A 91,217-nucleotide genomic window follows, 5' to 3' on the forward strand; every position below is an offset into this window, starting at 1 on the left:
CTGAATGGTTGTTATTGTCTAATTTCATTCTTTTTACCTCATTTATATGTTTTACTACTGAATATAGTATATCATCTTTTAGGGTCAAAAACAAGTCGATTCATCCCCCACCTGCACTCTCACTCCGTGAGCAAGGTGGCTTAGAGGCGGGGGACTTCTCGGCTATTTTAGTTAAATTTTATATCATACTTTATTGGAGACTATATGAAAAAACTTGGAATTTTAGGTGGCATGGGCCCCATGGCCACTGCTGACTTTTACCAAAAAGTGGTGGTGCTGACACACGTTAATAGCGAATTGGAACACATACAGATGTTCATTGACAGCAACCCTGCAATCCCCGATCGAACGGCATACCTAACAGGTCAAGGCGATTCCCCCTTAAATGAACTTGTTAAAGGCATCAAAAGGCTTGAAGCTGCTGGTTCAGACTTAATTGCCATGCCATGCAACACGGCCCATCATTTTTATAAGACCCTTTGTGAACACACGGCTCTTCCTATTATCAATATGGTAGAAGAGACCCTTATCTATACTTTGGATCTTATTCCATCCAAAAAAATAGGCCTCCTTGCAACAAAAGGCACATACGCATCTGGCATTTATGAAGCAACAGCTCAAAAATTTGGCGTCGACCTGTATTGTCCAGATGCTGGCTTTCAACAGATTCTAATGGAAGCTATTTATGCCTTGAAAAATGGGCGGCTTGATGCTTTACCTGCCTTAAAAACAGAAATATACAAGCATATGGATGCTGTAAATTTAGAGGGTTGGATTTTAGGCTGTACGGAGTTGCCCATTATCCTCAAGGATCGGATTGATCACTATCCACTTATAGACTCAACCTATGTTCTTGCACGTGCATCGGTTCTCGCATCTGGGGCAACACTTACCCAAAAATAAAACCTGTCCAAAACTGTTTGATACAGATGGACAGGTTTTTTAATTTTTCAAATTACCAGCCACCGCCACCGCCGCCGCCGGAGCCGCCACCTGCACTGCCACCACCAAAACTTCCACCACTTGAGGATGAGGCTGGTGCAGAAGACATTGTTCGTCCCATGTCTCTTGTACTTTGATTCATATGCGACGCAAAATAGGCCGCTGAGAAAACTGTTCCCGGTTGATTTGAAGCATACCAATCCGGCTTTTCAAGTGCAATATCTTCAAACTGTTTCGCCCATTTATCCGTTACACCAAGTACCATTGCATAAGGCAGAACATTGTAAAAATAATTTGGGTTATCTTCAATTAAAACTTCAATTCTCGACTTTTCTGCATTTTCTATAAAGGCTTTTAAGCCCTCAAGATGTGCAATCCATTTGCTGCCAAGTTCAGTTCTTTTTTGCCCATGAGGTGCCATATAAAGAAGGATTGCAGCCAAAGCCCATCCTAGCCAGGATAACCAAGGTGCCCCTAAAATTACAATTGCGCCACCTGAAACCAAAAGTGCAATACCACCACTGACTACACCTGAAATGAAGACCCCAATCCGTTCTTTTGGGAGGCGTGTTTTCAGCCCTTTAAACAAGGTAGCAGACACAAGCATCATAATACTTAGGACCACAGCCGCAATTGCAGAAAACAAAACTGCCGTACTTGTGCCATATTCTTTCAATTGATTGAAAGCTTGAAGCATTGTAAAAAATTGAATCAAAATCCCAATTAAAGCAATTAGAAAAGTGGCCAAATACCCTTTGCCAGAAAATACCCGCCTGTTCTTAAAAGAAGCTTGCGCCGATGTAATTACTTTGGCAATTGTGGTGTAAAATGACTCTTTCAAAGACTCAACTTCCACAATACCATCATGCCCATACTCATCAAAGAGTTCATTAAAATAAATGCGTTCAAAGTTTTGTGCATCTGCCGGTAAATTGGCCAATTTTTCAAACTTAATCCGAGTTTCTTTTTTCTTGAAAATCATCCCAGTTTCAACTTCTTCTTCAATGATTTTCAAATAGCCCCGATCGGCCCAATAAACAAGCATTGCAGTTACATCATACACATCAAATTTGCCATCATAAATGTAGCCAATTTCTAGAGGAGTTAGCCCTTCAGGTGGGTAGAATTCCACGGTTGGAAAAATCTGCTTATCCTTTCCCCACTTAAACATAATCCCTATCGCCAAGGCAAATAACAGGGGAAAAGTCACATAGTATGACTTTCCAAAGTCTCTAATGGCTTGACCTTGCGGCACAACGTTACTGTAATACCCTTCCGGAAGGGGTAAGGCAATGGTTAATGCCTCTCCTGGCGTTAACGTCTGATTAAAGGTTCCAGAAATTTCTCTCCCAGATATGGTCAATACGTCATTTGCATCTGTATCACTGCCATAATACCCATAGGTTAAATTCACATCAGATGCCTCAAAATCACTTGGCATTTGAATTGAAAATGTGGTTTTATGAATGGGCATTTCCCATTCGGGTCCAACAAGATTGAAATAGAACTCGTCCATTTCAGGATTAAGATCATCGCCAATGTCATACGTATAATGGATTTCATAAATTTCAAAGGCCTGCGCATATCGGTCTGGGTCTCCAATTTTCACTTGAATGTAATCGTATTCCCAATTGGAGTCGTATGGATGGGTTGTCACCTTGACATTGCTCACTTTAACATTTTTCCCAAAATATGTTTTTGTGAGAATCTGCCTAAATATACCGTGATTTGTGTCCGAATAAAAGCGGACGTTTAAGGTTTCAACAATATCATAAGAGTTGTCATCCTTAACGCGAATATCGATAGACATCTCTTCAATTTCTATGGTGTCTGCATATACGGGCAATTGAATCCCTAACACCAAAAGAAATATGCCAAGACTTGCCTATATGAATTTTGGGTTTTTAAAACGATACGCGAACATTTTCTCGCTCCGATTCAACCACAGTAAAAAACGGCTCTTCTTTAAATCCAAAAATACCTGCAATTATATTGGCTGGAAAAGATTGCACCTTCGTATTAAAGGTTTTTACAACTGCATTGTAGTATTTTCTAGACTGCGCAATATCTTCTTCAATCTTCTGCAGTTGTTTTTGAAGGTCAAGAAATTGAGTGTCCGCTTTTAAATCTGGATAGCTCTCACTTAAGGCAAAAAGTGACTTTAAAGTACCTGAAAGCGCATTCTCATTTGCTTCACGCTCAGTTGCCGATTGAGACCCCATTACCTTATTTCTTGCCTCAATCACTTGATTAAGTGTTTCTTTTTCATGTGTTGCATACCCTTTTACAGTCTCAACAAGGTTTGGAATAAGGTCTACTCTCTTTTTCAAATACACATCCATTGTTGCAAAAGCTTCTTTCACAATATTTCTCAGTTTAACAAAATTGTTGTACATCCCCGCGACAATAACAACGAGTCCTAGTAAAATAATACCAAAAATCAAAAATCCCATTTAGTAAGTTCCCCTTTCATATATATAGTATATACCGCTTGGAAAACATTGAAAACAAAAAAGGTTTCTACAAAAGAAATTCACAATTATTTCATTGGTCATTTTAAACATTTCACGATATAATAATTGCTGTGTGTGCCTAAATCCTATGGGTATAAAGTCTAAAGAAAAGGGGGTGAGTTCATGCATAAATCCAGTATGATTCGAAAATACCGCTTGTACCTTTTAGTCATTATAATGATTGCCATCGCTGTTACAGCATTTATGCTCGTTAAAGAATTAAATCATGTAACTGAAAAACGTGCTGAGGCTTATGCTGATTTGCATTCTCGTGAGCTCGCAACCTTATTTTCATCTTATTTAAGCCGTGACATCACTTTAGCTCAAAATACCGCTGCTAGCGCACAAATAAAGGCTTGGCTAAAAGATGAATTCAATCAAGAGGTAAAGTCTCAGGCCCTAGATACCTTATCTGTTTTTAATCAATCCAGCAAAGATCAGAAAATGTTTGTGGCTTTTGATACATCATCAAATGTCTACTACTTTAACACTGAAACGGCCCTCGCTAAAATCAATATTGAATCTAGGATGAGTCATGATGACTATTGGTATCAGGAGGTTATTGATTCACCTCACCCCTATACACTTTATCTAGAAAGAGAACCCCTCTCCACTGCTGTTACCTTATGGATAAACGTAAAAATTATCCAGAATGGGGCCTTTTTAGGCGTTGTCGGGACAGGCATTAACATGGATAACTTCAATGAAGATACAGCATTCTTTACCAATCCAGAAACGGCTACTGCACTTATTATTGACGCATCTGGAGATATAAAACTTGACACAGACAATGGCATAAAACTCACCAATATGACATTACAACATTATGTATCCAATGAATCTTTTCATGAGAGACTTGCCAACGCCCTCAACGCACCGATTTCAAACACTGTTTTATCCATTGAGAATTCTGTTTATTCCCATGCAGGCATTTCTCCCATTAAGGGGTCAAACTGGTCCGTTATAAGCCTGATAAAAGGACAAGCTTTTTACGAAATGGAACGCTACGGCCTAATTTTCTTTTACATTCTCACAATACTTTTAGTCCTAGTTATTGCGATCCACATTAGCATACACCATATTTTTATCAAGCCCTTTGATGCTTTAATCAACAGTTTAAATCAAAATTCAGCAGCACACTCATTGACAATTTATGGACTTGACCGCAATGATGAATTTGGTCAATTGGCCGCCAGTATTGAAGCCCTTTCCAATCGGTTGGTAAGTTCCGTGCCTGTAGGCCTTTTTCTTTTAAACGATAAAGGCGATCTGATTTACGGAAATGATTATTTTGTCAAGCAATTTGGCCTTAATACAACCGGCGAGATGGTAACTTTTTATGGCAAAAACTTGCATGATATTTTTTCTGATTCTGCAGATTACACTCAGTTTTCTAATTATATTAAAAATCAACTGGCGCTTGGGGTGATGGAAGCAAAATTGAAACGCATAGATCAACAAGTTTTCTGGGCTGAAATACACCTAACTCAAACAGATCGGGATGGCTTTTCAGGATTTGAAGGGATATTGCTAAACATTCAACTAAAAAAAGAATATGAGTCTGAACTCATTAACCAAGCAACAGTAGACCCACTTACCCAACTGTACAACAGACGGTATTTCGATGAAACTGTTAAAAAAGAAATCAACCGGTCTACACGCCATCATCATCCACTGTCCATGATTTTATTTGATTTGGACCATTTCAAAACCATAAACGATACATTTGGCCATATTGTTGGGGATGAAATTCTTTCAAACATAACCGATGTCGCTTCTAACTGTCTGAGAGAGACAGATACAATTGCCAGATGGGGTGGTGAAGAATTTTCAATCCTCTTACCAGAAACAGATTTACAAGGCGCCTATCACGTGGCAGAAAAAATACGACAAGCCATCATGACTTATAAGCACCCCACTGTAACACGTATTACTGCAAGTTTTGGTATCGCACAATACAGGATGGATGAAAGTTACATTACATGGTTTGAACGTGTTGACCGGTATCTCTATTACGCCAAAGAAAATGGTCGGAATCAGATTTACGGGTTAAATCGCGACTATAAATCCATCGATCAACTGATTCAACTTAAGTGGCATGATTCCTTCAGTTCAGGCAATACAATTATTGATGAACAGCACAAAGAACTCTTTAAAATTGCAAACTCAATCATTTCAAACACCATGAAAATTAATTCAGAGTCTGCAAATAGACATGCCATCAAAGCCTTTTTTGAATTTGTAAAAAAACATTTTGAAGATGAAGAGTATATTTTAAGAGATGTTGGTTATCCTGAGGAAGATCTACTAAAACACAAAAAAGATCACGATGCCCTGCTCTCCAAGATAAAATCAAAGTGTTCAAAAGAAAACTTAACCCATTCTGAAGTCATGCAAATTGCCATGATGTTGATTCAAGAAGTTGTTTATGAACACATGATTCAAGAAGATGCCAAGTACTTTGACTACACAAGAAAAACCACCGATCTGCCGGACTAAGGTCCAGTAAATCAGTGGTTTCTTTTCGTTAGAACGTCCAATTTCCCTTTTCAAACAGTTTTGTTTCCGTTCCATCCTTGGCGTGGGCTGTAATCATCATTTCTGGGCCCCCTACCATGAAGTCAACATGAATCAAGCTGTAATTTGCCCCTCTGGCTTCCAATTCTTCTTGGGACAAATTTGACCCATTTTGCATTGCATAGGAATATGCCCGCCCCAAGGCAAAGTGAACTGAAGCATTTTCATCAAACAAGGTATTGTTGAATAGGATCCCTGTATTTGAAATCGGAGAATCATCCTGTACTAGGGCCACTTCGCCAAGATACCTTGCACCTTCATCATTTTCCATTAATTTTTCAAGCACGTCATAGCCACGCTCTGCGTAAAAATCAACGACCTTTCCTTCTTTAAATTCGAAACCAAACCCATCGACGATTTTTCCATTTAAACTCAAAGGCTTGGTCGCTTTTAATGTCCCATTTACTTTGAATTTATGCGGGGTTGTAAAAACTTCTTCAGTTGGTATGTTTGCGACAAAATCATCGCCCGCCAAACTTTCTTTTGAGCCCCCCATCCAGTAATGTGCATCGGCGAGATAAACTTCTAAGTCCGTTCCTGGTGCCTTAAGCACCAATTTCTCAAATTGTTTTTCATTTAAAAATTGCTTGTATTTTTTAAGGGTATTGTCATGTGTTTTCCAAGCCTCAACTGGATCTTCACGATCAACTCGAGTGGCTTCAAATATTTTATTCCAAAGGGCTTCAACGGCTTCTGCTTCATCTAATTCAGGAAATGCCAACCTAGCCCATTCTGGTGATGGCACTGCAACAATAGACCATTTGGTTTGTCCTGTCATCCTATATTTCATGGCAGGCGCCATTGCTGATGATGCAGTTTTTTGATCCTTGGCAATGAGATTGCCATCTACATCTTTAAGGAGTTCGGGATTTGGGGCAGAAATGAACAGATGATGATAATTGGATTCATACATGTCCGTCAAGGCTTTTACTTTCCAGTCTGGGAAGTTTTCAAACACAAAAGGTTTTCCATTCTCATACTTGGCCAAAGTCATGGCATCATCGTTAAACATTAGCTCTACGTGTTTCGCACCTGCTGCATATGCACGTTTCACAATTTCTCTAGCAAGTAGCAAGCCATGTGTGTTGCACCCAACAATTAACCCCTCGCCTTCTTTAAGGTTAATGCCCACATGTACTGCCAAATCGGCATATTTTTCGAGTTGTTTCTGAATTGATTTCATAACGCCTCCATATAAATTATTTTTGATACTCTTATTTTACCATTATCACATACAATCTCCAAGCAAAAACAGAAATATACCGGCGCGCCATTTGGGAACACCGGTATATCCATTTAGGGAAATCTATGAATTTAATAAGAGGGCTTGATAAAAGTCATTTAAAGTATCAAATCGGTATTGGCACTTTTCAAGCGGACCAATGCCCACCGGAATCAAACCAGCCGACCTTATACTTTCAATTCCTGCTTGTGCATCTTCAACACCCAGACATTTTTCTGCCGGCAGCCCCAATAAGGCAACAGCTTTAGTAAATATATCAGGCGCTGGTTTTCCGTTTTTAATGCTAGACGGGTCTACAACCCCATCAAAATAAGAGTCAATTTCCATAGCCTTCAGTAAAAAAGATGCATTACGGCTTGCAGATGCAAGCGCTATTCTAATTTCTTTCTTCTGTAAATACTTAAGGAGCTCCAATGTTCCGGGCGCTAAATCTCGTTTTGAATAGGCCTTAATTTTCTCAAGATAAATGGCATTCTTATCATCGGTAAGGCTTGTTTTTTCAGCATCCGTAAAGGCACGCTTTTTCGCATCATAAGAAAGAACAATTTCAAGCGATTCCAGTCGTGATATGCCACGAACTTGATCTCCTACTGTATCTGGGATGTTAAACCCAAGTTTATTTGACAGGTCACGCCATGCTTCAAAATGGGCCTTACTGGTTTCAGTTAAGACACCATCCATATCAAACACAACGCCTTTTATATTTTTTAACATGTCCTACTCCCTTTTCATATCAACGTCACACGCTTTTGTCAGTTGAACTGACTGGCCATATACTTTGATTTCCATTGGCGCACCAACTTTTAAAGCCAAATGGATACGCTCAGTAACCCGAACTGAAATCAAACGATTTCTATAGCGAATGTTAAAGCTGTATCCTGTCCAATCTTTAGGCAAAATCGGTCTCAAGTGGAGGCCATCATCCTTATGTCTAAAACCTGCAAAACCAGCCAACAAGGTGAGCACAGTGCCACTAATATTTGCCATATGGAGGCCATCTTTTGTATTGCCATGCCGATCTTCTAAATCCAACATGACAGAGTCCTCAAAATAAGCATAGGCCTTGTCCCTATTTCCACGTCTAGCGGCCATAATACCATATATACAGCTTGAAAGAGATGAGTCGTGGGTCGTTATCTGCTCATAGTAATCAAAGCCTCTAAAAATACTGGCTTCATCTGCATATTCTTCAAGCATAAAATGGGCGAGAATTGTATCTGCCTGCTTCAAAACTTGATGCCTATAAATGGTAAGCGGGTGATAATGTAAAAGGAGGGGACGTTTCTGAAAGTTTTCATTTTCAAACGGCCAGACTGGTTTCTTTAAAAAGTTGGCATCCTGTGCATAAATTCCAAGTTGATCATCATAAGGTAGATACATTTGATTGGAAGCAGCCAGCATGTGCTCAACCTCTTCCGCATTCATGTTTAGCTTAACCCTTAACGCTTCAAATTGAGTTTTAATGGTAGGGTCGAGACTGGCCCCAAGCATTTGATACAAATCATGTGCCCACTTTAAATGGTATTTGGCCATTGCGTTGGTATAATAATTGTCATTTACAATAGCCGTATACTCATCCGGACCCGTCACACTGTGAATGTGAAATAAGCCATCCTTAAAATTACCAATTTCCATCCAAATTCGGGCTGTTTCAAGTATAACTTCTACACCTGTTCCAACAAGAAAGTTAATGTCTTCTGTATACAGGTAATATTGGATAAAGGCATGTGCTATATCTGCATTAATATGGTACTGAGCCGTTCCAGCTGGAAAATAGCCTGAACACTCAATCCCCGATATCGTTCGCCAAGCATAAGCTGCCCCTTTTTCATGACCGAGTTCAAGGGCTCTTTGGCGCGCAGCATCGAGGATACGAGCTCTGTATTCAAGCAAATGCTTCACCCGTTCCGGCTGATTGATGAGCAGAATTGGAATCACGTAAATTTCAGTATCCCAGAAATAATGGCCTTCATACCCCTCGCCAGACAAGCCTTTTGCAGAAATATTGGAAAAGGCATCGGTCCCTACAGATTGTAGCAATTGGTACATCATAAATCGAACCGCTCTTTGGTCCCGCATGTTGCCTTCAATTTCAATATCAGCCAAACGCCAATACTCATCCAAGTAGTTGACTTGTCTTTTTTCCAAATTACTGACGTCTTCATGGGCCAACATTTCAAAAGCTGCCTCTGTTGGGTTTTCAAATCTTAAACTGTCTGTAAAGGCACAGAGTTTTTCCAAAACCAAATGTTGCTTGCCTTCCACAGTTGTATGAATTGCACTGGTTTCAGAAGCGTATGAAATGTCAACTGGCGCATCCGAATAAACCATATGTTTTACAACTGTCGCTTGTTGCAAATTGGTATTAGATGTTTCAAGTGTTACAAAAGATTCAGCATCTGTATGTCCTAATTTAAGAATCGTCATCAATTTTGTGTGACCTGCACCTGTTCTAGGGTCTGCTGGATTGCTATAGTTTTCAACACCACCTTCAAGAACACTTTCGAGGCGAATCGCACCATCATAAATAACTTCAATGCGATACAAAAATAAGTGTGGATTCACAAGAGAGGCCATTCTCGTGAATTTCAAATGGCCTTTATACCCACTTGATGTCATAAAAACATAGCTTCTTTCAGATGTCCCCTTATGATAATCCAGATGCCTATAATAGGTTTCAAATTTGCCTTCTATCAACTGTACTGGCTCATCATCAAGCCAAATCTTACACGTTTGAGTGTCTGCAATTCTAGGTTGCTTATCCTGTACAATCGGCAAGCCGTATGCCATTTCAGCATGCTGCATTGGAACGCGATCGAACAGTCCATTAATATAAGTGCCTCGAATGGTGTCCCCACTTGGGTACCCTTCTTCAAAGCATCCACGTACACCGACGTAGCCATTTCCAACCATGAAAAGGCTTTCTTCAATCACCTGCCGGGAAGGCGTATAATAATTTTGGGTCAATCGCCACATAATATGCCTCAGTTTCTCTAATATCTCAACGAGCTTCCAGATTCAGGATCAAACAAATGCAATTTATTAGGATCAAAAACGGCGTACATAACATCGCCCATTTTAAGTGCACTTGAAGCCTCAGCTTTCATAATGTATTGTTTTTCACCAATCTTAAAGTATACATTTAAGTCGCTTCCCAAAAGTTCGGTCATCTCCACAATTGCCTCAACGCCTTCATTTGACTGTCCACTTCTTATATCTTCAGGACGGATTCCCATAACAAGTGGTTTATTGTTCATTTTCTTTGCTTCAACTGATTTTGCAAGTTCATCTGTCAATAGAAAGACTTGATCGCCAACTTTAAGATTTTTATTGTCTGTTACAAGGCCATCAAAAAAGTTCATTTGAGGTGCACCAATAAAGCCAGCCACAAACATATTAGCTGGTGCGTTGTAAATGGTTCTTGGATCTGCAACTTGCTGGACTTCGCCACCATTCATAACGCAAATCCGGGTTCCCATGGTCATGGCTTCTGTCTGATCATGTGTAACATAGATAAATGTCGTCTCCAACTCCTTATGAAGTTTAATAAGTTCTGCACGCATTTGAACCCGCAATTTAGCATCGAGATTGGACAAGGGCTCATCCATCAAGAAAACTTCAGGTTTTCTTACAATCGCACGGCCTAATGCCACACGTTGACGTTGACCACCAGAAAGTTGCTTGGGTTTCCTTTTTAAAAGCCCATCTATATCCAGTATCTTAGCTGCTCTTTCAATACGTTCATTAATTTCAGCTTTTGGGGTTTTAGACAGTTTGAGACCAAAAGCCATGTTATCATATACAGACATATGTGGGTATAGGGCATAGTTTTGAAACACCATTGCTATGTTTCGATCTTTTGGAGAGACATCGTTTACCTTTTGGTCTCCAATGTACATTTCGCCACTGCTAATGTCCTCGAGTCCGGCTATCATTCTCAGTGTTGTGGTTTTCCCGCATCCAGACGGTCCAACAAATATCATAAATTCCTTATCTGCAATTTCAAGATTCACCTCTTTAACCGCATGAAATCCATTTGGATAAATTTTATTGATGCCATCGATTTTTACATTTGCCATGGATTACTTCCTCCTAATTTGATTTCTTTTTAAGGGCAGTTAATGCTCCATACGCTGTACAGACATCCGCTGCAATTTCATTTGCTTTTATTGCAATTTCCCGAATTTTATCCGGATTGTGTATCATTTCAAAAATAGATTCCAATTTAGATAGTTCATAAATCATGCTGCCAATAAAGGCATCTCCTGCACCAGTTGTATCTACAACAGCCACTTTTTTTGTGGGGACATGAAGATCATAGGTGCGATTGAAAAGTCGTGCCCCTTCTCCACCGAGTGTGATTGCAAATAAACCTTTATACTTCTGCTTTAAGGATTCAATTGCCCTCTCAAGTGTGTTTTCCCCAGTTACAATCAAGGCTTCTTCATCGCTTAATTTAATCAGATGGGCTGACTTCATAAAAGGTTCGATCACCTTCACAAACTTATTTTGATTTTCCGTCCAAAAGGCACTTCTATAATTGGGGTCAAAGACAATAAACTTACTTTGACGCTCTGCCATATCTAAAACTTGATGATAGGTTTTGTTAAGGGCACCCTCTAAAAAAGCAGTCGCTGCGCCAAAATGGAAAATATCATAGGTGCCCAGGTCTTTTTCATTGAGTTCAAGATCCGCATCTGCCCCTCTAATAAAGTTGAAATCTCTGTCACCATTGTCTTCAACAGAAACAAAGGCCAAGGTTGTTGCCTTGTGGCTTCGCTGCATGAGAGTCGTGTCTACACAATAGGATTCCACTGTATTTCGTAAAAATTCACCAAACCCATCATTTCCAACTGAACTCAGTAGGCTACAGTCTCCACCCAAAGCGCCAATTGTGCAAGCCACATTTCCGGGCGCGCCGCCTGGCTTCATCATAAAAGATGTTTGATTCGCAATTTTCTTGCCTGCTGAACTTCCAATAAAATCAATTAAAAGCTCACCGATACAAACAATTGACTTCATAATGCCTCCATTATTTTTCTGTACTCTGTCTAATAATCAACCGATGTGATAAAGTTATAAATCGATCTTGAGGTGTTTTTTGTTTGTGTTCTATCATATCGATCAAACGGTGTATGGCAATTCTCCCTTTTTCTTCAAAGGGTTGACGGACTGTGGTTAACGCAGGGTTGTACATTTTTGCAATTTGAACATCATCAAACCCAATAAAAGCAATTTCATCCGGAACTTGGTAGCCTTGGTCTAGGGCGCACTTCATAGCCCCGATGGCCATTAGGTCACTTGAACAAAAAACTGCCGTTGGTATGGGCGATCTTTTTATAAGAGCCGTCATTCCAGAATACCCTTCATCAAATGAATACCAGCCCTCAACCACTCTTTCAGGACAAAAGAGACCCAGTGGCTCAAGTACTGATTTATAAGCGTCAAATCTCATTTTGCCGGCATAGGGGTCACTTAAAGGTCCCCTGATCATACCAATACGTTTATGTCCCAAATCCACGAGGTACTGTGTCGCTTCTGAAGCCGCTTTATAATTATCAATTTGAACCACAGGAATAGACTCGACACTACTTTCCGTACCAATCATAACAACTGGCTTTCCGAAATTGGCTAGCTCTTTCTGAAACGCTTCATCCCCATGATCGGTCACTAAGATGAGACCATCAACCCCTTTTTCTTTCAATATGTTAATGTGTCTAATTTTCATTTCAACATCAAAGTCGGTTGCTGTAATTAAAAGCGAATAATCATGTGCTCTTAAATAACTTTCAATACCAGAAATAATTCTGGAAAAAACAGGATTTGCCAAATCCGGTAATATCATACCAATCAGGTGGGTTTTGCTTAAAGATAAGCTTCTTGCCACAGCATTGGGTTTAAAATTTGTATTTTCAATAACTTCAAGCACTCTTTGACGAACGTCATCACTTACTGGCTTGGAATTGTTGAGTACACGTGAAACGGTTGCTTTTGAAACGCCTGCAAGTTCGGCAATTTCTTTTATTGTAATTTTCACGGGGACCTCCTATCCATGTGTGACGGTTACTTAATTGATCCTGAAACCATGCCCTTGATAATGTGTTTTTGGCCAATAATAAAACCAACAATAATTGGCGCTGCAGCCATTAGGACAGCAGTCATAATCAGATCCCATTTTTTAACAAATGAGCCTGCAAATGCAGATATGGCAAGTGGTATGGTTTGAATGTCCTGTCCAACACCCAGTATAAGCGATGGCAAGAGAAAATCATTCCAAATCCAAATGGCATTCAAGATGCTTATGGTTACAAAAATTGGCTTTAGAATCGGCATTATAATCTTGAAAAATATTTGAGGTTTGGAGCATCCATCAATTAAAGCTGCCTCTTCCAGTTCAAGTGGGATTGATTTTATAAACCCATGGAACATAAATACAGCTAAAGGTGCCCCGAATCCAATATAGGCAAATATCATCCCATGATAGGTTCTTAGCATTTGGAGCCCAACTGTTTCGTTAATCATCCGGAATAAGGAGACCAGTGGAAACATAACCACTTGAAATGGAATAATGAGTCCGCTGATGAAAATTAGAAAGATCACCGTTGAAGATCGCGTTTTTCGTCTAACCAAAACCCAAGCAGCCATAGCAGAGAAAACAGATATAGAAAGCAAGGACAGAGTGGTTATAATCACTGAAGAAAAAACACTTTTAGAGTACTTGATACTTGGACTTGTCCAAATTTCTTTGATGTTTTCAAAAAGCTGCGTCCAACGTACCGGAAGGGATGTTGGGTCCGTCATAATTTCCAGCGACGCTTTAGCGGAGTTAATCACAACAATAACAAAAGGAAAAGTTGTCAACAAAAACAAGACGACTGTTATGACTGTTAAAATGAATTTTACAAGCTTTTTTTTGTTTTTCATTACATTTCAACCTCCCTTTTCTTGTTATAGTAAACCTGTCCAATCGAAACTACTGAAAGTACCAAGAAGAATACGATTGCCCGTGCCTGACCTTCAGCCATATTATTGTATTTAAAGGCAACATTGTAAATATGGACCGCTAATAACTCGGTGGAATTCACCACAGCCCCTTGATAAATATCTGTTGGACCACCTGCTGTTAATGCGACAATAATATCGTATTGTTTAAATGAATTTACCAAAGTTAAAAATGACGTAATGGTGAATGCCTGCGCAATCATTGGCATTGTTATGTTCCAAAACTTTTGAAAAAAGTTGGCTCCGTCTATTTCGCTTGCTTCAAGAAGTTCCTGCGGTACGTTTAAGAGCGCAGCCACATAAATCATCATGATATACCCAGCATATTGCCAAGTATAGGCTAATATGAGCCCAAAAAGTGTTAAATTAGGATCTGCCAAGATCATTAATTCTTCCAAGAAATTGATGCCGTAGGAAGCGCCAATTGCGGGCACAACACTTTTGAAAATAAATTGCCAAATATAACCGAGGACCAAGCCCCCAATGAGATTTGGAATAAAGAAACCTGCTCTAAAGAAATTTCTAAACCTAATTTCCCGTGTAACCAAAAATGCAAAAACCAAGGCAACAAAGTTAATGGATAAAACACTGAGCAGTGTAAACAAAAAAGTTCTAATAAATGAATATCGAAATGCCAAGTTTGAAAACATGGCCTTGTAGTTATCAAGTCCGACCCAGTTTGTTTTAAGTCCTGCAACCGCTGTCCAATCTGTCATAGAATAATAAAGGCCCATAAAGAATGGCACAATCACCACGACGACAAATGAAATCAAGGCAGGCGCAAGAAATAACCAAAAGACCAGCTTGTCTTTACCGTGTTTATTCATAAGCTCTCCTTTTTATCATCTTGATAAAAAAAAGGGTGCTCTAAAACACCCTTTTTCAACAACGTTTACTTGATTTCAGCAATTTTAGCAGCTAATTGATCAATGAAGCCTTGTTTGTCTAGGTCGCCTTTGGCAAAACTCTCATAAAGAGGTCCAATCGTTCCCATTCCAAATCCATCAGGCATATCATTTTGAAGCCATGTATAAGATTTTCCTGCTGACAACCACTTGGCAGCGCTTGCTGAAAGTGGTGTATCAGGTGTTAATGTAACGTTAGTAAATGCAGGTACCATTTTTGCTTCATTAACCATGTAATTATGGCCAGTTTCATTAGTTGCCATATAATTCAAAAATGCTTTTGCTGCTTCAGCATTTTCACTGTCTTTGTTGATGACATAAAATGATGGTGCACCAATGAAAATTGCGTCATGTTCACCTTTAACGGAAGCATGTGGTGCAAATCCCATTTCAAAAGTTACGCCATTATCAACCAACCATGGATCAATCCAGTTACCTTGATGGATAAAAGCCGCTTGCTCTGTAGCAAACTGACCTACTTGAGCATCGTAGTTTCCTGTCAACAGTACAGTTGGATCTGCATAATTGAAAAGAAGTTCAACCCAGTCAGCATATTCAGTCAATCTCGCCATATCTGCTTCACCACTGTTTAATTTATCAAGCACAGTGGTATCTCCGTATGAAAGACCTGCTGAAAGGTATCCGTTAAAATTGTGAAGTCCTGTAACCCATCTCATGTCAGGTCCTGCTGCCATTGCAACAACGGATTTGATGCCAAGCTGATCTTTCATACTGTCAATTTTTTCAAATGCAGCTTGATATGCTTCTTGAGATGTTAATGACGCTGGATCTACACCTGCTTCTTCAAGCATTGCAACATTGTACGCCATTCCCCACGCTTCAACAGCAACTGGGAAGCCGTATGTTTGTCCATCCACTACAAATTCAAGTGTTGTTAAATCCATCCACTCTTCACCCTCAAAAGGTGTGAGTTTAGATTCCCAAGTGTTGTAGCCACCCATACCTTCGATAACGAAGATATCAGGTTGACGGTCTGATTGAAATTCTGCTTTCAAATTTTCCGCGTATGGGGAATCCCCACCGGAAGTCTTTACAACCACTTCAACACCAGTTGCCTCTTTATAAGCAGCCGCAAATGCAGAAAGTTGGTCGTGAATTTCAACCTTGTTTTGATAGATAACAACTGTCTCCGCTTCATCAGATCCTTGACTACAACCGGCCAATAGACCAATCGAAAGCATTAAGACCATTAAAAGTGCAAAAATCTTCTTCATTTTTGTTCCCCCTTGTCTGGTTTGTTTGACTTAGATTAAGTACCTGTCACTTATATTATAGGAAACCGGTTTCACATTTGCAACCCTTTTTTCACATTTTTATTACGAAAAATTCATACGGTCCAAATAATAGTGTGTCTTCTTCTAAATCAATGTCTCTTTTTTGTATAAAATCATGGTGTTTTCCAGATGCACCATACCGTTTAAGTTCATTGAGGTTGAGCCATTGTCTGTCTTCTGAAAAATTAAACATCAATAAAATTTTTTCAGGCGAATCCGAGAGTTCTTGCTGGATGATAAAAATCTTTGAATTGGTTTGATGAAACACGATTTCTCTTATAACTTCAGAAGCCCCAGTTATACTTTTTCTACACTGTATGATTTCTCGGATTCCATAATTTACAGCACCTTCAGGTGTAAGTCTATCTTCGAGTCGACTTAAAACGTCCCAGTCAAATACCTGTCTGTGGAGCCATCTGGAGTCATGTTTTTTGTAATCATCCTTTAAATAGTCATAATTATTTATTTGGCCCACTTCATCACCACTGTATAGCATTGGGATTCCTTTTCTAAAGATAAAAGCAGCATGAATAAGCAAAATACGCTTAATGGCCAATTCAATCCCGTATCGACTCTTTAAATCAATAGCCTTCTCCAGTCCACACAAACTTGCTAAAGTCCCTGAATTACGGGCATCTAGCGTCACAGGATTAAATTCATACAAGGCTCCCTTTGAAAAACTGTCTTTAAATGAACCCAAATAAAAATCTATTAAATAAGACTTATGGGCAGTTGGGTCAAAGCCAAGATGTTTAAGGTTTCGTTCATTAAGTCCCCAGCCAATATCATCATGACACCTTGCATAATTGATCCAAACGCTACCCTCTGGCACTTTATATTCGGGCATCAACTGCAAATGTCTTGTATCTCTTGTGGCAAGGGTATTCCAAAGTTCAACCATATAGGAAGCATTGTAAAGTGCATGGCACTCAAGCCGTTCATCAGTTCCAAAATAGGTTGCGATTGTATCTGGTGCCATTATGGCTTCACCCAAAAGCGCTGTGGAAGGAGCGACTTCGTGGCAAATCTCTCGCAATAAATTTAAGATTATATGGGCTTCTGGCAAATTGCGACAAGTGGTCTCTAACCGCTTCCAAACATAGGGCACAGCATCAAGCCTAACCATGTCTATACCGATGTTACACAAAAAAAGTAAGTTTTCAGCCATGGCGTTAAAAACATGTGCATTGTTGTAATTAAGGTCCCATTGGTAGGGATAAAATGTTGTCATTACCCACCTGTCCATTGATTCCAAATAGGTAAAATTCCCCGGCGCAACTTTGGGAAAAACTTCAGGCATAGTCTTTTCGTATTCTTTTGGAATGCCCTCCATTTCAAATACATGATAAAAATCTTCATAAAATTGATTCCCATCTTTAGCCTGTAAAGCCCACTCATGATCGTCAGCAGTGTGATTTAAAACATAGTCTATGCACACTCTAATGCCATTTTCGTGAAAGTGATTGACGACTTCTTGAAACACAGCCATTGTACCTAATCTTGGATCTATTTCTCGATAGTTGGAGACCGCATAGCCACCATCATTTTCGCCTGCCCTTGGTTTTAAAAGGGGCATTAGATGGACTAAGTTAATCCCAAGGGATTTGAAATAGGACGCCTTCTCCTTAAGTGCCTCTAAATCGCCTGAAAATAAGTCCACATAGAGCATTATGCCCACTGTATCGTTGGAATGAATCCAACGGACACCCTCTACATCCCTATTTACCAATTTTGTTGACCGTCTCTTGGCATATTGCTTCATCATGGATTTAAGAGACTCAAACGCCTCTATATCACCAGGATAGAGCGATAAATAATTTTTTTTAATCCGGTTTATGTCCACACGACCCCCTCCTTCTTATACTTTCATTATAGGAAACCGGTTTCTTATTTTCAAGTACCAATTGACTATTTGTTTATCAATGATAAAATAAACTATAAGTCACGCCTTGGAGGCAACCATGAAAATCCTTGCAATATCAGATGTTGAAAGCAATTACATATACAATCACTTTAATCCACGTGCCTTCAAAGAGGTTTCTTTGGTTTTGTCTGCAGGCGATTTAAACCCTGAGTATTTATCTTTTGTAGCCAGTGTCCTTAACGTCCCCGTTCTCTATGTCCACGGCAATCACGACGGAAAATACGAAAATAAGCCCCCCGCAGGCTGCTTTTCCGTAGATGGAAAAGTCTATGTCCACGAAGGGCTTCGAATTTTTGGTCTAGGTGGCTGTATGAAATATACAGGCGGCCCACATCAATATACTGAAGGAGAAATGGCCAGACGTGTGGCAAAAAGCAAACTCAAATTACTAAAGGGAATGGATATTCTGTTAACGCATGCCCCAGCCTATAATCTAGGGGATGGCAAAGACCTTGCGCACCAGGGCTTTAAATCATTCCTTAAACTTATGGATCAGTATTCGCCAAAGCTGTTTGTCCATGGCCATCAGCATTTGTCCTATGGCAGTTTTGATCGAACCCGCCAATACAAAGAAACTCGCGTTATTAATGCCTATGACTACACACTTATTTCTCTTGATCGATAACTTCAACATTATCTAAAAGCCAATCCATGTTTAAAATATCCATAGCGGATAGCATTTCGTTTTTCGCCACACGCAGGTGTCCAGTCGTGTCATAAATTGGACCTGTAAAAGGGTGCAATTGTTCCGTTACAAGCATTTGCTTCATAAGTTTCACCAAGCGCTGTGTTTCTGTAGGGAGCTTGTCTTCTGCAAGATATAAATCAATCACACCAGTTTCCATACCCCACCAGAAGTTTACAAGTTTTTGATTGTCCCCTGTCCCCGATGTCATTTTTTGATAAGTACCACTGAGTATACTGGCTATAATTTTCTCATAAAATATGCCCCACTTCCAGATGGGAGAGGCCAAATAGTCCTTAGGAAGGCCCGTTGATGGGTCTATACTGCAAAGCATGGAATATACGCCATATTCAATGGTGACATCTCTGGGGACCAATAAGGTCTTATTGCTGATTAAATCGGCGCCCATTTCAACAAAACGTCGGCTTAAATCCGTTGTTACTCTAGGATTATTCCATTCTCCAGTCCATTTCACCAATAATCGACTATATGGATTGGCCATTTTCATGCCAAGAGCAAAAGCATTGATCCCAGCCATAACTTCTGGATTGGGATCTGTTGCAGTATAGCCCACAACGCCTGTTTTTGTTAGCGCTCCTGCTATCATCCCACTTAAAAACCGCGCTTCATACGTTCTTCCGAAATAGTTGGACATGTGTACATAAGGACGGCTGCCTGAGCAATTAAAGAATTTAACTTTGGGCATCTCTACAGCACATTTAATTGTAGCGCGTTTAAAGACTTCACTGGTTGTGAAAACAACATCAAATCCCCTCTGTGCAAAAGCCTTAATGTGATCGTAAGCCGAGTAATCTTCTGGAACATTTTCAATATATGCGGTTTCAACACGACCAGAAAACCGCTCTTCCAGATGCCGCCGTCCAAGTTCATGTGAATACGTCCAACCAGAACTCTTAATCGTTCGCGCATAAACAAATCCCACCCGTATCTTTTTAGGCAAAAAAATTGTGGAAATTGCATCAAAGAAGGGGACACGGTCTACTTCATCTGAATCGGTTATAATTTCCGTTTCTTCCGTTTCGTTGAGCAAGCTGTATTCCTTTACAAGACTCGGCATTATTGCACGAACTTGTGAGGCATCTAGACTCTGTGGAATACCGTATAGTTTTGCATATAACAAAAAGGCATCTCCAGTTGTGGTTGACAGTGTGTCACCCCCATACTCCAAATATATTCTTTTAAATGGCCTATAAACTTCTTTCATAAAATGTCTATATTTTTCCGTTGGCTCAATGCCCGCCACTTCATAATCCGATAAATATTTAAGAAGTCTCTTGTATCTCAGTGGTCGACTCAACCACAGGTCTAAAATCTTTGTTTGATTGTAAAATTCTAAATAAGCATAATAAAGGACGATTGTCTCATCAGTTTCATCATATTTGGGAATTAAACGCGTGATTTCTGCACTTACTTTATAAGCATCGTAATATTTTAAAACACTCACGCGCTTATTCCCTTCAACGACGTAATAATGATTTAAATACTCATACACCTTAATTGGATCCCGAATACCTTCCGTCAGGTGGGCTTCACACAAGGCCATCCACTTAGATGCAAACTCACTTCGCTCTGATTCTAAAGGCAAAAAATGTTTGGAAAAAGTCATGCGTCGTGTATGATAGTAAGTCCCTACAATTTTCCCAAGCTCGATTTCATGCGTTCCTAAATACACATTACCCGCTATGTCAATATCCTTTAAGACACCATCTAAAGATGTTAAATGGCCCGATTGTCCCATGGATTTGCGCCGGTTATATTCCTTCTTGGCTTTACTTTGTGCATCCTTATAGAGTTCATGTATTTTTGATTCCAGCATACCATTACCTGCTTTCAAATAATATGTTACAATTGAAACACAATACAGTTCGGAGGTCAAGATGAAAAAATACGCAACTTTAATATTCGACGCTGATGAAACGCTTTTTGATTTTAAAAAATCAGAACGTATTGCATTTGATCAAACGTCAGATGATTTCAAACTCCCGTCTAATTATTTTTCAATTTACACAGCCATCAATACGTCAATTTGGAAAGAATTTGAACAGGGTAAAATTACCCAAAAAGAACTTAAGGTCGAGCGGTTTAAAAGACTTGCCGATGCCACTGAAATATCTTTTAATGCCGAAGATTTCGCAAATCGGTTTATGAAGCATCTGGCAAATGCATCCTATATTTACCCAGAGAGTCATCAAATATTAACGCGATTAAAGAAACACTATAAAATTGCAATTCTCACCAACGGACTCAAGGGCGTTCAAACAAAAAGAATTGGCGCATCCGAAATTGCCCATTTGTTTGATGCACTTATTATTTCTGAAGAAGTCGGTTATGCAAAACCGGATCCCAGAATTTTTAAATTGACGCTTGATCGCGTTAACACCTATGATCCAAGTTCAGCTCTGATCATTGGTGACAGTTTAACTTCTGATATACAAGGTGGCCTTAATTCTGGAATCGATACGTGTTGGTATAATCCCGAAAAAAAAGTGAATCACGCTTCCATAACGCCAACTTACGAAATACATCAGTTGTCTCAATTGATTTCCTTATTAAACATTTAAATAAAAACTGCTGCAAAACGAGTCCATGCCTCACTTTGCAGCAGTTTCTTTTTTAGACCTTTATTTTAAAAAGCCACCTGGTCGATTATACTTAACCGCTTGAATTTCAGCCATGATCGCCAAGGCTATTTCAGCTGGTGTTTGTCCACCTATATCTAAACCTATCGGTGAATGGACTTTTTCAAACAAATTTTCATCGACACCTTGCTTTTTAACTTCATCATAGCAGTAGCCAATTTTGCTCCTGCTACCAATCATACCAATATATCGTGCTTTTGATTCAATAACTAGGCCCAAGGCTTCAGCGTCATAAGAATGGGCATGTGTTACAATAACAACACTTGCGGAATCAGGAATTTCAAAAGGATTTTTCTCGAAATCCGAAAACAGAATGCGTCTATAAGCATCTGGGAATCTAGATTCTTCCAAATATTCTGGTCTAGTGTCTATAACAGTCAATCGATAATTTAACTTCTTGGCCATAAGTGATAATTCATATGCAATATGTCCTCCGCCAAATACAATCAAATCTTCCTCTTTAGAAAACACTTTTACAAAAACGTCAACAGCACCGCCACACGCCATACCAAGGGAATGTTCAGTTTCTGCTAAAACCAAATCATACTTGAAACTTCCTGAGGTGTTCTTTTGGATACACTTTGCAGCATCTTCCTTGGCCTGTTCTTCAACTTTTCCACCGCCTATTGTCCCATCCAGCAATTTTCCTTGATCATCCACAATCATTATGCTGCCAACACCTCTAGGACTGCTGCCAAGTTGACTGGTGACCATAACCAAGGCAACAGATTTACCGCGTTCTATATATTTTGATAGTTTATCAATAAGTTGACCTTCCATAGCTGCCTCCTATAAAACACCTTCTGCGTGCAATGCTTCAATTTCTTCATCCGTATAATTTAAGAATTTTTTTAGCATCTCTGAGCTGTGTTCGCCTAAAATTGGGGCAGGTGAATGAATTTCTCCTGGTGTTTCACTTAACTTAATTGCAACACCAGGCATTTTGAGTTTACCAGCTTTTGGATGCTCAACTTCAATAATCATATCACGTGCTTTAACTTGTGCATCTTCAAGAACTTCATCTATATGGTTAATTGGACCATTTGGTACACCCGCATCATCCAATATTTTTTGCCACTCTTTTGTGGTTTTTTCTTTCATTTTTTCTGCAATTTTAGGTCTTAGCTCTTGATAATGATTATGTCTTTCTGGGTTTGTTGCAAATTTTTCAAGAGCCATTATATCTTCTAAATCTGCAACTTGACAAAAACGCTTCCATATTTGATCATTTCCAACTGCAACAACGATTTGTGAATCTGATGTGTGGAATGGCTCAAAAGGAACAATTGAAGCGTGTTTATTTCCTGATGGTTTTGGCACACTGCCTGTTACAACATATCGGGCAATGGCATTTTCTAGCATGGCAACTTGGCAATCCAGCATAGCGACATCTACTTTTTGTCCCACGCCTGTTTCATTTCTATGGTTAAGTGCTGCTAAAACACCAATAGCAGTAAACAAGCCCGCACCAATGTCACCAATTGAAGGTCCTACACGCGTTGGCTCACCACCTTCTTGACCTGTTATACTCATTATGCCACCCATAGCTTGAACGACGCCATCATAAGCAGGTCGTTTGCTATAAGGGCCTGTATGCCCAAATCCAGAAGCTGCTGCATAAATAATCGCCGGATTAATTTCTTTCAAAACGTCATAACCCAAGCCCAATTTTTCCATTGTGCCAGGTCTAAAATTCTCTACAATTACATCCACCTGCTTAATAAAAGATTTAAGAATCTCTTTGCCTTTTTCTGTTTTTAAATTTAAAGTCACACTTTTCTTATTCCTATTTAAACTCATAAAATAGGCACTTTCTCCATGTTGATAAGGCCCAAAATGTCTAGAATCATCCCCTTTGACAGGAACTTCAATCTTGATGATCTCTGCGCCAAGATCTCCAAGAAGCATGGTACAATAAGGCCCCGCAAGCACACGGGTCAAATCCAGAACTTTTAATCCATTTAAAGGTCCCATAACGTCTCCTCCTCAAAAAAATCATACCCATGGAAACCCAAAGGTCCCATGGGTATGCCCATATCAGTGATTATTCTTGCTCGTCAAATGCAACGATACGGCAGAATGCTGATTCACCACCCTGGAATTTCCAAGGGAAACATCCAATGATCATTCTTCTATTAGACAATTCATTAATTTGTCCACCAACGTTTTCTGCATGAATAATTTCGCCATACTTTTGTCCAAACATTTGAATATGCATTGCTTGATATTGCTCTGGCCATGGATATACTTCGTTCAATGTCTTTCCATATTTCTTTTGGAAAATTTCATCACACTTTTTAGCTTCAGCTGGCTCCCAATCTCTAATTTTTGTATTCATTGGATGATCTGCAGAACCGCAGTCAACGCCAATCCACTTGATTTCCATTTCTTGAGCCCAGGCCATGAAATCCAATGATGGACCAGGATGTCTTAACATATATCTTCTTTCATCTGCTTCTGGTTGATCAAATCCATATTTGTTGTAACCAGTATTGATAATCAAAATATCGCCTTTTTTAACTTCAACACGGTCCATAATGTCTTGAGGTGTGTAGATGCCAAAATCTTCTGCTTGGTCTGACAGGTCTACGATTACACCAGGTCCTACTAACTTTTCAAGTTCAAGTGATGCAATGTCTCTTCCAGATGTATCAAAGTGAAGTGGGCCATCAAGATGGGTACCAACATGGTTAGATGTTGTAATCAATTGACCATTGGCACCATTTGGAGACAATCTTTTGAAGAACTTAACTTGTAATGGCTCATAAGTTGGCCATGGTGGTGTCAAGTGACTTGTGTTTACTGTTAAATCATACATTTTAATGTTGTTCCAGAATTTCATAGGTAACCTCCTAATTAATTAAATGATAGTGTTATTATTTAATGATACCCTCTGCAGCCATTTTATTCACAAAAGCTTCAAGCGCATCTTCAAAACATTTCATCGGTGGTCTTACCACACCGGCACCAACCTGTCCAACACCTGGATCTTTGTGCGCAATCCCTGTATTGATAATTGGCAATATCTGAGTTTCAATAACCTTTTGAATTTCAATACCTGTTGGCGTGCCTCTAAAATTAAGGGCTGGCATTTTATAAGCGTCATTTTCTTCTTCTGTAATTTCATACATCATATTGGTATAATTCATCGCATCTTGTGGTGTTCCACCTACAAATTGTACAATCGCTGGTGCTGTTGCCATAGCAAAGCCACCAATACCTGATGTTTCAGTAATAACAGAGTCTCCAATATCTGGATTGGCATCTTCTTTTGTAAAGCCTGGGAAGAATAAACCATCAATAATTTCAGCAGGTGCTGTAAACCATTGCTCACCCAGTCCAGCTACACGAATACCAAATTCAGTACCATTACGTGCCATGCCGTACACCACAGTTGAATAAGGAATTCCTTTAAGTGGGTCCAGCGCACTTTTTTGTGCTGGCATTGTAAGGTTCAAGAAGAAGTGGTCATTTGAATGCATAAACTTAAGAACTTCAACAATGTCTTCCTTGCTGAAATTTGTTTGAACAATATAAGGTGCCAATTCACGAATCAAGAGCGACGTTCCCGCCTTATTACGATTGTGGCCTTCATCTCCCATTTGAACAACTTGTGCAATCATGGACTTAAGATCAAGTGGGCCATGGAGCGCCATTGTTTCTTTAAGCATTGGGCCAAGGATTTTTTCCATCCACTTTAACCGTGTAATAACTTCTTCACTATAAGCCCCATATCTCAAAACCTTGCCAAGGCCTTCGTTTAATGTACAATATGCATAGTTTCCAAAGGCTTCGTTTCGAATAATCCAAACTGGCATGCTGTAAGTTGTTACACCCGCCATTGGGCCTACTGCATCATGATGATGGCAGGAATCAAAAGTAATTTCACCTGATTCAGCCAATTTTATAGCTTCTTCTTCATTTGAAGCAAGACCTTCATAAATCAATCCACCAATAACAGCCCCTTTTAGTGGACCAGTCATATTATTCCAAGTAACTGGAGGCCCAGCATGGAATATAGTTTTTTTTGTCATCCCTGGTAATGTTTCACCAGCGATTCCAAGACCTACAATGGTTGGCTGTGCTTTTTGAAGCCTGTTCATCGCTTCCTGATTTGCTTTTCTAATTAATTCTTGCACGTTGTCATCTCCCTTACTTTTAATTATTTTAATCGATCCAACAATGACGCGAGTTTTTTATTCCCACCTGCACGTGGTCTCCAATCCATTTGTACAACTGGAACTTCTTGTTCTTTCAAATCTTTTGAAAAAGATTCCAACCCAATATTAATCACTTTCAGGTCCTTTTTAAACAGTTCATCAATTTTATGCATTACTTAGCCTCCTTTGCCAAAACATGATTCATGACCTTTTGGACAAACCTCACAGCTTGAGCATTTGACGGCATAACGACAACACCTTCATCCTCCAAAACTTTTTGTGAGTGTTTTAAATCTTGTGGGTCACCTTCTGTTCCTGTAATAGAAGCTACAAAAACGACTTGATTCTTAAGGTTTTTCTTAATTTCACGAATGGATTTTGCAAGCTCTCCAGCAGGGTCTTCATGTGACCCATACCCAATTACCACGTCCATAAGCGCAACAGCAACAGAATCATCTATATCTGTTTTAAATCTATCAGCACGCGTTGACGGATCAATCATTGGATGTGGTCTACCCACTGTGAACTGATCTTCTCCAAGGTCAAGACAAACATGTCCTGTCACTTCTGACAAGTTTTCTATGGCATACTCAGGACTAAGAGGTATATTTGAATAAATACCTTCTATGGTTTGCCCAAGCATCTTCATAGCTTCATCTGCCAAAGTACCACCTGTATACAAGCCTCTAAAATTCTTTTGTTCTGGTTTCAAGTTTCCTACTTTATCAGCAACCAATTGATCAATTTCAGAAATTTCTTGTGAAAAGCCTACAAAGTCAACTGGTTCATTACCCTTTGCAAGCGCAACAGCTTTATACGCTGTATCTTCAAGTGTCAAACATGGCACTGCGCCAGATTTCTTAATAGCTTCCATGTCACCGCCAATAAAATCAACAACAACAGGTTTATCCGTTTCAGCAACTTTTTTAAGAATTTTTTCTGCGACTTCTGGTGCTGGTGGTTTAGAAATCAATACGATAACTTTTGTTTCTGGATCTCTTACAAGCGCATCAAAACCTTGAATCATCATCAATCCACCGATTTCAGATTTTAAGTCTCTCCCCCCTGTTCCAATAACTTGAGAACAGCCTGATCCGAGCTTGTCAATCATTGCACTCACTTCTTGTGTTCCAGTTCCAGATGCACCAACAATTCCGATCGGACCTTTTTTAACGACATTTGCAAACGCCAAAGGTATGCCATTAATAATTGCAGTTCCACAATCTGGCCCCATCATCAAGAGCCCTTTTTCAACAGCTTTTTTCTTAAGTTTTAGTTCGGCTTCAACGGAAACATTGTCGGAAAACAACATAACATTCAAGTCCTGATCGAGAAGTCTATCCACTTCTTCCTCGGCATACTGGCCTGCAATTGACACAACAGCCATGTTGGCATCCGGCATCATTTCCATCGCTGACTTCAACGTGGCTGGTTTAAAATCACTGCCTGATGATGTTTTTTTCTCATTTAACAGTTCATCCACTTTCTTTATGACTTCAGCCATTACAGCTTCATTTTCGATTTCCGCTGTAACGAAAAAGTCATTTGGCGAGACTTCTTTTAATTCAGGACTCCCCAATCCTAGATTTTCAGATAATTCCTTGTTTAATTCAGTACCCATTCCCACAAGAACATCCACAACACCTTCTACATTTTTGACTTCTTTTGAAATCAGCATCAATGTTACAGAATCATAGTAGGAATTCTTTCGGACTTCTAAACGAATCATTTACATGTGCCTCCTTTTCTATAATAATGGTTCTTTTACCTTGTGTAGCAACAATGAACAATAAACACCGAGAACAAAATCGGAGCCAGAAGTTGCACCATTCATCAAAACACGTCTTGTGCACCCCTCAATAGAGTTGGATTCTGGCGAAAAAATAGCTTCAATCAGCTGAATCTGATTTTCTGTAGCCCTACCTTGAGCAACGTGTTTTAACATACTCTCACTTACCTTGGTCGTTCTGCCACATGCATTTTCATAAACCTTTAATGCCAACATATCAAGCGCATCTACTGGTCGATTGTCAAAAAGACATTCAGCCCTTTTCGTTAACAATACGCCAGAAAGGAAATCGTCGGTGGACGGTGTAAGACCAGGTCCAAATCCGATAAATTTTGGCAATATAGATATCACACCCTCAAAATCATCTTGATCTAGCAATTTAACCAGCTCTAAAAAGACATCTTGAATAAATTCAGAATAGGTATTGTTCTCAATTGCCACACATTTATCTTTAACCCCTTTGTAACGCTCCAAAGCACAAATTAGAGGTAGCAATCCTGTTGCCTCTCCTCGATCTAACAAAACTTTTCTAACCTGTGACCGCTTGGGAACGAGGACCTCTTCAGACAGGTTACACTGGCAATTTCCAAGACATCGGTCCCATTCTTTTGCGTTGGTGTAATTCAAAGTAACCTTGCTGCTTTTAAAAAACAGGGTTGAGATGCGCTTTTCCACACGCTCACCTGGCACAATTTTAGTGAAGTTTCTAGAATTTTGTGAAACCAACACACCCATTGGCCCAATATCTCGGTTGGCAGTTAGGAGGGTAATAAGCTCTCCTTTCTCATCCACCAGATTTATGGCTTCTTTAAAAACAGAATGGACCGTCAAATTTAATTTTTTATATGCACTGAGATATGCTTTTAGTTCTCTATCAATTAAAATTGCATTCATATTCGCCCCATTATCCATTTAATATATCCGGTTGGATGACATCTAAAATCTTAATGGCCACATGGACATTTAAGGATGTATCCGAATCGGAAAAATCAATATTCCCAATTTCTCTAATTCGCTGCATTCTATATATAATCGTATTATAATGTGTGAACATTTCTTCAGAAACACGCTTTAAATTGCAACCACATTTATAGTACATTTTCAGTGTGTCTATGAGTTCAGCATCTTTTTCTTGATCATAAAGGGCAATTGGCCCCAGTACCTCCATAAAAAATTGAAACAGTTCTGGTTGTATGGCATCGTTGGATAAAATTCGATAAATACCTAAATCATCAAAATGTAACACATTAGATTCCAACTTACCCTTACTCAGTTCCATTTTGTGAATCGCCCGTTCTGCTTCTTGATAACTTTTATAAAGGGTTTTATTGGTATCATAGATTCGCCCCACACCGATGAATATTTTTTGATCAATATGGTCAAACTTTGCAAAATGATTCAGTTCTTCACAAAATTTCAACATCTGATCTTTGTTTTCTTCAGGAGGTGCATACGGGTCAAAGCTCAAAAGAAAAATAACGCGATCACTTTTATTACCATAGATTAATTTATCTTTGAAATGTCTCTGAACACGTTCAACAACACTGACAAGTTTAGAATTTAATTGCTTTATAACCTGACTGTTGTTTGGTGTCATTCGCATGTCGTAAGGTGCATCAATCGTTTTCACCAGTACAACGCCATGAGCTTTTGTTTTATCAAAATCAAAGTAGTTTGACTTTTCAAGCGCTCGTATTTGTTGTCCCTCTTGAGCAGAAAGCAATTCTTCAATAAATTCGATCTTATGCTTGTTTTCATTTTCATAAACAGAAAGTTTTTTTGTGGAATGAAGTGCAATTAAGGATACAGCTGCTTCCATCATAAAAAGCATTTTATCAGTGACACGTTTGTTAAAGTCCCAAACAATTACGTGTCCATAAAGAACTTCTTCGGAAAAAATAGGAATCATTAACCGTTCAATAGGTTCACCTTGTATAACATCTACAACCGACTCTATTCCTTGGTCTTTATAATTTCGCTTAAACCGATCTGCACGCTTGTATAACACTTTTTCTACAATGCCATTTAATTCACTTTGAAGCGAGTCATCTGCGCACAAAACAAATTCTCTAAAAAGGTTGTCGGTTATCGCCACTGGCGAATTCATTGCTTCTGAAATCATATGACTGATTTCTTCAAGATCACCGCCACGCAGCATGATGTCTTTGAGTTTGTTATTAAACCCATCAATTTGAAGCAAAAGTGACGTTTGGTTATTAACCAGCGTTGTTAAAACTGAAGTAATCAAGTCACCAAAAGAAACATCCACCGGAATACCAATTATAGGGAATCCCAAATTGTTCGAAAGGTCGATAACTGCCTTTGGAAGTTCCTCCACATAGCGTTTCATTTTTATGCCTAAACCTGCTACGCCAATCTCATGCATTTTAGGAATTAAATCATTGAGTTTTTCAATGTTATCCTTAATGGAATAGGCTGTTGTAAGAAGGAATTCTCCAGATTGAAGCCAAGGTACAATGTCTGGAACTTCCATGACATTGACTTTGGTTACAGGACGATCCATTCCTCGGTGCCCGGCGATTATCTCACTGGACGTAAACGCATCTAAAGATATGATTTCATTGAGCCTAACACCCATTTTTGTTTGCATGTTTTGCCTCCCAACTCTATTATACTAAATAATCTGATAATTTATTATACTATTTATTAGCGTTGAGATACAATGTTTTATTCTATATTACCTATTTCTTTGTGTTTTAAAAACAAAGTGCCGGCATTTTATGCCGGCACAGATCAACGAGTTGGTTGTCTTTATTCTGGTAAAATAATGTTGAGTATAATACCAACGATAGCTGCAAGTGCCATACCTTCAACATTTAACGCCAATGCACCAATGTTGATTGGGAGCACAGCCCCACCAAGTCCTAGTACTACAATAGTTGCAGCAATAATGAGGTTTCTGGATTTTGTCAGATCAACTTTGTTTTCAACAAGTGTTCTTGCGCCGACAGCAGCAATCATACCAAATAAGATAATTGAAATACCACCAATAATAGCACCTGGGATAGATGAAATAATTGCGCCTAATTTTGGTACAAGACCTAAAATTATAGCAAATACAGCTGCAATTCTCATAACAACAGGATCCCAAACTCTTGTAAGCGCCAATACACCTGTATTTTCGCCATAAGTTGTGTTTGCAGGACCACCAAACATTGCAGAAACAGATGTTGCGATACCATCACCCAACAATGTTCTAGAGAGGCCTGGCTTTTCCAAGAAATCTTTTTCAACAGTTGCGCCAATAGCCACAACGTCACCAATATGCTCAACCATAGTCGCAAGTGCAATTGGTGCCACTGTTAAAATTGCATCGATGTTGAATTTTGCAAAAGAAAATGCAGGCAATCCAACAAACTTCGCATCTGAAACAACTGTGAAATCAACTCTACCAAGTACAGCTGCAATAAGATACGTTACAATCAATCCTACGATAACAGGAATTACTTTCAAGAATCCTTTAGCATAAACGCTGACTGCAACAACAATCACAAATGCAATTATTGCAAGAAGCCAATCGGCTGATGCCATGTCAATTGCCGTAGGTGCTAATTTCAAACCGATAACCAAAATAATTGGACCTGTAACGATCGGTGGGAAAAAGCGAATAATTTTTTCTGTGCCAAACACGTGTATCAATCCGGCTAAAATCAGATAAACAATACCAGCCACTACGATACCGCCACGTGCATACTCGAGGCCGTGTGATTCCGCAACCGCTAGAATAGGTGCAATAAATGCAAATGAAGAACCGAGAAATGCTGGAACCACGCCACCTGTTACCAAATGGAACAAGAGCGTACCAACACCTGCTAAAAACAGTGATACAGAAATGTCAAGACCGGTAATGATTGGTACCAATACTGTGGCGCCAAACATTGTAAATGCATGTTGTAATCCAAGTGTTAACGCTTTCGGTTTGCTTAATTCCGTTACATCAACAATTGCATTAGCTTGTGTGTTTTTTGACATGTTACCCCTCCCCTTAATTTGTCTACTCGTTGATCGACATGTTGACAATGCCTTTCATCCTTATTATATCTTTTTCTTAACACTTATCTCATTAGTGTAACAGACTAAATTTTCTGAATATTCAACTGAGTTATTTGGTAACTCGTTACAATTGGAATTTGAATTATTGGCATTGTCCTTGTTGTCTGCTCACTAAAGAAAACATTATTTATTTTTTTGTGATTTTTGAACAAACGCTACGGCCTTTTTAATGCCTTCATATCCTGTACATCTACATAAGTTTGAACTTAGCCATTCCGATTTAACCGTTTCATCTGCATCGGGAACAGCATCTAACATGGCATATGCATTCATTAAAAATCCAGACGTACAATACCCACATTGGAAACCACCATATTCCACAAAAGCCTCTTGAATAAGTGTGTCATTAAGCCCCTCTACAGTAACAATTTCTTTCCCCACTGCATCTAAGGCAAGCATCATACACGATTTAACAGGTTTTCCATCCAGCAAAACTGTGCAAGCACCACAATCTCCATTTTCACAGCCGACTTTGGGCCCAATAAGACCCAAAGACTCTCTAATTACTCTTAAAAGTGTGTCTTCAGGTGATATTGTCGCAGTACGAACCTCAGAATTTACATTTAGTTCTATTTGAGTCAACCCTTTTATTTGAATCATAGTTTTCCTCCAAGCCATTCATTCAGGTGTACTTGCAAGAGATTCAATCGATAGTCTGCCCCTGCTCTATCATCCGATTTCGCCAAAGACTCTACCTCTTGCAACATACGCTTAACAACCGCTTCTGCAGTTTCTTCTTTACGGTCTACAACAGAATATATTGGAAAAGCTGCAAACCCAGATATGCCCATAAACACTGTGCGTTTTTTGTCATCTGAGTAAAGAACAGTATGCAAAATTGGGTAATCTACAGCCGTATGCTCTGTTTCTCGTCTTGAAAAAAGCGTATTTCTATTTTTCAACAAATGGATTCGATACAAAAAAGTTCCCTTGGGAAGTTTTAATCTTTTGTCAAATAGATCTCGTAACTTGTAAATTTCAACGCCCTCTTGTGCACACACTTCGATATCAGCATCCAAAGCCAAAAGTGGGAGAACTGCTTCTCTATAGGGTAATCTTCCACAAATATTGCCACCTAGTGTCAAAACATTTCGCACTGTATGGTCTGCAATCTTATCTAAAATGGGTTTTAAAAATGCCGTTTCAGGATGTTCTATAATTTGATTTAAGGTCACATTTGCGCCTAAAATAATCTTATCGTCTTTCACCTCTATCAAATGCATTTCAGGGATTCCTTTAAGGTCAATAAACGCATCAACTTTAAGGGCACCTTTACGGATATTAGTGACAATTTCAGTACCACCTGCATAATAAACTGCCTGTAAACCCTCATCGGTCAATTGGCCCATTTGACCCACTGCTTCTTCAGGTGTTTCAGCTTTATAATAATCCATCACTTGGTCCCTCCTTTCTGCATCTGCTTCCAAATTAGTTCTGGCGTCATTGGTATGGTATTCAAACTTACTTTAGCAGCTCTAGAAAGGGCATTTGAAATTGCACCAGGCATACCGATTACCGATTGTTCACCCAGTCCACGCGCACCATATGGTCCATCCTGCTGCGGTGTTTCAAGGAATTCAACACTGTATTCTGGCGCATCGTCATACCGCATTATTTTGTAATCGCGTAAAACACCATTCGTCACTTGACCACGTGTGTTAAATTTAAAGCCTTCCATTATTGTATAGCCAATCCCCATAGCCATTCCACCCACAACTTGTCCTCTGGCCAATTCCGGATTAACAACCTTACCAACATCCATACAGCAAACCGCCTTGGTAATTTTATACCGTCCTGTGTTTACATTTAACAAAACTTCAACACCCTCAGCACCCAGTGTCCACTCTAGATCGGGATGACCTTTTCCAGTTTCTTGATCAACATCTGTAAGGTGTTTTGCAATATAGCGCCCTTTTCCTATAACTTGTCCATAAACAGCATTTCCATTTGGATATACATAGCCAAGTACCACTTCTGCAAAAGACACACTTAACGTCGGATCATCCGAAACAAAAATCTGACCCGCTTCATATACAAGGTCGCGTTCAGGCGCTTTTAGCACAGATGCAGCTATGGTTTTAATTTGCGAAATTGCGTCATCACATGCTTCTAGAGCAGCAACGCCAGCCATCATTAGGCCTCTACTCGCTGCAGTAGCCCAATCGCTTGGTGATGTAGACGTGTTTACAGGCATAACAACATGGACTTTTTCCATCGGCAACTTCAACCGTTCTGACACCAATTGAGCCAGTCCGGTCTTTGTCCCTTGTCCAATCTCCACAACCCCAACATTGAGATTGCAACTGCCATCTGAATTAAATGTCAAAATTGCACCTGCATCTGTGTTGGTTGGCATAGCTGGCGCCTTCCATAATCCAGCAATGCCTTTTGCTTTTATGTGCTGTGCGTCAACGTGTTCAACTTCTCCTAAATTACCGCCAAGCATCTCTGAAACTCGGGTAAAACACGTTTCTATATCACCCGTACTGGCATTAAGCACACTTTGGACAGGTGTTGTGTCAAAAGCTTTTATCGCATTTATCTTTCTAAGTTCTACAGGATCCAAACCAATCTGATCGGCTAGGGTATCCATAGCCCTTTCAATTCCAAACGACATTTCAATATGACCAAATCCTCTGTAGGCTGTGGCAAAAGGCATGTTGGTGTAAACACACAAAGAATCGCATTTAACATTTTCAACCGAATATGGTCCCGTACATGAAATTGCCGCAGCACGCGATACATTAACTGCATAATCGGCGTATGCCCCACTGTTAAAATTAAAAACCAAGTCCATACCAAGGATTTTCCCTTTGGCATCTGCTGCAATTTTCACATGAGATTCCAATCCAATATGACCTGGCGATGCCAATAAATCGTCCTCTCTTGTGTTGACGACTCTTACAGGTCTCCCGCCAGCTTTTTTTGACAAAAGATATGCCAAACCTTCCAGTTGAAGGCCAGCTTTACCGCCAAATCCGCCACCAACCATAGGGACATCAACAATAATTTTCCCTGGATCAACATCAAAAAAATGACTCATGAGATTTTTTACAACAAATGGGGCCTGAGTCGATGACGTTATATGAACGTAGCCACTCTTCTTAATTTCTGCAATTGCCACCCTAGGTTCCATAGCAACGTGGTCTCCAGGTGGAATTTCAACTGTAACATCAACCACATGGTCGGCTTTAGAAAAAGCTTTTCCAACATCTCCTTTTCTAACTTTTGTACGATTGGCCACATTTGAACCTGGTTCAGGATGAATTGGCGCAATATGACTGTACGCTTCCATATTCTCATGCAAAAGGGGTGCATCTGGCTTCAGAGCATCCGATGGTGACATTACAGGCGTCATAACGTCATAAGAAACTTTGATTTTTTCAACTGCATTTAAAGCCTGTTTATAGGTGTCAGCCACCACAACTGCCACAATTTCCCCATAATGTCTCACAACATTTCGAGCGATTATTGCCTTATCACTTAAATACAAGCCTACGTTTTGATCATAATCCTGTCCCGTAAAGACAATTTTTACACCAGGCATTTGTTCAGCCTCTGATGTGTCAATTTCCAAGATTCGCGCAAATGCATTTGGGCTTGTTTTGGTTGCAGCGTGAAGTAACCCAGGGATTTCAATATCTCCACCATACCTCACTTGACCCGTGACTTTTTCCTTGCCTTCTTTACGCACAAAAGATTTTCCCAGTTCAGTTTTCCACATGGCTCCCCCTTTATCTAAAATCTATTAATCACTGCATTTACAGTCCGTTCCGCCGATTCATCAATTGCATAGAGCCCCACGCCAAAAGCCGATTTTAGCTTAGAATCAACCGAAAGACCCAAACTGCAAAAGTAAATATTTTCCGATGTAGAAACATCATCCTCTAAAAGTATAGGCAATCCTCTGAAATCAAATATTGGCAAATGAATATAAGTGTAATCCCTTCTAAATCCAGTGCTCCAAATGACATTTCCAATAGACTTACCATAAATATCTAAGGCAGTCATTTCATTTATTTTTGAAATGTCTACTTGGTTTGTATACCGATCAAGCGTCCCTTTAGGTACATCCACTTTTTCCTTTTCAATATAGGATTCAATGGCATCTTTCACAGAAGATAAATAGGACTGGGAGGCTTTTAATGCAGGGATCAAATCTTTAGAGAATTGAATTTTACCAGCTTCTGCCCCTAAAAACCGTCCCACAATATGGACGCCTTCCAACTGACATTGCCTTAAATTTTGATTCATTTTCCTAACGATATTCTCATTTTCTAAATCTCGTGCATCATAGGTTAACACGGGCTTGCCTTTTCGATACCCCGACAAGCGGTTCAACCAATAAACGCCATTAACATTTCTATAAATGGTTGGCAAGGGTTGCATACTCCCAATGGATAAGTAAACATCTTTGCCTGTAAGTGACCTGATTTCAAGGGCAATCTGAATGCCCGACCAACCACTTCCCACAACCACCACATTTCCATCATGAAGTTGCTTGGGATTTTTATATTGAGAAGAATGCATTTGAAAGATCTGTTTACTCAATTGACTTGACGCATCTGGTATATAAGGATTTGAATACATCCCCGAGGCAACAATGACATGTTTGGTTTGAAACACACCTTGATTTGTCTGAATTTCATAGACACTTTCTGAATTTTTGTCAATCGCATCTACCGACGTGTGTTCTATAAATTCAGGAGATACCCTTTCCAAAAAACGTTCTAAAACAGTCACGATTTCTTGCTTGGACATATAAGCATTATCATAGGGAATTAAATCGTCCATTTCTGGAATATTTGTCATCCAATTCGGCGTCACCAAGTAAAAGGAATCCCATCTTTCACGCTTCCATGTATGCAGCATTTCATCTTTCTCTAAAATCACATGTTTAATTCCCTTTTGTTTTAAGTAATAAGAACAAGTGATTCCGCTAGGCCCTCCGCCTATAATGACAACATCATAATAGCGCATAACGGCCTCTAAACTTCATCAGATCCTCTAGGCTAAGTCCCAACTGAATAACCCCTCTTTGATCCTTTCTAGAAACACCAATAAATTTAAAATATTTACCATCGATGTCTCTAATCATCATACGTTGGGCAACCCGGTGAGATGGATCTTCTATAATTCTGTAGAAAGGATAGGCTTGTGTCTTGGGATCATTTTCAATCTTAAATCCAATACCAGCTGGGTTATTGGACAGGACGGTAACACCTGTTTCATCTGTAATATAAAATTCTGTAACCCCTGTTTCTTCCGCAAATTTCGTCAGATAAGCATTGTCTATTTTGCCTTTGGCCAGGATCTCTGCCAATTTCCCAGCTGCTTCAAACAACTCTTCATTTAACGCGTCATCAAATCGATTCACAAAAGCATTTAACTGGTCTGAAATGGTCTGAATCGAACCAGATATCGTTGCGTTTTCTAATGTTTTGTCTTTTTGTACCATTACATCTTCACCCGTTTGATCCGTCGCTTCTTCAGAGTCAGCAGATATGCCCGCCAATTTCTCAACATTTCCAGAAAGCATTTCTGTCGCTTTAAGTTGCTCTTGTATGCTGGTTGAAATATTTTGTATAAAAGTCAGCATGTCTTCTGCGCCTTTTACCATTTGATCCAAGTGAGCCACACTTGTACTGTTTCCTTCTTTAAGCGCTTCAGTTGCACGCATACCACCATTAATTTCTAAAACAACCTCTCCAATGGAAGACTTAATGGCATCCAATTTATTTTCAATGGTTTCAGCAAGTCGAGAACTTTCGTCTGCAAGTTTGGTAACTTCATTGGCCACAACCGCAAACCCGCGTCCCGCTTCTCCAGCACGTGCAGATTCAATAGAAGCGTTTAAAGCCAATAAATTTGTCTGCTCAGATATTTTTGAAATACCTTGCGTTAATTCTTGAATAGACCGCATCATCAATTCCAAAGAATTCACTTTTTCAACAGCACTTTTCATATTTGCTTCAACGGTATTAATGCCATCCAGCGCGCCTACAATAGATTGTTTTCCTTCCTGAATTGTTCTTAGCGTGTTTTCTGTAATCCCCATATATTCCTGAGAGTCACTGGCCATTTGGTCGTTGGCACTCTGAAGTTCCTGTGCTACAGATGCGTTTTCCATAGAAGCGCTTGCAATATTATGTGAATTGTCTCGTATCTGGTGAATCTGATTTTCTATACGCGTCATGTGATGCAAGGAAGCATCAGAACTCGATTTCAGTAAATTTGCAGAATTGGAAAGTTCAAGCCCTGACTTCAACATGTTAAAAAGCCAGTCTTTCATTGTCAGTTGAAGTTTTTCAAGTTCTTTAACAATATGGCGGTTTCCTCGCGACTTCATTTTTTTATTACTTTCAGCCAAAAAATTACCATCGGCATATTTACCAACCAATTCAGCAAGGACTTTACTATCCGCACGATAAATTGCTAAAACAACAGCTAAAATTACAGCCCAAAACAAAGATGTGATTCCAATGGCTAAATAAATCATTTTTCTCCTCCAGCTTTCCTATTCTCTAATGCCAACTGGTGACTTGCGCACTTTTGCCAGTTGCTCATAACCATAAGCGATTTCTATAAGCACAGGTTCCGAAAACGGTCTCCCCATAATTTCCATTCCAATTGGCACACCCAATGGGGCTGTTTCTGTCACTTTTGAAAACCCAGCTGGTACACATATAGAAGGGAAACCTGTAACTGAAGCCAAAACACCATTACGCTCGTTTTGAGACCCTCCAATTTCACAAACCAATTGTTTTTGATGTGGGTATACAAGTGCATCTACGTTATAATCCGCCATAATCTTCATAAGTCTGTTTTGCAACAGTGCCCGTTTTTCAAGACGAATCCTGTAAAGATCTGTATCTGTACTCAAGCCCAAGGCTGTTTCCATATTTACTTTAACACCAGGGTGGTGTTGGCCACTATCAACAATTGCCTGCATGGTTCTATAGGGCATTTCTGAAGGCAATTTTTTTAGATAAGCGTCTAAGTGATCTTTAAAATCATGCAAATGCACACTTACGTCTTGAACCAAAGCGCCTGTATCAAAGACTTCTGAAACATCCACAATTTCAGCGCCACCTTCACGCATGTGCTCAACTGCTGTTTTTACGGCATTTGTTGTGTCTTCATGGATGGCATCCGTGCCAAACAGATTTGAAAGCACACCAATCTTCTTGCCCTTAAGACCCTCTTTGTTCAAATGTTCTAAATAACTTTGTTTTTGTTTGTCATAAAACCATGCTGTCGATGCATCTTCTAAATCATACCCTTTCATAAACTCTAAACACAGAACTGCATCTTCTACTGTTCGCGCCAATGGTCCGGCAGTATCTTGTGTCAACGAATAAGGTACAATCCCTGTCCGACTTACAACGCCTATTGTTGGTCGAATTCCTACTAAATTATTGGCTGAAGCAGGTGACCGGACGGAGTTAATGGTATCCGTACCAATACCAATTAGTGCAAAGTCTGCAGCCATCCCTGCCCCTGTTCCGCCACTTGAGCCGCCTGGTGTCCTTATAGAATCATAAGGGTTTACAGTTTGTCCAAGTATAGAACTGATGGTTTCACCCCAAATTGCAAATTCATGTAAATTTGATTTAGCCAAGACAATTGCACCTGCTTGCTTTAGCCTTTTTACGATAGGTGCATCCTGGTCTGGAACAAATCCTTTTAGGCTAAGGCTTCCTGCTGTTGTCTCAATGCCCTGAGTTTCAACATTGTCTTTAACCAACACGGGCACACCATGTAACGGCCCCATTAGGCCATTTTCTTTAAAGTATCTGTCTAGTTTTTCAGCTTCTCTTCGTGCATCTGGATTGGTTAGAATTACAGCTTTCAACCCATGGTCGTACGCCTCAATTCGTCCTAAATAGTAATCCACCAATTCAAGTGCTGTTATTTCGCCATCATTCAAAGCTTTATGAAACGCACGGATGGTAAGTTCATTCAATTTCATTGATTTATTGCCTCCTTTTTATACTCAATCCAGTTATACTTTAACATTTATTATAAAAACCCTTCATGTGACTGTTACAAGAATTTTCAGACTTCTTTGTTTCTAAACACCAAGGCTTCGCTGAAACTTTCAGAATCCAAATAATCTAAGGATTTTAACAACTCTTGTGCATGTACCCGTTTTTCGTCTTTTTTAAGGGCTTTTTTCGAATAGCTACCATCCGAATTCAATTGCCAAGATTTCACATTGTCTTTCAAATACAAACTCATAATGCGATTGATCCGTTCAGAGATTAAAGGGTCTTCTACCGGAAACATTAATTCTATTCGCCTATTGAGATTTCGAGACATCCAGTCCGCACTTGATAGAAAGACTTTACGGTCCCCATCATTATGAAAAATATAAATTCTTGAATGCTCTAAAAACTCACCAACAATACTTTTAACCCTAATGTTCTCACTTAATCCCTCAACACCTGGAACTAAAGTGCAAATCCCTCGAACAACCAACCGAATTTGTACACCCGCTCTTGAAGCTTCATATAATTTTTCGATCATCTCAATGTCTACTAAAGAATTCATTTTAGCTGTTATTTTCGCTTTTTTTCCAGCTTTTGCAGCTTCAATTTCAGCGTCTATAAGTTGATAAAATCGTTGCCTTAGATTAAAAGGCGCTACTGTCAGCACATTTGTATGAACTGCTGTGGCAAATCCAGATACCATATTAAAAAAATTTGACGCGTCCGCTCCAAAACTTTCACGTGCTGTAAACAGTCCCATATCCGTATAAATTCTTGCTGTTTGGTCATTATAATTACCAGTTCCTAAGTGTAGATATCGTTTAATTTTGTTTTTTTCTTTTCTAACGACCAAGGTTATTTTTGAGTGTGTCTTAAGTCCATAAATACCATAAATTACATGTACCCCGCGTTGTTCCAACTTTTTTGCCCAATTGATGTTATTTTCTTCATCAAATCGTGCCATCAATTCAACCAAAACAGTTACCTGCTTTCCCCTATCTGCAGCGTCTCCAAGGGCTTTTACAATTTGTGAATTCCCACTAACACGATAAAGTGTCTGCTTAATCGCCAGCACTTGTGGATCCTTGCTGGCTTGCTTTATAAAGTCCGCAACCACATCAAACGTTTCATAGGGATGGTGAACAAACAAGTCGCCATTTTTAATTGTTTTAAATAAGTTTTTTTTATCAAAGTCTTTCAAAACTCGTGGTTGATAGTCCGGCCGATTCAAATGACGTTTAGTTTTTGAAAGCTTAAATTTGAAAAAACATGTGGCATCTAAAATGCCATCAATTTCATAAATTTGACTGTTGTCGAGCATAAGCGCATCCTTTATCACGCTTGACAACCAAGAATCAGTTCCTGATGATATCTCAAGCCGAACCGTCTCGCCCCATTTTCTAAGCCGAACAGCTTCCTCAATCACCATGAGCAAGTCCTCAGCCTCATCTTCTACAATAGTCAAATCACCATTTCGCGTCACTCTGAAAAGACTGGTTGCAAGAACTTGATGACCTGGAAAGAGATGGTCTATAAAAATAGAAATGACATCTTCTAACAAAATATACGTGCTGTGGCCCTTCTTTTTTTCAACTTCTACAAATCGATTCAAAACCTCTGGGACTTGGACGATTGCCAATTTTGTTTCAAAACCAACCATCAATTTTACAGCCAAATAAAGCCCTTTATTGGCCACATGCGGAAACCGTCTTGTAAAATCAACCGCCATAGGTGTCAATACCGGAAATACTTCCGTGTTGAAGTAAAGTTGCATTTTCTCATATTGATTTTCTGTTAATTCAGAGGCGTTTAGAATCACAACCCCTTCTTTTTTCATTTCTATAATTAAGGCTTTTAAAATTTCCTCTTGGTGGGTTACAAGTCCTCTGACTTTTTCATTTATGGCATTTAATTTTTCCAGAGCGGTAAAACCCGATGGATCTTTTTCAGCATAGCCGAGAGTCACTTGATTTTTTATTGCCGCAACGCGCACCATAAAAAATTCATCTAAATTGGATGAAAATATCGCACCAAATTTAACCCGTTCAAAAAGTGGGTTTTCCTGATCTGACGCTTCCAAAAGAACCCTTTTATTAAATTCCAACCAACTCAGTTCACGGTTTAGTATTTCCATTATATCTCCCTCAATTCAGGCTTTATACCAAATATATTTTTAAAGGCTTCTCTTGTAAAATCAAAACTCCATTCTTCTAAATAAATGGCTTTTGTGTGTTCAATTTGTATTTCAAAAATATCTTGTTTTAAATTAATGGCAACAATCTTAAGTTTTTGCTTTTTACTTTTATCCAAAGCATCTGCCATGGATAAAATTGCCGATAACTTAGTCACACGCATCTGTTCATCATCCGTAAGCCTTTTCATTGTCTGAGGCCTGTCATACATCTCAGAACTCGAAATCATTCTGCTGATATAGGCAATCATTAGCATCTCTGTATGTGAAACGCCCAAAATGTTCAAATTAGAGATTTTATCATATGATGCCTCTAAATAATCTTTCATCCGCGTGAATTTCCCGATTTCATGAAGATTCGCCGCAAGTCTAATTAATAGACTGTCTCTTGAATCAAACTCAAAAATTGAAGCCAAAGCATTAAACAGGATTAGGGCGTTTTGTTCTACTTGTCTAATATGGGGGTCGCCACTCTTATACCGTTTGCTAATTTCACGCGTCAAACTATACGTATCGTTATTAAAACTCTTATATCGCGTGACGTGATTATGGGCTTCTGCCAATTCCGCAAGCATGCCATCTCTTAAGGATATATCGGGAATCAACACGTACTCTGTATCCACTAATTTCAAAAAGACATCGTACACAATTACATTTGCTAAAAACTCGTACCAATCAGTTCCTTTTGATTCAATCTGATTCCGAAGTGATGACGTGTGATCCATGGCCTGTTCTACCACACTTATAAAATTTCGTCTTTCAATTTTTTGAGAATTTTTAAAAAGTAATTCACGTATGTGTTTGGCATCTCCACCTACAATAACAAATTGTTTTGGTTTTCTGGCCCTGATTCCTTGCCACAAATGGGCGGTTCTCGTTTCCACCAATTCTCGCAAAACAAAAGCGTAGGTTACCGTCCTGTCTTCAAGTGCCATTAATGTGTATTTTAACTCTTTAACACCCAAGTTCAATTCTTCATTACGGATCAGCTTATTTCCAGAATACATACTGACATCACAACTACCAGAATTAATCTCCACCAGCAAACTGCTTTTTCGTATCTCATGGTAGTTTTCCATTTGATCACGTATAGACTTGTATGTCAAAAATTTTTCGATGGTATCATCCACCACTTCCACATGAAAACCCGTTTTCATGTGAATCAATTCCACAACATTTTTACTATTACTGGCTTCACGAAGGGCATTTGTTCCCAAAACTTTATAAACTTTTACGCCATATTCTTTCAGGATTTTTTTATAATATATGAGTACATCTACCATTTCATTTACACGTTCCAATGAAATGGCGCCTGTCAGAAAAACCTCTTCTCCAAGTTTAACAGGAACAGAAATATCTTCCAAAGTTGAAAACCCATTCCCAGCCGTTTCTACTATTTTTAATTTTATGGCATTTGATCCCAAATCCAATGCCGCAAAGATCGATTCCATTACGACTCCTTGTTTTTGTTTTTTTCCTTATGTTTAACTTTCATTTTTCTCGGTTTACACAAAATATCATCTTCATTGGCAACGTGGCCACATTTTCTACAAACAAATTTCGGGTGATTAACCAGTGATACAAATTCTTTAAACTGTGTTTCATGAAAGTCTTCCTTTATTAATTTGCACATCCTTTTTCCCATGTGTTACATAGCCTCCAATTCATGTTCAATCAGTTGATAAGCACCATAGGCACCTGCATCGTCTCCCAATTCAGAAAAAGAAATTTTCACAGTTTCCATTAAACCAGGCATTGAATTTAATGCTGTACGTTCATAGAGTTTGGGCTCAAGTTGCCGTCCCATAGCCGCCATAACACCACCGCCTAAAATTATGGATTGGGGGTTAAAGAGATTAATTAAGCTTCCCATTGCAACACCTAACGCATCTACCGCTCGATCCACAGCCTCAATTGTAACTGTGTCACCACGTTCATAAGCATCTGCAATAGCTGAACTTTTTAAAACGGCTCCAAAATCGGAAACATCTGACTTAAGCAAAGTCTCACGACCTCTCTTAACTTGAGCTAAAATAAAATTTTGAATGGCTTTTTTGGACGCATAAGCTTCAAGACACCCTCTGCCGCCACAGCCACAAAATGCACCATCAGACTGAACAACTAAGTGGCCGAATTCTCCAGCACCACCTTGTCCAACATAGAGATCACCATTTACGATAATTGCACCACCAACACCTGTGCCTACAAAAAGACCTAAAACGTTTTTAAGATCTGGGCGCTGAAGATGTTTATATTCACCATACATTGCCACATTTACATCATTTCCAACTGCACTAGGGACACCATATTTTTCCATTAGTTTTTTTCTAAGATCAAAGTTCTGGAGCGGAAGATTTGGTGAAAACTTAACTTCACCTTTCGCGCTTACAATTCCAGGAATACCAGCACCGATGCCCCTTAGTTCTATGTCCTCAACAGACAACAAGGCATCCAAAACTTTTTCAATTTGCTTTATAACACCATCTGCACCTTCAGATGCTTTGGTCTTTTTCTTTTCACGTGCCAATTCTTCACCGGATTCTCCATAAAGAACACCAAGAATTTTAGTACCGCCTATATCAAGTCCAATTGTCGCTTTCATAAGTCACCTCCATATCTCCATTTATACCGCATTTAAGCGGATAAAATCAAAAGACTCCCAAAAAAAACACTTTTTTGGAAGTCTTTAACGCACAACTTATTTAATGCCTTTTGACAGAAATAAATCTCTGTATTTAAAATCTGTTCCACTAATGTGTTTAAAAACCCAAGTAATTAAAAAGTTTAGTATTTTTTTCCCATATGCAACTTGGTCTTCGTCTACTGCTCTTAAATCTAAAGCGTTAATTTCTGAAATCAATTTGTCGTGTTCCTTTTTATGTGCTTCTTTGAATTCATAATTTAAGAGTTCAAATAAATTTTCTTCAAATTTAAAATGGTATACAGTATAATCAGACAATTCGCCAATTATTCGAACCATTTCATCATATATATCATCACCTTCAATTGCATTTGTAAGCAGTTCAGACAAATCTTCTGCAATTCGAATCAGTTCTTTATGTTGGTTATCTATCGATTGTATTCCAATTTCATATTTTTCGTCCCATTTAATCATCCCTTTATACCTCTTTTCATATTTTTATCTCATTATAAGTCCAAACGATTGTTTTGACAACACCCTCAACGAGCCTGTATTATAAAAGAGAGGAGACTTCCTATGAAACATTTCATTTATAGTTTATTGGAAAAGTTTATTATCCCCAAGAGCATTGTTCAAAATCCTTCACAAAAAATAATTCACATGACAGACACACCCAGCGATATCTATCCCGAACTTGATCGCTTGGTAACTCTGACATCCCCTAATCTTGTTATTCACACGGGTGATATTGTTGATGATATTAAACTAGAGTTGTACCCTAACCGCCTTGATTTGTATGAAAAAAAATTGATCCGATTGAATCATTTGCTCTCTAAACATCCCAACACACAGTTTATTTTTGTGCTTGGCAATCACGATCATTTTGAAGCCGTAAAAAAACACCTCACATGTGCACAAATTTATCCGGAATCTGGAACAATCGATACTTTTTTTGGGCTCTTTTCCTTTGCCCACAAATTTGAAGACCTACCAGATATACCTTCAGACTACTATCTATTTGGACACAGTTATGCGTCTATTACGCCAAATTTAAATCCCGAAAAATACATAAATGGTCTAAAGCATATCTCAATCTTTATAGAGTCCCCACACGAAATTGTTAACGTACACTACCCCCCTTCAACAGATGCCATGCGGCAAAATCGTAGACGGAGAGGTTTTTAAACTAAAAACAAGGAGAAAAAAACATGACAGACACCATTCTCTATCGAAAACTAACTTTAGAAGATGTGCCTATGACTTGGGCTCTTTTTAAAGAATTAATGACAGAAAAAGCTGAAGTATCTTTTTGTGAAGTTGACTCTATAGACCACTTAAAAGAATGGGTGAACAATGCCGAGCACCTTACTTATGTGGCCATTGATTCATCGACTGGCAAAGTTGTTGGTGCACTACGGGGCAAAAGAGAAAACACCGAGCAAAAACGTCACAGCGTCTTTTTAACTGCAGCAACGCTTAAGGATTACCGTGGCCATCAAGTGGCCAAAAAATTAACTGAATTTGGTCTTTCGGAAATGAAAAATGAAGGCGTGAAAATTGCCAGGATCTATGTCTATAGCGACAATACAGCTTCCTTAAACGCCGTAAAAAAACTGGGTTTTGAAGCATCAGGAAGAGTCGTGATGCACCATTGGGACCCAGTTTGCAAAAGATTTGTTGACGATTTAATTTTTCATAAGAAATTAGACTAAATGAGTTTTCCCTGACGGTCATAATGGTTCTCAATCAAGTTCCCTACTGCAACACCTAAAATCATCCCAAGCGCTACTGTAAGTGCATATTGTGGGGTTTCAACCGTTGATGTTAGAAGACCTGTGAGTATACCCACACCAATGCCCACAGCCATTGAAATGGATAAAAATGCCCCTTTAACAATTAAGCCATACGTTTTTTTCAAATGACGTACAAGGTCATCATAAGCCATCATATACGTACGCCGAGCTTTTCGATCAGTGGGTTTATCCGTAATATAGTCATAAAGTGCAGAATAGGCTCTGGAAATCGCTTTTTCTGTTTCAGGGTTCTCTAGGTCAAGAGATTCTATTTTATTAAAGAGTGACAACCAGATATTGATTTTCAGTGTCTGGTTTTGTTTCTTCATCAAATTATCTCTAAAATAGGTTACTTGTTCTTGCATTTTTGATATGTCCATTATTGCCCCCTAATTTTGCTTTTTAAACAATTATACTAAAAACACCCTCAAAATACCAGCACACTAAAAGGAGCTTCTATGAAATATTTACTTGCACCCAGTAAAAAGCAACTTGTTGTAACGGCAAATACAGAATCAGTTGACCCCTCAAAAGAAACCCAGTTGCTCATAAATTCCCTAAAAAAAATGACACGACTGGAAATTGCTGATCTCATGAAAATAAAAGGCGCATTACTGGATGCTGTCATTGAACATATTCATGATTTTCAGAATAACAATGCCCCATGTATCGAAGTCTACAAAGGTGTCGTTTTTGATCAACTTCAATTGGCGGATTACACAGACAGCCAAAAACTATTTTTAGAAAATCACTTTAGAATTCTATCGGCCCTCTATGGCGTGTTAACACCGAGTACCCCTATTTCACCCTACCGGTTAGATATGACCATGAAACCAAACAGTATGAACCTATACGACTTTTGGAAAAGGACAATTGAAGATGCATTTAGAGAAGAAGACTTTATCGTGAGCCTCGCATCAAAAGAATTTGAAAAAATGCTTTCATTTCATAAAAACAAGTTGATCCAAGTAGAATTCAAGGAACATAAAAACGGAAAACTCAAAAGTTCAGGATACAAGGCTAAAGTATTAAGGGGACAACTGTCTCACTTTATTATCCAAAATAAAATCTCCGAATTAGAATCCTTAAAGGCATTCACTTTTGATGGCTACAGTTTTGATCCAAAAAGATCATCTGACCGCCTCATGTTCTTTGTTAAATAACTTAAATGGTACTGTGAAAATATCTTGATTTAAGAAATGATGTGTTGTACTAACGGATAAGGCGCATACAATCAATGCTGGAATTAACATCTGAAACTGTCCAGAAAACTCCAAAATCCAAATAATTCCTGAAATAGGCGCATTTAAGTAACTGGAAATTAACCCACCCATTCCTAAGACAGAAAATGCTGAGCTGCTACCAAAAATGCGGCCTAGGGCTGCACCAATTGTTACAACTGGATAAAAGTTACCACCTATATAGCCGGTCCCAAGTGTTAAAGCTGTTGTAAACAGTTTTACCATTGCAATTGCTATTAGCAAAGCGATACTAAATTCTCCCATCAATACTCGAATTGTTGTTTGCGCATGCAATTCCATATTTAAAGGGAATAGAAAAGCGACTAAACCAATACCAACTGCGCCAACCAAATAATTGATTACACGAGAGTTTCTTTTAGAAAACCACTCTGTAAATGTATTAATCAAGTAGATGTATAGGATTCCTACACCACCTGTAGACAGGCCCAACAAAATAAGGCGGAAGCCATCTTGAATAACAAATGCATCCACATGCCATACCACGGGCTCACCTTGGATTAAAATGCCCAGTTGATTGGCCACAACCGCTGAAATGACAACAGGTGCAAAATAATCTGAAAATTGTTTTCTGTATAACACTTCAAGTGTGAAAACCGCAGAAAAAAGAGGCATACGAAAAACTGCCGAAATTGCGGCTGCGGCACCACAACCAATGAGAATGCGTATGGTTTCAGGAGATAATTTTAACCGATAACCAACATTAGAGCCGACGGAGGCACCTAAGTGAACAATAGGACCAAACCTACCTGCTGAAAATCCAAAAATCAAGGTAATGGTTGCGGCGACAACTCTAATAAATACACGAAACGGCTTCATAAAATGCGTTTTGATATGGTCTAATTCCACTAAAATTTGGACAATACCTACACCAGAATGGTCATTTTTCAAAAACAAATGATGCAGGCCAAGAGTCAACAACCCACCCATAATGGGCAACAACACATAATACAGTGTGCTTTTCAACAGCAACTGGTTAAGCAAAACAACACCACCATCAATGGCTATATTAAAAAAAATAGAGCCTATACCTGCGAATCCCCCAATACCAATTGCCATAATAATATTTCCAAAAAAAGATCCTGTTTTTCGCATGCAATCCCCCCTATAATTCTATTATAATTGATTTAGAAAGGAGTTCATATGCTGAATCAAGAAATTTATACACTCTTACTTAGATTAATGGCAACACAAAGTGATACCAATACGCTTAGAGAAACATATATTGCTGAACAAATACTAAATTGGCTTAAAGAACAGTCATACTTTAAAGAACATCCTGATTTTTGCGGTTTCAAGCCACTTGAAGAAGATCCCTACAATCGAGGTGTTGTTTGGGCTTTTGTAAAGGGTAACTCTGATAAAACCATCGTCATGATTCATCACCACGATGCAATCGATATTGAGGAATATGGCAAATTAAAACCCTATGCCTTACGCCCAGATGAGTTAAAAGTCCAAATGCTTAAACGGAAGTGGTCCGCTTCTGTTGAAAAAGACCTTGAATCAGACGATTGGATTTTCGGTAGAGGGGCTGCGGATATGAAAGCTGGCGCTGCGATTCAACTTGCACTCACTGCTGAAATGGCACAGGATAAGGAGCTTAATGGCAACATTCTTCTACTCAGTGTTCCCGATGAAGAATCTCTATCCAAGGGAATGTTGGCAAGCATTCCTATTATGACAGATTTGCAGAAAAAATATAATTTAGATTACAGATTAACAATCAACAGCGAACCTTACTTCAACCAACACCCTAAGAAAGCAATCTTTTATCAGGGTTCTGTGGGGAAAATTATGCCCGTACTCTATGTAAAGGGGGTTAAGAGTCATATTGGGGATCCATTTGCAGGATTTAACCCCTCGCTGGTCTTGGCAGACCTACAGAAAAAAACAGAACTCAATGTGGACTTATGTGATGTCTATGGCTCTGAAGCCACACCACCACCTGTATGGGTCAATTTAAAAGATCGAAAAAAAGCCTATGATGCTTCAATTCCTGAAGCTGCAACAGGCTATTTTAACTGGCTAACATTCACCAGATCCCCTGAAAACATTTTGAAAAAATTGGTTTCCCTATCCAAACGCACCTTAAGAGATACCTTGATTCACTTTCAAGACGCTTATGAAAATTATTGTAACCTAACAAATGAAAGCCCGGATGATATTAGTTTTAACTCAACTGTCCTCACATTTTCTGAACTCTATGAACAGGCCTTACAAAAAAACAGCACAAATTTCATTGAAGCTTATGAAGACTTTCAGGCTACATTACAAGAAATGCTCATTGCAAACGAAATAACACTGCCTGAATCTTCAACCCGGCTTATAGAATTTCTTGTAGATTGGGTTGATCTAGAAGGCCCTGCGATTGTAGTTGCTTTATCTGGCCCTTATTATCCACATGTTCATAACAATTTTACAAGTCACAAACTGAACTTTGACTTAGAAACCGTAATCAACGACCTAACTTATTCAAAATACGGAACACTTTATGAATCTAAAAATTTTTTCATGGGCATCTGCGATTTGTCTTATGCGACCTGGTCTGGAAACGATTCAGCAATTGAGTCTATTAAAGCCAACAGCCCAGGATGGGATACGCTTTATAAAATTCCTTTTTCTCATTTAAAGACCTTAAACATGCCGGTTGTAAATATTGGCCCATGGGGAAAAGATTTGCACAAAACAACAGAGAGGGTCTATAAAAAAGATGTCCTAGAGATTGTTCCAGACATCTTAATCAAAATAATCCATACCTGTTTTTAAATGAAAAGCGTATGCCATGACGAACACATTTTGGCATACGCTTTATGTTTTGTTTTTTGTTTTCTTGAGGTAGGCACCAATTCTTTCACGATCCGTTTCTTCCAAAGTTTTTAGCCCAGCACGCCCTTCAAGATGGTGGGTAAACTCATGAAGCACAACTTCTCTTAAACGCTTTGCTATAACCGATTCCAGTTGATTCATATAGACTTTTTTGAACGATCCATAATAAATTTTAATTTGCTTCCCTAGTGCACTGCGTTGGTATTCACCCATTATAAGAAGGGGCCTACCTGGTTGAGTTATCTTATGATACTTCGCTTCAACTTGTAAGACGATACCCCCAGACAAACCCTCATAGAAATCCTGTGGCATTTCATCCATTATTTCACTGAGCATCTCCTGAAAAGCCTCATAACTTGGAAACGGTTCCCGTGTTAGTTGCGTTTGATCCACTTCAACACACCACCTATGATGGAACGCTTTTTTTGTTCAGCAGGTCTAGAAGGCTCTTCTTCTACGTTTGATTCTACTTTTATGGGGTCTTCATGACTGACAAGGTCTTCAAAATCAGCTTCTTCTATTAAGACGCCTACATGTTCTTCAATTTCATAAAGGGACCTAATTTCATCTTTCGATACCAAACTTATGGCACGACCACCGTTCCCTGCACGTCCAGTTCGGCCAATACGGTGAACATAACTGTCTTTTTCCAGCGGAACGTCAAAGTTTACAACAAGTGATAGGTCTTCAACATGAAGTCCCCTAGCCGCAATATCTGTTGCACATAAAATTTGAAATTGATCTTTTTTAAACTGATCGATGGCTCTCAGCCTGTGACTTTGACTGTTTGCGCCATGTAGGGCTTTTACCTGATAGCCTTTACGTTCCAAATAAGCATGGACCATTTCCACAGTCATACGTGTATTGCAAAAAACAATACAGCTATCTGGCTTAATGTGTTCAAGCAAAAAATGAAGTCTACGTCTCTTTTCTGCTGCTTCAACCCGATAATAGGATTGCTCAATTGAATCTACAGTTAAAGAATCCGATTCAAATTCAATTCTTTCAGAGTCTTTCATATACCGCTCACTGAGTTTTTCAATTGCTGTAGGCATGGTTGCAGAAAACAGGAGTGTCACCCGTTCTTTAGGCGTTTTTCTAACAATTTGCTCTACTTGGTCTATAAATCCCATGTCCAGCATTCTATCCGCTTCATCTAAAACCAGATACTTAACTTGATGCAGTTTTAAATTGCCTTGACGAATATGGTCATTTAATCGTCCCGGTGTTCCAACAACAATCTGAGCCCCCTTTTTCAAGGCCTCAATTTCTTGTGCCATGCTGTGTTGGCCATATACAACTGTTATTCGAACATCTTTATATTTTGCCATTTTTTTAAGATCTGAAGCAACTTGAATCGCCAATTCACGTGTTGGTGAAAGCACAAGACCTTTCGGCAATCTAGACTTATCCCTTTGAATTTGTTCAATCATCGGAAGTCCAAAAGCCCCTGTTTTACCACTCCCAGTCTTTGACATAACAATTAAGTCTTTTGCGTTGAGTATTTTGGGAATCGCCTTTTGCTGAACCGGAGTGGGCTCAATAAAAGACATTTCGCTTAATGCTTTTAAAATAGGCTCTGAAAGTCCAAGTTCCTTAAATTTTGTATTCATTTATCCGCCTTTATAATGTAATGATTTTAAATCCCTCTTCTAAATATTTAGCCATAGAAGGATGTCCACTCATACTTCCATCTACTGGTATCCCAACAGTTTCATTAAATTCCAAGACGCCCAGTTTAGCAGAGCAAGCCTTGCAAATACAATCAATTAATCCCTTTTCCTTTGCCTTAATATACAAAGGATTTTTTGAAGTTTCAAGGGGCTCAATGAGTTTTACAGCTTCACCTTCCATGACAATTTTTACGTCATATCCCTTTTCACTCATCTCTAAAACATTTAACAATACGTGTACAAAACACATTTGATCGCCATTAAAAGCGAAATAAACAACTTTAGTCATAACAACTCCTTTTACCAACCTCTCGTGCTGCCTCCGCCGCCGCTTCGGCCTCCCCCGCCACCAAAGCCACCGCCACCTGACGATCCTTTTCCGCTTCGACCGGCCATATGCACAACCATCATCGTTAAACGACCTCTATTAAATATTATATCCAATAAAACCAAAATAGCCACTATGATTCCCAATATAATATCAAAAAACGTAATCCCTTCTTCGTCACTTCCAGTTGCTGCAGGGCTATAGAAATTACTTTTAACTTGGATATCTTCTGAATTTAAGCCGTACTCGTCATATACTGCCTCTGATAACGCTAAATAGGTTCCCATAATGCCATCATTATACCTGGATGCCTGAAAATGTTCTATAAGATAGTCATCTTGAATTCGACCTGTTTTACCATCTGGCAACGCCCCTTCAAGCCCATATCCGACTTCAATTCGAGCTTGTCTTTCTTCCATAGTTACTAAAAGCAGTAGCCCATTGTGTTTTTCAGAATCTCCAATACCCCAATCCAAAAAAAGACCTCGCGCATAAGACTCAATTGTCTCACCATCAAGCGATTCCAAAGTTACAACAACAATCTGGGCACCGGTCTTCTCAGCGAGTGGAACCGAAATGCCCATAATTTCTGCTTCAGTTTCTTGAGACAAAATGTCCGCAAAATCATTGACATAAAAATTGGATGTGGCTTTAGGAAAGGTATCTGCATGCGATACAAACGGGCTTAAAACCAGTAGAATTGCCAATAATAAACCAATTTTATGCTTCAAAATCTCCTCCTAGTTTCCAAAATCAACTTCTGGAACTGCATCAGCGCCTTCTGCCGCTTCAAAATACTCAGCCGTGTCAAATCCAAACATTCCTGCAAACAAATTCATTGGAAACTGCTTGGCAACACCATTAAACTCTCTTGCAACTGTATTGTAGTCTTGTCTTGCAAATGCAATTCTGTTTTCTGTGCCTGCTAGTTCATCAGCAAGTTGAATAAAGTTTTCATTTGATTTCAAATCTGGGTAACTCTCTGAAATTGCAAGCAATCTCGACAGGGCACCTGACAGTTCACCATTTGCTTCAGACTTTTCGGCAACCGTCCCAGCACTCATCATAGCAGCTCTTGCGTTTGCAATGTTTTCAAAAATTTCCCGTTCCTGTGACGCAAACCCTTTAACGGTTTCCACCAAGTTTGGAATCAAATCGTTTCTCCTTTGCAATTGGTTGTCAATTTCACTCATCTGCATAGACACATTTTCATTAAGCTGAACCAAAGTATTATACTTAGAAATCAAGGTTCCAGCAAATGCAACAACAATCACAACTACAATTAATAATGCAATCAATCCTTTTTTCATAAGACACCTCTTTCATAGTTTCCTACAGTATACCGTATAAAAGTTAAAAAACCATTAAAGAACTCAAAAAAAAGCCGTCTATTTTTTAGACGGCCCAGTACCTACTTATTTCTTCATTGCACGATACAAAACCTCACTGGTTATCGGTAAAGATCGAATTCTAATGCCAGTTGCATTAAAGATAGCATTTGCAATAGCTGCTGGTGGGGTGTCAATTCCAATTTCTCCAACAGATTTAGCACCATAAGGTCCTGAAGGTTCATAGCTCTCCACAAAAGAAACCGTCATCGGACCAACATCCATTCGGGTTGGAACTTTGTAAGTTAAAAACGAGTTGTTAAACAGCCTGCCATTATCTAGGTAATCCGCCTCTTCATAAAGGGTCATGCCTATCCCTTGTAAAAGTGCGCCCTCTACCTGTATTCTTGATAAATTTGGGTTAATTGGGACGCCACAATCCACATAAGCGTCATAACGAACCACTTCAATTATTCCAGTTCTCAAATCCACTTCAACTTCAGCTGCACCGGCCATATATGGCGGTGGTGATTTTTCACCAACAAATGAACCCGTTGCAACAAGTTGTTCCTGACTATGTGAATAATAAAGCTCGGTGGCAAATTCAGAAAATGATTTCTTTGCACCATCCACAAGTAAATATGCACCTTCGTAAGTGACTTCTTTTGCCTGATACCTTTGTTTTGCTTTCTCTTCAATTGTCTTAATCATGTTTTCCGCTGCTTTTTTTACCCCATTTCCAGAAACATAAGTGGTACTTGATGCGTAGGCGCCTTTATCAAATGGGGCTAAATCCGTATCTGATGAATAAATGACAATCTGATCCACAGGAACTTTTAAGGTCTCTGCTGCAATTTGTGCCAATACCGTATCAGAACCTGTCCCTATATCTGTTGCACCAACTGTTAGATTGAAAAAACCCCCATCATTTAGTTTCAAAACAGCAGCGCCCATATCAATACATGGAATTCCAGATCCTTGCATGGCTAGAGCTAGGCCAACACCTCTTACCCGGTGCGGTGAAATCATCTTTTTGGGGTATTTTTCTTGCCAATTAATAGAGTCTTTAACACGGTGCAAGCACGTTTCCAACTTACAAGACTCTATAATCATTTCAACACCTTCAGTTCCCTCACCCATTTTTTTGAAAACATCAGAAGTTTCACCTTCATGAATGATATTTTTCAGTCTCAAGGCCAAAGGGTCCATGTCAAGGCGATGGGCTAATTCATCCAAAATAGATTCAAGGGCAAAATTTCCTTGGATTGCACCATACCCCCTATAAGCGCCCGCAGGCGAGGTGTTTGTGTAGACCACTTCACCTTTAAAGGCTACCGACTCTACCTTATTGTACATTGGCAGTGTCTTTGCGCCAGCTACCATTAAGACGGTTAATGCATGTTCTCCATAGGCTCCAGTATTTGATAAAACCTCCATGTTTAAGGCTTTTATAGTGCCGTCCTTCATAGCACCCACTGTCATATCAATCCGCATTGGATGCCGGGTATAAGTGGATTCAAAGACTTCACGGCGGGTGTAAACCATTTTTGAAGGTTTTCCTGTTTTTAAAGTAACAAGTCCAGCATAGATTTCGCCATGTATGCCCTGCTTACCCCCAAAGCCGCCGCCAACTCGAGGTTTGATTACTCTAATTCGAGATAAAGGAATTCCAATAGCTTTAGAAACAATCCTTCTAATATGATAATGCGCCTGTGTCGAAGTGACTAAAGTTAATCTGTCTTGCACATCCATATAGGCAACGACAGCATGTGGCTCTGACATAGCATGTGCCTGAGCTTGAGTGTAATAGCGTTCTTTGATAACAACATCACATTTAGAAACCACCTCATCCATGTCCCCAATCATCATTTCATAGGACGCCGCTAGATTTCTAGATGCATCATGTCCTATTGGAAACATGGATTTGGTATAATTCCCTTCATGTAATAAAACAGGGTTGTCCAATGCGTGCTCATACTCTAAAATGGGTTCTTTTATTTCATAATCTACTTTAATTTTTTCTAATGCTAAATCTACAACTTGTTCGGTGGTGCCGGCTACTATAGCGACGGCATCACCGACATATCGAACCGTCCGGTCTAGGATTCTCGCATCATAAGGAGATGGTTCTGGAAATCCTTGCCCTGCTCTTGTAAATAGAGCTTCAGGCACATTTTCATAGGTGAAGATGCACTTTATTTCCGGCATTGCCAATGCCTGTTCCACTTTTATTGATTTTATAGTGGCGTGTGGATATGGACTTCTTAAAACTTTCACAATTAGAGCATCTCTAGGGGCAAAATCGTCTGTAAATGCTGGTTTCCCCTGGATTAAGCCTTTTCCATCAACTTTGGGTATAGATGTATTGACACGCACTATTTTCCACCTCCCATAAAGGCTTCAATTGCTCGGTGCTGTCCTTCATAGCCAGAGCATCTGCACATATTTCCCGCCAAATAGTGTTTTACAGTCTCAATATCTGGATGTGGGTTTTCGTTAAAAAGTGCTATAAGACTCATCATATGCCCGGGTGTGCAAAAACCACATTGTTCAACGCCTTCAGCCATAAAAAAATTGCCAATTTCTTCTGCTTGCTTAGAAACGCCCTCTAAAGTTGTTATGTTTCGACGGTTTGCCCTGACAGTCAAAAAGGCACAAGAAGGCACCAATTTGCCATCAACCAAAATATTGCAAACGCCACATGAAGCAGTATCACACCCGCGTTTAACACTTTTAAATCCCAACTTTCGCAATGTATCTAGAAGTACTTCGTCCGGTTCTGCTGAAAACCCATAATGATCGCCATTTATGATTAATGTAACTTCCATTACATGCCTCCTTCCATGATATCTTCCAATAATGCAGCTGCTAATTGCTTTCTATACTCTGCAGAAGCTCTTCGATCTGAACTAAATTCAAAAGCCTCAAGCGCCAACGTTTGTCTATTCATTTCATCATAGGTCCATTTTTTTGCACGTCCAGGCCTTGCACCAATAGCGACGGTATAACTTTCACGCTTGACGACACCCACAGCAACAGTTGGAAAATCTGTGTATGTTTTTCTGAATGACTTATAATCTGAAGCCTCTGGCATTTCGAAGAAAACTTCCAACAAGATGTCTTCACCTTCCAAGCCATGATCTAAAAAAGATTGAAGTGTCATTTCACCGTGATAATGAAACTTAAGCTTTGCATCTAATGCCAACAAACAACATGCCACATCTGAAAACGGATAACGCCCCATAATGGAGCCGCCCACAGTTGCCATATTTCGAACGGCTACACCCGCAACTTGTCTGGTCCCTTTTTTCAATATATCAGGTAAATCCTGAGAGGTTTCCAAACACCTAAGTGGTGTCATGGCTCCAATTGTGACAAGACCTCCAGCGCTTGATATCCCATCAAGCCCAAGATGCCCCAAGTCAATAACCAAAGGTAAAGTTCTATGCTGTAATCTTAAAAACATTCCCCCTGCCATGATAACTGCGCCTTTCGTTTCTACCAATCGCTCATATGCTTCATTTAAATCATTTGGCTGAATATATCGTGTTATTCTCATACGCCACCTCTCATCATATTTTTAACGCCTCTTCAGGAGACAAGGCTTTTGGAAGTGTCACTTTTAAATGCGATGGATCTTTTAAGCCATTCCCTGTGACCACCAATACAACTGAGTGCCCGTTACGAATTTCTCCAGAGGCCAACATTTTTTTAAGACCAGCAAAAGGAACAGCACCTGCAGGTTCTGCAAAAACACCAGTTGTCGTTGTCATCTCCAAAATTGAATCTTGTATCTCCGAATCTGTAACGGCAATAAACGCACCACCATTCCGGGCCATATAGGTACAAGCTTTAATAACATCTCTTGGATTTCCTACCGAAATACTGTCTGCAAGTGTTCTCGCTGGCAAAACTTGAGGTTTAAACGGCGCCCCTTTTTCATATACCGTTTTAATGGCAGCAGCCCCTGCCGCTTGAACACCGATGACTTTGGGCGTTCTGTCCACAAGCCCTAGCTTCATAAACTCTTCAAAGCCTTTAATTAGACCACTTATAACCGTTCCATCCCCAACACTAACAAACACATAATCCGGTACCTTATAGTCATTTTGAATTAAAATTTCAAAAGCGCCTGTTTTTTTACCTTCAGTCAAATAGGGATTGATTGCAGAATTCCGACAATACCACCCCTTCTTAAACCCCACTTTCATAGAAATATCAAATGCAGTGTCATAAGTGTCTTCTATCAAATGCACCTGTGCACCGGCTGCAATAAGTTGAGCCAACTTTCCTTTAGGCGCTGAAGCCGGAACAAAAATTACAGTTTTCAATCGGGTATGTGCCGATAAAATTGCCAGCGAAGATGCAGCATTCCCTGTTGATGCACAATAAATTGTGTTTGCATTTTGCTCAAGTGCCATATGAATTGCAATAATACTGGCACGATCTTTATAAGACCCTGATAAAGAGACCCCATCAAATTTAATCTGCAATTTTTCCAAGCCCAACACATTGGAAAATGTCAGCAAGGGTGTTCCGCCCACTGCAGAATCAATGGGGGTATGCCCCTTTACTGGCAGCAACTCTTTAAATTGAAATAAGGTGCCAGTTTTAGAATACATCGCCTGATTAACCGATATTGACTCATAATCATATACGACTTCCAGCGTTCCGAAAAGCGGGCCACAAGTTTCACAAGTATAGACCCCCGGTTCAGGACGATAGGTTTTTTGACAGGTAATACACCGTAATTCCATCATACAAGCACCTCAGAAATAGCACCAACAGGACAAAGTGATTGACATAGACCGCACCGAATACACCGTGATTGATCTAAAATAGGTTTTGGCCCTTTTCCATAAGCTTCAAAAGGACAACTTCTAATACAAATGCCACACGCTGTGCATTTTTCAGGATCGACTTTAGGAAAATTTCCCTTCCCGGAAGGTGTCAATTTAAGCCCCCCATGTCTAAGCGCATAAATTGACTCTATGCCATATCGATTCATAGCAGGAATCAAGTCTTCAACGATTTTTTCATACTGTTTACGGCCATATAAAAGGGCCCCAGATAGCATCTGTACCAAATCCGCCCCTGCAAGGATCATTTCCAATACATCCTCAGCTGACGCAACACCACCACAGGCAATAATAGGAACTTCTGGAAACTGAGCCCGTATCCGCGCAACACGTCTTAATGCAAATGGCTTAATTGCTGGCCCAGAAACCCAGCTGTCACCAAATTCATTTCCAATGAGTAAAGAACGGGTCTTTAAATCTACAACTGCACCCGGTCCAAATGAATTAAAAGCCACAATCCCAGCACCACCTGCTGCCAACACGGTTTCCACAAACTCAAATTCAGCAGTTACTTGGGGACTCATTTTTATAAAAACTGGTTTATCTGTATGAGATACAATCCCACGAACCACATCTAAAAGTTCTGCTTTATTATAATGGGTACTCACCTCAAAAAAATCAGCATATGGGTGAAGGGCAGGTACGATTTTCCTAAAATCGTCGGCAGTATAGCCAACACTTATTCCAAGCGGTTTTGTCTTTTGTTCTGTTAAAATGGGCAATATCTTAAGCCAATGCGCCAAAGAGTATTCACTCCATAATTCCGTATTGAATATCATTTGCTTCCGTGCGACTATACAAGGTTTCTTTACCTTGGCCCCCTCAACAGAGATTGTTTTGGTAACCAATCCACCAAGTGACAACTGATTCAAACTCAGCAGATTGTCTAAGCCTTCAACAATAGGTCCAGAGGCGGGTAAAAGTGGGTTATCAAAAACCATGCCCTTCAGTTTTACTTCCGTTCTACACATGTTTGCCTCCCAACTTATCCCAAATTACATGCACCGCATTTTTTGATGCCTCTAAATAACTATGGGTCAACCTGCCCTTGTCTACAATTTGATTGCCATTGACCCAGGCCTTTTGGACATCCATTTTTTCAAAAACGCCATAGAGCAAATGCGCGAAAATAGACTCTGAATCAATAGGGGTTGCCGGATTATAGTTTACTAAAATAAGATCCATCCGATATCCTGTTTTAAATCGACCAGTTTTTCGTCCCGTGACCCTTTCATAGTATAGGTAAGACTTCTCAATGGCATTTCTCAAGAAGTCAGGTGAAAGGCCTCCCAGTTGGTTGTTTGCCAAATAATAAATCCAAAGCCAACTGTTGGCGACATCTGTACCAAGACCATCTGTTCCGGCTAAAATTTGAATATCGTTCTCAATAAGTTCTTTAAAATCAACGGTTCCTACGCCATTATTTAGATTACTCTTTGGCGCAAGTGCCAAGACACATTCATGGTCTCGAATCCGTTGATAATCCGCGTGACTTAAATGGACACCATGTACCAATAAGCTGTCTGGCTTCAGGAGTCCATGCCTATTTAGTCTTTGAATGGGTGTTTCTGTGTACCGGTTTTGGTCATCAATGCTTTCAGAAACATGAACATGAATGAGCCCCCCATTCAATCTGGACCGGACGGCCCCCAAAGTTTTGTCACTAAGTGTCATTGAAGCATGCAGACCAAAATACGGCTGTCCTTTTCTAATAAAATTTTCATTTTCTGTTAAACACGCCTCAACTTGGTAACGATCACTTGTTTCAAAACAGGTTGTTCCATAGACACCAACTTCATCAAAACCACGCTTCACGGACTCGAGCGCCCCTTTAATTGCACCACTTGCGTTGTGGTCAACGATCCCTAAAACCCCATCTTGCGCCGAACATGCCCCATAGTAAATTGCAGAATGATACAAGTCCTCACACTCTAGAATGCGATCCATCCGCCACCAAATTTGCTCTAAAATATCTGTAAACGATTTGGGACTTGCTTTAAAATCAAATCCAGTTGCAAATACTGAATATGCATGCGTATGAAAATTAATAAATCCCGGTAAAATAAGCATTCCTTTTGCATCAATTATTGAATCCGCCCCTTTAAAATTTTCCATTGGGCCGACTTCTTGTATTGTTTCCTCAAAACAAACGTAGCCACTTTCTATATAAGTCACATAATCATATAGCCTAGCATTAATAATGGCCGTCATGATATCCCCCTCTTATGAAATGTCCCATATTTTCTTGTGGCATCCCATCTTTCACAACAAACGTCCCCCGGCTCAATGTGTGTATTATCGCTCCTTCAAATGTCATGTTTTCATAAATGGAACTGCAAGAATTAGCCGGAATCTGGCCTGTATGCGTGGTGCCATTCGGATCAAAAATCATTAAATCGGCATCATACCCCACCGCCACACGTCCTTTTCTTTGTAAGTTAAAGATTTCTGCTACATTTTTAGACATTTTTTCAACACTCCTAAGTCCAAACAAACCATATAGGGTCAAAAAACTATACCTTAAACCGCCAACCCCTTTGGGAATCTTTGAAGCATTGTCTGAATTAAGCTTTTCTACTGGTTTAAATGGGCAATGGTCCGTACCAATCGTGTGAATGGCGTGAAAATTATTTCTTAACTTTTGCTTTTCATCACAACTTCTAAATGGCGGTGCCAGTAGGTACTTTCCCCCTTTATTTGACTTGAAAACGCTCTTATCGAACATAAAATACTGAGGACATGTTTCAATAAAAATCTGTTCAAGGCCTTTAAGTGCTTCTACACCACTGCCACTGCTTACATGAACCACATACAATGTCCCCTTACCCAGATTCTGTTTAAGTGCGTCTATTGCAGATAATTCTGCTTTGATTGGCCTCGAGTCTTCATATGTTTCAATACACGTATGACTTGGATCAACATATTTATCATCTTCTGCATGTACTAGTGTTAATACATCTGAAGCCAACAAAGCCCTTAAATCATCTGAAGCAATCATGCGATTCGATTCTGAATAGGTCATAAAAACTTTTATTCCGAGAAGTCCCTTTTCCTTTACCGCACCCACCAGATTTTGTATATTGCCTTGAAAATTTCCGAGCGTGGCATGGAACCCATAGTCAATGGGACACTTTAAAGCAAGTTTTTTACGTGTCTCAAAGGCTGTGTCAAGATGTGCTTCACTGGAAATAGGATCCAAAAAATCAATTACTGTTGTAATGCCCCCAAGAGCAGCTTCATAACCACCAGATTCAAAGGTGTCACAACTGGTATAGTCACCGACATTAAGCTCTAAATGAACATGTGGGTCAATTAACCCCGGTAGAATCCACAAACCACTTGCATCCAGTGTTTCTTTTGCTGGAAATACAACGCCTGTAATCGCAACGATTTCACCCGATTCGATGTAAACGTTTGTTTCGTAGAAGTCACCACCCCTATAGACTTTTCCATTTATAATCCCCAAATCATACATACTTATTCTCCGTGTTTATGGCGCCAACCTTGAATTTCACGGTCTACTTCTTCAATTATCGAAACTTGTTTCTCCCAAAATTCTGGCTCTGCCAATGCTCTTAAAGCCTCAACTGATTTACCTTGTTGTTCTACCCATGTATAGTATTTTAAATTGTGCCATCTTAGTCTATTGTAACGGTCGCCCTCAAAGAAATAGGCCGGTTCTTGCCCCTTAACGGTCTTCTGATAAAGCGAAGGTACATTTTCCATAGTCACATCTGGCATTTTAGCCATAACCGACTCATACCTGTCTATAGCATCTGTGGCAACTGTGAGTATATTTTCGCCTTCACTAAGGCCATAGTACTTTGCCGTTTTAATGGCGCCAATCACATTGGCACACCCTGAAATTCCCAACTTATCTGACATGAACTCAACCAAATCAGGATCAACAAATTGTTTGAGATAAGCCTTTCCTGTCTTAGAGGTTATTAGCTTAAGAAGGTCTTTAGCGTCCATTTCATCGATTTGAACAACACCATCCATATTCATAACATTGTGAATCCAAGTAACATGTTTGTCACCAATGCCCTGAATATCATGTCCACCGAATCCATTTAAGGATAAAGTTGGACATTGAACCGGTTCTCCTGCCACTATTTTACATTCTGGAAAAACTTTTTTAACCAAATCGCCACTGGCAATTGTACCCGCAGAGCCTACTGTCAATACAACAGAAGCAATGCGTCCGTTTCCAATTTTCTTTTCTTTTACAAGTTCAACCATACTGTTTCCGGTTACATAATAGTGAAAACGATAATTCCCAAAAGCTTCAAATTGGTTGAGAATCCTTATTCTTTCTGGATCTTTAGCCTTCAGTTCATGTGTTTTATCATATATTTCCTTAACATTGGATTCACATCCTGGTGTCGGAATCACATCCGCACCATAGGTGCGAATCAAATCAAATCGCTCCTGAGACATTTCTTCCGGTAGAATCACCAAAGAATGATAACGCATACGGGAGCTTACCCAAGCACCGCCCACACCATAGTTTCCTGTGGAAGGCCAAACCATTATGTGCTTTTCAGGATCAACTTCGCCTGACACCACCTGTTCCACCAAAACAGAATAAGTTGGTCCAACTTTATGGGATCCTGAGGGAAAATCTTTTGCGTAAAGTACAATAATATTGGCATCAACCCCAGTAAATGCCTTTGGCAATATAAAATAACGCACATCGTTATTAAAGTCTCGCCACGTGATGTTGAATAAGTTAACTGGATCCAGCGGATCTTCTTTCGATGCCGTTTCTGCTTTTTTTCGAATTGCCGGATCAATTTTCCACGGGTGCAACATTTCTTCATATGTAGGTCCAATAATAGGTGTAATCATAGCGCCTCCTAAAGGGTTAATGCCATAACTGCCTTTGCAGTATGCAATCTATTTTCTGCTTCTTGATAAACGATTGACTGTGACCCATCAATAATCGAGTCTTCCACTTCATTCCCTCTATCCGCCGGTAAAGCGTGCATATAAACAGCTTTTTCGTCAGCAAGGGCCATAACACTCTCTGTGCACTTCCAGTCTTTAAAATCTTCAATTGAAACATTTGGAATTTTTCCACTCCATGAACCCCAATTTTTAGGAATGACCACGTCCGCATCCTTATAGGCCGATTCCATATCATCTGTTACAACAAAACTGCCATTATAAAGGCGTGCATTTTCTTTGGCCTCTTCAATAACCCAATCTGGCAGTTCAAATCCTTTAGGATGTGCCAGGGTTACTTGCATGCCAAAACGCGGAAATAATAAAGCCTGTGTCAAAGGGACACTTATTGGTTTTTTATGACTTGTTGCATAGGCCCAAATAATTGAAACTTTTAGCCCATCTGTTTTCTTTTTAACTTCACGAATTGTCATAAGGTCTGCAACACCTTGCATTGGATGGTACAAATCACATTGAAGATTGATCACAGGTCGAGACGCATATTTTGCCATTTCGTTCAAATACGCATTTCCTAGCCCCCAATTGCAATATCTACAAGCAATTCCATGTCCAAAACTGGACAATATAACACCTGTATCTTTAGCCGACTCACCATGACTAATTTGCATGGTAGAAGTATCCAAATAATTTGCATGGCCACCCAGTTGCGCCATACCCATTTCCATAGAGTTCCGGGTTCTTGTTGAAGCTTCAAAAAACATAAGCGCTATGGTTTTATACTGGAGAAGTGGTGTTGGTTCGCCCATATAAAAACGTCTTTTGAGATCAGATGCAACATCCAAAACCATTTCTATTTCAGCGTTGGTCCACTCTCTTAATGTAATAAAATGTTTCCCTTTTAAATGACTATACATAAGTCCCCTCCTCTAGTTCAGAAATAAATGCCATGTAGGTTTCCACAGCCTGAACCAAATCTAACTTTCTTATTTTTTCATTCGGCGCATGGGCTTCTGCCTCATCGCCCGGTCCGTAACCCACACATGGTATGCCCTTCATCCCCATAATGGAAACCCCATTTGTGGAAAACGTCCACTTATCCGTACTGGGTTTTTGACCTTGAATTTTGTAATGAGCCGTTTCCATGGCCCTTACTATGCCGTGATTTTCCGGTATGGTCCAAGTTGGAAAGTAACATGGCACATCTGGCACATATCCCTTATAAGAAGGTTTATTGTATCTGTACATTTCAACCTTTCTTTCCGCCCCTTTCAACGCTTCAATTTCACCAATTGCTGTATCCGCAGTTTCGCCTGCGGTTAACCGTCGATCTATAGAAATAGAACATCCGTCAGCCACAGCACATCTCGATGGCGCTGTTGAAAAAATTTCAGACACCACCAGAGTTCCTTTCCCAAGAAAATCGTCTGGTTTCAATGCGCCGTTTAATTGATCAAGTTCATCTATAATTTTAGCCATTTTATAGATTGCATTGTCTCCTCTTTCAGGTGCAGACCCATGTGCGCTGATACCATCCACAGAAACACGTATTTCCATACGTCCCCTATGGCCTCTATAGACCCTTAAAGAAGTCGGCTCTGTTAGAACTACAAATTCAGGGGTCAATACCCCTTCGTTTAAAATATATTGCCAGCAAAGACCATCACAATCTTCTTCTTGTACAGAGCCAACCACCCAAACCTGCCAATTGTTTAAAAGATCCATTTTCTTGGCCAAGGCTGCCGCATGCATGGCTGAAACAAAACCTCCGGTTTGGTCGGATGCCCCCCTTCCAAAAATATGCGTTTCATCTTCTTTACCCGTAAAAGGGTCAAAAGTCCACTGCTTAGGATTACCAACATCTACTGTATCAATGTGGCCATCAAATGCCATAATTCTTTTCCCCGATCCAACTCGGCCCAGTATGTTCCCCATACCATCAATCTTGATTTCATCAAAATCAAGGTCTTGCATCATCCTTTTAATAGCTTCAATTACAGCACCTTCTTCACTGCTTAAAGAAGGGATTGCAATGAGAGCCCTCAAATCCTTGTAAATCTGATTAATCAATTCCCTTTTCAAAATGATTCACCTCCAGCCAATTTTTAAGTAAATTTGTTGCAACTGTTTCTTTATATGATTTTGTAGACCTTTTATCGTCATGACTTTCATAAAGTGCTTCATATCCTTGAATGATTTCATCAAAAGGAACACCTTTTGCAATTTTATGCTCCATGGCCCTTGACCGGATAACCGTGTCATTTAAAGCACCAATTGCCACCCTCACATCTGTTTGTGTCCGAACGGCTAAAAAGGAAACTTTGGAGAGAATGCTTGCACGTCTTTGTCCCATCTTTTCATAAACAAATGTGTCACATTTAATTTTAGGCAAAATAATTTCAGTGAGCAGTTCATCAGGACGTCTTGAAGTTGTGTATTTTTTGACAATAAACTCTTGAATTGAAATTTCACGCGTCTCATTTAAGGATCTTAAAACAAGACGGGCATCGGCAAGATAAAGTGGGGGCAGTAAGTCCGCAACACTGGCTGCATTTACAATATTGCCGCCCAAAGTTGCTGCATTTCTTATAGCAGGTGTTGCCATTTGTGACACCACAGCTTTAAAATAGTTAGGCAATACTTTTGAACTGGCTGCCTGAGCCTGTGTAACCAAAGCGCCCATATGATAGGCCTCTTCGTCAACCCAAATGCGCTTAAGCGAATCTAGATGACTGATAAGAAGAACGTCTCCTTTAAAATGCCGGGTTGAACCCTGCCAATTTCGCGCCCTAATCATGAGGTCAGTTCCGCCTGCAAGTGGGCTATAAGTCTTTTTATGCATATATTCGAGCGCTTCATCAAGTGTACTTGGCATAATGGTTTCAAACACTTATTCCACCTCCTCTTGTAACAATTGGACTGCTTTAAAAATGGTTTGATACCCTGTACATCTGCAAAGATTGCCTGAAAGTGCCAATTTCACATCTTCAAGAGAATGTTTCTCCCCAGTCTTGAGCAATGCATAAGTTGCCATTACCATGCCAGGTGTACAAAAGCCGCATTGAACTGCGCCTGCTTTAACAAAGGCCTCTTCTATGCGTTTATAAATCTCTCTTTCTTTAAATTGTTCAATGGTCTCTACTGATTTTCCAATAACATTGCCAACAGGTACAAGGCACGAATTGTAGATTTCATCGTCTATTAACACCATACATGCGCCACATTCACCTTCTTGACAGCTTTCCTTAGTTCCTGTAAGTCCCTGATCCACCCTGATTACATCCAAAAGTCGTCGCGTCAAATCTTTTGGGACTTCAACTTCTTGAGTGTTTAATTTGAATTTTTCCATACGCTAAGTGTCCTTTCTATGATTTCAGGTGTAACTGGAATGGTAAATGTTTCATGACCAATTGCGTCTTCAATAGCCGCAGAAATTGCGGGTGCAACACCAACCAAAGTCAATTCGCCAACTGCCTTGGCGCCAAATGGGCCATCCTCATATGGATTAATCACCCATTCAACAGTCATTTCAGGTATATCCATAGGCGTTGGAATTGGATAACTTGAAAAAGCAAACTGCTCAATAAAGCCCCCTTTGGAAGTCATGTGTTCCATCAAGGCATACCCCAAACCCTGAATCATGCCACCATGGGCCTGACCTTCAGACATTTGTTCATCTATAGGCCGTCCAACATCATAACAGCTCCAAATATGGGTACATTTCACTTCATAAGTCAAAGGATTTACTTCAACACGCGCAATTAATGCAACCCAAGAGTAAGCCAGATAGGCATTGCCTTTAAAAGTTTCCTGATCCCAAACCACATAATCTGGCTTTTTATAGGATTCAACTGCAGTGTAGGTCCCTAATTCTTGTAGATGTGGCTTTAGATCAAGGGCTGCACGGTACAATAACGCCCCAACGACCATGGTTGTTCTTGAGGCAACTGTTGGTCCTGAGTCTGGAACTTTTGAAGTATCCGGTATTTCATACTTTACACGGCTAATAGGGATTTCCAGTGCGCTTGCCACTATTTTTGAAAGTGCCGTTATAGCACCTTGTCCCATTTCAACATTTGAAACCAATATAGTCACCATGCCATCTGCTTCTTTACGTAAATGAACCACTGCTTTTATATGAGCCGCTTCTCCATCACCAGTAAATCCACCCCCATGAGGGACAACTGCAACGCCATAGCCGACCCATTTCTGTTTTTTTTCAGAAGCCATATTCGCTTCTGCTAATTTTCGACACTTATCTGACAATTCGTGCAGTGGAATATGTTCATGAAAAATCCCCTCTGTGCTGGTTGGGTCTCCTTCCACAACAAAATGATTTTCTCTAAACGTCATTGGGTCTAAATTTAGTCGATTGGCCAAATGTGTCATGTGAAGTTCAAGTGCATATAGGCTTTGAGGTGCACCAAACCCTCTAAAGGCACCTGTAAACACATTATTGGTACGAACTGTTTTGCCTTCAATTCTCAAATGGTCCACCTTGTAGGCCCCTGTCATTGTAAGTAAGGCACGTTGTAAAACAACATCACTAAGGCCCAAGTAGCCTCCAGCGTCTAAGAGAATTTCCATTTCCATCCCTTGTATCTTCTGGTTCTTAACATATGATTTTACATAGATACGCGCAGGATGGCGTTTGGTTGAAAAGGCAATATCTTCTCGGCGATCGAGGATCAACTGCACAGGTTTTTTCAATTTGTAGGCAGCAGTTGCAACCTGACAGGCTAAAAGTGATGGGTATTCTTCTTTTCCGCCAAATGCGCCACCGGTGGTTGCTTGAATAACACGCAACCTATCTTCATTCCATCCCGTCATGTGTTTTAAGGCATTCAATATGTAATAAGGGCACTGCATAGACCCTTCCACTATGATAACCCCTTCTTCAAAGCGACCAATCATACCTTGTTTTTCCATATAAAGTTGTTCTTGATAGGGGGTTCTGAACGTTTCCTCCAAAACAAAATCGTATTCTATCGTGTTGAGATTCCCCTTTTCAATGGTGTGTGCCGTCAAAATATTCGAGGGAACTTTAGAAGCTGTGTCAAGGTCAAAGAATGGGTCCTCTTCAAGGATATAATCAATTTCAATACCTTCCATATATCTTAAAACAGCGTCTTTATCCGAACCAACAATCAATGCGATTGGCTCACCAGCATAATAAATTGTTTCATTTGAAAACACTGGCATTGCTGTATCAATCATAGAGACTTCATTGTTTAAAATAACATCTTTAGAATCAATCACATAAATGCCCTGGGGACACTCTGGATATTTGATTTGGTTTATTCTCGCCCTTGCATGATCAGATCTTAATGTTTTAGCATAGAGCATTTCAGGATAGACCTTGTCTTCAATATATTTTGCCATCCCCCTAATTTTTGCTCTCGAATCAATGCGTTCAACAGAATCCGTAATCTTCATATTTTCCCTCCCTATCCATTTAATGGCTGCCGAATTCTTATAATTCTGAATATTCAGACTTTTATTTTATCGTACCTAATTATTGAAAAACATTCAATCAAAAATCTTAAAATATGTTAAAATAGAACAATGAATACTTGAAGGAGAAGGCTATGATTCAATTTTTGATTCGCTTTTTTATAAAAAATTATGAGTCTGTGGATCAACCCAGTGTAAGGGAACACTATGGTATCCTTTCTGGCGTTTTAGGACTTATCTGTAATTTACTGCTTTTTTTTATTAAACTTACCATTGGTCTGCTTATGAATAGCATAGCCATTTTATCGGACGCCTTTAACAACTTTACCGATATGGGTGCATCACTGGTTATACTTGTGGGGGCAAAAATGAGCAATAAACGCGCAGACAAGGAACACCCCTATGGGCATGGCCGATATGAGTATATTGCCTCTTTAGTGATTGCTTTTATTATCCTATTGGTAGGACTTGAACTTTTTAAAAGCGCCTTTTCAAAAATTTTGACACCTGAGCCTGTAACCTTCAAATGGTCACTTATTATCATTCTTATAGCCTCTATTGCTGTCAAGCTATGGATGTTTAGTTACAACCGCTATATTGGTAAAAAAATCGATTCAAGTGTCAACCGGGCAACAGCAGTTGACAGTTTAAATGATGTGGTTGCCACCAGTGCTGTTATTTTCTCTGCTGTTGTGGGCAATTATGTGGATTTCCCCATTGATGGCATTGCAGGCGTTATTGTTTCGGTTATGATTGTAAAAACTGGTTATGATGTTGCAAAAGATACTGTGAATCTTTTACTCGGTACATCTCCAAGTCAAGAAACGGTAGACAGGATTACAACACTTATTTTAGAAAACAATCATATTGGTGGCTTACACGATTTAAAGGTCCACGATTATGGCCCTGGTCGTAAAATTGCCTCTGTGCACGTGGAGATCTCTGAACAAATGAATCTGATAGAGGCCCATCATGAAATCGACCTCTTAGAACAGAAAATACTTTCTGAAATGGGAATAGATATCGTCATACATGTGGACCCCGTTTCAAATAGTGGCATGTCTCCAATACTCTAAAAAAGACTATCCATTTTTATAATTTTATCTTATAATATTTAGGTAATCTAAATATTTGGAGGTGTCCTTTGTTAAAGAAATTTGTTCAATACTATAAACCTCATAAATTCTTATTTGGTATGGATCTACTTGTTGCGTTCTCAATGGCCGGTATCGATCTTATTTTTCCAATGTTTTCACGTAGCATTGTCAACGACCTAATCCCAAATGGAGATGTCCGTCGAATTGTTATCTTTTCAAGCATTATTTTATTGCTTTACTTCCTCAAAATCGGTTTTAACTACTTTGTAGGCTTTTGGGGGCACATTCTTGGGTCTAGAATCGAATTCGATATGCATAATGACCTATTTTCCCATATGCAGAAATTGGAATTTTCGTTTTTTGACAATAATAAAACCGGTCAACTTATGAACCGATTAACAGGCGATCTCAATGAAGTAACAGAACTTGCCCACCACGGTCCAGAGGATTTATTCGTTTCCTCTGTCATGTTGATTGGAAGTTTCATTTTACTGTTCCAAATCAATTGGATGCTCACACTGATTGTTTTCTTTTTTGTTTTCTTAACGATATTTTTCTCAATTCGCATGAGGCGGTCTATGACGCGTACCTTTAGAAATGTCAGGTCTAAACAAGCGGATATTAACGCCCAACTTGAGAGCAGTCTTTCAGGAATTCGTCTATCCAAAACATTTGCAAATGAACCCTATGAAATTGAAAAATTTTATGTCGCAAACGATGCCCATCTATCCTCTAAAAGAGACTCTTTCAAAGCAATCGCCGTCTATACATCTGGCAACAACTTTTTTATCGATATGATGACCTTGTCATCCATGGTCGCAGGTGGTTTGTTTGTCTTAAAAGGATTAATCAATTATGGAGACTTACTCGCATTTACCCTTTACATCTCTTTCTTCACAAAGCCAATTCGATCCCTTATTCAATTGACCCAGCAACTCCAATCTGGAATGGCAGGATTTGAACGTTTTCTTGAAGTAATGGCTATTGAACCCACTATTAAAGATGCAGATCATGCCAAACCGATTGAGGCTATGAAGGGCAATATTGAACTTAGAGACGTTTCTTTTAAGTATGAATCCACTGGAGAATGGGTTCTTAAAGATTTTTCACTTGAAATACCAAAAGGAAAAACTGTTGCTTTGGTCGGTCCATCAGGTGTTGGAAAAACCACAATTACGCAATTGATTCCTAGATTTTATGATGTTGCATCTGGTCAAGTTTTAATTGATGGGCATGATATCAAAGATTTGACATTAACGTCACTGAGAAGTCAAATTGGAATTGTTCAACAAGATGTGTTCTTGTTCTACGGGACTATAAGAGATAACATTGCTTACGGGAGGCCCGGTGCAACTGATTCAGAAATAATGGATGCAGCCAGAAAAGCCAATATCCACAATTTCATTATTGGCCTAGAAGATGGGTATGGCAGTATGGTGGGCGAAAGAGGTGTCAAACTCTCCGGAGGTCAAAAACAACGTATTGCAATTGCACGCGTATTTTTAAAAAACCCACCTATTTTAATCCTTGACGAAGCAACTTCTGCACTGGACAATGAGAACGAACTGGCGATCCAAAATTCAATCGAAATTCTTGCGAAAAATAGAACCACGCTTATTATTGCACATCGTTTATCAACCATAAAAAACGCAGATGAAATTCTGGTTATGACTGAAACTGGCATTGCAGAACGCGGAAGCCATGATAGATTACTTGAAAGAGACGGCCTCTACAACAGACTGTATCACGCGCAGTTTAAAGGCTATATCCCAGATACTTCAAAATAAACAAACACCTCTTGTAGGCGCTGACATAGTCGCCACAAGAGGTGTTTTAAATTTCACGATATAAAATAAGGTCTTCATATACCACTGAAGGGACATACGCTTTTACAGTTTCAGGGTTAAGTCGAAGAAATGTTCCCGAAATCGGAATCTGCTGTCTATTATAATCCACAAGTCGGTTTTCACACGCTAAAATCCTACTCATCAAATCGCCGTATGGCTCACTGGAAAAGAATACATCTATTGAATAGCCTTTAATTAGAGATTTGATAAAATCAACATGCTTCATCTGTATCTCATGTGTATAGCCAGAATCTTTAGGGACACCGTGTCCTGCAATCACAATTACCTCTGGGTATAAGGCGCGTATCCACGCCATTCGTTTCTCTATGGGAATCTTCGTTACCTGATCTGCTTCATAAACGATAACAATGAGTTGGTCAACTTCAGTCAGCGCAGTTTCAATTAAATACTGATGTCCCTTGTGAAGGGGGGCAAATTTTCCTACTGTAAGTCCTGTTCGCATATTACTCCTTATGTGTTTCCAGCCATATTAAAAAATCATCCTGAGACAAGGGTTTGGAAAAATAATACCCTTGATAGAACATAGATGTCATGGATTTTAAACCTATAAATTCTGCTTCAGTCTCGACACCCTCTGCAATAATTTTCATTTGAAGCCTTTTAGCTAATGAAACAATTGTCTCCATAATCTCATTGGTTTTAGAATCTGTTAGATATTTATTGGTAAACTCTCTATCAATCTTAAGTGCATCCACTTCAAATCGATTTAGATAGAAAAGTGACGAATAGCCGGTGCCAAAGTCATCTAAATGAACTCTATAGCCCGCTTCCTTCAACGCTTTCAAGTGCATTTCAGCATGATCCATATGTTTTGAAAATGCAGTTTCCGTTATTTCCAAAATCAAGGAATCTCTTGAAATTTCAAAATAATCAACTCTTGAATTTAGCAGGTCAATAAACCCTGGATTAATCAGTTCCAAAAATGAGATGTTAATTGAAATTGGCAACGCCTGACCATACATCTCTTTGAGCTTTTTCTTGAATTTTAAAACCTGTTCAATAACAAATAGGCCAACTAAATCTATATTTCCAGTATTTTCAGCAATGGGTATAAATAAATCTGGCAGAATCATACCGTACACCTTATGATGCCATCTAATAAGAGCCTCTGCCGAAACAATTTCACCATTTTCATTTAGAATGGGTTGATACACAACTGAAAATTCTTCAAGAGATGCCGCATGATGTAAGTCATTTTCAAGTTGAGACCTATAATTGCGTTCTTTAAGCATATCAGCATCAAACCAGTTAATTTCATATTCTATTTTAGATTCAGATTTTGCAATTTCTGCATATTGAATCATTTGAGTCGGATCTTCACAACTATGGTCTACAAGATAGGCGCCAATAATCATGGTTGTTTTGATCATCATATTTTCCAATATTTGAATTGCTGGAAGTTGGATTTTTAAATTCCTAAAAAATAAGACGGCATCTTCAACAGCATGTTCTGGAATTAACAAAATATATTTGCCAACACCAATGTCATATAAACCACTATGATTCAAGGCATCAAAATAGGCATCCAATTTTGTTCCAAGGTCTTTATGAAGGGCCTCTATCACGTGTTGATCAAGTGTGTCCATGTAATGATTTAGCTCAGAAAAACTCATACAAATCAACACATGATTTTCAGGAGCTGACCCTGTCAACAAGCGTTTTAACGCTCTAACTAAAAACGCCTTGTTTTTCAACTGCGAAACAGGATCGTGAAATGCAAGGTATTCAATTTGTGTTTTATAAGCATTGAGCTCATCATAATTGTCCCTAAGCGTTTCCTCTGAAGCGGCCATCTCCTGGTATAAAGCTTGGATTTCCATATTATTTTCTTTTAGGGCTTCATTAGCGTCTTCAAGATTCATCATTAATTTTTTTATTGCCGCCATCATTCGGTTAAAGGCACTGGACATATTTCCGATTTCATCTTTTGCTTCATAAGAATGCACGACGGTTAAATCGCCACTTGCAGCTTTTTCCATCAAGTCGCTTAAGTTTACAATGGGCTTTGTAAAAGATACAGAGAGTTTACGAAGGGCTAAAACAAATAAGAAACCAAATACTGCTGCAGAAACATAAAATCCATTTAAGAATGATTTTAGCCCTGCATGCACACTTTCCCCAGAAACCGAATAACAAAATGTCCATCCAGGCGTCCCCTCAATAACACGCGTAAATATGTATTCTTTACGCCCATCAATTTCAACCAGTTCATTTGTCAGCTCTTGTCCTTTCTTCAAAGGATCCACATAAGAAGACAAGCCAAAATAATCACCTTCAAATATATTGGTGTCAAAAACATATTGTGACACCGGATGGGAAACCACAGTTCCAGAAGCATCAAAAATCCAGCCATACCCATTGGTTTCAGCAGATAATGTTTGGGCAACTTGTGTGATTCGATCCAAATGAATACTTGCCCCTACTAGTGAAAGATTCCCTGATGAATCTGGAACACGTACTGTTATGACAAAAGTCTTTTCACCTGTGCTTCTTAGTACTATAGGCTCACCAATGTAAAATTCATGTTCACCTGAAACAATTGCCTTATAATGCGGACGATCCGATATATCTACAGCATACCCAAGAGAAGTTATATTGACACCGCTTTCATTTGCGTAGATAATCTGAATAAAATCAGGGTTGGCAACTTCCCCATAGGCTACAAGTTCACGTTCTATCAAATATCGATCACCTGACTTAAATACTGGGTTCTGTGCAATCATACGGATCTCATTAAGATAACTGGCCACAAGTATGGAAATTTCATCTGCCTTCGATTCAACAACTTCCACATTTAAGGCATCGGTAAAAGGTTTGACGTTTCGATTTAAATTATAATTAACCAGCGCAATCAAAACAGAGGAAAAAAACATAAAAAGAATCAAGAACCCAATTAGCAACTTTGAACTTAATGATTTCATGGTTTTCCTCCATTTCTCTTACACTTTATAGAAGTGTCCTCAATACTTTTAGTGATGCCTCATACCCTGTTACTAAAAAATCTATACTTCCCATGGAACGCGTCTCATAATTTCTAAGTACGCCATAACAATAAGGTATAGCCACGCTTTCAACTCTTTCAAAAATTTGATTATGTGCTGGGCGGCAACTTTTTAAAAAAGTATTCAGTTTTTCAATTTGCGGGTTGGTCACATCTTTGAAAACTGGTCCCGGCAAATGGTCTTCAAATATATAGCGTTTACTTTTTAGGTGATTAAAAGCTTCTTCAATAAGTATGCGTTCTTCGTTTGATTTTATGTCAATTCCATCATAGTCAGCATAAAATGAAGCCTCTCTTAAAGGCACTGAATCAAGTGTAAGTTTCTCAATTGTTTCAGAATATTGTTTGCCCAAACCATGACACAATTTGCAATTTACAAAAGTATTCTTAAAGACAAATTTCTCATCCCTATAAAGCGCGCCACTGCCTTTACACAGTGTACATGTTTCTCTAGGACTTGCTACTTCTCTTTTTCCTGAACCATGACACGTGGCACATACCAGACCGGTGCCCTGACACGTGATACAGTAATCCTGTAGATAGATTCCTAGCCCTCCACAAGTTGGGCAAATTTCATAAGTCGCCACAGAATCAGGGGCTACTTTACACTCACAAACGACAGTTTTATTTTCAACTTGTGTTGATCCCACTCCGTGACACCTAGGACATTTCTTTTTTTTGCTTTGAACAACTTCATCGACCATAGCAATAACATCCCCGCCACGTCCATTGCAAGCAACACACTTAATTGGATCACTTTGAATCCGTCCCTCAATTTGAAGTCCCTTTATTGACGTCAAATTCTGAATTTTACTCAGATAATCATAAACGGTTTTATCGAGTTGCTCTTTTGTTGTTATTACGTTCTGAACACTTGAAATCCTATGTTGTCTTGATGTTTTCCCACGTACAGAAAATCGCCTCACAAGTACAAACCACCCTGTTTTTATATCACAATTTTCTACCCCTTCAACACCTTCTAAAATAGTTCTGAAGTATTTCAATGGCATTGTAAACTGGTCTAAAAAGTCTTGCTCTGTCATAAAAGTCTCTCCCAAAACACATCTACAGACTCTCCCCAATATTCATATATTTGATAGGTTATAAGAAAAGATGGGGCAAATTGATTTGCAGCATGCCGAATTTCCATCAGTTTATCCTCTAAAACTTTTTCAATGTGATAGACGGGTTGACCTGTAAATATAACTAAAAAACGTCCAGGTCCCAACCTGCCCAATACCCCAGGTAACTCTTTCAGAAAATCAGATGTACGTCTCAACAAATAGTCCCCCATTGGCCGCCCCTCTTTTTTGTTAATCTCAATGAGCGATGTGATTTCAATTGCAACGGCACAGACCAGTTTCATTTTAAGTTCTGCTTCTTTAAGGATCTCAAGAAATTGTGTTTTCATCCTTATATCATTTGGGAGTTGTGTCAAAACATCCAGTTCAAAAGCCCGATACCTTTTTTCTCGGTTCATTTTATTCTGTTCAATACAGGTGACCCCTTTGGCTTTAATGGGCCTGCCCTCTTGATCATAGTCTGTGATTTCAACTGTTTCACTTATCCAAACTGGCGATTCACTGGACGTTCTAATCCGAAAACTTACTTGATATTTGTCAATTTCACCAGCCATTAACGACAAAATTTTTTGACGTACTTTAGGATAATCCTCAATGTATATCTGATTTAAAAACAAATCATACATGACAGGCTCAACAGCCTCGAGTTGATAGTCTTTAAGCCTGAAATCAGCGCATTCAACCCAATTTGATTTTATATGCCATATCCAAAATTCTTCAGTCATCTGTCTGCCTCCTAAATCATACATACCCAAAAAAACAACACGCAAAAAAAAGTTGACATGAAAGTCAACTTCAAGATTTTCGTTTAAAAAATGAAATTTTTTCTTTGACACCATTGGCACTTTTCTTGCCTAGATTTCGAATCATAACTTCAATGTATCTAAACCGGGCTTTTCGGGCGTCTTTTCGGGCACGCTTTCGTAAGGTTTCTTCGGAGACACCATCTCCCGCAATACCTGCCAACACCCTATACTTGAAACGATTACCATTGTAAATGATAAAGGCATAATTTCCCGCTGCTTGAAGGATGGGACTAATGGTCTTTACAACAACACCCAAAAATGGAATAGAGTCTCCCAGTGTTTTCCCGGTTTGTGCTTCGAAAATTTCACTAAATTCCTCTATGAATTCCTGAACCATATCTTCAATTTCATCATCAAACTCTTCCAAAACGCCTGATAAGGATGCAATTGAAAAAATCGAAAAATACATCTGCCAAAGTTCATTTAGAGAGTATCTAATTTTTATACGCTGAGAAAGTGTGTGTAACAAACGCGCATTCCCAAAAATGAGTGTCAGCCCATCTATTACAGAGTTGGGGGATATCATCACTGTGGCCGTCAGCTTAAAAGCAAACTGTCTAATAATGCGATCAAATCCGGCAATCTGATTTTCAAAATATTGAGTGATCCAATTGATGCCTTCTTGTCTAGAGTTTTCAAATGCTGCGTTCATTTCTTCTCGCAAAAGATACTCTAATTCCCGTTCTAAAGCAGTTCTTACTTTCTTTAGTGCCTTTAAATCACCTTTTAATGCTTTTGTTATCTCTGGTATTGAGGGTCTATTCCGATATTTAATGATTGGGATACCAAGAAAATAAAACCCTGCACCGAGAATAAAAATATAAATGCCACCTTCTATCCAAAGATAGTCAAAGCTCACCCAACGCGCAAATCGAACGATATTTGCACCCATTAAAAAAACAAAATAAAAAGTGAGAAATGCCAATAGCGTTTTAATTATTTTCATTTATGGTTTTCACCTTCTCATCCCACGTCTGCTCACTAAAATCACGCCCATACAAAAGGATATTTTCTGGTGGTGCATCCATCGGACTTCCTAGAGGATATGATTCTGTCAAATAGATACTCACGAGCTGGTCTTTTAATGTATCCATTGGTATCTTAAACTTCAAATCAACACCTATATGTTCGCCGTTTTTCCACAGATAACCGCCACCCTTAAATGAAATTGTTTCACCAGATTCCAGTTCAAAGTGAAAGGCATAACTCTTTTCGCCACCCAATTCATAATCTACACCAGATTCATTTGTAAACACAATAAACCCATCGGCGGCATCCGGTTTTTCATACAATTTAAAATTAGAAATTTCAAAGGCTTCGTTTAATCTGTCTGGCAAATTCACTTCAACAAACGTCCCTGTCAGTCCATTAAATAAAGATTTCATTTCACCAGATTCTTCAGCAAAATAAACCACATTATCTCGACTAGATGTCTCAGAATTCTTATATGTGTAAGTTTCAACAATTTGTGCTTTATAATAGATTTGCCCATCTAATTCTATGGACTCAACCGCTTCTACACTTACATCTATGCCTTCAAATCCAGCTTGCAGTGCAGAGTCTATAGAAGTCTGATAGGTTTCTCTCACTGGAACGCCCATTTCCTCAACTTGCTCATCCGCGTAGGTTAGGGCTAAAATTGCCTCTAAATCATTCTCCAGTACACTGGCATATACACGCTCAATTGATGTTTTAATGTTTTTTTCAATGCTAATATTTTCGGTAGGCTCCAGATCACATCCGGTCAAAGCCAACACAATACCTAAAAAAACACCTAAAATTTTAATCTTCATTGATGACCTCCTCATATTGATTCAATTTTTATAATACATTTTTACGTGGTTTTGTGCAACTGGGATGTGATACAATAATACTATATTCTAGGAGGATTCTATGTCACCTATACTAAAATTGCTAGATAATGCTCGGAAAAATGCACTTGATAAACCCGATACTTCATTGATCTATGCGACTCAGGCTTTAGAACTTGCAAAAGAAACGAGTGACCCTACATCAGAAGCTAAAGCGCTTTATTATATGGCTTACGCCTGCAGGGTAAAATCGGATTACGCATCAGGACTTGCCTACGCATTCCAATCGCTTGAGCTGTTTAAAATGAATCGGTCGCCAGAAGGAATGCTAAAAGCAATTAACATCATTGGAATAATTTATTTTTATTTTGGTGCGTATTCTGAGGCACTTTCCTATTTTATAAAAGCCCTTGAGTTAATTGAGGACATTGACAATCCAAATATGGAATCATCTGTCTACAACAATATAGGTGAAATCTATAGAATGGCTGAGTCGTACACTCAAGCCATTGATTACTATGAAAAAGCTGTTCTTGTCTGCGAAAAACATGAAGAATGGCATAATAAAGCAGTGATTCTATTAAATATTGGCGAAATTCATTTTAGAAAATCCAACTACTCAGATGCCATCAAAGCGGTTCAAACCGCTTATGAAATCCTTATAAACTCAGGAGACCCTATAAGTCGAGGTGAAGCCGAAACCAAACTCGGTAAAATCTATATGCGTGAGGGTGATTTTGAAAAAGCGGAAACCTATTTCACTCTAGCCTATACAAATCTCACACGCATTAACAATGAATTTTATTTGGTTGAACTCCTAATTGAAATGGCAAGTTTCGATGAAATTCGAGATGCCTCTCCGTTAAAAAACTTACATGAGGCACTTAACATTTCAATTGAAAACAATTTTGGCAATAAAATCAGTCAAATTTACAAAGCATTGTCAGAATTTTATGAATCAGAAAAAGACTTTGACAAAGCTTTAACTTATTATAAAGGGTATCATGTTAAAGAAAAGGAGAATGAAGCCTCAAATCTATCCAAGCGTCTTGAGATTCTCTCCTTAGAACTGAAATACAATCAAATGGAAACCCTAGCTGAAAAGTTAGCTCAAGATGTTGTAGACACACAAAAAGAGCTTAAGGCATTAGAGTCCCACAACGCTACCCTTATGCAAGAGGTTTTGATAGATGAACTCACCCGCCTTTTGAACCGTAGAGGCTTAAATAGAAAATTTAGCACACTTTTTTCTGCGAACACAACATTAAAGGGCACTGTTTTTATTATTGATATAGATCACTTCAAAACATTCAATGACGCTTATGGCCACTTAAAAGGAGATGATTGCTTAAGACAACTTTCAAGAATTCTTGAATTAAGTCTTCCTGAAACTGCTTTTGTTGGACGTTATGGTGGTGAAGAGTTTCTCTGTTTCATTCCAAATTCTGACCTCAGCAAAGCAGAAGCCATCAAAACAGGCGATCACATTCGAAAAAACGTCATTGAAAAAATGCCCTACACCATCACCGTAAGCATTGGTCTTTATGTTGGCCAAATCACACATGAAACGTTGGATCAGGCTATCCATTTGGCCGATATGGCCCTTTATGAAGCAAAGGAAAATGGTCGCAATCAAGTTAAACTTTCCACTTGAAACATATCCTGAAATTAAAAGTTGCTTTAGATTTTGACCAAATCTAAAGCAACTTTTTAAATTTAAGAATTTATGCGCTTACACGCTTTTTTCATTTTTCTCAAGTAGGCAACGACTTCTTTAGAGGCTGTATCTACCTCGTGCAAATAATTTTCAGCCTGGTCCATATTATTAGAATTATAGGCGGAAATCGCTTTTTTAGCGAAATTATGGAGTTTTTCATGTGGTATAGCGACTTCAGAAACCAATCGTTTCATATCATCCGTCTCAAACGTCTCTTTGTCCAGCCAACATCCTAAATTGCAGGTATGATGCGTGCCCACTTCTGCTTCAGTTAAAGTTTCGTACCCCAAAATCATATTATAAATCCGCCAACGCCACATTAAATGGTCCGTTGTGTACACCTCAATTTGTGTTCCCATATCCAATTGCATATCCCTAGCAATAAGCCGCATTCGCATGTCATCAAGCATCATTGAAATGGAGTTGATTGAACGTCCAACACGATTGGTGTCATTCTGTTGTGTTTTAGTGGTTTCATTAACCACTGAAATTGCACTGGATATTTCTTGAGATGAAGCTGTTTGCTCTTCAACATTGGCACTAATTTCCACAAATGCACCACTTATATCGGAAAGGTCTTTTTGGATGACATCCATGCCACCTATTGCTTTTGTCAACTGCTCTTTTCCCTTTTCAAATGTTTCATTTGAAGTCGCCAAGGCATTATTGGTATTTATGATTTCATTGGTTAAACCCTGTACAGTGTTTCGAATATAATCAACTTGCTCTTTTGTGTTTTCTGCTAACTTCTTAATTTCATCTGCAACTACTGCAAAACCACGTCCTTGCTCGCCAGCGCGGGCAGCTTCTATGGATGCGTTAAGGGCCAAGAGGTTTGTTTGATCTGCAACCCCTTTAATGATTTCAACCATGCTGTTAATTTTTTCTGCTTCTGTCTTAACATTTTCCATTATTTTTTGAACGCGTTGCGACTCAGCAAAACTTTTAACAATGGCTTCAAATGCACGTTCAATTTCTGAAATAGAGTGGTTGGCCACTTCAATGGAATTGTTTGCTTTAGAACTGGAATCCTGGACAAAATTAGAAATGTCCTCCACAGATGCGGTCATTTCTTCACTGCCTGCTGCAACATTATCCACCATAGACGCCTGTTTTTCAGCACCAAGCAACATATCCTTTATATAATCCATTTCTGTAACATATTTAAGCAAGCTATTTACTTGTGCCAAAAAATCCACGTAAATTGATTCTTGTTCATCATTGGTTGCGTCCCTGGATTCAACCTGAACCAAAGTTTCTACTGCTAAATCATCAGTTGCTCGATTTGCTTCTTTTGTTTTTTTCCTTTTAAACATGGTTATGCTCCTTTTCTCTTTTCTAATCCGATTATACTGTTTAATGTGAATACCCACAAATGAATTATTGTTATCATTTTTTCAAAAATTCACAAGTTATTCATTTAATTTTTAGTCATATACTGTATAATGGTTAAGACTAACAAAGATATGGAGGCTTCTTTTATGAACAAATGGACAAAATTATTGTTGGTGTTTTCACTTTTAATGCTGGTTCTAGCTGGCTGTTCAAGTGACACTGACGCAAATGACACACCTACTGAACCTGTTGCAGGATCTGTTGAAACAGACGGATTTTCTTATAGCGACGGCATTAACGCAGATGGAAAGTGGGACGGTGTTACAGCCCTTGATTTGGTTACACTAACGGATTACAAAGGCATTTCAATTCCTAAAGACGTTCATGAAATCCCTGAAGCAAGTGTGGAATCTGAAATATCAAGATTGATGGAATCCTACACTGCTTACAACGAGGTTATGGACCGTGCAATAGTAGATGGTGATACGGTTAACATTGATTACGTTGGAAAAGTGGATGACGTTGAATTCGAAGGTGGTAGTACAGGTGGTAACGGGACAGAAGTTACGATTGGTGTTACCCAGTACATTGATGATTTTCTCGAGCAACTCATTGGACATATGCCAGGCGAAACGTTTGACATTGAAGTGACTTTTCCTGAAAACTATGGCAATGAAACATTGAATGGTAAAGACGCGGTTTTCACAGTAACAATCAATAGCATTCAAGAGTCTTATATCCCAGAACTTACAGATGCTTTTGTTATGGAAAATTTTTCTGAATCTTTTGGTTTTACAACTGTCGATATGTTAAAAACAACAATTAAAGACGATCTTCAGAAAAATGCCATTGCAAACTATGTTCAGGATCATTTATTTGAAAACAGTTCCGTGGATACTGTCCCTGAATCCCTTGTCACATATCAGGCAAATGCCTTTTTAGATTACTATGAACAAACTGCTAGTCAGTATGGCATGACATTAATAGATTTCGTTAATGCATACCTTCAAGTAGAATCTATTGACGCCTTACTTGAAAGTTCTAAAAATGAGCACATTGAAAGTGCCCAATTCTCACTCATTATGCAAGCGATTATTGAATCCGAAAATTTAACTGTATCTGAGGCTGAATTGGTGGAATTTTTCAAGGTCAATATGGGTGTGGAAGATTATTCAGATTATGAAGCACGCTATGGCAAGCCTTATTTGGTCTTCAACATACTTCAGCAAAACGCCCTGTCTCTTGTCATTGACACGGCTGTGCTGGAATAGATCTGTCCTAATGAACGATTCATGAAAGGGTGCCCTTGTGCGCCCTTTTTATTTGCTTACACCACTTATTATACAAATGGAGGATAAACCCCTATGAAAAAAAACATCAATCTTATGATTGCAATGAATACAATATACTCTATTTTCAAGAGCTTTATCCTGATTTTTGTAAATATATACTTATGGAAAACAGGCAAAAGCATGGAAGCCGTTGCTGTTTTTAATATTTTTAACTACATAGCAGCAACCGTATCTTTCTATCTTGGCAATATTGTGGCTTTGAAAAATATGCGATACAACTACCTGCTTTCATCTTTATCTTTTATGGCAGCATTTTCACTGACCGCATATCTAGGCGAATCCATTTCAAGTTATGCCATTTTAATAGGCATACTGGGAGGTTTTGGTGACGGCTTTTTCTTCTTTAATCTAAACACATTTCAAGCCGGCAAACTACTGCCAGACGATATGGATTACTTTATGAGCGCTTCAAGCGCTTTAAAAAAAGCGTCTTCTATTATCACGCCAATTATATCCGGTTTTGTAATTGAAGCGCTCGGTTTTAATGCCATGCTTTACAGTTTACTCTTTTTAATTGCCATTCAATTATTTTTATCCTTTAAAAGTGAAAGCCACCATATCGCCACACTTGGAAAAATTCACTTTAAAAAAATTAAAGCCAATAAAGTACATTCGAAAATGCTGTGGACCAATATCATTATTTCACCTTATACGCAATTTACATCCCTTGCCAACAGTGTTTTCCTTTATGCACTTGTGGCACGCGAGTCTGTAATTGGTTCCTTAAATTCTGCCTTTAGTATTTTTTCAATTCTTATGTTCACCATGTATCGAATCCTCCAAAGGCGGTTTAATCGCAAACACCTGATGTTTGTTGGCGCAATTGCCTCTTCAGTTGTTCTCCTTTTGCTTTTGAGTCCAAATCTTTGGACCTTTGTTGCCTTTGGCGTTCTCATGAACATCGGTGCCGCCATGTTCCAAACGCCACTTGTCGGAGTCCAACTTAGGAGTACAAAAGAAAATGCCTGCGAAGAGTCACAAATGCTAGGAAATCTAATGTTCCGAGTTATTGTACTCAACACAGGCCGTGTGCTATTTTACAGTTTGGTATATTTCTTTTATACCGATTTCAACTCACCGATTTTTACAATTTTCTTAATCTACGGTATGCTATCGCCACTTCTTTCCTACTGGATTGGCCGCGAATCAATAGCAAACTACTAACCACTAACCACTATCCCCTAACCACTATCCCCTAACCCCTATCAAACATTCCTATATTTCCACTGACCTTTTTTAAACCACAGGGCTACAATAAACGCTTCAACGATTACCGAAATGCTAATGGCAAACCACACACCATTTGCACCCCAGTTGAAATGCCTTGTTAGTAAAAAAGCCAGTGGAATTTTTACGCCCCAGTTGCCAATTATGGAAGCAAGCATTGGGGGAAATGTATCGCCTGCACCTGAAAAAGCAGATCCATGTACTGTTAAAAATGCCGCAAAAATAACGCCAGTGTAGGTAATTCTCAAATAATTTGCGCCGATTGAAATTACAGATGGATCTTTTACAAAAAATCCCATAATCCACTCAGGCACCAAATAAAATGGAATTGCAAAAACAATCATATTAATGAGGGCCAGTCCAATTCCATGCCGGATGAGCCGGTCTACCTCATCTAGATCCTGCCGGCCAAGTGCTTGTCCAACCATAACCGACATTGCCGTCCCCAAACCAGCTAAAAAAATAAAAACAAAATTAAACATGCGGCCACCAATACCAAATGCAGCGCCTGCATCAACACTTATCTCTAGAACAATACGAAACATAATTAGACCAGTAAAGGGCCGTGTAATTTGATGAAGCGCAGCATATCGTCCGATTTTTAAAATCCTTTTAATCCAGTCAACATTTAATTTTAAAGAATTTAGTATCGCGGTAAGGTGTCGATTGTAAACGTGAGTCCCAACCAATGCGAGCATCCATACCGATGCTGTGATTTCCGAAATAACAGTGGCAGCTGCAGCCCCTTTGATGCCATATCCAAGCACCATGATGAACACATAATCAAGTCCAATATTAAGAACATTCGCAAAAATAAATACCTTAACAGGATTTTTTGTATCCCCGGTGGCTTGAACAACGGCTCTTGCAGTAGAATTGATAAAGAAAAAAGGAAGTCCCATAAGGGCAACCCATACATAGTCCCTTGCCAAACTTAGGACAAGACCATCTGCCTCTCCAAAAATACCAAGCAATCCAGTCATATTCATGTAGCTAAGTGTCATAAAAATTATACCCGATATTAAAGACACAATCAGTCCTGAACCGGTTATATTTTGAATTTCCTCCGGTTCTTCAGCGCCTGTATAGCGTGCTACAAGAGCAATGGTACCTGCTGAGATCAGAAATGGCATAACTTGTATGACACCAATCAAAGAAGAGGCAGAGCCTGCTGCCGCAGCTTCAGTGCTCCCAATTTGAGAGATAAACCACATGTCGGCAGTTACCATTAAAGTATGCAAGAGCTGGCCCACCATTACAGGCCATGCCAGTTTCCATATTTTCCGAACTTCTCTTGAAAAAATCAGACGACTCATTTGGCACAATCTCGTGCTTCTAATGACCGCTTCAGACGCCTTTTCAAAATCTCAGCATCAAACACAAATACATCTACCAGCAATTGGTCTTCACCCTGTATCACTTCTCGTATGACCCCACCGCCATACTTACGATAAAATGCATTTGAAGGTGCATGTCTATGAGAGTAAACCACCATCTTTGATTTGCCACTCTTCAGGAAATCATCAATAAGTTTGAGCATCAACTGCAAGGAATAACCTTTCCCTCGATAGGCTTTGGCAACAAATAAATAATTCAGTTCAAAGGCATTTTCGTCATCCTCGATCTCTGCATAAGACCCCCCTGCAAAGCCAGCAAAAACACCCTCATCAAAGACCCCATATAGAACTCTTTTATCATCATAATCTGCTGCACTTTGTTCCCATTCCACTAAAAAATCCAATTCCTTTTCAGGTGACAACTCTGTTGTCCTGTGACCTGCAAGTTCCTCATTCCAATACCGAATTCTTAAATCCACCGCTTTAGAATATTCAGCATAAGTTTCCAACTTTCGAATTAGCATGGTCTATCCTCCTTCTTTATAGTTTCCCACGTCCTACCATAGCAGGGAACGCTGTTGCAAATGTAATAAGCAAGGCGCCAATAATTCCCTGAATACCAAATCGATCCCCTAAAAGGAACATGCCAAGCAAAGCTCCAAATATCGGTTCGAACACATATAAAAGTGCCGTTCGTTCAGCACTAAGATATTGTTGACAATAATTTGCAATGACATATGCAATACTCGTACACCCAATTCCAAGAATCAAAATATTTTGAATCCCAAGAGGCGTCCATTCAACGCTAACCGTCTCGAAGATCAATGTGGGTACGAGGCTAAAAATACCAACACTTGTAACTTGGATTGCCGCTACTGTGAGCGGGCTTCCTTCTCGTACATACTTTTCAACAGAAAGTATATAAAAGCTGATAATTAAAGTTCCTATAACCGTTAAGGCATCCCCAAAATTAAAGCCCCCTAAATCACCATCCAAAGTTACTAGCCCCAGTCCTATAATCGCTAAAACTGTTGAAAACCAAACCTGCTTAGGCTGACGTTCCTTCCGAAAAATCATCATTATAAATGGGACAAATATAACATTGCTTCCCACAATAAAGGCATTTTTTGACGCGGAAGTATACTTGAGTCCGTAGGTATGAAAGATAAACGCCAGAAACAGCAAAAGTCCTGTTATAATTCCGCCTTTAATCTGGTGTCTACCAGGCTTAAACCGACCAATTATAATTAGAAAAAAAGTTAACGCCAAACCACCAATCAAAAACCGATAGGCCATGAAAGTAAATACACCCATAACGGACAGAAGTGGTTTTGTTAAGGCAAACGAAGACCCCCAAAGGCCCACTGCCAGCAGGAGCAACACTTCATATATCCAATTCTTTTTCAAGAGTACTCTCCTCATAATAGGCAACCACCTTATTTCTTCCCGTCTCCTTACCGACATATAAATACTGATCTGCTTTTCGAATTAAATCCTCTGGACTGGTTGCTTCTTCACTTTCAGCAAGTCCAATTGTTATACTGGAGGAAACTTGTTTGTCATCATATCTATAGGCATAGGTTTCAACAGCAGTTCGAATGCGCTCACAAATAGAAGACGCTGTGTCGACTGATGTGTTTGGCATTAGGAGTAAAAATTCCTCTCCCCCCCAACGGGCTAGAATATCATAGGGCCTGATTTGACTTTGTATCTGGTTTACAGTTTCCACGAGCATATAATCACCGCCAGCATGCCCAAATGAATCATTAATCCGTTTAAAAAAATCCATGTCCATGAGTGCAAGGCTAAAAGGTATATGCTCACGCAAATATCTTTCCCAAGCCTCTGAAAGTCTCTGAACCATAAACCGTCTGTTATACAGTTTTGTAAGTACGTCTGTATTAGAGAGCAACTCAAGTTCGTTTTTTTGTCGTATCAAAAGTTCTGATTGAATGGAATTGTTAACAGCAATGGCAATATATGAGGTTAATGCACTTAGCATTTCAATATCCTTTTGTGAAAATGCTGATTCTTGCTCACTTTGTACTGTAAATGCACCAAGCACTTTATTTTGAGCCCACAAAGGAAAATACAAAACTGAAGTCATTAAAGCGTTTTTTAAATGCGGTTTATAAACCATCTTTCTATTGACAATACATGATGCTGCAAGACTTTCTGAGTCGTTTAACGGTAGTGTTCTTTCATCTAAAAAAATGCCTTTTTTTATAATTTCCTTATACCTTAAAACGGCATTATCTGGTTCATAAACACAAATTCCCACCACGTCCAAATCCATTACACCCTTAAGCTGAGTATACAACTCTGTCATAATTTCAGTCATCTTCAAAGAATGTGTCACCAATTTGCCAATCTTTGAAATTTTCTGCAACTCACTTATTGCCATATTCATTTCCGATTTTGCCATTTCCACCTCAAACTGCAAGGCTTGAGCTTCAAGCATGTTCTCAAGTGTTTCAGATTCTATTTGTTCATTTAAACGCACATAGCGTTCAAGTGCATCGAATGCTTCTTTATAGAATTCTAGTTCTTTATATACTGTCGCCAGTTTTTTTAAAGTATCTCTTGATTGCACCTTAAGATCCAGTTCATCTGACAATACCAAAGAGTTTAAATAAATTTCTACAGCTTCTTTTTTTGCACCTAATGCCGCGTGAACACATGCTGATTCAAATAATATAGACGCAAATCTATAGTTGTCTTCATTTTCAGCACAGGCCGCTTTTGCCTTTTCAAAAAATTGACTGGATTTCTCATGATTGCCCATATAGCCATAAATCATACCGTATACTTTGTCACACTGAACCCGATACATTGTGTTTTCAAAACTTCGAATTACAAAATCCGCCTTCTGATTATACACAAGCGCTTCTTCCAAATTGTCCTTTTTGACATATATTTCTGCAATATTTGTTAGAATCAACCCTTCAACAGGTAAATCCCTCTGTCGAGCCAAGGTTAATGCATTTTCCATATAGGTCAAAGCCTGGTCAACTTGTCCAGTTTTTGAGTAAATCACTGATATATTGTTTAGAAAACTAATTTCATACTCACTCTTAATTTGACGACTCATGGTAAGGCCTTCTTGATACAGCGACAAGGCTGTTTTTACATCTCCTATTTTTGAAAAAATATTTCCTTTTGAGAAAACTCCAGCAACCACTACATCCAAATCATGGTGAATAGAAGCACTCTCGATACCACGTTCTAGTGCTTCAAGCGCTTCTCTGTATTGACCCATTATGCTTAGACAAGAGCCCTTTAAAACAAGACTTCCAGAAATGCCTTTATAGTAATTTATAGTCTGAGCCTCACGCTCAACTTCTAAACTAATCTTGAGCGCTTCCTTTGGCACACGACTCATTATTTTCTTCCCATCAAGCAAGCGTTGATCCAGTTGTAAAGTGTCCACATAAGCCTCCAATTCAGTTAGATTCATTTCATTATATCTCAAATGTTCTGTTTTGATAATCATATACCCAGAAATTCTGTTGCCTTTTCATTTCATTCGGGTATACTTAATTCCATAATGAATGGAAAAGGAGAAGTTATCATGTTTGCAGACAAACTTTATATCAACGGAAAGTGGGTTCCATCAAATTCTGATGAATGGGTAGAAATCGAAAATCCAGCCACACGTAAAATTATCGGAAAAGTGGCACGCGGTAATGAAATTGATGTTGACATTGCAGTAAATGCAGCTTACGAAGCCTTTAAGGATTGGGCGGCTACACCTGTGGCACATCGCATTACGCTAATGGAAAAAGTCCTTGATTTCTTGCTTGACAACAAGCAAATTCTTATAGATTTAGAAGTAAAAGAACTTGGCGCACCTAAAAAGTGGGCTGAACGTGCCCATGTGGATGGCCCAATAGCTCGACTTGAAAATTACATTAGACTTGTTAAAGGATACGACTTCGTTACCGACCTGACACATGGTAGAATTGTCCGCGATCCAATAGGCGTTGTCGGATGCTTAACACCTTGGAACTACCCGCTTGGGCAAGTCATGCAGAAGGTTATCCCTGCAATTCTTTGTGGCAATACTGTTGTTCTTAAACCCTCTCAAAATGCACCTTTAAGTTCACTTATACTTGCCAAGGCTTTTGATCATGCTGGTTTCCCCAAAGGTGTTTTTAATCTTGTAACCGGTCGAGCCGGGGAAGTTGGTAACGCACTTGCAACCCACCGAAAAGTATCCATGATTTCTTTTACAGGTTCTACCAAAGGCGGGAAAGAAGTGAGTGCAATGGCTATGGAAAGTGTCAAAAAAATCGCCTTAGAACTTGGTGGAAAATCCGCAAACATCATTTTAGAAGGCGCCGATTATAAAAAAGCTGTCTACACAAACTTAAAATCATGCTTTGACAACACCGGACAAACTTGTGCGGCGCTTACACGCATGTTGGTTCCTAAAAAACACCTCGAATCAATTGAATCCATAGTGGTTGAAATGTCCAATGAGTTTACTGTAGGCGATCCAGAACTTGAAACAACTGATATTGGCCCACTGGCAAGTAAGAAACAGTTTCTTAAAGTAAAAAAATATATTGAAGAGGGCCTAAATGAAGGCGCTCGAATGATTGTTGGAAGTGTCCCAGATTCCTATGAAAATGGGTATTTTGTGACCCCTGTTGTTTTTTCAGATGTTCACAATCACATGCGCATCGCAAAAGATGAAATCTTTGGACCAGTAATTTCAATTATCCCATACGATTCCGTGGAGGATGCAATTGAAATTGCAAATGATTCGGTCTACGGTTTATCTGGCGCTGTTTTTGGGCCAGAACCTTTAGCTTATGAAGTCGCTATGAAACTTCAAACAGGTACAGTTTATGTAAATGATGGCAAACGTGACATAGACGCCCCGTTTGGTGGCTACAAGCAATCTGGTATTGGACGTGAAGGGGGTATAATTGGTATCGAAGAGTTCTTAGAAGTTAAATCTGTCTTCTTTAAAAAAGAAACCGTTTATCAACTCTAGTTGACGCAAAAATTCCTGAAATCTCAAATTTAAATGAGGTTTCAGGAATTTTTCTTAGAACCGTTTGTATCCAATTACACTTGAGACTCTGCTTTCTGTTCCATTTTGAAGTCTCTTATAGTTTGGCAAATGGAGCCATAAACTTAGAAACATGCCTGACAAAGCTACCAAAATAGGTATAAGGCCAAGATTAAGGTATAACGTTATCCCAAGCATATATAACGTCAGGGCCAAAGTTCCCAAAATAATATAATCTGTAATCAAAGTTGCTATAATAATTGTCAGCAAGGCTAACAAACCTAAAAATCCGTTCATCCCTATAATGATACCAATTAAAGCCGCCGTCCCTTTACCACCTTTAAAACGCATGTAAAATGGGAAAATATGGCCCAAAATTACACTGTAGCCATTCAAATACAAAAGGACTGCACCGCTCGAATCCAAACTTGCTTGAAACAGGAGTTTGAGTGACATACTCCCACCACTTAAGAAGTGGGGGCTTCTCGTTCGAATAGCCTAATGGCTACAGCATAAGCGAGCTATCCCCGTGTGCCCCACGGTT

79 protein-coding genes are annotated in these 91,217 nt (G+C 39.2%); 14 read left to right on the plus strand and 65 right to left on the minus strand.

Translation table 11 applies throughout. From position 1 onward, the window contains the following. Positions 1 to 204 precede the first annotated feature (204 nt). Positions 205 to 903 carry a cysteate racemase gene (gene cuyB / locus JOC49_RS06040; RefSeq protein WP_204663409.1) on the plus strand — a complete coding sequence of 233 codons (699 nt, stop codon included), beginning with the start codon at positions 205 to 207 and terminating at the stop codon, positions 901 to 903. Between the two features lie 52 nt (positions 904 to 955). Here the strand turns inward: cuyB and JOC49_RS06045 are convergent, their stop codons facing one another. Both JOC49_RS06045 and JOC49_RS06050 read right to left on the minus strand, forming a co-directional pair. After that, entirely contained in the window at positions 956 to 2,803 is a 1,848-nt protein-coding gene (locus JOC49_RS06045; protein ID WP_204663411.1) for a DUF2207 family protein, read from the minus strand. A gap of 43 nt (positions 2,804 to 2,846) precedes the next feature. After that, complete coding sequence (locus tag JOC49_RS06050; protein WP_204663413.1) at positions 2,847 to 3,395, minus strand: LemA family protein; 549 nt, start codon at positions 3,393 to 3,395, stop codon at positions 2,847 to 2,849. Between the two features lie 183 nt (positions 3,396 to 3,578). Between JOC49_RS06050 and JOC49_RS06055 the strand changes: the two genes are divergently transcribed. Further along, positions 3,579 to 5,954, plus strand: coding sequence for a diguanylate cyclase (locus JOC49_RS06055; protein WP_204663415.1), 2,376 nt, complete (start codon positions 3,579 to 3,581; stop codon positions 5,952 to 5,954). 28 nt (positions 5,955 to 5,982) lie between these two features. Here JOC49_RS06055 and JOC49_RS06060 read toward each other — a convergent pair whose 3' ends face one another. The 10 genes from JOC49_RS06060 to JOC49_RS06105 all read right to left on the minus strand — a co-directional run bounded on the left by JOC49_RS06060 (position 5,983) and on the right by JOC49_RS06105 (position 18,320). After that, the gene (locus JOC49_RS06060; RefSeq protein WP_204663417.1) at positions 5,983 to 7,215 is read right to left on the minus strand and encodes an aminopeptidase; all 1,233 of its coding nucleotides are present in this window, start codon (positions 7,213 to 7,215) and stop codon (positions 5,983 to 5,985) included. 123 nt (positions 7,216 to 7,338) lie between these two features. Continuing rightward, a complete protein-coding gene (gene pgmB / locus JOC49_RS06065) occupies positions 7,339 to 7,989 on the minus strand; it encodes a beta-phosphoglucomutase (RefSeq protein WP_204663419.1) in 651 nt (216 codons plus the stop codon). Between the two features lie 3 nt (positions 7,990 to 7,992). After that, the gene (locus tag JOC49_RS06070) at positions 7,993 to 10,251 is read right to left on the minus strand and encodes a glycoside hydrolase family 65 protein (RefSeq protein WP_204663421.1); all 2,259 of its coding nucleotides are present in this window, start codon (positions 10,249 to 10,251) and stop codon (positions 7,993 to 7,995) included. A gap of 17 nt (positions 10,252 to 10,268) precedes the next feature. After that, entirely contained in the window at positions 10,269 to 11,354 is a 1,086-nt protein-coding gene (locus JOC49_RS06075) for an ABC transporter ATP-binding protein (protein ID WP_204663423.1), read from the minus strand. Between the two features lie 13 nt (positions 11,355 to 11,367). Further along, positions 11,368 to 12,297: a carbohydrate kinase family protein gene (locus JOC49_RS06080; protein ID WP_204663425.1), complete on the minus strand. Its 930-nt coding sequence runs from the start codon at positions 12,295 to 12,297 to the stop codon at positions 11,368 to 11,370. Between the two features lie 10 nt (positions 12,298 to 12,307). Next, the gene (locus JOC49_RS06085) at positions 12,308 to 13,312 is read right to left on the minus strand and encodes a substrate-binding domain-containing protein (protein ID WP_204663427.1); all 1,005 of its coding nucleotides are present in this window, start codon (positions 13,310 to 13,312) and stop codon (positions 12,308 to 12,310) included. A gap of 26 nt (positions 13,313 to 13,338) precedes the next feature. After that, entirely contained in the window at positions 13,339 to 14,199 is an 861-nt protein-coding gene (locus JOC49_RS06090) for a carbohydrate ABC transporter permease (protein WP_204663428.1), read from the minus strand. Continuing rightward, positions 14,199 to 15,104 (minus strand): carbohydrate ABC transporter permease, encoded by a 906-nt coding sequence (locus JOC49_RS06095; RefSeq protein WP_204663430.1) that lies wholly within the window; start codon positions 15,102 to 15,104, stop codon positions 14,199 to 14,201. Before JOC49_RS06095 ends, JOC49_RS06090 begins: the two co-directional genes overlap by 1 nt. Before the next feature lie 65 nt (positions 15,105 to 15,169). Then, positions 15,170 to 16,417 (minus strand): ABC transporter substrate-binding protein, encoded by a 1,248-nt coding sequence (locus JOC49_RS06100; protein WP_204663432.1) that lies wholly within the window; start codon positions 16,415 to 16,417, stop codon positions 15,170 to 15,172. Positions 16,418 to 16,508: 91 nt separating this feature from the next. Next, positions 16,509 to 18,320 (minus strand): alpha-amylase family glycosyl hydrolase, encoded by a 1,812-nt coding sequence (locus JOC49_RS06105; protein WP_204663434.1) that lies wholly within the window; start codon positions 18,318 to 18,320, stop codon positions 16,509 to 16,511. A gap of 118 nt (positions 18,321 to 18,438) precedes the next feature. Here JOC49_RS06105 and JOC49_RS06110 point away from each other — a divergent pair, with 118 nt between their 5' ends. Then, complete coding sequence (locus JOC49_RS06110) at positions 18,439 to 19,026, plus strand: metallophosphoesterase family protein (protein WP_204663436.1); 588 nt, start codon at positions 18,439 to 18,441, stop codon at positions 19,024 to 19,026. Here JOC49_RS06110 and JOC49_RS06115 read toward each other — a convergent pair. Beyond that, positions 19,007 to 20,923, minus strand: coding sequence for a BMP family ABC transporter substrate-binding protein (locus tag JOC49_RS06115; protein ID WP_204663437.1), 1,917 nt, complete (start codon positions 20,921 to 20,923; stop codon positions 19,007 to 19,009). The genes JOC49_RS06110 and JOC49_RS06115 overlap by 20 nt on opposite strands. A 61-nt stretch (positions 20,924 to 20,984) precedes the next feature. On the opposite strand from JOC49_RS06115, the gene JOC49_RS06120 reads away from it, so the two are divergent. Further along, positions 20,985 to 21,668: a YjjG family noncanonical pyrimidine nucleotidase gene (locus tag JOC49_RS06120; RefSeq protein ID WP_204663440.1), complete on the plus strand. Its 684-nt coding sequence runs from the start codon at positions 20,985 to 20,987 to the stop codon at positions 21,666 to 21,668. Between the two features lie 60 nt (positions 21,669 to 21,728). Here JOC49_RS06120 and JOC49_RS06125 read toward each other — a convergent pair whose 3' ends face one another. The 20 genes from JOC49_RS06125 to JOC49_RS06220 all read right to left on the minus strand — a co-directional run bounded on the left by JOC49_RS06125 (position 21,729) and on the right by JOC49_RS06220 (position 45,066). Further along, a complete protein-coding gene (locus tag JOC49_RS06125; RefSeq protein ID WP_204663442.1) occupies positions 21,729 to 22,526 on the minus strand; it encodes an XdhC family protein in 798 nt (265 codons plus the stop codon). A 9-nt stretch (positions 22,527 to 22,535) separates the two neighbouring features. Continuing rightward, complete coding sequence (locus JOC49_RS06130) at positions 22,536 to 23,720, minus strand: CaiB/BaiF CoA transferase family protein (RefSeq protein WP_204663444.1); 1,185 nt, start codon at positions 23,718 to 23,720, stop codon at positions 22,536 to 22,538. A gap of 70 nt (positions 23,721 to 23,790) precedes the next feature. Next, positions 23,791 to 24,588 carry a cyclase family protein gene (locus JOC49_RS06135; RefSeq protein WP_204663446.1) on the minus strand — a complete coding sequence of 266 codons (798 nt, stop codon included), beginning with the start codon at positions 24,586 to 24,588 and terminating at the stop codon, positions 23,791 to 23,793. Between the two features lie 34 nt (positions 24,589 to 24,622). Further along, positions 24,623 to 25,885 (minus strand): YlbE family protein, encoded by a 1,263-nt coding sequence (locus JOC49_RS06140; protein WP_341534660.1) that lies wholly within the window; start codon positions 25,883 to 25,885, stop codon positions 24,623 to 24,625. Positions 25,886 to 25,908: 23 nt separating this feature from the next. After that, entirely contained in the window at positions 25,909 to 26,079 is a 171-nt protein-coding gene (locus JOC49_RS06145; RefSeq protein ID WP_204663448.1) for a fdrA domain protein, read from the minus strand. Continuing rightward, entirely contained in the window at positions 26,079 to 27,635 is a 1,557-nt protein-coding gene (gene fdrA, locus JOC49_RS06150) for an acyl-CoA synthetase FdrA (RefSeq protein ID WP_204663450.1), read from the minus strand. The genes JOC49_RS06145 and fdrA overlap by 1 nt, the downstream gene beginning before the upstream one ends. Before the next feature lie 18 nt (positions 27,636 to 27,653). Further along, complete coding sequence (locus tag JOC49_RS06155) at positions 27,654 to 28,607, minus strand: oxamate carbamoyltransferase subunit AllH family protein (RefSeq protein ID WP_204663452.1); 954 nt, start codon at positions 28,605 to 28,607, stop codon at positions 27,654 to 27,656. Next, positions 28,600 to 30,306 (minus strand): PucR family transcriptional regulator, encoded by a 1,707-nt coding sequence (locus JOC49_RS06160; protein ID WP_204663454.1) that lies wholly within the window; start codon positions 30,304 to 30,306, stop codon positions 28,600 to 28,602. Before JOC49_RS06160 ends, JOC49_RS06155 begins: the two co-directional genes overlap by 8 nt. Before the next feature lie 161 nt (positions 30,307 to 30,467). Then, a complete protein-coding gene (locus JOC49_RS06165; RefSeq protein ID WP_204663456.1) occupies positions 30,468 to 31,688 on the minus strand; it encodes a uracil-xanthine permease family protein in 1,221 nt (406 codons plus the stop codon). A 204-nt stretch (positions 31,689 to 31,892) separates the two neighbouring features. Further along, complete coding sequence (locus JOC49_RS06170) at positions 31,893 to 32,369, minus strand: (2Fe-2S)-binding protein (protein ID WP_204663458.1); 477 nt, start codon at positions 32,367 to 32,369, stop codon at positions 31,893 to 31,895. Then, positions 32,366 to 33,163: an FAD binding domain-containing protein gene (locus JOC49_RS06175; RefSeq protein WP_204663460.1), complete on the minus strand. Its 798-nt coding sequence runs from the start codon at positions 33,161 to 33,163 to the stop codon at positions 32,366 to 32,368. Before JOC49_RS06175 ends, JOC49_RS06170 begins: the two co-directional genes overlap by 4 nt. Then, a complete protein-coding gene (locus JOC49_RS06180; protein ID WP_204663461.1) occupies positions 33,163 to 35,493 on the minus strand; it encodes a xanthine dehydrogenase family protein molybdopterin-binding subunit in 2,331 nt (776 codons plus the stop codon). The genes JOC49_RS06175 and JOC49_RS06180 overlap by 1 nt, the downstream gene beginning before the upstream one ends. Positions 35,494 to 35,507: 14 nt before the next feature. Continuing rightward, positions 35,508 to 36,749: an NAD(P)-binding domain-containing protein gene (locus tag JOC49_RS06185; protein WP_204663463.1), complete on the minus strand. Its 1,242-nt coding sequence runs from the start codon at positions 36,747 to 36,749 to the stop codon at positions 35,508 to 35,510. Further along, positions 36,736 to 38,268: a methyl-accepting chemotaxis protein gene (locus tag JOC49_RS06190; RefSeq protein WP_204663466.1), complete on the minus strand. Its 1,533-nt coding sequence runs from the start codon at positions 38,266 to 38,268 to the stop codon at positions 36,736 to 36,738. The genes JOC49_RS06185 and JOC49_RS06190 overlap by 14 nt, the downstream gene beginning before the upstream one ends. 18 nt (positions 38,269 to 38,286) lie before the next feature. Next, positions 38,287 to 39,741, minus strand: coding sequence for an amidase (locus JOC49_RS06195; RefSeq protein WP_204663468.1), 1,455 nt, complete (start codon positions 39,739 to 39,741; stop codon positions 38,287 to 38,289). 86 nt (positions 39,742 to 39,827) lie between these two features. Beyond that, positions 39,828 to 41,894, minus strand: a complete 2,067-nt coding sequence (gene ppk1, locus JOC49_RS06200; RefSeq protein WP_204663470.1) for a polyphosphate kinase 1 — start codon at positions 41,892 to 41,894, stop codon at positions 39,828 to 39,830. Further along, on the minus strand, positions 41,894 to 43,402 hold the full coding sequence (locus JOC49_RS06205; RefSeq protein WP_204663472.1) for a Ppx/GppA phosphatase family protein: 1,509 nt from the start codon (positions 43,400 to 43,402) through the stop codon (positions 41,894 to 41,896). Before JOC49_RS06205 ends, ppk1 begins: the two co-directional genes overlap by 1 nt. Next, positions 43,402 to 43,596: a hypothetical protein gene (locus tag JOC49_RS06210; protein WP_204663474.1), complete on the minus strand. Its 195-nt coding sequence runs from the start codon at positions 43,594 to 43,596 to the stop codon at positions 43,402 to 43,404. Before JOC49_RS06210 ends, JOC49_RS06205 begins: the two co-directional genes overlap by 1 nt. Positions 43,597 to 43,599: 3 nt before the next feature. After that, on the minus strand, positions 43,600 to 44,553 hold the full coding sequence (locus tag JOC49_RS06215; protein ID WP_204663476.1) for an ROK family protein: 954 nt from the start codon (positions 44,551 to 44,553) through the stop codon (positions 43,600 to 43,602). Positions 44,554 to 44,649: 96 nt separating this feature from the next. After that, positions 44,650 to 45,066, minus strand: coding sequence for a bacteriohemerythrin (locus JOC49_RS06220; protein WP_204663478.1), 417 nt, complete (start codon positions 45,064 to 45,066; stop codon positions 44,650 to 44,652). A gap of 102 nt (positions 45,067 to 45,168) precedes the next feature. Here JOC49_RS06220 and JOC49_RS06225 point away from each other — a divergent pair, with 102 nt between their 5' ends. Together JOC49_RS06225 and JOC49_RS06230 are read left to right on the plus strand one after the other, a co-directional pair. Then, a complete protein-coding gene (locus JOC49_RS06225) occupies positions 45,169 to 45,777 on the plus strand; it encodes a metallophosphoesterase (RefSeq protein ID WP_204663480.1) in 609 nt (202 codons plus the stop codon). 23 nt (positions 45,778 to 45,800) lie between these two features. Further along, entirely contained in the window at positions 45,801 to 46,304 is a 504-nt protein-coding gene (locus tag JOC49_RS06230) for a GNAT family N-acetyltransferase (RefSeq protein ID WP_204663481.1), read from the plus strand. On the opposite strand, the gene JOC49_RS06235 is transcribed toward JOC49_RS06230, so the two are convergent. Beyond that, positions 46,301 to 46,765, minus strand: a complete 465-nt coding sequence (locus JOC49_RS06235; RefSeq protein ID WP_204663483.1) for a hypothetical protein — start codon at positions 46,763 to 46,765, stop codon at positions 46,301 to 46,303. The genes JOC49_RS06230 and JOC49_RS06235 overlap by 4 nt on opposite strands. A 78-nt stretch (positions 46,766 to 46,843) precedes the next feature. Here JOC49_RS06235 and JOC49_RS06240 point away from each other — a divergent pair, with 78 nt between their 5' ends. Next, positions 46,844 to 47,548, plus strand: a complete 705-nt coding sequence (locus tag JOC49_RS06240; RefSeq protein WP_204663485.1) for a YaaA family protein — start codon at positions 46,844 to 46,846, stop codon at positions 47,546 to 47,548. Here the strand turns inward: JOC49_RS06240 and JOC49_RS06245 are convergent. Then, entirely contained in the window at positions 47,516 to 48,739 is a 1,224-nt protein-coding gene (locus JOC49_RS06245) for a chloride channel protein (protein ID WP_204663487.1), read from the minus strand. The two genes, JOC49_RS06240 and JOC49_RS06245, sit on opposite strands and share 33 nt — an antisense overlap. A 48-nt stretch (positions 48,740 to 48,787) precedes the next feature. On the opposite strand from JOC49_RS06245, the gene JOC49_RS06250 reads away from it, so the two are divergent. After that, complete coding sequence (locus tag JOC49_RS06250; RefSeq protein WP_204663489.1) at positions 48,788 to 50,413, plus strand: M20/M25/M40 family metallo-hydrolase; 1,626 nt, start codon at positions 48,788 to 48,790, stop codon at positions 50,411 to 50,413. 42 nt (positions 50,414 to 50,455) lie between these two features. Here JOC49_RS06250 and JOC49_RS13450 read toward each other — a convergent pair whose 3' ends face one another. The 18 genes from JOC49_RS13450 to JOC49_RS06340 all read right to left on the minus strand — a co-directional run bounded on the left by JOC49_RS13450 (position 50,456) and on the right by JOC49_RS06340 (position 69,002). Further along, positions 50,456 to 50,866, minus strand: coding sequence for a metallopeptidase family protein (locus JOC49_RS13450; protein WP_204663491.1), 411 nt, complete (start codon positions 50,864 to 50,866; stop codon positions 50,456 to 50,458). Next, positions 50,848 to 52,086: a DEAD/DEAH box helicase gene (locus JOC49_RS06260; RefSeq protein WP_204663493.1), complete on the minus strand. Its 1,239-nt coding sequence runs from the start codon at positions 52,084 to 52,086 to the stop codon at positions 50,848 to 50,850. Before JOC49_RS06260 ends, JOC49_RS13450 begins: the two co-directional genes overlap by 19 nt. A 10-nt stretch (positions 52,087 to 52,096) precedes the next feature. Next, entirely contained in the window at positions 52,097 to 52,435 is a 339-nt protein-coding gene (locus tag JOC49_RS06265; protein ID WP_204663495.1) for a DsrE family protein, read from the minus strand. Between the two features lie 11 nt (positions 52,436 to 52,446). Continuing rightward, positions 52,447 to 53,205: a TPM domain-containing protein gene (locus JOC49_RS06270; protein WP_204663497.1), complete on the minus strand. Its 759-nt coding sequence runs from the start codon at positions 53,203 to 53,205 to the stop codon at positions 52,447 to 52,449. Between the two features lie 9 nt (positions 53,206 to 53,214). Next, complete coding sequence (locus tag JOC49_RS06275; RefSeq protein WP_204663499.1) at positions 53,215 to 53,784, minus strand: LemA family protein; 570 nt, start codon at positions 53,782 to 53,784, stop codon at positions 53,215 to 53,217. A gap of 105 nt (positions 53,785 to 53,889) precedes the next feature. Further along, positions 53,890 to 56,178, minus strand: coding sequence for a xanthine dehydrogenase family protein molybdopterin-binding subunit (locus JOC49_RS06280; protein WP_341534661.1), 2,289 nt, complete (start codon positions 56,176 to 56,178; stop codon positions 53,890 to 53,892). After that, positions 56,178 to 56,630 carry a (2Fe-2S)-binding protein gene (locus JOC49_RS06285; protein ID WP_204663501.1) on the minus strand — a complete coding sequence of 151 codons (453 nt, stop codon included), beginning with the start codon at positions 56,628 to 56,630 and terminating at the stop codon, positions 56,178 to 56,180. The genes JOC49_RS06280 and JOC49_RS06285 overlap by 1 nt, the downstream gene beginning before the upstream one ends. After that, positions 56,630 to 57,361, minus strand: a complete 732-nt coding sequence (locus tag JOC49_RS06290) for an FAD binding domain-containing protein (protein WP_204663503.1) — start codon at positions 57,359 to 57,361, stop codon at positions 56,630 to 56,632. The genes JOC49_RS06285 and JOC49_RS06290 overlap by 1 nt, the downstream gene beginning before the upstream one ends. A 13-nt stretch (positions 57,362 to 57,374) precedes the next feature. Then, positions 57,375 to 58,562, minus strand: a complete 1,188-nt coding sequence (gene thrC, locus JOC49_RS06295; protein WP_204663505.1) for a threonine synthase — start codon at positions 58,560 to 58,562, stop codon at positions 57,375 to 57,377. Further along, the gene (locus JOC49_RS06300) at positions 58,559 to 59,632 is read right to left on the minus strand and encodes a 4Fe-4S binding protein (RefSeq protein ID WP_204663508.1); all 1,074 of its coding nucleotides are present in this window, start codon (positions 59,630 to 59,632) and stop codon (positions 58,559 to 58,561) included. Before JOC49_RS06300 ends, thrC begins: the two co-directional genes overlap by 4 nt. Further along, positions 59,625 to 60,872, minus strand: a complete 1,248-nt coding sequence (locus tag JOC49_RS06305) for an amidohydrolase family protein (protein ID WP_204663510.1) — start codon at positions 60,870 to 60,872, stop codon at positions 59,625 to 59,627. The genes JOC49_RS06300 and JOC49_RS06305 overlap by 8 nt, the downstream gene beginning before the upstream one ends. Further along, positions 60,856 to 62,136 carry a dihydroorotase gene (locus tag JOC49_RS06310; RefSeq protein ID WP_204663512.1) on the minus strand — a complete coding sequence of 427 codons (1,281 nt, stop codon included), beginning with the start codon at positions 62,134 to 62,136 and terminating at the stop codon, positions 60,856 to 60,858. The genes JOC49_RS06305 and JOC49_RS06310 overlap by 17 nt, the downstream gene beginning before the upstream one ends. A 2-nt stretch (positions 62,137 to 62,138) precedes the next feature. Continuing rightward, the gene (locus JOC49_RS06315) at positions 62,139 to 63,512 is read right to left on the minus strand and encodes a PLP-dependent cysteine synthase family protein (RefSeq protein WP_204663514.1); all 1,374 of its coding nucleotides are present in this window, start codon (positions 63,510 to 63,512) and stop codon (positions 62,139 to 62,141) included. An 8-nt stretch (positions 63,513 to 63,520) separates the two neighbouring features. Then, entirely contained in the window at positions 63,521 to 64,483 is a 963-nt protein-coding gene (locus JOC49_RS06320; protein ID WP_204663516.1) for an ornithine carbamoyltransferase, read from the minus strand. After that, on the minus strand, positions 64,476 to 65,648 hold the full coding sequence (locus JOC49_RS06325) for a YgeY family selenium metabolism-linked hydrolase (protein WP_207754693.1): 1,173 nt from the start codon (positions 65,646 to 65,648) through the stop codon (positions 64,476 to 64,478). The genes JOC49_RS06320 and JOC49_RS06325 overlap by 8 nt, the downstream gene beginning before the upstream one ends. Then, on the minus strand, positions 65,629 to 66,456 hold the full coding sequence (locus JOC49_RS06330; protein WP_204663518.1) for an FAD binding domain-containing protein: 828 nt from the start codon (positions 66,454 to 66,456) through the stop codon (positions 65,629 to 65,631). Before JOC49_RS06330 ends, JOC49_RS06325 begins: the two co-directional genes overlap by 20 nt. Further along, the gene (locus JOC49_RS06335; RefSeq protein WP_204663520.1) at positions 66,457 to 66,915 is read right to left on the minus strand and encodes a (2Fe-2S)-binding protein; all 459 of its coding nucleotides are present in this window, start codon (positions 66,913 to 66,915) and stop codon (positions 66,457 to 66,459) included. After that, a complete protein-coding gene (locus JOC49_RS06340; protein ID WP_204663522.1) occupies positions 66,897 to 69,002 on the minus strand; it encodes a xanthine dehydrogenase family protein molybdopterin-binding subunit in 2,106 nt (701 codons plus the stop codon). The genes JOC49_RS06335 and JOC49_RS06340 overlap by 19 nt, the downstream gene beginning before the upstream one ends. Positions 69,003 to 69,154: 152 nt before the next feature. Between JOC49_RS06340 and JOC49_RS06345 the strand changes: the two genes are divergently transcribed. Next, positions 69,155 to 70,096: a cation diffusion facilitator family transporter gene (locus JOC49_RS06345; RefSeq protein WP_204663524.1), complete on the plus strand. Its 942-nt coding sequence runs from the start codon at positions 69,155 to 69,157 to the stop codon at positions 70,094 to 70,096. A 68-nt stretch (positions 70,097 to 70,164) separates the two neighbouring features. Next, positions 70,165 to 71,904 carry an ABC transporter ATP-binding protein gene (locus JOC49_RS06350; protein WP_204663526.1) on the plus strand — a complete coding sequence of 580 codons (1,740 nt, stop codon included), beginning with the start codon at positions 70,165 to 70,167 and terminating at the stop codon, positions 71,902 to 71,904. A gap of 46 nt (positions 71,905 to 71,950) precedes the next feature. Here the strand turns inward: JOC49_RS06350 and JOC49_RS06355 are convergent, their stop codons facing one another. The 6 genes from JOC49_RS06355 to JOC49_RS06380 all read right to left on the minus strand — a co-directional run bounded on the left by JOC49_RS06355 (position 71,951) and on the right by JOC49_RS06380 (position 78,667). Beyond that, on the minus strand, positions 71,951 to 72,427 hold the full coding sequence (locus JOC49_RS06355; RefSeq protein WP_204663528.1) for an adenylyltransferase/cytidyltransferase family protein: 477 nt from the start codon (positions 72,425 to 72,427) through the stop codon (positions 71,951 to 71,953). A gap of 1 nt (position 72,428) precedes the next feature. Beyond that, positions 72,429 to 74,906, minus strand: a complete 2,478-nt coding sequence (locus tag JOC49_RS06360) for a bifunctional diguanylate cyclase/phosphodiesterase (protein ID WP_204663530.1) — start codon at positions 74,904 to 74,906, stop codon at positions 72,429 to 72,431. A gap of 25 nt (positions 74,907 to 74,931) precedes the next feature. Continuing rightward, entirely contained in the window at positions 74,932 to 76,029 is a 1,098-nt protein-coding gene (locus JOC49_RS06365) for a hypothetical protein (RefSeq protein WP_204663532.1), read from the minus strand. Next, positions 76,026 to 76,793, minus strand: a complete 768-nt coding sequence (locus JOC49_RS06370; RefSeq protein ID WP_204663534.1) for a sensor domain-containing diguanylate cyclase — start codon at positions 76,791 to 76,793, stop codon at positions 76,026 to 76,028. Before JOC49_RS06370 ends, JOC49_RS06365 begins: the two co-directional genes overlap by 4 nt. 70 nt (positions 76,794 to 76,863) lie before the next feature. Beyond that, complete coding sequence (locus JOC49_RS06375) at positions 76,864 to 77,820, minus strand: hypothetical protein (RefSeq protein ID WP_204663536.1); 957 nt, start codon at positions 77,818 to 77,820, stop codon at positions 76,864 to 76,866. After that, positions 77,807 to 78,667 (minus strand): hypothetical protein, encoded by an 861-nt coding sequence (locus tag JOC49_RS06380; protein WP_204663538.1) that lies wholly within the window; start codon positions 78,665 to 78,667, stop codon positions 77,807 to 77,809. The genes JOC49_RS06375 and JOC49_RS06380 overlap by 14 nt, the downstream gene beginning before the upstream one ends. 100 nt (positions 78,668 to 78,767) lie before the next feature. On the opposite strand from JOC49_RS06380, the gene JOC49_RS06385 reads away from it, so the two are divergent. Further along, the gene (locus JOC49_RS06385) at positions 78,768 to 80,339 is read left to right on the plus strand and encodes a tetratricopeptide repeat-containing diguanylate cyclase (protein WP_204663540.1); all 1,572 of its coding nucleotides are present in this window, start codon (positions 78,768 to 78,770) and stop codon (positions 80,337 to 80,339) included. 62 nt (positions 80,340 to 80,401) lie between these two features. Here the strand turns inward: JOC49_RS06385 and JOC49_RS06390 are convergent, their stop codons facing one another. Further along, complete coding sequence (locus tag JOC49_RS06390; RefSeq protein WP_204663542.1) at positions 80,402 to 81,718, minus strand: methyl-accepting chemotaxis protein; 1,317 nt, start codon at positions 81,716 to 81,718, stop codon at positions 80,402 to 80,404. A gap of 165 nt (positions 81,719 to 81,883) precedes the next feature. Here JOC49_RS06390 and tig point away from each other — a divergent pair, with 165 nt between their 5' ends. Both tig and JOC49_RS06400 read left to right on the plus strand, forming a co-directional pair. Further along, positions 81,884 to 83,008 (plus strand): trigger factor, encoded by a 1,125-nt coding sequence (gene tig, locus JOC49_RS06395; protein ID WP_204663544.1) that lies wholly within the window; start codon positions 81,884 to 81,886, stop codon positions 83,006 to 83,008. Positions 83,009 to 83,101: 93 nt separating this feature from the next. After that, positions 83,102 to 84,253, plus strand: a complete 1,152-nt coding sequence (locus JOC49_RS06400) for an MFS transporter (RefSeq protein WP_204663546.1) — start codon at positions 83,102 to 83,104, stop codon at positions 84,251 to 84,253. 41 nt (positions 84,254 to 84,294) lie between these two features. On the opposite strand, the gene JOC49_RS06405 is transcribed toward JOC49_RS06400, so the two are convergent. From JOC49_RS06405 to JOC49_RS06420, 4 genes are read right to left on the minus strand one after another with little or no spacing between them, the layout of a single operon-like run. Then, positions 84,295 to 85,632 (minus strand): MATE family efflux transporter, encoded by a 1,338-nt coding sequence (locus tag JOC49_RS06405; protein WP_204663548.1) that lies wholly within the window; start codon positions 85,630 to 85,632, stop codon positions 84,295 to 84,297. Beyond that, the gene (locus JOC49_RS06410) at positions 85,629 to 86,177 is read right to left on the minus strand and encodes a GNAT family N-acetyltransferase (RefSeq protein ID WP_204663550.1); all 549 of its coding nucleotides are present in this window, start codon (positions 86,175 to 86,177) and stop codon (positions 85,629 to 85,631) included. The genes JOC49_RS06405 and JOC49_RS06410 overlap by 4 nt, the downstream gene beginning before the upstream one ends. Before the next feature lie 16 nt (positions 86,178 to 86,193). Continuing rightward, the gene (locus JOC49_RS06415) at positions 86,194 to 87,060 is read right to left on the minus strand and encodes a DMT family transporter (protein WP_204663552.1); all 867 of its coding nucleotides are present in this window, start codon (positions 87,058 to 87,060) and stop codon (positions 86,194 to 86,196) included. Continuing rightward, a complete protein-coding gene (locus JOC49_RS06420; protein WP_204663554.1) occupies positions 87,038 to 89,146 on the minus strand; it encodes a sensor domain-containing diguanylate cyclase in 2,109 nt (702 codons plus the stop codon). Before JOC49_RS06420 ends, JOC49_RS06415 begins: the two co-directional genes overlap by 23 nt. 78 nt (positions 89,147 to 89,224) lie before the next feature. On the opposite strand from JOC49_RS06420, the gene JOC49_RS06425 reads away from it, so the two are divergent. Beyond that, positions 89,225 to 90,655, plus strand: coding sequence for an aldehyde dehydrogenase family protein (locus JOC49_RS06425; RefSeq protein WP_204663556.1), 1,431 nt, complete (start codon positions 89,225 to 89,227; stop codon positions 90,653 to 90,655). Between the two features lie 54 nt (positions 90,656 to 90,709). Here the strand turns inward: JOC49_RS06425 and JOC49_RS06430 are convergent, their stop codons facing one another. Beyond that, positions 90,710 to 91,129, minus strand: a complete 420-nt coding sequence (locus tag JOC49_RS06430) for a glycerol-3-phosphate acyltransferase (RefSeq protein WP_204663557.1) — start codon at positions 91,127 to 91,129, stop codon at positions 90,710 to 90,712. Positions 91,130 to 91,217 lie beyond the last annotated feature (88 nt).

It is taken from the genome of Fusibacter tunisiensis (genome assembly GCF_016908355.1).
In the GTDB taxonomy this organism is placed as follows: Bacteria; Bacillota; Clostridia; order Peptostreptococcales; family Acidaminobacteraceae; genus Fusibacter_D; species Fusibacter_D tunisiensis.

Bases quoted from the DNA above. Each gene is read 5' to 3' on its own strand.
- JOC49_RS06375 (WP_204663536.1), bottom strand. From the start codon at position 77,820: ATGAAAATAATTAAAACGCTATTGGCATTTCTCACTTTTTATTTTGTT.
- JOC49_RS06315 (WP_204663514.1), bottom strand. From the start codon at position 63,512: ATGATTACACCTATTATTGGACCTACATATGAAGAAATGTTGCACCCG.
- JOC49_RS06170 (WP_204663458.1), bottom strand. From the start codon at position 32,369: ATGATTCAAATAAAAGGGTTGACTCAAATAGAACTAAATGTAAATTCT.
- JOC49_RS06090 (WP_204663428.1), bottom strand. From the start codon at position 14,199: ATGAAAAACAAAAAAAAGCTTGTAAAATTCATTTTAACAGTCATAACA.
- JOC49_RS06335 (WP_204663520.1), bottom strand. From the start codon at position 66,915: ATGGAAAAATTCAAATTAAACACTCAAGAAGTTGAAGTCCCAAAAGAT.
- JOC49_RS06070 (WP_204663421.1), bottom strand. From the start codon at position 10,251: ATGTGGCGATTGACCCAAAATTATTATACGCCTTCCCGGCAGGTGATT.
- tig (WP_204663544.1), top strand. From the start codon at position 81,884: ATGAACAAATGGACAAAATTATTGTTGGTGTTTTCACTTTTAATGCTG.
- JOC49_RS06175 (WP_204663460.1), bottom strand. From the start codon at position 33,163: ATGGATTATTATAAAGCTGAAACACCTGAAGAAGCAGTGGGTCAAATG.
- pgmB (WP_204663419.1), bottom strand. From the start codon at position 7,989: ATGTTAAAAAATATAAAAGGCGTTGTGTTTGATATGGATGGTGTCTTA.
- JOC49_RS06095 (WP_204663430.1), bottom strand. From the start codon at position 15,104: ATGAATAAACACGGTAAAGACAAGCTGGTCTTTTGGTTATTTCTTGCG.
- JOC49_RS06225 (WP_204663480.1), top strand. From the start codon at position 45,169: ATGAAACATTTCATTTATAGTTTATTGGAAAAGTTTATTATCCCCAAG.
- JOC49_RS06355 (WP_204663528.1), bottom strand. From the start codon at position 72,427: ATGCGAACAGGACTTACAGTAGGAAAATTTGCCCCCCTTCACAAGGGA.
- JOC49_RS06145 (WP_204663448.1), bottom strand. From the start codon at position 26,079: ATGCATAAAATTGATGAACTGTTTAAAAAGGACCTGAAAGTGATTAAT.
- JOC49_RS06310 (WP_204663512.1), bottom strand. From the start codon at position 62,136: ATGTATGATTTGGGGATTATAAATGGAAAAGTCTATAGGGGTGGTGAC.
- JOC49_RS06135 (WP_204663446.1), bottom strand. From the start codon at position 24,588: ATGAAATTCTGGAACAACATTAAAATGTATGATTTAACAGTAAACACA.
- thrC (WP_204663505.1), bottom strand. From the start codon at position 58,562: ATGATGGAATTACGGTGTATTACCTGTCAAAAAACCTATCGTCCTGAA.
- JOC49_RS06195 (WP_204663468.1), bottom strand. From the start codon at position 39,741: ATGAAATTGAATGAACTTACCATCCGTGCGTTTCATAAAGCTTTGAAT.
- cuyB (WP_204663409.1), top strand. From the start codon at position 205: ATGAAAAAACTTGGAATTTTAGGTGGCATGGGCCCCATGGCCACTGCT.
- JOC49_RS06155 (WP_204663452.1), bottom strand. From the start codon at position 28,607: ATGGATAATGGGGCGAATATGAATGCAATTTTAATTGATAGAGAACTA.
- JOC49_RS06240 (WP_204663485.1), top strand. From the start codon at position 46,844: ATGAAATATTTACTTGCACCCAGTAAAAAGCAACTTGTTGTAACGGCA.
- JOC49_RS06210 (WP_204663474.1), bottom strand. From the start codon at position 43,596: ATGGGAAAAAGGATGTGCAAATTAATAAAGGAAGACTTTCATGAAACA.
- JOC49_RS06120 (WP_204663440.1), top strand. From the start codon at position 20,985: ATGAAAAAATACGCAACTTTAATATTCGACGCTGATGAAACGCTTTTT.
- JOC49_RS06370 (WP_204663534.1), bottom strand. From the start codon at position 76,793: ATGACTGAAGAATTTTGGATATGGCATATAAAATCAAATTGGGTTGAA.
- JOC49_RS06075 (WP_204663423.1), bottom strand. From the start codon at position 11,354: ATGGCAAATGTAAAAATCGATGGCATCAATAAAATTTATCCAAATGGA.
- JOC49_RS06430 (WP_204663557.1), bottom strand. From the start codon at position 91,129: ATGTCACTCAAACTCCTGTTTCAAGCAAGTTTGGATTCGAGCGGTGCA.
- JOC49_RS06230 (WP_204663481.1), top strand. From the start codon at position 45,801: ATGACAGACACCATTCTCTATCGAAAACTAACTTTAGAAGATGTGCCT.
- JOC49_RS06115 (WP_204663437.1), bottom strand. From the start codon at position 20,923: ATGCTGGAATCAAAAATACATGAACTCTATAAGGATGCACAAAGTAAA.
- ppk1 (WP_204663470.1), bottom strand. From the start codon at position 41,894: ATGGAAATACTAAACCGTGAACTGAGTTGGTTGGAATTTAATAAAAGG.
- JOC49_RS06130 (WP_204663444.1), bottom strand. From the start codon at position 23,720: ATGGGACCTTTAAATGGATTAAAAGTTCTGGATTTGACCCGTGTGCTT.
- JOC49_RS06290 (WP_204663503.1), bottom strand. From the start codon at position 57,361: ATGAGAATAACACGATATATTCAGCCAAATGATTTAAATGAAGCATAT.
- JOC49_RS06250 (WP_204663489.1), top strand. From the start codon at position 48,788: ATGCTGAATCAAGAAATTTATACACTCTTACTTAGATTAATGGCAACA.
- JOC49_RS06165 (WP_204663456.1), bottom strand. From the start codon at position 31,688: ATGTCAAAAAACACACAAGCTAATGCAATTGTTGATGTAACGGAATTA.
- JOC49_RS06390 (WP_204663542.1), bottom strand. From the start codon at position 81,718: ATGTTTAAAAGGAAAAAAACAAAAGAAGCAAATCGAGCAACTGATGAT.
- JOC49_RS06405 (WP_204663548.1), bottom strand. From the start codon at position 85,632: ATGAGTCGTCTGATTTTTTCAAGAGAAGTTCGGAAAATATGGAAACTG.
- JOC49_RS06185 (WP_204663463.1), bottom strand. From the start codon at position 36,749: ATGCGCTATTATGATGTTGTCATTATAGGCGGAGGGCCTAGCGGAATC.
- JOC49_RS06060 (WP_204663417.1), bottom strand. From the start codon at position 7,215: ATGAAATCAATTCAGAAACAACTCGAAAAATATGCCGATTTGGCAGTA.
- JOC49_RS06110 (WP_204663436.1), top strand. From the start codon at position 18,439: ATGAAAATCCTTGCAATATCAGATGTTGAAAGCAATTACATATACAAT.
- JOC49_RS06340 (WP_204663522.1), bottom strand. From the start codon at position 69,002: ATGAAGATTACGGATTCTGTTGAACGCATTGATTCGAGAGCAAAAATT.
- JOC49_RS06235 (WP_204663483.1), bottom strand. From the start codon at position 46,765: ATGGACATATCAAAAATGCAAGAACAAGTAACCTATTTTAGAGATAAT.
- JOC49_RS06265 (WP_204663495.1), bottom strand. From the start codon at position 52,435: ATGACTAAAGTTGTTTATTTCGCTTTTAATGGCGATCAAATGTGTTTT.
- JOC49_RS06275 (WP_204663499.1), bottom strand. From the start codon at position 53,784: ATGAAAAAAGGATTGATTGCATTATTAATTGTAGTTGTGATTGTTGTT.
- JOC49_RS06345 (WP_204663524.1), top strand. From the start codon at position 69,155: ATGATTCAATTTTTGATTCGCTTTTTTATAAAAAATTATGAGTCTGTG.
- JOC49_RS06125 (WP_204663442.1), bottom strand. From the start codon at position 22,526: ATGGAAGGTCAACTTATTGATAAACTATCAAAATATATAGAACGCGGT.
- JOC49_RS06160 (WP_204663454.1), bottom strand. From the start codon at position 30,306: ATGCAAACAAAAATGGGTGTTAGGCTCAATGAAATCATATCTTTAGAT.
- JOC49_RS06360 (WP_204663530.1), bottom strand. From the start codon at position 74,906: ATGAAATCATTAAGTTCAAAGTTGCTAATTGGGTTCTTGATTCTTTTT.
- JOC49_RS06365 (WP_204663532.1), bottom strand. From the start codon at position 76,029: ATGACAGAGCAAGACTTTTTAGACCAGTTTACAATGCCATTGAAATAC.
- JOC49_RS06245 (WP_204663487.1), bottom strand. From the start codon at position 48,739: ATGCGAAAAACAGGATCTTTTTTTGGAAATATTATTATGGCAATTGGT.
- JOC49_RS06300 (WP_204663508.1), bottom strand. From the start codon at position 59,632: ATGTGTAGAACGGAAGTAAAACTGAAGGGCATGGTTTTTGATAACCCA.
- JOC49_RS06260 (WP_204663493.1), bottom strand. From the start codon at position 52,086: ATGAATACAAAATTTAAGGAACTTGGACTTTCAGAGCCTATTTTAAAA.
- JOC49_RS06205 (WP_204663472.1), bottom strand. From the start codon at position 43,402: ATGGAATCGATCTTTGCGGCATTGGATTTGGGATCAAATGCCATAAAA.
- JOC49_RS06320 (WP_204663516.1), bottom strand. From the start codon at position 64,483: ATGTATAGTCATTTAAAAGGGAAACATTTTATTACATTAAGAGAGTGG.
- fdrA (WP_204663450.1), bottom strand. From the start codon at position 27,635: ATGATTCGTTTAGAAGTCCGAAAGAATTCCTACTATGATTCTGTAACA.
- JOC49_RS06385 (WP_204663540.1), top strand. From the start codon at position 78,768: ATGTCACCTATACTAAAATTGCTAGATAATGCTCGGAAAAATGCACTT.
- JOC49_RS06215 (WP_204663476.1), bottom strand. From the start codon at position 44,553: ATGAAAGCGACAATTGGACTTGATATAGGCGGTACTAAAATTCTTGGT.
- JOC49_RS06190 (WP_204663466.1), bottom strand. From the start codon at position 38,268: ATGATTTATTTAGCCATTGGAATCACATCTTTGTTTTGGGCTGTAATT.
- JOC49_RS06100 (WP_204663432.1), bottom strand. From the start codon at position 16,417: ATGAAGAAGATTTTTGCACTTTTAATGGTCTTAATGCTTTCGATTGGT.
- JOC49_RS06050 (WP_204663413.1), bottom strand. From the start codon at position 3,395: ATGGGATTTTTGATTTTTGGTATTATTTTACTAGGACTCGTTGTTATT.
- JOC49_RS06080 (WP_204663425.1), bottom strand. From the start codon at position 12,297: ATGAAGTCAATTGTTTGTATCGGTGAGCTTTTAATTGATTTTATTGGA.
- JOC49_RS06380 (WP_204663538.1), bottom strand. From the start codon at position 78,667: ATGAAGATTAAAATTTTAGGTGTTTTTTTAGGTATTGTGTTGGCTTTG.
- JOC49_RS06285 (WP_204663501.1), bottom strand. From the start codon at position 56,630: ATGGAAGTTACATTAATCATAAATGGCGATCATTATGGGTTTTCAGCA.
- JOC49_RS06055 (WP_204663415.1), top strand. From the start codon at position 3,579: ATGCATAAATCCAGTATGATTCGAAAATACCGCTTGTACCTTTTAGTC.
- JOC49_RS06410 (WP_204663550.1), bottom strand. From the start codon at position 86,177: ATGCTAATTCGAAAGTTGGAAACTTATGCTGAATATTCTAAAGCGGTG.
- JOC49_RS06305 (WP_204663510.1), bottom strand. From the start codon at position 60,872: ATGACGGCCATTATTAATGCTAGGCTATATGATTATGTGACTTATATA.
- JOC49_RS06400 (WP_204663546.1), top strand. From the start codon at position 83,102: ATGAAAAAAAACATCAATCTTATGATTGCAATGAATACAATATACTCT.
- JOC49_RS06425 (WP_204663556.1), top strand. From the start codon at position 89,225: ATGTTTGCAGACAAACTTTATATCAACGGAAAGTGGGTTCCATCAAAT.
- JOC49_RS06220 (WP_204663478.1), bottom strand. From the start codon at position 45,066: ATGATTAAATGGGACGAAAAATATGAAATTGGAATACAATCGATAGAT.
- JOC49_RS06180 (WP_204663461.1), bottom strand. From the start codon at position 35,493: ATGTGGAAAACTGAACTGGGAAAATCTTTTGTGCGTAAAGAAGGCAAG.
- JOC49_RS06420 (WP_204663554.1), bottom strand. From the start codon at position 89,146: ATGATTATCAAAACAGAACATTTGAGATATAATGAAATGAATCTAACT.